Origin of the sequence: Wenzhouxiangella indolica (assembly GCF_042310355.1) — a bacterium.
Lineage (GTDB): Bacteria > Pseudomonadota > Gammaproteobacteria > Xanthomonadales > Wenzhouxiangellaceae > Wenzhouxiangella.
In genome coordinates this window covers 1-115,343 of the sequence record NZ_JBHJMR010000005.1, presented here as the reverse complement: position 1 = coordinate 115,343, position 115,343 = coordinate 1, and the positions used below count along the sequence as shown (strand labels likewise).

Annotated in this window: 107 protein-coding genes and 2 pseudogenes (1 of these 109 running past the window's edge); 90 read left to right on the top strand and 19 right to left on the bottom strand. The window is 61.9% G+C overall.

Going from position 1 to position 115,343, the window contains the following annotated elements:
* Window positions 1-846, bottom strand: partial view of an HD-GYP domain-containing protein gene (locus ACDC67_RS08020; protein ID WP_376692117.1) — the 5' portion only. Its footprint begins 411 nt before the window's first position; 846 of the gene's 1,257 nt are visible here — the first part of the coding sequence; it begins with the start codon at window positions 844-846; the stop codon falls past the left edge of the window.
* A 94-nt stretch (window positions 847-940) separates the two neighbouring features.
* On the bottom strand, window positions 941-2,224 hold the full coding sequence (locus ACDC67_RS08015; protein WP_376692115.1) for an HD-GYP domain-containing protein: 1,284 nt from the start codon (window positions 2,222-2,224) through the stop codon (window positions 941-943).
* Window positions 2,225-2,391: 167 nt separating this feature from the next.
* On the opposite strand from ACDC67_RS08015, the gene ACDC67_RS08010 reads away from it, so the two are divergent.
* The 13 genes from ACDC67_RS08010 (at window position 2,392) to ACDC67_RS07950 (ending at window position 14,935) form a co-directional block, all read left to right on the top strand.
* On the top strand, window positions 2,392-3,072 hold the full coding sequence (locus ACDC67_RS08010; RefSeq protein WP_376692113.1) for a TIGR00153 family protein: 681 nt from the start codon (window positions 2,392-2,394) through the stop codon (window positions 3,070-3,072).
* A gap of 29 nt (window positions 3,073-3,101) precedes the next feature.
* A complete protein-coding gene (locus tag ACDC67_RS08005) occupies window positions 3,102-4,355 on the top strand; it encodes an inorganic phosphate transporter (RefSeq protein WP_376692111.1) in 1,254 nt (417 codons plus the stop codon).
* Between the two features lie 77 nt (window positions 4,356-4,432).
* Window positions 4,433-4,759 (top strand): ArsR/SmtB family transcription factor, encoded by a 327-nt coding sequence (locus ACDC67_RS08000; RefSeq protein WP_376692110.1) that lies wholly within the window; start codon window positions 4,433-4,435, stop codon window positions 4,757-4,759.
* A gap of 57 nt (window positions 4,760-4,816) precedes the next feature.
* Window positions 4,817-5,020: a YgaP family membrane protein gene (locus ACDC67_RS07995; RefSeq protein WP_376692109.1), complete on the top strand. Its 204-nt coding sequence runs from the start codon at window positions 4,817-4,819 to the stop codon at window positions 5,018-5,020.
* The gene (locus tag ACDC67_RS07990; protein ID WP_376692107.1) at window positions 5,020-5,589 is read left to right on the top strand and encodes a Tll0287-like domain-containing protein; all 570 of its coding nucleotides are present in this window, start codon (window positions 5,020-5,022) and stop codon (window positions 5,587-5,589) included. Before ACDC67_RS07995 ends, ACDC67_RS07990 begins: the two co-directional genes overlap by 1 nt.
* A 273-nt stretch (window positions 5,590-5,862) precedes the next feature.
* Window positions 5,863-6,966 carry a Glu/Leu/Phe/Val dehydrogenase dimerization domain-containing protein gene (locus ACDC67_RS07985; protein ID WP_376692105.1) on the top strand — a complete coding sequence of 368 codons (1,104 nt, stop codon included), beginning with the start codon at window positions 5,863-5,865 and terminating at the stop codon, window positions 6,964-6,966.
* Between the two features lie 121 nt (window positions 6,967-7,087).
* Window positions 7,088-8,236: an isovaleryl-CoA dehydrogenase gene (locus tag ACDC67_RS07980; protein WP_376692103.1), complete on the top strand. Its 1,149-nt coding sequence runs from the start codon at window positions 7,088-7,090 to the stop codon at window positions 8,234-8,236.
* A 269-nt stretch (window positions 8,237-8,505) separates the two neighbouring features.
* Window positions 8,506-10,335 carry an SLC13 family permease gene (locus ACDC67_RS07975; RefSeq protein WP_376692102.1) on the top strand — a complete coding sequence of 610 codons (1,830 nt, stop codon included), beginning with the start codon at window positions 8,506-8,508 and terminating at the stop codon, window positions 10,333-10,335.
* A gap of 131 nt (window positions 10,336-10,466) precedes the next feature.
* On the top strand, window positions 10,467-11,636 hold the full coding sequence (locus ACDC67_RS07970; protein WP_376692100.1) for an acetyl-CoA C-acyltransferase: 1,170 nt from the start codon (window positions 10,467-10,469) through the stop codon (window positions 11,634-11,636).
* 4 nt (window positions 11,637-11,640) lie between these two features.
* A complete protein-coding gene (locus tag ACDC67_RS07965) occupies window positions 11,641-12,534 on the top strand; it encodes a hydroxymethylglutaryl-CoA lyase (RefSeq protein WP_376692098.1) in 894 nt (297 codons plus the stop codon).
* A 49-nt stretch (window positions 12,535-12,583) separates the two neighbouring features.
* Window positions 12,584-12,979, top strand: coding sequence for a GxxExxY protein (locus tag ACDC67_RS07960; protein WP_376692097.1), 396 nt, complete (start codon window positions 12,584-12,586; stop codon window positions 12,977-12,979).
* Window positions 12,980-13,058: 79 nt separating this feature from the next.
* On the top strand, window positions 13,059-13,829 hold the full coding sequence (locus ACDC67_RS07955) for an SDR family NAD(P)-dependent oxidoreductase (protein ID WP_376692095.1): 771 nt from the start codon (window positions 13,059-13,061) through the stop codon (window positions 13,827-13,829).
* 266 nt (window positions 13,830-14,095) lie between these two features.
* On the top strand, window positions 14,096-14,935 hold the full coding sequence (locus tag ACDC67_RS07950; RefSeq protein ID WP_376692094.1) for a mechanosensitive ion channel family protein: 840 nt from the start codon (window positions 14,096-14,098) through the stop codon (window positions 14,933-14,935).
* 163 nt (window positions 14,936-15,098) lie between these two features.
* Here ACDC67_RS07950 and ACDC67_RS07945 read toward each other — a convergent pair whose 3' ends face one another.
* From ACDC67_RS07945 to ACDC67_RS07930, 4 genes are all read right to left on the bottom strand, one after another.
* On the bottom strand, window positions 15,099-15,899 hold the full coding sequence (locus tag ACDC67_RS07945) for an NYN domain-containing protein (RefSeq protein WP_376692092.1): 801 nt from the start codon (window positions 15,897-15,899) through the stop codon (window positions 15,099-15,101).
* A 237-nt stretch (window positions 15,900-16,136) separates the two neighbouring features.
* Window positions 16,137-18,035 (bottom strand): DUF2207 domain-containing protein, encoded by a 1,899-nt coding sequence (locus ACDC67_RS07940; RefSeq protein WP_376692090.1) that lies wholly within the window; start codon window positions 18,033-18,035, stop codon window positions 16,137-16,139.
* An 11-nt stretch (window positions 18,036-18,046) separates the two neighbouring features.
* A complete protein-coding gene (locus tag ACDC67_RS07935) occupies window positions 18,047-18,628 on the bottom strand; it encodes a LemA family protein (RefSeq protein ID WP_376692088.1) in 582 nt (193 codons plus the stop codon).
* 51 nt (window positions 18,629-18,679) lie between these two features.
* A complete protein-coding gene (locus ACDC67_RS07930; RefSeq protein WP_376692086.1) occupies window positions 18,680-18,961 on the bottom strand; it encodes a hypothetical protein in 282 nt (93 codons plus the stop codon).
* Between ACDC67_RS07930 and ACDC67_RS07925 the strand changes: the two genes are divergently transcribed.
* Window positions 18,926-19,456 carry an alpha/beta hydrolase gene (locus tag ACDC67_RS07925; protein WP_376692084.1) on the top strand — a complete coding sequence of 177 codons (531 nt, stop codon included), beginning with the start codon at window positions 18,926-18,928 and terminating at the stop codon, window positions 19,454-19,456. The genes ACDC67_RS07930 and ACDC67_RS07925 overlap by 36 nt on opposite strands.
* A 312-nt stretch (window positions 19,457-19,768) precedes the next feature.
* Here ACDC67_RS07925 and ACDC67_RS07920 read toward each other — a convergent pair whose 3' ends face one another.
* Entirely contained in the window at window positions 19,769-21,718 is a 1,950-nt protein-coding gene (locus tag ACDC67_RS07920) for an acetoacetate--CoA ligase (protein WP_376692083.1), read from the bottom strand.
* Between the two features lie 145 nt (window positions 21,719-21,863).
* Here ACDC67_RS07920 and ACDC67_RS07915 point away from each other — a divergent pair, with 145 nt between their 5' ends.
* From ACDC67_RS07915 to ACDC67_RS07905, 3 genes are read left to right on the top strand one after another with little or no spacing between them, the layout of a single operon-like run.
* Window positions 21,864-22,844 carry a peptidylprolyl isomerase gene (locus tag ACDC67_RS07915; RefSeq protein ID WP_376692081.1) on the top strand — a complete coding sequence of 327 codons (981 nt, stop codon included), beginning with the start codon at window positions 21,864-21,866 and terminating at the stop codon, window positions 22,842-22,844.
* A gap of 8 nt (window positions 22,845-22,852) precedes the next feature.
* The gene (locus ACDC67_RS07910; RefSeq protein WP_376692079.1) at window positions 22,853-23,800 is read left to right on the top strand and encodes an ABC transporter ATP-binding protein; all 948 of its coding nucleotides are present in this window, start codon (window positions 22,853-22,855) and stop codon (window positions 23,798-23,800) included.
* Entirely contained in the window at window positions 23,797-24,573 is a 777-nt protein-coding gene (locus ACDC67_RS07905) for an ABC transporter permease (protein ID WP_376692078.1), read from the top strand. Before ACDC67_RS07910 ends, ACDC67_RS07905 begins: the two co-directional genes overlap by 4 nt.
* A 435-nt stretch (window positions 24,574-25,008) precedes the next feature.
* On the opposite strand, the gene ACDC67_RS07900 is transcribed toward ACDC67_RS07905, so the two are convergent.
* Complete coding sequence (locus tag ACDC67_RS07900; protein ID WP_376692077.1) at window positions 25,009-26,838, bottom strand: DUF3300 domain-containing protein; 1,830 nt, start codon at window positions 26,836-26,838, stop codon at window positions 25,009-25,011.
* Window positions 26,839-27,238: 400 nt separating this feature from the next.
* Between ACDC67_RS07900 and ACDC67_RS07895 the strand changes: the two genes are divergently transcribed.
* Entirely contained in the window at window positions 27,239-29,209 is a 1,971-nt protein-coding gene (locus ACDC67_RS07895; protein WP_376692075.1) for an InlB B-repeat-containing protein, read from the top strand.
* A 478-nt stretch (window positions 29,210-29,687) separates the two neighbouring features.
* Here ACDC67_RS07895 and ACDC67_RS07890 read toward each other — a convergent pair whose 3' ends face one another.
* Window positions 29,688-31,007 carry an alkaline phosphatase D family protein gene (locus ACDC67_RS07890; protein ID WP_376692073.1) on the bottom strand — a complete coding sequence of 440 codons (1,320 nt, stop codon included), beginning with the start codon at window positions 31,005-31,007 and terminating at the stop codon, window positions 29,688-29,690.
* A gap of 696 nt (window positions 31,008-31,703) precedes the next feature.
* Entirely contained in the window at window positions 31,704-34,715 is a 3,012-nt protein-coding gene (locus ACDC67_RS07885; RefSeq protein ID WP_376692072.1) for a DEAD/DEAH box helicase, read from the bottom strand.
* A gap of 291 nt (window positions 34,716-35,006) precedes the next feature.
* On the opposite strand from ACDC67_RS07885, the gene ACDC67_RS07880 reads away from it, so the two are divergent.
* Window positions 35,007-35,642, top strand: a complete 636-nt coding sequence (locus ACDC67_RS07880; protein ID WP_376692071.1) for a phosphatase domain-containing putative toxin — start codon at window positions 35,007-35,009, stop codon at window positions 35,640-35,642.
* A gap of 550 nt (window positions 35,643-36,192) precedes the next feature.
* Window positions 36,193-39,822, top strand: coding sequence for a hydantoinase B/oxoprolinase family protein (locus ACDC67_RS07875; RefSeq protein ID WP_376692070.1), 3,630 nt, complete (start codon window positions 36,193-36,195; stop codon window positions 39,820-39,822).
* Window positions 39,823-40,482: 660 nt separating this feature from the next.
* Here the strand turns inward: ACDC67_RS07875 and ACDC67_RS07870 are convergent.
* From ACDC67_RS07870 to ACDC67_RS07845, 6 genes are all read right to left on the bottom strand, one after another.
* Complete coding sequence (locus tag ACDC67_RS07870) at window positions 40,483-41,043, bottom strand: REP-associated tyrosine transposase (protein WP_376692247.1); 561 nt, start codon at window positions 41,041-41,043, stop codon at window positions 40,483-40,485.
* 560 nt (window positions 41,044-41,603) lie between these two features.
* Window positions 41,604-44,657 (bottom strand): ligand-binding sensor domain-containing protein, encoded by a 3,054-nt coding sequence (locus ACDC67_RS07865; protein ID WP_376692068.1) that lies wholly within the window; start codon window positions 44,655-44,657, stop codon window positions 41,604-41,606.
* 550 nt (window positions 44,658-45,207) lie between these two features.
* Window positions 45,208-46,149 (bottom strand): electron transfer flavoprotein subunit alpha/FixB family protein, encoded by a 942-nt coding sequence (locus ACDC67_RS07860; protein ID WP_376692066.1) that lies wholly within the window; start codon window positions 46,147-46,149, stop codon window positions 45,208-45,210.
* Window positions 46,149-46,895 (bottom strand): electron transfer flavoprotein subunit beta/FixA family protein, encoded by a 747-nt coding sequence (locus ACDC67_RS07855; RefSeq protein WP_376692064.1) that lies wholly within the window; start codon window positions 46,893-46,895, stop codon window positions 46,149-46,151. Before ACDC67_RS07855 ends, ACDC67_RS07860 begins: the two co-directional genes overlap by 1 nt.
* Before the next feature lie 652 nt (window positions 46,896-47,547).
* Window positions 47,548-47,982 carry a PIN domain-containing protein gene (locus ACDC67_RS07850; RefSeq protein ID WP_376692062.1) on the bottom strand — a complete coding sequence of 145 codons (435 nt, stop codon included), beginning with the start codon at window positions 47,980-47,982 and terminating at the stop codon, window positions 47,548-47,550.
* Window positions 47,960-48,202 carry a hypothetical protein gene (locus ACDC67_RS07845; protein ID WP_376692060.1) on the bottom strand — a complete coding sequence of 81 codons (243 nt, stop codon included), beginning with the start codon at window positions 48,200-48,202 and terminating at the stop codon, window positions 47,960-47,962. The genes ACDC67_RS07850 and ACDC67_RS07845 overlap by 23 nt, the downstream gene beginning before the upstream one ends.
* Before the next feature lie 420 nt (window positions 48,203-48,622).
* On the opposite strand from ACDC67_RS07845, the gene rfaH reads away from it, so the two are divergent.
* Window positions 48,623-49,138 carry a transcription/translation regulatory transformer protein RfaH gene (gene rfaH, locus ACDC67_RS07840; RefSeq protein WP_376692059.1) on the top strand — a complete coding sequence of 172 codons (516 nt, stop codon included), beginning with the start codon at window positions 48,623-48,625 and terminating at the stop codon, window positions 49,136-49,138.
* A gap of 235 nt (window positions 49,139-49,373) precedes the next feature.
* The gene (glmS, locus tag ACDC67_RS07835) at window positions 49,374-51,206 is read left to right on the top strand and encodes a glutamine--fructose-6-phosphate transaminase (isomerizing) (RefSeq protein ID WP_376692057.1); all 1,833 of its coding nucleotides are present in this window, start codon (window positions 49,374-49,376) and stop codon (window positions 51,204-51,206) included.
* A 609-nt stretch (window positions 51,207-51,815) separates the two neighbouring features.
* Here the strand turns inward: glmS and ACDC67_RS07830 are convergent.
* Window positions 51,816-53,219: a collagen-like domain-containing protein gene (locus ACDC67_RS07830; protein WP_376692055.1), complete on the bottom strand. Its 1,404-nt coding sequence runs from the start codon at window positions 53,217-53,219 to the stop codon at window positions 51,816-51,818.
* A gap of 31 nt (window positions 53,220-53,250) precedes the next feature.
* Complete coding sequence (locus ACDC67_RS07825) at window positions 53,251-53,973, bottom strand: hypothetical protein (protein ID WP_376692054.1); 723 nt, start codon at window positions 53,971-53,973, stop codon at window positions 53,251-53,253.
* Between the two features lie 75 nt (window positions 53,974-54,048).
* Here ACDC67_RS07825 and ACDC67_RS07820 point away from each other — a divergent pair, with 75 nt between their 5' ends.
* The 46 genes and pseudogenes from ACDC67_RS07820 to ACDC67_RS07595 all read left to right on the top strand — a co-directional run bounded on the left by ACDC67_RS07820 (window position 54,049) and on the right by ACDC67_RS07595 (window position 90,095).
* Window positions 54,049-55,146: a tetratricopeptide repeat-containing glycosyltransferase gene (locus ACDC67_RS07820; RefSeq protein WP_376692053.1), complete on the top strand. Its 1,098-nt coding sequence runs from the start codon at window positions 54,049-54,051 to the stop codon at window positions 55,144-55,146.
* A gap of 1,125 nt (window positions 55,147-56,271) precedes the next feature.
* A complete protein-coding gene (locus ACDC67_RS07815; protein ID WP_376692051.1) occupies window positions 56,272-57,300 on the top strand; it encodes a UDP-glucuronic acid decarboxylase family protein in 1,029 nt (342 codons plus the stop codon).
* Window positions 57,301-57,458: 158 nt separating this feature from the next.
* On the top strand, window positions 57,459-57,848 hold the full coding sequence (locus ACDC67_RS07810; RefSeq protein ID WP_376692049.1) for a hypothetical protein: 390 nt from the start codon (window positions 57,459-57,461) through the stop codon (window positions 57,846-57,848).
* Window position 57,849: 1 nt separating this feature from the next.
* Window positions 57,850-58,377: a type II toxin-antitoxin system MqsA family antitoxin gene (locus ACDC67_RS07805; protein WP_376692047.1), complete on the top strand. Its 528-nt coding sequence runs from the start codon at window positions 57,850-57,852 to the stop codon at window positions 58,375-58,377.
* Window positions 58,374-58,604, top strand: coding sequence for a type II toxin-antitoxin system HicB family antitoxin (locus ACDC67_RS07800; protein WP_376692046.1), 231 nt, complete (start codon window positions 58,374-58,376; stop codon window positions 58,602-58,604). The genes ACDC67_RS07805 and ACDC67_RS07800 overlap by 4 nt, the downstream gene beginning before the upstream one ends.
* A complete protein-coding gene (locus tag ACDC67_RS07795; protein WP_376692045.1) occupies window positions 58,567-58,743 on the top strand; it encodes a four helix bundle protein in 177 nt (58 codons plus the stop codon). The genes ACDC67_RS07800 and ACDC67_RS07795 overlap by 38 nt, the downstream gene beginning before the upstream one ends.
* A gap of 18 nt (window positions 58,744-58,761) precedes the next feature.
* Entirely contained in the window at window positions 58,762-59,796 is a 1,035-nt protein-coding gene (locus tag ACDC67_RS07790) for an NAD-dependent epimerase (RefSeq protein WP_376692043.1), read from the top strand.
* 68 nt (window positions 59,797-59,864) lie between these two features.
* Window positions 59,865-60,251 carry a four helix bundle protein gene (locus tag ACDC67_RS07785; RefSeq protein WP_376692042.1) on the top strand — a complete coding sequence of 129 codons (387 nt, stop codon included), beginning with the start codon at window positions 59,865-59,867 and terminating at the stop codon, window positions 60,249-60,251.
* Between the two features lie 107 nt (window positions 60,252-60,358).
* Window positions 60,359-61,720, top strand: coding sequence for a nucleotide sugar dehydrogenase (locus ACDC67_RS07780; protein WP_376692040.1), 1,362 nt, complete (start codon window positions 60,359-60,361; stop codon window positions 61,718-61,720).
* Between the two features lie 769 nt (window positions 61,721-62,489).
* Window positions 62,490-62,759 carry a type II toxin-antitoxin system Phd/YefM family antitoxin gene (locus ACDC67_RS07775; RefSeq protein ID WP_376692039.1) on the top strand — a complete coding sequence of 90 codons (270 nt, stop codon included), beginning with the start codon at window positions 62,490-62,492 and terminating at the stop codon, window positions 62,757-62,759.
* Window positions 62,756-63,169 (top strand): type II toxin-antitoxin system VapC family toxin, encoded by a 414-nt coding sequence (locus ACDC67_RS07770; protein WP_376692037.1) that lies wholly within the window; start codon window positions 62,756-62,758, stop codon window positions 63,167-63,169. Before ACDC67_RS07775 ends, ACDC67_RS07770 begins: the two co-directional genes overlap by 4 nt.
* A 220-nt stretch (window positions 63,170-63,389) precedes the next feature.
* Window positions 63,390-63,653 (top strand): type II toxin-antitoxin system Phd/YefM family antitoxin, encoded by a 264-nt coding sequence (locus tag ACDC67_RS07765; protein ID WP_376692035.1) that lies wholly within the window; start codon window positions 63,390-63,392, stop codon window positions 63,651-63,653.
* Window positions 63,650-64,072: a type II toxin-antitoxin system VapC family toxin gene (locus ACDC67_RS07760; protein ID WP_376692033.1), complete on the top strand. Its 423-nt coding sequence runs from the start codon at window positions 63,650-63,652 to the stop codon at window positions 64,070-64,072. Before ACDC67_RS07765 ends, ACDC67_RS07760 begins: the two co-directional genes overlap by 4 nt.
* Window positions 64,073-64,421: 349 nt before the next feature.
* Window positions 64,422-64,757, top strand: coding sequence for a MarR family EPS-associated transcriptional regulator (locus tag ACDC67_RS07755; RefSeq protein WP_376692031.1), 336 nt, complete (start codon window positions 64,422-64,424; stop codon window positions 64,755-64,757).
* 343 nt (window positions 64,758-65,100) lie between these two features.
* A complete protein-coding gene (locus tag ACDC67_RS07750; protein ID WP_376692030.1) occupies window positions 65,101-65,616 on the top strand; it encodes a DNA-binding protein in 516 nt (171 codons plus the stop codon).
* 3 nt (window positions 65,617-65,619) lie between these two features.
* Window positions 65,620-65,859 (top strand): type II toxin-antitoxin system Phd/YefM family antitoxin, encoded by a 240-nt coding sequence (locus tag ACDC67_RS07745; protein ID WP_376692028.1) that lies wholly within the window; start codon window positions 65,620-65,622, stop codon window positions 65,857-65,859.
* A 39-nt stretch (window positions 65,860-65,898) separates the two neighbouring features.
* Complete coding sequence (locus ACDC67_RS07740; RefSeq protein WP_376692026.1) at window positions 65,899-66,198, top strand: nucleotidyltransferase domain-containing protein; 300 nt, start codon at window positions 65,899-65,901, stop codon at window positions 66,196-66,198.
* Window positions 66,199-66,417: 219 nt separating this feature from the next.
* Window positions 66,418-66,675, top strand: coding sequence for a type II toxin-antitoxin system Phd/YefM family antitoxin (locus ACDC67_RS07735; protein WP_376692024.1), 258 nt, complete (start codon window positions 66,418-66,420; stop codon window positions 66,673-66,675).
* Window positions 66,668-66,913: a PIN domain-containing protein gene (locus ACDC67_RS07730; protein WP_376692022.1), complete on the top strand. Its 246-nt coding sequence runs from the start codon at window positions 66,668-66,670 to the stop codon at window positions 66,911-66,913. Before ACDC67_RS07735 ends, ACDC67_RS07730 begins: the two co-directional genes overlap by 8 nt.
* Window positions 66,914-67,121: 208 nt before the next feature.
* Entirely contained in the window at window positions 67,122-67,409 is a 288-nt protein-coding gene (locus tag ACDC67_RS07725) for a type II toxin-antitoxin system HicA family toxin (RefSeq protein WP_376692021.1), read from the top strand.
* Window positions 67,406-67,879, top strand: coding sequence for a toxin-antitoxin system HicB family antitoxin (locus tag ACDC67_RS07720; RefSeq protein ID WP_376692020.1), 474 nt, complete (start codon window positions 67,406-67,408; stop codon window positions 67,877-67,879). Before ACDC67_RS07725 ends, ACDC67_RS07720 begins: the two co-directional genes overlap by 4 nt.
* A gap of 110 nt (window positions 67,880-67,989) precedes the next feature.
* On the top strand, window positions 67,990-68,310 hold the full coding sequence (locus ACDC67_RS07715; RefSeq protein ID WP_376692018.1) for a type II toxin-antitoxin system RelE/ParE family toxin: 321 nt from the start codon (window positions 67,990-67,992) through the stop codon (window positions 68,308-68,310).
* Window positions 68,307-68,627 (top strand): addiction module antidote protein, encoded by a 321-nt coding sequence (locus tag ACDC67_RS07710; RefSeq protein ID WP_376692017.1) that lies wholly within the window; start codon window positions 68,307-68,309, stop codon window positions 68,625-68,627. Before ACDC67_RS07715 ends, ACDC67_RS07710 begins: the two co-directional genes overlap by 4 nt.
* A 22-nt stretch (window positions 68,628-68,649) precedes the next feature.
* On the top strand, window positions 68,650-69,063 hold the full coding sequence (locus tag ACDC67_RS07705) for a nucleotidyltransferase substrate binding protein (RefSeq protein WP_376692015.1): 414 nt from the start codon (window positions 68,650-68,652) through the stop codon (window positions 69,061-69,063).
* Window positions 69,056-69,397, top strand: a complete 342-nt coding sequence (locus ACDC67_RS07700; protein ID WP_376692013.1) for a nucleotidyltransferase family protein — start codon at window positions 69,056-69,058, stop codon at window positions 69,395-69,397. The genes ACDC67_RS07705 and ACDC67_RS07700 overlap by 8 nt, the downstream gene beginning before the upstream one ends.
* A gap of 95 nt (window positions 69,398-69,492) precedes the next feature.
* A pseudogene (locus tag ACDC67_RS07695) lies at window positions 69,493-71,133 on the top strand (bifunctional sulfate adenylyltransferase/adenylylsulfate kinase); the annotation flags it as partial.
* Between the two features lie 34 nt (window positions 71,134-71,167).
* On the top strand, window positions 71,168-72,187 hold the full coding sequence (locus ACDC67_RS07690; protein WP_376692012.1) for an N-acetylneuraminate synthase family protein: 1,020 nt from the start codon (window positions 71,168-71,170) through the stop codon (window positions 72,185-72,187).
* A complete protein-coding gene (locus ACDC67_RS07685; RefSeq protein WP_376692010.1) occupies window positions 72,184-72,912 on the top strand; it encodes a DUF6817 domain-containing protein in 729 nt (242 codons plus the stop codon). Before ACDC67_RS07690 ends, ACDC67_RS07685 begins: the two co-directional genes overlap by 4 nt.
* Window positions 72,909-73,973: a hypothetical protein gene (locus ACDC67_RS07680; protein WP_376692009.1), complete on the top strand. Its 1,065-nt coding sequence runs from the start codon at window positions 72,909-72,911 to the stop codon at window positions 73,971-73,973. Before ACDC67_RS07685 ends, ACDC67_RS07680 begins: the two co-directional genes overlap by 4 nt.
* Before the next feature lie 5 nt (window positions 73,974-73,978).
* Window positions 73,979-75,334 carry a DUF4910 domain-containing protein gene (locus ACDC67_RS07675; protein ID WP_376692007.1) on the top strand — a complete coding sequence of 452 codons (1,356 nt, stop codon included), beginning with the start codon at window positions 73,979-73,981 and terminating at the stop codon, window positions 75,332-75,334.
* Window positions 75,335-75,483: 149 nt separating this feature from the next.
* Window positions 75,484-75,627: a hypothetical protein gene (locus tag ACDC67_RS07670; protein ID WP_376692006.1), complete on the top strand. Its 144-nt coding sequence runs from the start codon at window positions 75,484-75,486 to the stop codon at window positions 75,625-75,627.
* A 35-nt stretch (window positions 75,628-75,662) separates the two neighbouring features.
* Entirely contained in the window at window positions 75,663-76,355 is a 693-nt protein-coding gene (locus tag ACDC67_RS07665) for a cytidylyltransferase domain-containing protein (protein WP_376692005.1), read from the top strand.
* Window positions 76,355-77,320 (top strand): GNAT family N-acetyltransferase, encoded by a 966-nt coding sequence (locus ACDC67_RS07660; RefSeq protein ID WP_376692003.1) that lies wholly within the window; start codon window positions 76,355-76,357, stop codon window positions 77,318-77,320. Before ACDC67_RS07665 ends, ACDC67_RS07660 begins: the two co-directional genes overlap by 1 nt.
* Window positions 77,223-77,972, top strand: a complete 750-nt coding sequence (locus ACDC67_RS07655; protein WP_376692001.1) for a class I SAM-dependent methyltransferase — start codon at window positions 77,223-77,225, stop codon at window positions 77,970-77,972. The genes ACDC67_RS07660 and ACDC67_RS07655 overlap by 98 nt, the downstream gene beginning before the upstream one ends.
* Entirely contained in the window at window positions 77,969-78,964 is a 996-nt protein-coding gene (locus ACDC67_RS07650; RefSeq protein ID WP_376691999.1) for a polysaccharide pyruvyl transferase family protein, read from the top strand. The genes ACDC67_RS07655 and ACDC67_RS07650 overlap by 4 nt, the downstream gene beginning before the upstream one ends.
* 13 nt (window positions 78,965-78,977) lie before the next feature.
* On the top strand, window positions 78,978-79,637 hold the full coding sequence (locus ACDC67_RS07645; protein WP_376691998.1) for a motility associated factor glycosyltransferase family protein: 660 nt from the start codon (window positions 78,978-78,980) through the stop codon (window positions 79,635-79,637).
* Window positions 79,634-80,425 carry a methyltransferase domain-containing protein gene (locus ACDC67_RS07640; protein ID WP_376691996.1) on the top strand — a complete coding sequence of 264 codons (792 nt, stop codon included), beginning with the start codon at window positions 79,634-79,636 and terminating at the stop codon, window positions 80,423-80,425. Before ACDC67_RS07645 ends, ACDC67_RS07640 begins: the two co-directional genes overlap by 4 nt.
* Window positions 80,418-81,299, top strand: a complete 882-nt coding sequence (locus ACDC67_RS07635; RefSeq protein ID WP_376691994.1) for a hypothetical protein — start codon at window positions 80,418-80,420, stop codon at window positions 81,297-81,299. The genes ACDC67_RS07640 and ACDC67_RS07635 overlap by 8 nt, the downstream gene beginning before the upstream one ends.
* Window positions 81,300-81,324: 25 nt before the next feature.
* On the top strand, window positions 81,325-82,098 hold the full coding sequence (locus tag ACDC67_RS07630) for a sulfotransferase family 2 domain-containing protein (protein ID WP_376691992.1): 774 nt from the start codon (window positions 81,325-81,327) through the stop codon (window positions 82,096-82,098).
* A complete protein-coding gene (locus tag ACDC67_RS07625) occupies window positions 82,095-83,417 on the top strand; it encodes a capsular polysaccharide export protein, LipB/KpsS family (protein WP_376691990.1) in 1,323 nt (440 codons plus the stop codon). Before ACDC67_RS07630 ends, ACDC67_RS07625 begins: the two co-directional genes overlap by 4 nt.
* A 43-nt stretch (window positions 83,418-83,460) precedes the next feature.
* Entirely contained in the window at window positions 83,461-83,937 is a 477-nt protein-coding gene (locus tag ACDC67_RS07620) for an adenylyltransferase/cytidyltransferase family protein (RefSeq protein ID WP_376691988.1), read from the top strand.
* The gene (locus ACDC67_RS07615; protein WP_376691987.1) at window positions 83,934-85,223 is read left to right on the top strand and encodes a CDP-glycerol glycerophosphotransferase family protein; all 1,290 of its coding nucleotides are present in this window, start codon (window positions 83,934-83,936) and stop codon (window positions 85,221-85,223) included. The genes ACDC67_RS07620 and ACDC67_RS07615 overlap by 4 nt, the downstream gene beginning before the upstream one ends.
* On the top strand, window positions 85,216-87,015 hold the full coding sequence (locus ACDC67_RS07610; RefSeq protein WP_376691985.1) for an ABC transporter ATP-binding protein: 1,800 nt from the start codon (window positions 85,216-85,218) through the stop codon (window positions 87,013-87,015). The genes ACDC67_RS07615 and ACDC67_RS07610 overlap by 8 nt, the downstream gene beginning before the upstream one ends.
* 18 nt (window positions 87,016-87,033) lie before the next feature.
* Window positions 87,034-88,002, top strand: coding sequence for a glycosyltransferase family A protein (locus tag ACDC67_RS07605; RefSeq protein WP_376691983.1), 969 nt, complete (start codon window positions 87,034-87,036; stop codon window positions 88,000-88,002).
* A 57-nt stretch (window positions 88,003-88,059) separates the two neighbouring features.
* Window positions 88,060-89,265 carry a glycosyltransferase family 4 protein gene (locus ACDC67_RS07600; protein ID WP_376691981.1) on the top strand — a complete coding sequence of 402 codons (1,206 nt, stop codon included), beginning with the start codon at window positions 88,060-88,062 and terminating at the stop codon, window positions 89,263-89,265.
* Window positions 89,266-89,333: 68 nt separating this feature from the next.
* Window positions 89,334-90,095, top strand: coding sequence for an FkbM family methyltransferase (locus ACDC67_RS07595; protein WP_376691980.1), 762 nt, complete (start codon window positions 89,334-89,336; stop codon window positions 90,093-90,095).
* A 91-nt stretch (window positions 90,096-90,186) separates the two neighbouring features.
* On the opposite strand, the pseudogene ACDC67_RS07590 reads toward ACDC67_RS07595, so the two are convergent.
* Window positions 90,187-90,905, bottom strand: a pseudogene (locus ACDC67_RS07590) (transposase).
* Window positions 90,906-91,003: 98 nt separating this feature from the next.
* Between ACDC67_RS07590 and ACDC67_RS07585 the strand changes: the two are divergent.
* The 22 genes from ACDC67_RS07585 to ACDC67_RS07480 all read left to right on the top strand — a co-directional run bounded on the left by ACDC67_RS07585 (window position 91,004) and on the right by ACDC67_RS07480 (window position 115,295).
* Window positions 91,004-91,729 carry an FkbM family methyltransferase gene (locus ACDC67_RS07585; protein ID WP_376691979.1) on the top strand — a complete coding sequence of 242 codons (726 nt, stop codon included), beginning with the start codon at window positions 91,004-91,006 and terminating at the stop codon, window positions 91,727-91,729.
* A 648-nt stretch (window positions 91,730-92,377) separates the two neighbouring features.
* Window positions 92,378-93,577 (top strand): hypothetical protein, encoded by a 1,200-nt coding sequence (locus ACDC67_RS07580; protein WP_376691977.1) that lies wholly within the window; start codon window positions 92,378-92,380, stop codon window positions 93,575-93,577.
* A 102-nt stretch (window positions 93,578-93,679) separates the two neighbouring features.
* Complete coding sequence (locus ACDC67_RS07575) at window positions 93,680-94,573, top strand: sulfotransferase domain-containing protein (RefSeq protein ID WP_376691975.1); 894 nt, start codon at window positions 93,680-93,682, stop codon at window positions 94,571-94,573.
* A gap of 573 nt (window positions 94,574-95,146) precedes the next feature.
* The gene (locus tag ACDC67_RS07570; protein WP_376691973.1) at window positions 95,147-95,806 is read left to right on the top strand and encodes a hypothetical protein; all 660 of its coding nucleotides are present in this window, start codon (window positions 95,147-95,149) and stop codon (window positions 95,804-95,806) included.
* Between the two features lie 415 nt (window positions 95,807-96,221).
* Window positions 96,222-96,815 (top strand): class I SAM-dependent methyltransferase, encoded by a 594-nt coding sequence (locus tag ACDC67_RS07565; RefSeq protein WP_376691972.1) that lies wholly within the window; start codon window positions 96,222-96,224, stop codon window positions 96,813-96,815.
* Window positions 96,816-96,884: 69 nt separating this feature from the next.
* Complete coding sequence (locus ACDC67_RS07560; RefSeq protein WP_376691971.1) at window positions 96,885-97,742, top strand: hypothetical protein; 858 nt, start codon at window positions 96,885-96,887, stop codon at window positions 97,740-97,742.
* 4 nt (window positions 97,743-97,746) lie between these two features.
* Window positions 97,747-98,604 (top strand): N-acetylneuraminate synthase family protein, encoded by an 858-nt coding sequence (locus ACDC67_RS07555; protein WP_376691969.1) that lies wholly within the window; start codon window positions 97,747-97,749, stop codon window positions 98,602-98,604.
* Window positions 98,605-99,777 (top strand): cytidylyltransferase domain-containing protein, encoded by a 1,173-nt coding sequence (locus tag ACDC67_RS07550; RefSeq protein ID WP_376691967.1) that lies wholly within the window; start codon window positions 98,605-98,607, stop codon window positions 99,775-99,777.
* 85 nt (window positions 99,778-99,862) lie between these two features.
* Entirely contained in the window at window positions 99,863-100,867 is a 1,005-nt protein-coding gene (locus ACDC67_RS07545; RefSeq protein ID WP_376691966.1) for a polysialyltransferase family glycosyltransferase, read from the top strand.
* A 10-nt stretch (window positions 100,868-100,877) separates the two neighbouring features.
* Window positions 100,878-102,164: an O-antigen ligase family protein gene (locus tag ACDC67_RS07540; RefSeq protein ID WP_376691964.1), complete on the top strand. Its 1,287-nt coding sequence runs from the start codon at window positions 100,878-100,880 to the stop codon at window positions 102,162-102,164.
* A complete protein-coding gene (locus ACDC67_RS07535; RefSeq protein ID WP_376691962.1) occupies window positions 102,161-103,288 on the top strand; it encodes a glycosyltransferase family 4 protein in 1,128 nt (375 codons plus the stop codon). Before ACDC67_RS07540 ends, ACDC67_RS07535 begins: the two co-directional genes overlap by 4 nt.
* Window positions 103,278-104,435, top strand: a complete 1,158-nt coding sequence (locus ACDC67_RS07530) for an ATP-binding protein (protein ID WP_376691961.1) — start codon at window positions 103,278-103,280, stop codon at window positions 104,433-104,435. The genes ACDC67_RS07535 and ACDC67_RS07530 overlap by 11 nt, the downstream gene beginning before the upstream one ends.
* The gene (locus tag ACDC67_RS07525) at window positions 104,432-105,430 is read left to right on the top strand and encodes a polysaccharide deacetylase family protein (protein WP_376691959.1); all 999 of its coding nucleotides are present in this window, start codon (window positions 104,432-104,434) and stop codon (window positions 105,428-105,430) included. The genes ACDC67_RS07530 and ACDC67_RS07525 overlap by 4 nt, the downstream gene beginning before the upstream one ends.
* Window positions 105,431-105,483: 53 nt before the next feature.
* Window positions 105,484-106,248, top strand: a complete 765-nt coding sequence (locus tag ACDC67_RS07520) for an aspartyl/asparaginyl beta-hydroxylase domain-containing protein (RefSeq protein ID WP_376691957.1) — start codon at window positions 105,484-105,486, stop codon at window positions 106,246-106,248.
* A 101-nt stretch (window positions 106,249-106,349) separates the two neighbouring features.
* Window positions 106,350-107,372 (top strand): glycosyltransferase family 4 protein, encoded by a 1,023-nt coding sequence (locus ACDC67_RS07515; RefSeq protein ID WP_376691955.1) that lies wholly within the window; start codon window positions 106,350-106,352, stop codon window positions 107,370-107,372.
* Complete coding sequence (locus ACDC67_RS07510; RefSeq protein WP_376691953.1) at window positions 107,369-108,670, top strand: hypothetical protein; 1,302 nt, start codon at window positions 107,369-107,371, stop codon at window positions 108,668-108,670. The genes ACDC67_RS07515 and ACDC67_RS07510 overlap by 4 nt, the downstream gene beginning before the upstream one ends.
* Window positions 108,671-108,677: 7 nt before the next feature.
* The gene (locus ACDC67_RS07505) at window positions 108,678-109,904 is read left to right on the top strand and encodes a glycosyltransferase family 4 protein (RefSeq protein ID WP_376691951.1); all 1,227 of its coding nucleotides are present in this window, start codon (window positions 108,678-108,680) and stop codon (window positions 109,902-109,904) included.
* A 3-nt stretch (window positions 109,905-109,907) separates the two neighbouring features.
* The gene (locus ACDC67_RS07500) at window positions 109,908-111,812 is read left to right on the top strand and encodes an asparagine synthetase B family protein (RefSeq protein ID WP_376691950.1); all 1,905 of its coding nucleotides are present in this window, start codon (window positions 109,908-109,910) and stop codon (window positions 111,810-111,812) included.
* 33 nt (window positions 111,813-111,845) lie between these two features.
* Window positions 111,846-113,057, top strand: coding sequence for a carboxylate--amine ligase (locus ACDC67_RS07495; protein WP_376691948.1), 1,212 nt, complete (start codon window positions 111,846-111,848; stop codon window positions 113,055-113,057).
* 119 nt (window positions 113,058-113,176) lie between these two features.
* Entirely contained in the window at window positions 113,177-113,782 is a 606-nt protein-coding gene (locus ACDC67_RS07490) for a sulfotransferase family protein (RefSeq protein WP_376691947.1), read from the top strand.
* A 25-nt stretch (window positions 113,783-113,807) separates the two neighbouring features.
* On the top strand, window positions 113,808-114,656 hold the full coding sequence (locus tag ACDC67_RS07485; protein WP_376691945.1) for an O-methyltransferase: 849 nt from the start codon (window positions 113,808-113,810) through the stop codon (window positions 114,654-114,656).
* Between the two features lie 75 nt (window positions 114,657-114,731).
* Window positions 114,732-115,295, top strand: coding sequence for a class I SAM-dependent methyltransferase (locus ACDC67_RS07480; RefSeq protein ID WP_376691943.1), 564 nt, complete (start codon window positions 114,732-114,734; stop codon window positions 115,293-115,295).
* Window positions 115,296-115,343 lie beyond the last annotated feature (48 nt).

The following is a 115,343-nucleotide window of genomic DNA, read 5'->3' as shown; positions in this document are numbered from 1 at the left end:
AATACCGACCAGCCGCGCCAGCAGCGGAATTTCGCCGCGCGAGAGCCCGTGCGGATAGCCCTGACCATCGGGACGTTCGTGGTGGTGCAAAACGGCCTTCATGACCGGCTGTGGCAGCCCGCCCTCCTCGCTCAGAAGCTCGTAGCCGATGTTGGTGTGCGTCTTGATGGCCTCGTATTCTTCCGGGGTCAACCGGCCCGGCTTGTTGAGAATCGCCGGGTCGATGCGCATCTTGCCCAGGTCGTGCAGGAGCCCGGCCAGCCCGGCATGCTCGATCTTGCGCTGATCCCATTCCAGCGCATGGGCCAGGCCGATGGAAAGGATCGAGGCGTTGATGCAATGCCGGGCGGTGTAGTCGTCGCGCTCCTTGATGCGCGTCAGCCAGACCAGCGCCGCCGCGTGGTGTTCGAGCACGCTCGCCAGCTCCGACACCACGGATTGGGCCGAATCCACGTCGATTCGCTCGCCCAGCCGGAACTGCTCGGCCAGATCGTGAATCCGGCTGTCCAGGGAACCGTAAATCTCGAGCGCGCGTTCAAGCGTCTGGGCGTTGACCTCTCCGCCCAGGGTCAGCCGGCTTACCGGCCCGGTGCCGCCGGACTGCGGCGGAACCGGTTTTCTGTCCTTCGGCAGCCACTTGTTGGAACTGCGCTTCTGGCAGATGACGACCCAGGCGCATTGTTCCTGGAACCAGCGCTTTCTGCGGTGGCTGTCGACGAGCACCCCCTGCAGGGGAAAGCGGGTTTCGGACCAGGGGATATCCAGGCGCGTGACGAAGTGCCCGATCTGCAGATCGGACGGATCGATGCGACTCTCGAATGTCGACCCGCTTTCGTAGTCGGGCATGTAAATCCCCTTTTGCTCTCTGCTCCGCCCCGCCGGACCCCTGATAATAGACGCTCGCCGGCGCGGGTGTCCAGAAACAACCGGCCGGGTGTACCTACTCGAGCACCGAGACCAGCATGGCCTTGACGTTCAGGCCCGGAAGCCCGTCGGGGAGCACTTCCTCGATGTGCAGCTCCGGGTTGCCATCGGCGTCACGCAGTTCGGCCATATCCACCCGCTTGCCCGGGCGATACCCGGCTCCGCCGTGGATCAGCACGCGCACGATCGGGTAGAAACCCTGGGCGATATTGGTCTCCTCGACCACGGCAAGCTCGCCGTCGGACAAGCGCACGAGGGTACCCGGCGCCACCCAGCCGAGGAAATGAATGAAGGTCTCGACCATTCTGCGTTCGAACTTGTGCGAGCGACCGCGCCAGAGCACGCCCAGCGCATCGTGATGCGAACGTGCAGGTCGGTAGCTGCGCTGCGAGGTCACGGCATCGTAGACGTCGACGACCGACACCAGGCGGGAAATTTCGTTGATCTCACTCGCCCGCTTGCCGTGCGGATAGCCCTTCCCGTCGCTGCGCTCGTGGTGCTCGAGTGCAGCCAGGGCAACGACTTCCTCCACGTCCTCGCGATTGGACAGCAGCTCGTAGCCGCGCTGCGTGTGCGTCTTGACGTGCCGGTATTCGGCTTCGGTCAGCAAATCGGGCTTGTTGAGGATGGCGGTGTCGATATCGACATTGCCGACGTCGTGCAACAAGGCCGCCATGCCCGCGCGCTCGACCTGGTCGGGCGGCCACTCCAGGGCGTGCGCCAGGCCCAGCGCCAGAATGGCGGAGTTGATGGAGTGCTGCGCGGTGTAATCGTCGCGCTCCTTGATTCGCGTCAGCCAGATCATCGCCGCCAGGTTCTGCTGCAGGTAGCCCGCCAGTTCGGCCACGACACGCTCGGCGGTCTTGACCTCCAGCGTCCCCTTGTTGGCGAAACCGCGAATCAGCTGGCGCGCCTGGGTGTCGAGCAGGTTGTAGGCGCGCAGCGCGACGCCGACGCTGTCCTTGTCGATCCGGCTGCCACGTAGGGCGTTGATCGGATGACGAAGGTCGGTCGACGGCCTGACCGGCGGATCCTCGCCCTCCTGCCGTTCCTTCCGGGCCCGTTTCATCGCCGGCGGCGGCGTATCGCTGCGCTCGAAATCGATGACCACCCACTCGCAGTGATCCTCGAACCATTTCCGGGTGGCGTCCGAATCGATCAGCACGCCCTGCAGCGGAAACGGGGTATCGATCCAGGGGATGTCCAGGCGCACGACGAAGTTGCCCACTTCCAGGTCGGAAGGGTGGACGATCATCTCGCGCGTCCAGAACGAGTCGGGTTGTCCCTTTTCCTGTGTCATCTCGGTGAAGACGGATGCCTGCAGGGCATTATGCCAGCAACTCGCCGAGACGCCTGTCACACAATTGAACTTCCGCGGCAATCCGTCGGCTGTCATGCATTTGAAACATTACTGTTACAATTCGCAGCCTTCGACCGATCGCCCGGCAGCCCGGGCCCCGAACCGCCATGAATCCAACAGGTTACATCTCGCGCGTCTTCGGCCAGTCGCCGGTGCGCCCGCTCCAGCAGCACTTCGAGAAGGCGGCCGGCTGTGCGGGCACGCTACCCGACTTCGTGCGTGCGGCTCAGTCCGGAGACTGGGACAAGGCCGCCGAGATCCGAAAAACCATCGTCAATCTCGAACACGAGGCCGACGACCTCAAGCGGGAACTGCGCCTGAACCTGCCGCGCAGCCTGTTCATGCCCGTGGCCCGCACCGACGTTCTCGAGATGCTGTCGGTCCAGGACCGCATCGCCAACAAGGCGCGCGATATTTCCGGCCTGATGCTCGGACGCAGGATGGTCATCCCAGACGCGCTCCAGGAACTCTACCTGAGCTTCGTCGATCGCTGCCTCGATGCCGTCGGCCAGGCACACAAGACGGTCAACGAGCTCGATGAACTGTTCGAGACCGGCTTTCGCGGCAGCGAGATCGAGCTGGTCATGGGCATGATCGAGCAACTCGACCAGATCGAGAACGAAAGCGACAGCCTGCAGGTTCAGTTCCGGGCGAGGCTTTTCGAGATCGAAAAGGACCTGCCGCCGATCGACGTCATGTTTCTCTACAAGATCATCGACTGGACCGGCGACCTGGGTGATCTGGCCCAGCGAGTCGGCAGCCGGCTTCACCTGATGATCGCGCGCTGATCGCCAACCCGAGGGTTTAGAGGGTCTTCATGGAACAGGCGGTTTTCTACATCATCCTGGCGGCCTTGTTCGGCCTGTTCATGGCCTGGGGCATCGGCGCCAACGACGTGGCCAACGCCATGGCGCCCTCGGTGGGCTCGCGGGCGATCACCATCAAGCAAGCCATCCTGATCGCCGGCATCTTCGAGTTTGCCGGCGCGGTGCTCGCCGGCGGCGGTGTCACCAGCACGATTCGCAAGGGCATCGTCGATGCCTCGCTGATGCAGGGGCAACCGGAATTACTGGTCTACGGCATGCTGGCCGCGCTGCTGGCCGCGGGGACCTGGCTGCTGGTCGCCTCCGCGCGCGGCTGGCCGGTCTCGACCACGCACACCATCATCGGCGCGGTCGTCGGCTTTGCCGCCATCGGCATCGGCACGGCCGCGGTGCACTGGGACCAGGTCGGGCGCATCGTCATGAGCTGGGTCGTCAGCCCGATGCTCGCAGGCTTCATCGCCTGGCTGCTTTTCACCAGCGTCCAGCGCCTGGTACTCGACCGCTCCGACCCCCTGCAGGCGGCGCGCCGCTACGTGCCCGGCTACATCTTCCTGGCCGGCTTCTTCATGACCCTGGTGACCGTCTTCAAGGGCCTCAAGCACATCGGCATCGAGCTCGATACCGTCCACGCCTACGGCCTGGCCGTGGCCATCGGCGTCATTGTTGCCGGCATCGGCACGATTTTCATCCAGCGCATCCCCGACACCGACCTGCAGGACACCGAGTTCCACTACTACACCGTCGAGCGCATCTTCGGTGTCCTGATGGTGGTCACCGCCTGCTCCATGGCCTTCGCCCACGGCTCGAACGATGTCGCCAACGCCATCGGGCCGGTTGCCGCGGTGGTCAGCGTCGCCGGCAGCGGCAGCGTGGACCAGCAGGCCATCGTGCCGATCTGGATCCTGGTGCTCGGCGGAACCGGCATCGTCATCGGCCTGGCGACCTACGGCCACCGGGTGATTGCCACCGTCGGCAGCAACATCACCGTGCTCACGCCCAGCCGGGGCTTCGCCGCAGGTCTGGCGGCGGCGGCGACCATCGTGATGGCCTCCGGCACGGGCCTGCCGATTTCCACCACCCACACCGTCGTCGGCGCGATCCTCGGCGTGGGTCTGGCGCGCGGCATCGCCGCCATCAACCTGCAGACCGTCGGGTCGATTTTCATGTCCTGGATCATCACCATCCCGGCCGGCGCCCTCTTGTCGGTGATGTTCTTCCTGATCATCCGGGCCATCGCCTCGTTGTAAACCTGCCGGCTCCGGCTTGACCCACTCCCTGCACGGCCCTATATTAGACTTTCCTTAATTAATACCGCGGGTTTCGGATGCCAACCGACTTGTCCGATCTCGATCACGACCAGGCACGCAGCGCCGCGGCGCTTCTGCGCGCGCTGGCCAATCCCACTCGCCTGATGGTGCTGTGCTCGCTGGTCGAAGGCGAACACGCCGTTGGCGCGCTCAACGCGCGCATCCCCATGAGCCAATCCGCCCTGTCGCAACACCTCGCCCGACTGCGCGAGGAAGGGCTGGTCGCCACGCGCCGCGAGTCACAGACGATCTACTACCGGATCGCCGATCCAGTGGTGCTGGAACTCATCACGCCGCTGCACCGTCGATTCTGCACTCGGCATGAGGCAGAAAACGGGCCTTGACAATTAAATTAGATATTTCTTATATTATGGCTGTGCTCACCGGGAAGGACCCACGCCATGAACATCGACCGACTCGTTTTCGCCTTCGCAGGCTTCATGATTCTCCTCAGCGTCGTGCTGTCGCAACTGCACAGCGTCTACTGGCTTTTGCTGACCGCATTCGTCGGCCTCAACATGCTGCAGGCCGCCTTCACCGGCTTCTGCCCCCTGGCCCGCATCTTGAAGTCGATGGGCAAGCAACCCGGACGGGCCTTCAACTGATGCGTGGCCTGCTGTCAGCCACCCTCATTGCGCTGGCTGCCTCTGCCGTCTCGGCCGAGGAGCCCGCGCCGTCCTGGGTCGAGGACGCCCGCGCCGGCGCCGGCGCGCTGGGCAGCCAGTTGCAGCAGGCCCTGCAGGCGGCGATGGCCGAAGGCGGGCCGGTGGCGGGGATCGAGGTGTGCCGGGTTCGTGCGCCGGAAATCGCCGACAACGTATCCAGCGACAGCCGCCGGGTCGGCCGCACGTCCCTGAAGGTACGCAACCCCGATAACCGCCCCGACAGCTGGGAGACCCGCATGCTGCAGGAGTTCGAACAACGCCTCGCCGACGGCGAAGCGCCGGGGCAGATCGATGCCTTTGCACTGCGCCGCAAGGGCGAGCGCCGTTTCCTGCACTGGATGAAGGCCATCCCCACGCAAGGCCTTTGCACCACCTGCCACGGCCAGGACCTGCAACCGGACGTCGCCGAGGCGATCGACGCCGCCTACCCGCGGGACCAGGCCCGTGGTTATTCCGTCGGTGACCTGCGCGGCGCCTTCTCGGTCGAAGTCGAGCTTGATTCGGACTGAGACCGGGCACGCACACCCTCCGCTTCCCCCATCCTCCGGCAAGATCGGCGGGCTTGCCCATCGAGCAGACCGACTGCTGGCACGCCCCTCCGGTTCAGGCTAAAATAGGCGGCTGCCCCGCCGGCTGTCGACATTCGCTCGGCGGGAGCACTCGCAGCCCGGATTTCTATCATCTTCCGGGCGTGTCAGCCAACGAGTCACACCCGGCCGATTCGACGGGGGATCGGCGCCAACGCTTGCGACCGCACCGGCGCAGGCCCTGGAGGACTGTCAATGAATCTGTTTGAAACCATCCACACGACCGAGCACGAGCAGGTCATCTTCTGTCACCACAAGGATGCCGGCCTGAAGGCCATCATCGCGATCCACAACACCACGCTCGGACCGGCCCTGGGTGGCATGCGCATGTGGCCCTACGCCACGGAGCAGGATGCCCTCGACGACGTGCTGCGCCTGTCGCGCGGGATGACCTACAAGGCGGCGGTCGCCGGCCTCAACCTCGGCGGCGGCAAGTCGGTCATCATCGGCGACCCGCGCAAGGACAAGTCCGAAGCGCTGTTTCGCGCGGTCGGCCGCTTCATCGATTCCCTCAACGGCCGCTACATCACGGCCGAGGACGTCGGCATCGACGTCAACGACATGGAATACGTCTTCCAGGAAACCGACAACGTCGTCGGCGTCCACCAGGTTCACGGCGGCTCCGGCGACCCGTCGCCGTTTACCGCCTTCGGCACCCTTCAGGGCATTCGCGCCAGCCTCCAGCGCCAGTTCGGCGACGAGGAGATCGGCAAGTACAGCTACGCCGTCCAGGGCGTGGGCCACGTCGGCATGGAGCTGGTCAAGCTTCTGCGCAAGGAAAACGCCAAGGTCTTCGTGACCGACATCAACGAGGAAGCCGTCCAGGCCGCCGTCGACATGGGCTGCGAGGCCGTGGGCACCGACGACATTTACGACGTGGACGCCGACGTCTACGCACCCACCGCGCTGGGCGCGACGGTCAACGAACAGACCATCCCGCGCTTCAAGTTCAAGGTCGTGTGCGGCGCCGCCAACAATCAGCTCGCCACGGAAGAATGCGGCGACGAACTCGAGCGCCGCGGCATCATCTACGCGCCGGACTACGCGGTCAACGCCGGCGGGCTCATGAATGTCTCGATCGAGTTCGAAGGCTACAATCGCGAGCGCGCCAAGCGCATGACCCGCGCCATCTACTACAACGTCTCGAAGATCTTCCAGATCGCCGAGCGCGACGGCATCCCGACCTGGAAAGCCGCCGACCGCATGGCCGCCGAGCGCATCGCCATGGTCGGCAAGCTGAAGCTGCCGTTCATGGGCCGCTCGCACCGCTTCCCGGGCCGCGAGCGCGGGAATCACTGACCAAAAAAGGTTTCAGGGTTCAGGTTTCAGGGTTCAGGTTAAACAACGGCTCCCCCTGAAACCTGAAACCTGAAACCTCAGACCTTCTCAACCCCCGACGCCACCCGGTCCGAGAACTGCCATGAAACTATCCGAAGACATCGAGATGCTGCGCGAGAGCGTGCGTCGATTCGCCGAGGAATCGATTGCCCCGCGCGCCGAGGAGATCGACGCCGCCAACGAGTTTCCGCAGGAACTCTGGCAGGCGCTGGGCGAGATGGGGCTGCTGGGTATCACCATTCCGGAAGAGCACGGCGGCTCGGACATGGGCTACCTGGCGCATCTCGTGGCGATGGAGGAAATCTCGCGCGCCTCGGCCTCGGTCGGCCTGTCCTACGGCGCCCATTCGAACCTGTGCGTCGACAACCTGTGCCGCAACGGCAACGAGGCCCAGCGCGAGAAGTACGTGCCGAAGCTGGTCTCCGGCGAATGGGTCGGTGCGCTGGCCATGTCCGAACCGGGAGCGGGCTCCGACGTGGTCGGCTCGATGAGTTGCCGCGCCGAGAAGAAGGGTGACGTGTGGGTCGCCAACGGATCGAAGATGTGGATCACCAACGGTCCCGAATGCGACGTGGCCCTGGTCTACATGCGCACCGCCGGCCAGGATGCCGGCAGCAAGTGCATGACCGCATTCATCGTCGAGAAGGACTTTGCCGGCTTCAGCAAGGCGCAGAAGCTCGACAAGCTCGGCATGCGCGGCTCCAACACCTGCGAGCTGGTCTTCGACAATTGCGAGATCCCGCAAGAAAACGTGCTCGGCGAAGTCAACGAGGGCGTCAAGATCCTCATGTCGGGCCTCAACTCCGAACGCCTGGTGCTCTCCGGCGGCCCCATCGGCATCATGCAGGCAGCCATGGACAACGTGCTGCCCTACATCCGCGAGCGCAAGCAGTTCGGCCGCACCCTGTCGGACTTCGGCCTGATGCAGGCCAAGGTCGGCGACATGTACGCCGCCCTGCAGTCTTCCCGGGGCTTCGCCTACCAGGTCGCGGCCGACTACGACGCCGGCGAACGCTCGCGCATCGACGCGGCCGCCTGCCTGCTGCACTGCTCGACCAGCGCCGTCAACGTCGCCCTCGAAGCCATCCAGGCCCTCGGCGGCAACGGCTACATCAACGAATACCCCACCGGCCGCCTGCTCCGCGACGCCAAGCTCTACGACATCGGCGCCGGCACCAACGAAATCCGCCGCATGCTCATCGGCCGCGAACTCGCCGCCGGGCGCACCTGATCAAAGCGGTCAAGCCCGAAAACCTTTAAAACGCAAAGACGCGAAGCAGCAAAGGACGCAAAGAAAGGCGGAAACAGAGAAAACATCGAACCCACGGAAGACACGGAGATCACGGAAATTGAAGATCAATAAGATGTATCTCTTTTGTGTATTCCGTGTTGCCCATGGCTCGAGGTTTAATTTCACAAGGTTTTCTTTGCGTTCTTTGCTGCTTTGCGTCTTTGCGTTAGAAAAGGTTTTGATTTTCACTGCTCCATCCGGAACCTGAGATGACCGTCGAGATTGCCCTGGTCTTCGTCATCATCGGTATCGCGCTCTACCTGTTCGCGACCGAGAAGTTCCCGCTCGACATCACCGCCTTCCTGATCCTGATCACGGTCCTGGCGATTCCGCAGCTGTTCCACTCGCAGTGGCTGCTCGATCGAGGCGTGGACCTGGAATCGGCGTTTCCCACGATCGAAGAGGGGCTTTCGGGGTTTTCCTCCTCGGCGACGATCACGGTGCTGGCGATGTTCATCCTGTCGGCCGGCATCCAGCGCTCGGGCCTGGTACACGCCGTGGGCAAGGCGCTGGGGCCGCTGTTCGGCGGTTCGGAAACACGCCAGATGATTCTCATCACCCTGCTGGTCGGACCGATATCGGGCCTGATCAACAACACCGCCGCCGTCGCCGTGGCCATCCCCCTCGTGCTGGACATGGCCCGGCGAGCGGGCGCGAAGGCCTCGCGCCTGCTCATGCCGCTGAGCTTCTTCGGCATGATGGGCGGAACGCTGACGGTGATCGGCACGTCCACCAATCTGCTCGCCTCCAACATCCTTGCCCGCGACGACGCGTTCGGCCGCCAGATCGGCATGTTCGAGTTTCTGCCCGTGGGCCTGGCCGTACTCGCTGCCGGCCTGATCTACTTCCTCACCCTGGGTCGCTGGCTGTTGCCGAAAACCGACCGGGCCAACGTGCACGACGAATCCGAAGAGACCTTCGTGTTCGAGGTCAGCATTCCCTCCGGCAGCGACCTGGTCGGCAAGAGCTGCAGCGAAGCCGATTTCGTCAGCCGCCATCATGTCTCCGTCCTGCGCCTGGTGCGCGGTAGCGAATCCCACGTCAAGCGTGCCGAAACCACGCGCCTGAAAGTCGACGACATCCTCCACCTGCGCGGCACGCGGCGCCAGGTGATGGACCTGGTCAAGAGCGAGGAAGTCGAAGTCATTTCGGAGTTCGGCGAGCGCCGGCGCCTGCGCCGCGACGGCAAGCTCGCGCGCGTGCTGCTGCGCAACGACCGGGTCTTCAAGAACGTCACCGGCGACAGCGTCGGTTTCTGGAAACGCTACAGCGCGCGCCTTGTGGGCCTGGAGACCGATTCGGTGCGCTCGCGCCGCCTCGCCGACGAGCGCCTTCGCGTCGGCGAAATCGTCCTGATCGCGATCTCAGCCACTGCCCTGGTTCGACTGCGGCGCCACCCGGATGTCATCGTACTCGACGTCACCGAGGACCGTTTCGACAAGCGCCGCATGTGGACGGCCGGCGCGATTCTCGGCGGCGTGGTCACCGCCGCAACCATCACACCGCTACCGATCGTCATTACCGCGCTGATGGGCGTGATGGCGATGTTCTTCACCGGCATCCTCCGGCGCGAGGACTTGTACTCGGGTGTCAGCTGGAACGTCATCTTCCTGCTTGCCGGGGTCATCCCCCTGGGCATCGCCATGAGCAAGTCCGGCGGCGCGGCCTGGCTCGGCGGCCTGCTGGCCCATCACGCCGGCGACTGGCACCCCCTGTTCCTGCTCATGGCCCTGTACCTGGTGACCGCGCTGCTGACCGCGATCGTCTCGAACAACGCCGCGGTGGTCATCCTGGTGCCGGTCGCGCTGTCGATCGCGCAATCGCTCGACATGGCCGTCCTCCCGCTCGCCCTGGTCGTGATGTTCGGCGCCTCTTCGAGCTTTCTCTCCCCGGTCGGCTACCAGACCAACACCATGATCTTCGGCACCGGGCTCTATCGCTTCACTGATTTCGTGCGGGTCGGCACGCCGCTGAACCTCATCCTGATGGTCGTCACCAGCCTCGCCATCTACGCCCTCTATCCCCTGCAGCCGGGCTGACGGTCGGTGGACCCTAGTCCCTAGTCCCTAGTCCCGTTTCCGGACTACCGCCTACGACAACCTGAACCCTGAGCGCTGAACTCAACGTGCGATAATATTCGGCTGAGTTTCCACCACCCACGGATTTTCCCATGACCGATTCCATTGTCATCGTTTCCGCCCGCCGCACCGCCATCGGCTCCTTCCAGGGCCAGTTCGCCCCGCTCAAGTCGCCCCAGCTGGGCGCGGCCGCGATCAAGGCCGCGCTGGGCGATGCCGGCGTCGACGGCGCCGACGTTTCCGAGGTCATCATGGGCTGCGTGCTGCCGGCCGGTGTCGGCCAGGCCCCGGCCCGCCAGGCCTCACTGGGTGCCGGCGTACCGGTCAGCACCGGCTGCACCACCATCAACAAGGTCTGCGGCTCGGGCATGAAGGCCGTCTTCCAGGGACACGACGCCCTGCTGGCCGGCTCGGCCGACATCGTCGTCGCCGGCGGCATGGAATCGATGACCAACGCCCCCTTCATGGCCGAACGCGGCCTGCGCATGGGCCACGCCAAGTTCCTCGACCACATGTTCTTCGACGGCCTGCAGAACCCCTATGACGGGCAGATGATGGGCCAGTTCGGCGAGCAGTGCGTGGCCAAGTACGGCTTCACGCGCGACGAGCAGGATGCCTTTTCGAAGGCCTCGGTCGAGCGGGCCCTGGCGGCGATCGAATCTGATGCCTTCGGCGCCGAGATCGCACCGGTCACGGTCAAGACGCGCAAGGGCGAGTCCGAAGTCGACACGGACGAAGAGCCGGCCAACTGCCCGATCGACAAGATGCCCAAGCTGCGCCCGGCCTTCGCCAAGGACGGCACCATCACCGCGGCCAGTTCCTCGAAGATTTCCGACGGCGCGGCGGCCACGGTGCTGATGCGCGCCTCCGAAGCGCAGTCACGCGGGCTCAGCCCGCTGGCGCGCATCGTCGCCCACGCCACCCATTCGCAGGAGCCGGAGTGGTTCACCACCGCACCTGTGGGCGCCATCAAGAAGGTGCTCGACAAGGCGGACTGGCAGGCCGGCGACGTCGACCTGTTCGAGGTCAACGAGGCCTTCGCCGCGGTCACCATGGCGGCGATGAAGGAACTCGACCTGCCGCACGAGAAGGTCAACGTCAACGGCGGCGCCTGCGCGCTGGGCCATCCCATCGGCGCCAGCGGTGCACGCATCCTCGTCACCCTGATCCACGCCCTGAAGGCCCGCGGCGGCAAGCGCGGTGTCGCCAGCCTGTGCATCGGCGGGGGTGAGGCCACCGCGATCGCCGTCGAGCTCCTCTGAAGCGATGACGGATCGGGTCACCATCGTCGAGGTCGGACCGCGTGACGGGCTGCAGAACGAGCCCTACACCATCCCGACCCAGGTCAAGATCGAACTGATCGAGCGCCTCGGCGACACGGGCTTGCCCGTCGTCGAGGCGACCAGTTTCGTCGCCGCCCCGGCCATTCCCCAGCTGGCCGATGCCGAGGAAGTCTTCAGCCGCTTCGAGCGGACGCAGGGCGTTCGCTACCCGGTACTGGTTCCCAACGTCAAGGGCTACGAGCGCGCCCGCAAGGTGGGGGCCGAGGAGATCGCCGTGTTCACGGCCGCCTCCGAAGCCTTCAACCGCAAGAACATCAACTGCTCGATCGCCGAGTCACTGGAACGCTTCGCGCCCGTGCTGGCCCGCGCCCGCGAGGACGGTGTCCGGGTACGCGGCTATGTCTCGACCGTGCTCGGCTGCCCCTACCAGGGCGAGGTGCCGGTCGCCGACGTCGTGCGCGTCGCCGAGGCCCTGTTCGAAGCCGGCTGCGCCGAGATTTCGCTGGGCGACACCATCGGCGTGGGCACGCCGGTGAAGGCGCGCGACATGCTCGAGACGGTCGCGAAGTCCGTGCCCATGGAACAACTGGCCGTGCACTTCCACGACACCTACGGCCAGGCCCTGGCCAACATCCACGCCTGCCTGGACGCCGGCGTGCGCGTGGTCGACTCCTCCGTCGCCGGCCTCGGCGGCTGCCCCTACGCCCGCGGTGCGACCGGCAACGTCGCCACCGAAGACGTCGTCTACATGCTCAACGGCCTGGGCCTGGAAACCGGCGTCGACCTGATGCAACTCGCCCGCGTAGGCGACTGGATCGCCGGCGAACTAAACCGCCCCCGCTCCCGCACCGGCCAGGCCATCCTCAAACGAAGTTAGAGATACATCAAGAAAACAAGGAAACCACCGAAAACACCGAAGACACCGAATGAGTGACTCGAGCGCCCCTCAGCCAGACCTGCTGTACGCCGAATTGACGGAGCGTATCAGGCAGACGGCATTTGAAATCCATCGATACTTCGGGAACGGATTTCTGGAAAAGGTCTACGAAGGCGCGCTCGAGAATCGTCTGCAAAAGCAGGGAATTTCAGTTCATCGTCAAGCCCCGCTCAGGGTGAAGGACGAGGACGGCACAACAGTAGGACACTACACAGCCGACTTGATCATCGCTGGTCGTGTATTAATCGAAATCAAGGCCACGGGGAACCTGGTTCCCGAGCATCAAGCACAACTTTTGAATTACCTGAAAACAACGGGCATTAAGGTTGGCTTGATAATCAATTTCGGCAATCGAAAATTGCAACTCAAGCGAATGGCTCTCTAGCATTTTCGGTGTCTTCAGTGTATTCGGTGGTTACACGGTTTTTCGCACTCTTCAATTAGTAATAGAACAGGAGCCAAGCATGGATACCAAGAACATCAAGGCCGTCATTACCGGCGGCGTTTCGGGACTGGGCCTTGCCGTGGCCGAGCACTTCGTTTCGCTCGGCGGCAAGGTCGCCCTGCTCGACGTCAACGAGGACAAGGCCGCCGACGCCGTCGGCAAGCTCGGCGACGGCAACGCGAAGTTCTTCAAGACCGACGTCACCAGCGAATCGCAGGTCGAACAGATCCTCGGCGAGGCGAAGGACTGGCTCGGCGGACTCAACGTCGCCGTCAGCTGCGCCGGCATTCTCGGCGCCGGGCGCGTGCTCGGCCGCGAGGCGCCGATGCCGCTCGAAACCTTTTCGCAGACGGTCATGGTCAACCTCGTCGGCAGCTTCAACATCGGCAAGGCCGCGGCCAACCTGATGCAGCACAACGAGCCCAACGACGACGGCGAGCGCGGCGTGATCATCAACACCGCTTCCGTGGCCGCCTACGAGGGCCAGATCGGCCAGGCGGCCTATTCGGCCTCCAAGGGCGGCGTGGTCGGCATGACCCTGCCGATGGCGCGCGAATTCACCCGCTTCGGCGTGCGCGTGATGACCATCGCCCCGGGCGTGTTCCACACCCCCATGGTCGACGTCATGCCTGAGACGGTGCAGCAGGCCCTGGCCGAATCCATCCCCTTCCCCAAGCGACTGGGCAAGCCCGAAGAGTTCGCCCGCCTGGCCGGCCACATCGTGGAAAACGCCTACTTGAACGGCACCACCCTGCGCCTCGACGGCGCCGTCCGCCTGGAACCGAAATAAGGGGCCGGCAACATCCTCGATCGAACCCCGCGTAGGTCGGAGTCGCATCCCCGACCTACGCGGATTTCACCAAGCCATCGCGGCGAAGCCGCCCCGCAATCACCCGACGCGCCGCCGGAACACCGAACACCGAACCCCTTGTATTTCCTGAAACCTGAAACCTGAAACCTAACGAAGCATTGACGCCTCGGCAACACACTTGACGTACCATCCGGCGCGCAAGATCATGATCCGAGAATAACCCGAACAACCTGAGGGAGACCCGCATGGAAAGCCTGCAACAGTGGTACGCCAACATCGAAACAGCGCAGATCCTGGCCATCGCCTGGAAAGTGATCGGCGCGCTGCTGATCTTCATCATCGGCCGCTGGGTCGTCAAAGGCGCCGTCGGGCTCGCGCGCAAGACCATGAGCAAGCGCCAGCTTGACGCCATGCTGGTCGCCTTCCTGGGCACCATCCTCTACATCGTCTTGCTGCTGTGCGTGCTTCTGGCGTCCATCAGTTACCTGGGCGTTTCCGTCACGCCGCTGATCGCCGTACTTGGTGGTGCCGCACTGGCCGTCGGCCTAGCGCTGCAGAACAGCCTGTCGAATTTTGCCTCCGGCGTGATGCTGGTGGGACTCAGGCCCTTCACCAAGGGACACTTCGTCGAGGCCGGCGGCGTGTCCGGCACGGTCGAACGCGTGGCCCTGTTCAACTCCTACCTGGTCACGCCGGATAACCGCAGCGTGATCGTGCCCAACAGCCAGATCACCTCAAACCCGATCACCAACTACTCGGCCTTCGACACGCGCCGCTGCGACCTGCTGATCGGCGTCGACTACGGCGACAATCTCAAAGTCGCCCGCGACACCATCTGGAAGGTCATCACCGGCCACGAAAAGGTACTGGACGATCCCGAGCCGGCCATCCTGGTCATGGACTTGGCGGACTCCAGCGTCAACTTCGCCGTTCGTCCGTGGGTGAAGTCCGAGGATTACTGGGTCGTGCGCAGCGAACTGCTCGAGAAGATCAAGACCGAACTCGAAGCCGCCGGCTGCTCCATCCCGTTCCCCCAACGCACGGTCCACCACGTCAACGACGGCAGCTCGGCCGGTTCGGACTGAGGGCGCTCCAAAAAAACCTGGTAAACGCAAAGACGCGAAGACGCGAAGAAATCAAAAAGAACCAGAATTGTTCATTTGGTTCATTTGGTTCCTTTGCGTCTTTGCGTCTTTGCGTCTTTGCGTTTTAAAGGTTTTGAATTTGGAATATCGCACCAGGCATCAATCAGTCCTCGGCCTTGATGGACTGGATGATGTACCCGCCCGACTTCTCGTCGGGCTTGAGCTCCAGCATCCCGGCGCCGCGGGCTTCCTCGAGCAGGTTATTGAAACTCTTGAAGCCGTGGTAGGACTCGCTGAAGCCGGGCTTGCGGCGCTTGAGCGCCTGCTTGACCATCGACCCCCAGACCTTCTCCTCGGCGTCGCGGTCGGCGAACAGGGCCTCGGCCGTTTCCAGCACCAGGTCGAAGGCCTCTTGCTTCTTGTCGTCGACCGGCTTGGCCGCCGTTTTCTTCTTCTTCGAGGTCTTCTTCCTGGCCGGCTTCTGCGGCTTCTTGCGAATCAGGTCGTCGTAGAAGATGAACTCATCGCAGTTGGCCATCAACAGGTCGGAGGTCGAACTCTTCACGCCCACGCCGATCACGGTCTTGTTGTTCTCGCGCAGCTTGGAGACCAGCGGCGAGAAGTCCGAATCGCCGCTGAGCAGCACGAAGGTATCGACGTGACCCTTGGTGTAACAAAGGTCCAGCGCATCGACGACCATGCGGATATCCGCCGAGTTCTTGCCCGACATGCGCACGTGCGGAATGTCGATCAGCTCGAACGCCGCCTCGTGCATCGGCGGCTTGAACTCCTTGTAGCGCCCCCAGTCGCAGTAGGCCTTCTTGACCACGATATTGCCTTTCAGGAGCAGTCGCTCGAGCACCTTCTGGATATCGAAGGCCTCGTAGCGCATATCGCGCACGCCCAGGGCGATGTTCTCGAAATCGCAGAACACGGCCAGGTTGCGGGTCGGGTTGGAAGTCATGGCTTAACCGTTGCAGGTGAGATATTTGGCGATACTTTGCGGGAAAAATCTTTAAAACGCAAAGACGCAAAGACGCGAAGAAAAGAAGAATGGAAAAGAGAATAACGAAGAACAGCTTGAGTCCCATGCAAGGCGTGATCTGCGACAGTTAATTTTTCCTTGGGGTTTCTTTGCGTCTTCGCGTCTTTGCGTTTCAAAGGTTTCAAACGACAACCCATCCGAACCCCCACCGGCGGACTACCAACCCCCACCGCCACCACCGCCGCCACCGCCGCCGGAGACGCCACCACCCCCGCCGCCGGAGCTCGACCCGGGTGCGGTAGAGGCCGACGCCGTGGCGCTGGCCAGGCCCGAGCCCAGGGCCGTGCCCAGTCCCGCGGCCGTCAGGCGACCGCCGCTCATCGTGGCCGGGTACCAAGTGCGCGACTGCGCGGTACCAGCCTGCGCCGCGGCCTCGATCTCGGCGGCAAAGCGCTCGGCCCAGGTATCGGCCGCATCGAGGGCCACGGCATAGGGCAGCAGACGCTCGAACTCCTCGAAGGTCCGCGGCGGCGCCTGTTCATGGCGCGCCTCGATATCGTCGCGCTCGGCCACCGTCAGGTACAGGCGCAGCCCCTCGACATGGTCGAGCAGCGCTCTACCGCGCATGGTCGGCGCGCGCATCCAGCTCCAGAACAGGCCGTTGACGATGCCGATGACGACCACGATCAGGCCCGGAAGCCAACCGATCATGTTGCCGAAGATGCCCAGCACCACCACGCTGGCGATGACGAACGGCAGGCTGAAGGCGGTCATCAGGATCGCGCCGATCAGCCCGGTCACGCCCTTGAGATCGCGCCAGGTGCGGTACACGCGCATCACCAGCACCGCCGTGCCGATGTTCCAGATCGTCTGGTGAACGGCCAGGAAGCCGGCCAGGAACTTCTCGTCGCCCGGCAGGCTGAGCACCATGGCGACCAGGGTGACCACCGAAATCACGATGCCGGGAATCACCCACCAGCGATTGAGCTTGAAGTAGCGCCCCTCCATCCGTCCCGACAGGGCCTTCTCGTGCGCCTTCAGGGCCGCCCGGATCTCGGCGTGGTTGCTCTGCTTGAAAACGATGCGATCGCCCGGCGCCTCGAGCAACTTCGAAAGAAGCTTGCCCTCGGTCGCCGACTCGGTCTCGCCGTCGAGCCGCTCGGCCACGTAGTCGTCGTCGTCCTTGTCGAGCCGGATCGCGCCCTTGACCGCCAGGCTGACCAGCGCGGCGGCCAGGCAGGTCTTGTCGTAGCCCATTTTCCAGACATACCGCAGCATGCCCGGCGAGTAACCCTCGGGCGGGTCATAGCGCGGGTAGACGGCACCGCCGTCCGGATCACGCCCCACGCGCACCCAGGCGAACAGGTACCAGAGCACGATCGCGATCGTGCCGACGCCCCCGATCACCGTCACGCGGTTGTCCTCCAGGTCCTTCTGAAACTCTTCGGCCGCGGTGGGCTCGCTCACCAGTCCCTTGGGAAAGCCCACGACCACGGTCAGGCCTTCGTTGGGCGCCAGGCGCCGCGTCGTCTCGAAGCGCGCGCGCCGGCCGCTGATCACCTCGCCCGTCGCGTCGCCGCCGGACTCACCCTGCCGACCGGTATAGGCATCCAGCCTCAGATCCTCGCGCGAGGCACCGGCAGGCAGCGTCACCACCGCGCTGGCGCGCTCGATCGGAAATCCCCAGGCGTTGCCGGTGACGTTCCAGTACAGCTCGTCGTAGCCATCGAAGAAACCGACCTGCCAGCCGGTCCGGTAAACCAGGGTATAGGTATGCTCACCCGGTTCGAGCATGCGGCCTTCGCTACCCATGTAGATGCGCACACCGTTGCTGATCGACTCGACGCGCCGGTCTTCCAGCTCCCCGTTGCGGCGCAGGCTGACCAGCTCGAATGGCACCGTCGTGCGCCGGCCGCTGCGATCCTCGTAGCGGGTCGGAAAGTCGCGGTAGATGCCGCGCCGGATATCGCGGCCTTCGGCAACCACGGTGATGCGTTCGGTCACCTCCAGCTCGCCCGAGGCCTGTACCTCGATCTCGCTGGCGAACTCGACGATGCGCTCCTCGGCCGCCACCGCCATGGGCAGCAGCAGGAGCGCGAGCAGAAACTCCCTCATGAACAAGATCCTCAGTCTGTCGTTTCCGATTGCAGCAGCCCGGCCACCTGCGGCGCCGACCGTGCCTCGATGCCGGCGCTGAAAAAGGCCTCCTCCTCGAAGCCCAGGAGCCGGGCCACCAGGACGTCGGGAAACTGCTGGATTCGCGTATTGAGCTCGCGCACCGCCCCATTGTAGAAACGCCGTGCGTGCGAGAGCAGATCCTCGGTTGCCACCAGCTCGCCGGTCAACTGCTGGAAATTCTCCGTCGCCTTGAGCTCCGGATAATCCTCGGCCAGCAACAGCAGCCGACCCAGCCCGGCCGCGAGCGCCGTTTCCGCCCCCGCCATGGCCTGCGCCTGCTGCTTCTCCTCCGCTTCCTTCGCACGCGAACGCAGCGCCGTGACCTCCTCCAGAACCCGCTGCTCGTGCCCACTGTAAGCCTTCACCGCCGCCACCAGCTGCGGCACCAGGTCGTGCCGACGCTGCAACTGCACGTCGATATCGGCAAACCCGTTCTTCACCAGGTTCCGAGCCCGCACCAGCCGATTGAAAATCACCACGACCCACACCAGCAGGACGACGAGCACGGCAATCAGGATTCCCTCGATCATGGAGCAATTCTAAGCCAATTGCATTGTTCCCGGGCTCTGGAAAGAAAGTCCCTAAAACGCAAAGACGCTAAGACGCAAAGAACGCAAAGAAAGCCTGAAAAGATAGAACCTGGGGCCACGGAAGGCACGGAAGAAGGCCACCTCTAGTTTTTCAATTTCCGTGTATTCCGTGGTTCCATTGTTTTCTCGATTCTCTTTTTCTTTCTTTGCGTTCTTTGCTGCTTTGCGTCTTTGCGTTTGAGAGATTTTGTCCGCCCAAACCTTGGCACCAAACATGAACGATGCAACAATTCCTTGATGAACCGACAATCGAAAACCGTCATCTTCAGCCACGGCCACCTCTCCAGCCCTGAGAGCCTGAAGATTCGCGAGCTGGCGCCGCTGGCGAAGCAAGCCAGCCTCGAGACCCTGGCCATCGACTACCGCGACCTGCAGGACGAGCCGCTTGCCCGCGCCGAACGGCTGATCGCGGCGATCGGCGAACAATCCGCACCCCCGATTCTCGTCGGTTCCTCCCTGGGCGGCTGGGTCTCCATGCACGCGGCCGAAACCGTGCCCGTCGCCGGCCTGTTCCTGATGGCCCCGGCGCTGTTCCTCGAAGACCGCGTCCCCGACGGCGTGGTGCCCGAAAGCTACACGCCGCGAACGGCCAAGCTAGCCGTCGTCCACGGCTGGCACGACGACATCATCCCCTGGCAACACAGCCTGCGCTTCGCCCAGGCCAACAAGGCCGCCCTGCACCTCCTGGACACCGACCACCGCCTCGAATCCGCCCTACCCCAGCTCAAGGCGGTATTCACTGAATTCCTGCGGGCAATGGCCGGCTGAGCAAAGTCAAAACCTTGTAAACGCAAAGCAGCGAAGCAGCAAAGAACGCAAAGAACGCAAAGAAGGAAGAATCATGGGAAACCACCGAAGACACCGAATTCACCGAAAACCCATCAAGAATCGACTGAGCATCGGTTCAATTGAAGTGTCCGAAGAAATCGATCTCAATACCGCTTGAGTATTTTCTTCGGTGTATTCGGTGTATTCGGTGGTTCCTAGATTTTTATCCTTTTTACTTCCTTTGCGCTCTTTGCTGCTTCGCTGCTTTGCGTTCCAAAGATTTTGCCCGCCCTGAGCCAGGCAACTGTCGATCTACGACTGCAAATCGTCCAGGTCGCGATACTCCTCCAGCGCCTCGGGGTTCGCAAGCGCCGAGGTGTTCTTGACCTCGCGGCCGTGGATCACGTCGCGAACGGCCAGTTCGACGATCTTGCCCGAGACGGTTCTGGGGATATCATTCACGGCCACGATCTTCGCCGGCACGTGGCGCGGGGTGGCGTTGGCGCGCACGGTCTTGCGGATGCGGTCGCGCAGTTCGTCATCCAGCTCGACGCCGTCACGCAGCCGCACGAACAGCACCACGCGCACGTCGCCCTCCCAGTCCTGGCCGACGCAGATCGACTCGAGGATCTCGTCGAGCTTCTCGACCTGGCGGTAAATTTCGGCCGTGCCGATGCGCACCCCGCCGGGATTGAGCGTGGCGTCCGAGCGGCCGTAGATCACCACGCCGCCCCGTGGCGTGAGGCGCGCATAGTCGCCGTGTGACCACACGCCGTCGAATTTCTCGAAGTAGGCCTTGTGGTAGCGCTTGCCGTCGGGGTCGTTCCAGAACCTGACCGGCATGCAGGGAAACGGCATCGAACAGGTCAGCTCGCCCGTTTCATCCTCGACCACCCGCCCGTCGTCGGCGCGGATTTCGACCTTCATGCCCAGGCCGCGGCACTGCAGTTCACCGCGGTAGACCGGCAACAGCGGGTTGCCCAGCGCGAAGCAGGACACGATATCCGTCCCGCCGGAGATCGAACTGAGCTGCACGTCCTCGGCGACGTCGCGGTAGACGTAGTCGAAGGACTCGGGCAGCAGCGGCGAGCCGGTCGAGAGAATGGCCTTCAGGTGCTCGAGCTTGTGCGACTCGCGCGGCTTGATCCCGGCCTTGTCGCAGGCGGCGATCCACTTCGCGCTCGTGCCCAGCACCGAGATGCCGACCTCGTCGACCAGGTCCCAGAGCACCTTGCCGCTCGGATGGAACGGCGAGCCGTCGTAGAGCACCACGGTCGAGCCCACGGCCAGGCCCGAAACCAGCCAGTTCCACATCATCCAGCCGCAGGTCGTGAAATAGAACAACGCGTCGTCGCGCCGCAGGTCGGTGTGCAGCTTGAGCTCCTTGAGATGCTGCAGCAGCGTACCGCCGGCGCCGTGGACGATGCACTTCGGCACCCCGGTGGTACCCGAGGAGTAGAGAATGTACAGGGGATGATCGAAGGGCAACTGCGCGAACTCTACATCTTGCGAGCCGTTGTCGGCAAATTCGCCCCACATGACCGCGTTTTCGAGCCCGGAAAGATCCGGGCCGTCGTCCATGTAGCCGGTGACGACGATACGCTCGATCGATGGCATCCTTCCGGCCAGCTCGGCCACCCGGCCCAGGCAGTCGTGCACCTTGCCGTTGTACTGGTAGGCGGCGGCGACGAACAGCACCTTCGGCTCGATCTGCCCGAAGCGGTCCATCACCCCCTGCACGCCGAAATCCGGCGAGCAGGAGGAAAACACCGCGCCGATCGAGCTCGCCGCCAGCATCGCGATGACGGTCTCGGGCAGGTTGGGCAGGTAGGCGGCCACGCGGTCGCCCTCTTTCACGCCCATCGCCCGCAGCGCCGCGGCCACGCGGGCCACCTCGGCGTAGAGCTCGGCGTAACTGATCTTCCGATGCACCCCGTCCTCGTTGGCGAAGACCAGGGCCGTGCGCTCGTCGCGGAATTTCAGCAGGTTCTCGGCAAAATTCAGGCGCGCCTGCGGGAACCAGCGCGTGCCGGGCATCGCCGGCCAGTTCTCGACCGTGTCGTGGCCGCGGGTCTCGGCGACCACGTCGCCGAACTCCCACATCGCCTTCCAGAAGTCCTGCGGATGATCCACGGACCACTGGTACATCGTGTCCCAGTCGCGCACGTGCGGGTCGAGCTGCTGGTTGATGAGCTGGATGAAGCGGGACAGGTTGGCCCGGGAACGTCGCTCGGCCGACGGCCGCCAGAGGGGTTCGGTCATGGTCTTGACTGCAATCCGTTGGAAATCCAGCCCCAGAGGGTACCCAACTCGACCCCGCATCGTCACCTGTACTTTGGTGCGTTGCCGCCCCTTCGCCGAGCGTCTCGCGTAGAATTCGGGCTTTCCCGAACGACTGACGAGTATCATGAAAAAGATTGCGACCCTGCTTCTTCTAGCTACCTGCGCCATCCAGGCCCAGGCTCAGGACCCGCGCGTGTGGCTCGACACCGACCGCGGCCCCATCATCATCCAGCTGTTCCCGGCCGACGCGCCGGTCACGGTGGACAACTTCCTGCGCTACGTCGATGACGGGTTCTACGATGGGCTGGTCTTTCACCGGGCCGTTTCGGACGAGATCTTCATCGTGCAATCCGGCGGCTTCGACCGGGACCTGATCTACCGGGAACCCACCTACGACGACATCGTCAACGAAGCCGACAATGGCCTGGGAAACCTGCGAGGCACGATCTCCATGGCCCGCCAGAGCGCTCCGGACTCGGCCTCCTCGCAGTTTTTCTTCAACGTCGAGGACAACGACGCCCTTGACCCCGGCAACGCCTCGGATGCCGGCTACGCGGTATTCGGAGAAGTCGAGGTCGGGATGGGCATCATCGACGCCATGGGCGAGCAGCCGACGAGCTCGATCACCTCGCCGCTGGGCACGCTGCGCGACTTCCCGCGCGACACGCCGGTCATCGAGCGCGCGGTGCGCGTCGACGAGGGTTTCCCGCTGATGCCCGACCACAGCGGCTCCTGGTTCGACCCGGCGACCAACGGCGTCGGATTCAACATCGAGATCGCCAACGGCAACGACGGCCAGGGCCCGATTGCCAACGTCTACTGGTACAACTTCGACGAGCAGCGCCAGTTCTGGCTGGTCGGCAGCACCCCCTTCGACTACGGCGACACCGAGGTCACGGTCGACCTCTCCAGTCACCCGGCCGACGAGGAAGGGATCGGCTTCCAGAACCCGCCCGAGTCCGACTTCTCCAGCTACGGCACGCTGACGCTGAGCTTCAGCGACTGCACCAGCGGCACCGTCGCCTATGACCTGCCCGGCTACGGCAGCGACGAGATCGCCATCGCGCGCCTGTCGCAGCCCGACGACTTCAACTGCGAAGGCTGAGCGCAATCATGGCCGCCCTGCTGCGCATCGAGCATCTCGACAAACGCTACGCGGGCGGCCTGCACGCGCTCAAATCGGTCAACCTGGACATCGAGCACGGCGAGATCTTCGCCCTGCTCGGCCCCAACGGCGCCGGCAAGACCACGCTGATCAACGTCATATGCGGCATCGTCACGCCCACCTCGGGCACGGTGTCCGTCGATGGACACGACACCGTCCGCGATTTCCGCTACACGCGCCGGCACACGGGCCTGGTGCCGCAGGAGCTCTACACCGACATGTTCGAGACCGTGTTCGACACGGTCAGCTTCTCGCGCGGCCTGTTCGGCCTCGCGCCCGACCCGGCGCATATCGAGCGCGTGCTGCGCGATCTCTCCTTGTGGGACAAGCGCAACCACGCCATCATGACGCTTTCGGGCGGCATGAAGCGGCGCGTACTCATCGCCAAGGCCCTCGCGCACGAACCGAAACTGCTGTTTCTCGACGAACCCACCGCCGGCGTCGACGTGGAGCTGCGGCGCGACATGTGGCGCATGATCGAGAAGCTGCGCGGAACCGGCGTGACCATCGTGCTCACCACCCACTACATCGAGGAAGCCGAGCGCATGGCCGACCGCGTCGGCGTGATCCGCCGCGGCGAGATCATCCTGGTCGACGAGACCGCCTCCTTGATGAAGAAACTCGGCCGCAAGCACCTCAGCCTGCACCTGCAAGAGCCCATGAGCGAACTGCCCGAATCACTCGCCGACTGGACGCTGACCCTGGCCAACCGCGGGCGCCGTCTCGACTACAGCTTCGCCGCCGAAGAAGAGCACGCCTGCGTCCCGGCCCTGCTCAAGCGCCTGCAGGCCCGGGGCATCGAGTTCACCAACATCAACACGCGCCAGAGCACGCTCGAGGAGATCTTTGTCGACCTGGTGCACGAAGACGACGAGACGACGGAGGGCCGGGCATGAGCGCGCCGATGCTCAACCTGCGCGGCACCTGGGCCATCTACAAGTTCGAGATGGCGCGCTTCAAGCGCACGCTGTGGCAGAGCCTGGCCACGCCTATCCTGACCACGGTTCTGTATTTCATCGTCTTCGGCTCGGCCATCGGCTCGCGCATCGGCGAGATCGACGCCGTCGACTACGGCGCCTTCATCGTGCCGGGCCTGATCCTGCTGACGGTGTTCACCCAGAGCCTGAACAATGCTTCCTTCGGCATCTACATGCCGCGTTTTTCCGGCACCATCTACGAGATCCTCTCCGCACCCGTATCCACCGCGGAGCTCGTCCTGGCCTACGTCGGTGCCGCGGCCACCAAGTCGGTGCTGCTGGGGATCATCATCCTGCTCACCGCGCAGCTGTTCGTCGACTTGCACATCGGCCAGCCGGTGTGGATGCTGCTCTACCTGCTGATGGTGGCGTTCGCGTTCAGCCTGGCGGGGTTCATCATCGGCATCTGGGCCGAGGGCTTCGAAGCCCTGCAGTTCATCCCGATGCTGGTGGTCACACCGCTGACCTTCCTCGGCGGCGTGTTCTACTCCATCGACATGCTGCCGCCGATCTGGCAGACGGTGAGCCTGTTCAACCCCATCATCTACATCGTCTCGGGCTTTCGCTACTTCTTCTTCGGCTCGGGCGACGTCAGCGTCTGGGTCAGCCTCGCCGCCCTGGCCGGCTTCATCGCCGTATGCCTGGCAATCGTCTCCTGGATCGTAAGAACAGGACACCGGCTGAAATCCTGAAATACCGCAAAGCCACCACTCACCACCCGAACCAAAGAACCAAATAAACGTAGGATGCCTGGAGCGAAGCGCAACGCATCAGCCAGCCCAAACCGCAGCCGATGCGTTACGGCCTCCGGCCTCCACACATCCTACGACCCCCACCCAGACCAACGCACGCACCCCACACGGCGAAGCCGTCCCCCTGGCCCCTGGCCCCTGGTCCGTAAACCGTAAACCGTAAACCGTAAACCGCGGAATCATCGACCGTAGGATGCGTGGAGCAAAGCGCAACGCATCAGCCACGCCCAACCGCAGCCGATGCGTTGCGCTACCGCTCCACGCATCCTACGACCCGACACTCCTATCGCAGGCGCCTCTCACGGCCAAGCCGTCCCCCAATACCATCCGCGCCGCACCAAAACACCGCGGCTGATCCGCCCCGGAACCCGAGCCCTACTTCCGCTCGTCTCCCCGACCACCGCCGCGGCGCGAATCACCGCCGCGCGAACGGCTCGGGGCCGAGCCGCGCGACGAACGCGAACTGTCCGACCCGCGGCTGCTGCGCGCCGGCGCGGACGAACGACCGGACCGACTCGGCGTCGATGTGCGCGAACGCGGCGGGCTCGACGACTTCGAACTGCGGCTCGGGCTGGATGATTCCGCCCGGGGCGCCGAACGAGACGGCGCTGAACGCGACGGAGCCGAGCGAGAAGGCGCCGAGTCGCGGCTGCTCGAGCGGCTACGGCTGGGTGCCGACTGCCGACCGGGCGAAGACGCGGCACCGCGCGACGACGATGAAGATGAACGGCTACTGCGCGCCGGAGCGGAGGAACGCCCCGAGGACTCGCTCGAACGCACGGTCAGACCGCGCGGCACCGAGGTGGAAGATCGCGAGCTATCCTTCCGCGAGCTTCGTGCACTACCCGAACGCTCGGACGAACGCTCAGATGAACGCTGGGACGAACGCTCCGAGGAACGCTCGACGCCCCGAGACCGGCTCGTGGCGGACTCACGCGAGCTCGAGCTGCTACCGCGAAGCGACTCGCTCACGCGGCCGGCACGACCGGCGGACGAGCGCCCCGAATCCGAGGAGCGCGTCCGCGAGCTGGCACGCTCCGACGACCTGGCGCGTTCCGGCGCACTGCCGGTCACGCTGCGATTGCTTTCACGCGACTCGCTGGCGGCGCGCTGCGTGCTTCGCGTCTGTGTACGGCTGCTGTCGCGCTCGCGGGATTGCACCCGGGCCGACTGATTACCACGACTGCTGCCGCGAAGGTCGGCGACCCGGTCGGAACGACTCGTGCCGCGCTGGCTCGACGACTTCCTGGCGCCGAAATCCGTCCTGGAACGACGCTGCTCGGCCCATTCCCTCCGCGCATCGCGCTTCTGCGCCGACTTGCGGTTCGCGGGCAGGGAAGAACGACTGCTTTCGACGAAACGCGTCTGTTCCACCCGGCCGCGGTAACTCACGCCACGGCGATGAACCGGGTCGTGCTTCCAGTGGCGGGCATCACTGAATCGGGCCACTTCGCGACCCGAGCGGAAGCGATGATCCCGGTAGTAGTGGTGATGATGGTTGACCACCACGACCCGGCGCTGCGCCCAGTGGAAGGAGCTGAAGTAGAAGCTCGGGCGGATCGTGTACGGGCGACCCCAATGGAAGCCGACGCTCACGTTGAAGCCGCTGGGACGATGCCAGTAGCGCGGCGGGTGGCTGGACCAGCGCCAGCTCGAGTAGACCACGCGCGGATCGTAATACGGGACGTACACCACGCGGGTGCGTGCCGGCTCGATATAGATGTATTCCTTCTCGCGCACGACCTTGACCCGGTCGTTGCTCTTGAGGTGGCCCTGAGAATAGGCCTCCGAGCGCAGGTACTGGATCGAGGCGATCACGTCGTCTTCCTGCGCCAGGAAGGCATCGCCCAGGTCCTGCGTCCAGTCGAGGTCCTCGTCCATGCGTTCGAGCAGGTCGGGAAAGGCCACCAGCGCCTTCACGCTGGGATCCCAGTCGTAGCCCTCAACCGCCGCCACGGCATCCTCGCCGCGCAAGCCGGGCCGCTCGCGCGAAAAGCGCGCCGCCTGGATCACCTCGAGCGGGTAAGTGGCCGCGATCAGCACGTGCGAGAGCACGCTGTCGGGATACAGCGCCACCGGCGCCAGCATCGAATCGAGCTCGGCCTGGCTGAAGTAATTGTCATCCGCCCGGGCGGGCCCGGTCATGCTGCAGCCCACGGTCAGGGTCAGGATGGTCGTCATAACCAGCGTCGTCAGGGTTTTCATAGGATTGCCTCCTTCGCGGCAAATCGCTGCGCGTGGCCACTTTGTACCAAGACCTGCCTGAAGTCAGGCTGAACGGGGCCGGCCGCCGGCGCGGCCGCGGCCGGAGGTTTCAGGGTTCAGGTTTCAGGTTTCAGGCGGCAACTTTGGGGCATTGCGGGGCGGCTTTGCCGCGAGAACGGATCGAGGGCGTAGGTCGGGGATGCGACGGCGACCTACGCAGCCTCCGCCAAACCCCACGACCCATCGGCCACCCCCACACCCAACGCGGCGCCGCCGCCCCCCAACGCTTTCTGTCTTCGGGTTTCCTGAAACCTGAAACCTGAAACCTAAAAACCCCTGTCACACTTTCCCCGCCGTTTGCGACTGACCCGTTAACCGATCGCAAACGACACGGAAAACCATGACAACCTTGATTCGCATCCTGGCACTCGCCCTCGCCTTGATCGCCGCCCCGGCTTTCTCGGCCACCTACTGGGTGGGCAGCTCCGCCGCCTGCACCGGGCCCAACGTCCACGCCAACCTGTCCTCGGCGCTTCTTTCGGCGGCGTTCAGCGCCGGCAGCGATGAGATCAGGCTGACCAATACGCTCACCTACTCCGGTTCCAACGGCAAGGTCACGCTCACCGACTGGGATCCCGGTGCCGCCGGCAGCCTGACCATCTCCGGGGGCTACCCGAACTGCTTCACCAGCCCATCCGGACGCACGAATTTCGGAAACACCACGGGAACGGCCGTCACCGTCCAGACCAGCTCGCAAGCGCAATCGAACGTCACACTCACAAGACTCAACATCCGCTCGGCCGACACGGGCCTGTCGGCCACCGGCGGCGCCTCGGTCGTCCTCGACGACGTGCGCATCGGCGACCACGATCTGCGAGGCATCCTCGTCGATGGCGGCGCCTACGTGGACATCCAGGCCGATTCCATCGTGGAGGACAACGGTGATCGCTACACGGGAACCAACTGGGGCGGCGGGGTCTACTGCAACGGCTCCAACTCCGAGGTGACGCTGCGCGGACAGCTCCGCGCCGGCTCGGCCGTCAGGGGCAACAATGCCTACCTCTCGAACGGCTGTTTCATGATGTTGATGGGCGGATCGACCATCAGTGGGGGCGGGGGAACCGCCGACTACGGTGGCGCCGTATACGTCGACAACGGCGGCGAACTCTACAGCAATGGCGGAAGCCAGCGCGTTACGATCGCCGAGAACTTCGCCTGGCTGGGGGGCGGCGGAGTCTACGTCAATGGCACGGGTCGCGCCACTTTGGTCAATACATATCTGAAGAGCAACTGGAGCCTGAGCGGCGGGGCGGCGATCCATGCCGTCAACGGCGGCACTTCGGGCAGCCCTCAAGTCACAATGGACCGGGCCTCGAGCTGCCCCTTCCAGATCAGTTGCTCCGAGATCGAGGGCAGCCGGACGGACGCCAGCGTCGTCTTCGTGAGCAATTCCTCCGTTCGAATCAACAGCACGCTCATGGAACTGAACCAGTCATGGACCATCGATCCGGACTTCATGTCGCTGATTCACGGCGCCAACGGCGCGCTGGTTCGCCTGGGTCATGTCGGCATGTACAACAACACAACGGACACGGCGATCTGGAACGAGGGCGCCCAGTTCGAGATCCAGCACGCCACCATCGCCCGCAACACCGCCTACGTGGACAGCGGAACACCGCCGCCGTCTGGCGCCCTGCTCTCCCAGGGCGCCGGGGCCGCCAATTACCTGCACAACTCGATCATCGCCGACTCCACCGGCATCGACCTGCAAGCCGGCTCCATCCAGTCGGAGTGCAACCTGGCCGACAGCGATCCGGGCGACCTGCCCGCGGGCACCTACTACATCGCCACACCGCAGTTCATCAATATCGCCGGCGGCGACGCCCGCCAGACATCCGCCTCACCGGGCGTGGACATGTGCCAGCAAAACGCCCTGCTGTGGTCATCAACCCGCGACATCGAATATCAGACCCTGCCGGTCAACGACGCCAGCAACAACCAGGGCAACCCCGGTCAGTCCGGCGGCTACTACGACGCCGGCTTCGACGAAAACCACATGAACGTCGGCGAAGACCACTTCACCCTGACCGCATCCCGCACCGGCACCGGCAGCGGCTCCGTCATCAGCGTACCGCTCGGCATCGCCTGCGGCAGCGACTGCTCCGAAGTCTTCTTCAACGGCACCCTGGTCGAACTGCACGCCGTAGCCGCCTCCGGCAGCACCTTCAGCGGCTGGTCACCCAACTGCCCGCTGCCAAGCGGCAACATCTGCTACATCAGCGTGACCGCCGATACCACCATCACCGCCAGCTTCGACTCCGGCCCGGCCGAGGACGTCATCTTCACCGACCGCTTCGAAACCGCGCCATAGCGGGCCGCTGGCGTGGCGCTGATTGGTGTTTTGGTGCTTTGGTGTTTTGGTGCAGCAACAGAACGTTTCGGTGCATCGGTGCATCGGTGCATCGGTGGTCCCTGGTCCCTGGTCCCTAGTCCCTGGTCCCTAGTCCCTGGTCCCTGGTCCCTGGTCCCTGGTCCCTGGTCCCTGGTCCCTGGTCCCTGGTCCCTGGTCCCTGGTCCCTGGTCCGTGGCCCGTGGCCCGTGGCCCGTGGCCCGTGATCCGTAAACCGTAAACCGTAAACCGTAATCCGTAATCCGTAATCCGTAATCCGCAGAATCGCCGACCGTAGGATGCGTGGAGGCGAAGCCGCAACGCATCAGCCAAACCGATCGGGAGCCGATGCGTTCCGCTACCGCTCCACACATCCTACGACGACTTCGACGAGGAACTGCTGCCTCCCCCAACCGATCCACACCCCACCAAAACACCAACCAACGCCACGCCAGCGCCACTACGGCTGCAACGCCTCCTGCCGAATCTCCTGCCGCCAGACCTCCTCACCGTCGCTGTCGTGCAGGATCAACGTCGCCACGCGCTCATTGCGCGGCCCGGTCACTTCGATCATGCCGAAATTGCGTTCGGCATAGAGACTGCCCTCGACGTCATACTGCATCGCCTCGTCACCCGGGTCGTGGGCACCGGCGGTCAGGGGCGAAACCGTCCACTCGTGCAGCGGATAATTCCGGTAGCGATCCATCTTCAGCAGCACCGAATGATGCCGATCGCCGGTCAGGAACACGACCCCGGGAATGCGTTCAGCCTCGATGCGATCGAGCAGCTCGCGGCGCTCGCCCGGCGCCAGGTTGATATAGGTCTCGCTGTTCTCGGCGGAGTTGAGGAACTGCCCGCCCATGACCACGAACTTGAAGCTGGCATTGCTGGTCTTGAGCGCGTCGACCAGCCAGTCGATCTGCTCGTCACCGAGAATGGTGCGCTCGCCGGTGGTCCGGTAGTTGGCCGACCGGAAATACCGGTTGTCGAGCATGAAGAAACCGACATCGTGCCACTCGAAGTAGTTGGTGACACCGCCGGTTCCCGCGCCCGAAAAGTCGGGATTGGGCCAGAACGCGTTGAAAACCTCCAACGCGGTCTCACGCATCGCGTAGCCACGATCGGAATTGTTCGGGCCGTAGTCGTGGTCGTCCCAGGTGGCGTAGTGATGCGTGCCGGTGACCAGGCGCGAAAGGGCCTCGTGCCCGCGGGTATGGCTGAAGCGCTGGTACATGCCCGAGGCCGAATTCCAGTCGGCCTCGCGGTAGTAGACGTTGTCGCCCAGCCACAGCATGAAGGCCGGCTCGGCGTCGGCGATGGCGTCGAAAATCCGGTAGTCCCCGCCATAGGGCTCGCCCGGACGGTCGTACACCGTCTCGTTGATGTACGCGCACGATCCCAGCGCAAAACGGAAATCGGGCGGGTCCTCGCGCCACTGCCACAACGGCTGGGTCACGAAACGCAGTTCATGCTCGGGCGAATGAACGGCCTCGTCGACCAGCACCTCGTACTCGTAGCGCAGCCCCGGCTCCAGGCCGGTGGCCAGCAGGATCGCCGTGTTGGCCCGTTCCGAATCCGTGGCCTCGGGCGCACTCGTCTGCCACGACCCGTCTTCATCCGAGCGGTAACGAATTTGCACCACCGCCGGCTCGTCGGTCTGCAGCCAGACCTTGACCTGGCGCATCGTCGAATGCCCCGGCATCGGCCCGGCCACGATCTCGGCGGCCGACAACGACATCGAACAGGCAAGCAGCACAAAGAGAAACAGAAAACGCATCATCCACTCCAGTCAAGAAACTCCCGGCCGCCGACTATACCGGCTCAATGGCCACGACGGCATGACAAACCCAAACCAAAAACCCCGAACCTCGTGGAATGCGTGGCGACGAAGCCGCAAAGCATCAGCCACTCCCAACCGCAGCCGATGCGTTGCGCTAACGCTCCACGCATCCTACGAAAACCACAAACCCGCAAGACCTCCCATCATCCGTAGGATGCATGGAGGCCAAAGGCCGTAACGCATCAGCCAAACCCAACGGGAGCCGATGCGTTGCGCTACCGCTCCACGCATCCTACGAAAACCACAAACCCGAACGGCCGCCCATCACTCGTAGGATGCGTGGAGGCCGAAGGCCGCAACGCATCAGCCAAACCCACCAGAAGCCAAAGCGCTGCGCTAACGCTCCACGCATCCTACGAAAACCACAAACCCGCAAGACCTCCCATCATCCGTAGGATGCGTGGAGGCCAAAGGCCGTAACGCATCAGCCACACCCAACGGGAGCCGATGCGTTGCGCTACCGCTCCACGCATCCTACGAAAACCACAATCCCGCACGGCCTCCCATCATCCGTAGGATGCGTGGAGGCCGAAGGCCGTAACGCATCAGCCACTCCCACCAGAAGCCGATGCGCTGCGCTACCACCCCCAAACCCATCGGCGCCGAGCCAAAAAACCAAAACACCAGAAGCAACCCCTAAACCGGCGCCGTCAACCCGAACACCGCCGCAACCGTGTCGAACGCCGCCTCCCCCTCGAGCCGCTGCCGGCTCTCGATCAGCCACTGCCACACGACCCCGCGGTCGCTGGGCAGCGCATCGCGCGGAATACCTCCGGGCGGCGGCATGGGCTGCCAGCGCCCGTCCAGCGACTGGATCCAGTCCAGCCGGCGCGTGGCGATCCACAGCCGGCGGCCGTCCGGCCCCACCAGGGTCAACGCCCGCCCCTCGCGCACCAGCTTCGAGAACCAGCGCGTCCAGCCCCCGGCCGTCGCGGAACGAACCATGCCCAGCCCGGACTCGCCCTCTTGCTGCGTCAGGAACCCCGCCTGCTCCAGCAGCCGCTCCAACGCGGTTGTGGAAGGCTGCAGGGGCCTGAAATCACCCGCCCTTGCCGGCGGCGGCACCGGTGCACTCACCCCCCGCGCCGGCGGTTTCGACCGGCTCGTGCCCGACAGCTGCGGCGCGGTTCGCGAGCGCGGCGCGGCCTTGTTGCCTGCATGCCGCGCCGGCTTCTCGAAATTGCGGGTACGCCGCTCCTCGGCATCGTCCTCGTCCAGGTAGCTGTAGCGCGGCGCGTGGATCAACGCCTCGGCCAGCGGCGAGGGTCGGGGCGTCTCGACCGCGTGCACTTCGACCTCGCCCGACTCGATGCGGCCCAGCAGGCGCTGCAAGCCGCCTAGATCCATGTAGTCGTCGAGGCAGTCCGACAGGGCCTGCTGCACCAGCGGATGATCCGGCACTTCGCGCGCGCCGCTAAGGTTCTCCAGGCAGGCGAGCTGGTCGGGAAACACGCAGGCGATCAGGTTCTCGGCCTGGCTGCGCTGGCGCTGCGAGGGCAGCGGCCCGTCCAGGCCGTTCTTGAGCAACACCAGGGCGTTGTTGGCGCACCAGCGAAAACGGGTCACGAACAGCGGCGTGTCGAGCATCGCCTGGGTGAGCACGTCGGCCACGTTGTGCGACTTCACGAAACCCGCCACCGCCGGCAGATCGAACTGGCTGGTCACGCCCAGCGAGATCAGCACGCCGTCGTCGGTGGCCGCGGCCTGCAGCTCGAAGTTGAACTGGCGGCAAAAGCGCTTGCGCAGCGCCAGCCCCCAGGCGCGATTGATGCGCGCGCCGGCGAAGGTGTGCAGCACGATGTGGCGATCGCCGCCGGGGTCGGAAAACTGTTCGATCACCAGGCGCTCGGGCGAAGGCAGCGCCCCGAGCAGGGCGCGCGATTCCTCCAGCAAGCGAACGGCCTGCGGATGCGGCGGCGTACGCCCCCGGCCGGCGATCACGCACAGCATGGCCTCGGCCATCTTCGCGCTGCGGCCCGGCCCCTCGCCGAACCAGAACGGCAGCTCGGCCGGTTCCTCGCCGGCCGGCTCCACGTGCACCAGCCCGGTCAGCACGCGCAGGATCCGCCAGGGGCGGTTGCCCAGCTGCAGCACCTGCCCCGGCGAGGACTCGAAGGCTACCTCCTCGTCCAGCCGGCCCACGACATCACCGGTATCGACGCGGATCACGTCGTACTCGAACCATTCCGGAATGGTGCCGGCATTGGTCAAGGCCAGGCGATCGGCCTCGGGATGGGCCCGGTAGCCGTCCTTACCGTCCGTGAGCAGCAGCGGATCGAGCTGCGCGTCCGGCATCATCTCGGGCCGCTCGGCCAGCGATTCGAGCAGTGCGGCCAGCGTCTGCGCCGAAACATCGCGATACGGCCAGGCGGCGCGAACCACGTCCAGCAACTCCCCGACCTTGCCCGTGCCGTTGGCGACCAGCGCCACGAGCTGCTGCGCGAGCACGTCCAGCGGCGCATCGAGCGGCTCGACGGCATCGACGCCGCCGGCAGCAATCACGTCGGCCAGCGCGCGCGTTTCGACCAGCTGGTTGAGCGTGAGCGGAAACAGGTGCATGCAGGGCCGTCGACCGGGACGATGCCCGCTGCGACCGGCACGCTGGCGCACCAGGTTGACCGAGCCGGGCACGCCCAGCTGGCAGACCCGATCGACGTGCCCCAGGTCCAGTCCGAGTTCCAGCGAGGCGCTTGAGACCAGCACGCGCAAGGCGCCGGCCTTGAAGCGGGCCTCGATCGCCTCGCGGTGCGCGGTATCCAGGCTGCCGTGGTGCGCGCCAACCTGGTCCGGATGGCCAGCCGTCTCCAGCAAATCGTCCAGCGTCGCGGCCGTGCGCTCGACCTGCGCGCGGGTCTGGCAGAACACCAGTAGCGACCGATTCCCCAACGCGAGTTCGGCGATGCGCGCATGGATCTGCTCCCAGTGCAGGCTGTTGGGAAACGGCCCCAGCGCCATGCCGGGCAGTTCGACCTCCAGCTTCACCGGCCCGGCTCGGTCGGGCGCGACGATCTCGCAATCGGCCGAGCCGGCCAGGAAGCGGGCGAGGGTCGCGGCCGGATGCGCCGTGGCCGAAAGCCCGATGCGCTGCACGGGCCGCCCCGCCAGCCGGTCCAGTCGCGCCAGCGACAGCGCCAGGTGCGCGCCGCGCTTGCCGCCGGCCAGGGCGTGCAGCTCGTCGACCACCACCGACTCGACCGTACGCAGCAGCGACCGTCCCCCGCGGCTGCCCAGAAGCACGAACAGCGATTCGGGCGTGGTCGAGAGAATCTCGGGCGGATTGCGGCGCTGGCGGGCGCGCTCAACCTGCGGCGTATCCCCGCAGCGCAGCGCGATCGCCGGCGCGCGGCCGTTCACGGGAGCGACAGCCTCGAGCAGGGGCGCGAGATTGTGCGTCATATCCCGCGCCAGGGCCTTCAGCGGCGCGATATGCAGCGCCCGAACCCCCTTGCCCCGACCCGGCCGCCTCGCCAAGCCCTCCACGATCGGCCGCCAGGCCGCCAGCGACTTGCCCTGCCCGGTCGAGGCAATCACCAGCGCATTGCGCCCGGCCCGCAACACCGGCCAGGCCGAACGCTGCACCGACGTCGGCTCACCCACGGCGTTCGCAAACCAGGAATCCAGAGCCTGTTCGGCATCGAATAAAGACATGCCAACATTATGGGCGCAGGGCTTTCTCAAAAGGTGAGAAAAAGGTTGGAAAGAAGGTTTCAGGGTTCAGGTTTCAGGGTTCAGGCGGGAGCGGCCCGCGTTGCGGGGCGGCTGCGCCGCGTCGGGTGTGGGGGGTGGCCGATGTGTCGTGGAACCTCGCGGGCTCCGATTTCCGATTCGGCATCGCGGCGTCGCGGCGAAGCCGCCCACCACTGACTTCGGTGCCCGCCCTGAAACCTGAAACCTGAACCCTGAAACCTTAATCAATCCAACTTTGCTACCGTCTACCCCATGTCCGACCACGCCATTACGGCAATTCGACTCCACGCGGGCACGCTCGGCCTCTGCGCCTGCCCCGGCGCCCACGGCGCGCTGCTGGGCCGGGCCGAGCCCGACGCCGGCATCGACGCCCTGGCACGCTGGCCGGCCACGGCCGTTGTCACCCTGATGGAAACCCGCGAACTCGAAATGCTCGGCCTCGGCGACCTGCCGCGCAAACTCCGCGAACGCCTTCCCTTGTGGCTCCACCTGCCGATCCGCGACGGCGACATTCCCGGGCGGCAGTGGATGGAGCGCTGGCAAGTCGCCCGCCTGCTGATCGCCGCCGTCCTGGCCGAAGGCGGCAGAGTCGCCGTTCACTGCCTCGCCGGGGTCGGCCGAACCGGCACCGTCGCCAGCATGTGCCTGGTCGACGCCGGCTTCGGCGACGGTGCTGAGTCCCTGTCTTACGTCCGCAGACTCCACCACGTCCACGCCGCCGAAACACCCGAACAGGAAGCCTTCGTCGGACAGTACAGCCCCGAATTCACCATCAACAAGCAAACCGCGCACGACCACCTGGCCGAAAAGACGGCAAGGGCCGGCATGGACCCGGTAATCGACGAAAACGGCCGGTTGATCCGAAAGCGGGCCCGAACACTCATCTAACCCAGTGGGAGTCGTAGGATGCGTGAAGGCCGAAGGCCGCAACGCATCAGCTGCGTTCGAACCGCGGCTGATGCGTTGCGCTATCGCTCCACGCATCCTACGACCACACCCGCACACCGGCATCAACCTCAAGCCCCGCAGCGTCCAGTGCCCATCGCCCGACCCCAAAACCCGAAAACCCAAAAATCGTAGGATGCGTGGAGGCCAAAGGCCGTAACGCATCAGCGGCGTTCAAACCGTGGCTGATGCGTTGCGCTATCGCTCCACGCATCCTACGACCACACCCGCACGCCAGCATCAACCTCAAGCCCCGCAGCGTCAGTGCCCATCGCCCAGCCCCAAAACCCGAAAACCCAAAAATCGTAGGATGCGTGGAGGCCAAAGGCCGTAACGCATCAGCGGCGTTCAGACCGTGGCTGATGCGTTGCGCTACGCTCCACGCATCCTACGACTACCTCGCACCAACCCAGGCGCCCCCACCGCGCCAATCCCACCCCCAACGCCAACCGCGCCGCACCAAAACACCACCCGCCCCTGCTAAAGTCACTCCATGTCCACACCGCCCACCGAAACCGAATCCCCCACCCGATCAAGGTGGAAATTCTGGATCGACCGCGGCGGCACGTTCACCGACATCATCGCCTGCACGCCCGAAGGCGAACTCCGGGCCGCCAAGCTGCTGTCGGAAAACCCCGACCACTACGCCGACGCCACCGTCGAGGGCATTCGCCGCATGCTCGACCTCGGCGCGGACGAGGCCATTCCCGCCGAGCGCATCGAACACGTGCGCATGGGCACCACCGTCGCCACCAACGCCCTGCTCGAACGCAAGGGCGAAGCCACCGCGCTGGTCATCACCCGCGGCTTTCGCGACGCACTGAAGATCGGCCACCAGAGCCGGCCGGACATCTTCGCCCTCGACATCCGCCGCCCGGAACAGCTCTGCGACGAGATCGTGGAAGTCGACGAGCGCCTCGACGCCGCCGGCCGGGTATTGCGCCGGCCCGACGAGGACGACCTGCGCCGGCAGCTGACCGCCCTGCGCGCCAAGGGCATTCGCGCCCTGGCCGTCGTCCTCGTCCACGGCTACCGCTACCCCGACCACGAACAACGCATCGGCGAAATCGCGGCCGAACTCGGCTTCGAGCAGGTCAGCCTGTCGCACCGCGTCAGCCCGCTGATTCGCCTGATCGGTCGCGGCGACACCACCGTGGTCGATGCCTATCTTTCGCCGGTGCTCAAGCGCTACGCCAACCGCCTGGCCGACGAACTGGGCGACGTTCGCCTGCAGTTCATGAAGTCCGACGGCGGCCTGACCGACGCGGCCCGCTTCGCCGGCAAGGACGCCGTCCTTTCGGGCCCGGCCGGCGGCATCGTCGGCTGCGTGCGCACCGCCGCCATGGCCGGCCTGGAACGCGTGATCGGCTTCGACATGGGCGGCACCTCCACCGACGTGTCGCACTACAGCGGCGAGTTCGAGCGCAGCCTCGAGACCGTCATCGCCGGCGTGCGATTGCGCGTGCCCATGCTCGAGATCCACACCGTGGCCGCCGGCGGCGGCTCGAAGCTGCACTTCGACGGCAGCCGCTATCGCGTCGGCCCCGACTCGGCCGGCGCCGATCCCGGCCCGGCCAGTTATCGGAAAGGCGGCCCGCTGACCGTCACCGACTGCAACGTCATGCTCGGCAAGCTGCAGCCGGATTTCTTCCCCCGGACTTTCGGCCCCGGCGCCGATGAAGCCCTAGACGCCGCCATCGTGCGCGAGCGCTTCGATGCGCTGTGCAGCGAGATCCGCGAAGCCACCGGCGACACGCGCACGCCGGTCGAGGTGGCCGAGGGCTTCCTGCGCATCGCCGTGGCCAACATGGCCAACGCCATCAAGAAGGTCTCGGTGCAGCGCGGCCACGACGTGACCCGTTACGCGCTCAACTGCTTCGGCGGCGCCGGCGGCCAGCACGCCTGCCTGGTGGCCGACGAGCTGGGCATCGAGACGGTGCTGATTCATCCCCACGCCGGCGTACTCTCGGCCTACGGCATGGGCCTGGCCGACGTCACCGCCCATCGCGAGTTCCCGGTCAACGACCGCCTCGACGAGGCCCTGGTCGATCAGCTGGCCGAAGCCTTCGAGGCCAGCGGCGACGACGCCGTCACCGAACTGCACAAGCAGGACTTCGACGACGACGCCATCAGCGTCGAGCGCCACTGCCGCGTACGCTACACCGGCACCGACACCAGCCTGCCGGTGCCCTTCGGCTCCTTCGACGCCATGACCCGCGCCTTCACCCGGGCCCACCGCCAGCAGTTCGGCTTTGCCATGGAAGCGCGCGAACTGGAAGTCGAAGCCGGCCTGCTCGAGGCCGTCGGAAAAAGCCGCGCCCTCGACGTCGAAGCGGAGATCGACGCCGAACGCCCCCCGGCCGAGCCGGTCGAGCGCGTCGAGACCTTCATGGACGGCAAGTCTGGTCCGGATACACCGATCTACCGCCGCGACGACCTCGCCGCCGGCCAGCGCATCGACGGCCCGGCCATCATCATCGAGGCCAACGCCACCGTCGTGCTCGAGCCCGGCTGGCGCGCCGCGCTCGACCGCCGCGGCCACCTGCTGCTTGAGCGCGCCGAGTCCAGGCGCGCGCTACAGGCCGACACCGAAGCCGATCCGGTACTGCTGGAAGTATTCAACAATCTGTTCATGTCGATCGCCGAGCACATGGGCGCGACCCTGCAACAAACCGCCTGGTCGGCCAACATCAAGGAGCGCCTCGATTTTTCCTGCGCGCTGTTCGACGAGCAAGGCCGCCTGGTCGCCAACGCCCCGCACGTGCCAGTGCACCTGGGTTCGATGGGCGAGAGCGTGCGCGCGGTCATCGACCGCTTCGGCGACGACATGCGGCCCGGCGACGTCTTCCTGCTCAACGACCCCTACAACGGCGGCACCCACCTGCCGGATCTCACGGTCGTCAGCCCCTGCTTCGACGCCGACGGCAACGAGATCCTGTTCTACACCGCCAGCCGCGCGCACCACGCCGACGTCGGCGGCATCACCCCCGGCTCAATGCCGCCCGACAGCAAGACGATCCACGACGAAGGCGTGCTGATCGGCCCGATGCGCGCGGTGCGCGAAGGCGAGCTGCTGCGCGATGAACTCGAGCAACTTTTCACCGGCGGCGAGCATCCGGTACGCAACCTCGATCAGAACTTCAGCGACCTGCACGCCCAGATCGCCGCCAACAACCGTGGCCTGCGTGAGCTGTCCGGCATGATCGAACAGTTCGGCCTGGCTGTCGTGCGCGCCTACATGGGCCACGTCCAGGACAACGCCGCCGAACAGGTCGCGCGCGCCCTCGGCAAACTCGAAGACGGCCACTGGATCAAGCGCATGGACAACGGCGCGCAGGTCGAAGTAACCATTACCGTCGACCGCGACGCACGCCGGGCGACGATCGACTTCACCGGCAGCAGTGAGCAAACGCCAGACAACTTCAACGCCCCGCGCGCCATCACCCGCGCCTGCGTCCTGTACGTACTGCGAACCCTGGTCGCCGACGACATCCCGCTCAACGACGGCTGCATGACGCCCATCGACCTGGTCATCCCCGAAGGCAGCCTGCTATCGCCCGTCCACCCGGCCGCCGTGGTGGCCGGCAACGTCGAAACCAGCCAGGTCGTCGCCGACACCCTGTTCGCCGCCATGGGCATCCTCGCCAACAGCCAGGGCACGATGAACAACCTCACCTTCGGCAACGCCCGCTACCAGCACTACGAAACACTCTGCGGCGGCGCGGGTGCGGGCAACGGATTCAACGGCGCCGACGCCGTGCACGTCCACATGACCAACTCGCGCCTGACCGACCCGGAAATCCTCGAAACCCGCTTCCCCGTCCGACTCGAATCCTTCGGCATCCGCCCCCACTCCGGCGGCGAAGGCAAATGGCACGGCGGCAACGGCGCCGAACGAAAAATCCGCTTCCTCGAACCGATGACCGTGGCCATCCTCGCCAACTCCCGCAAGATCGCACCCTCGGGCCTCGAAGGCGGCGGCAACGGCGCCGTCGGCAAAGCCTGGATCGAACAAGCCGACGGCCAACACAAACAACTAACCGGCACCGACCGCACCGAAGTCCAGGCAAACGACCTACTCATCCTGCAAACCCCCGGCGGCGGCGCCCACGGCCAATCATGAAATCCGTGCAACCCACCCGTCGTCCGTCGTCCGTCGTCCGTAACCCGTCAGCCGTAATCCGTCGTCCGTAATGCGCCATCCGTAGGATGCGTGGAGGCAAAGCCGTAACGCATCAGCCACAGCCAACCGCAGCCGATGCGTTCCGCTACCGCTCCACACATCCTACGAAACCACCAACCCCAAACGCCAACCGCCCCCCGTCATCCGTAACCCGTCATCCGTAACCCGTCACCCGTAGGATGCGTGTAGGCAAAGCCGTAACGCATCAGCCAAACCCAACCGCAGCCGATGCGTTCCGCTACCGCTCCACACATCCTACGAAACCACCAACCCGAAACACCAAACGCCACCCGTCTTCCGTCTTCCGTAGGATGCGTGAAGGCGAAGCCGTAACGCATCAGCCAAACCCACCGGGAGCCGATGCGTTGCGCTACCGCTCCACACATCCTACGAAACCACCAAACGCCAAACGCCGAACGTCACCCGTCACCCGTCACCCGTCACCCGTCATCCGTCTTCCGTCTTCCGTCTTCCGTCTTCCGTCTTCCGTAGGATGCGTGGAGGCGAAGCCGTAACGCATCAGCCAAACCCAACCGCAGCCGATGCGTTCCGCTACCGCTCCACGCATCCTACGAAACCACCAAGCGCCACCGACCCACATCAACCCCGCCTGAACTGCCCGAATTCGTCCCGCTCTCCAAACGCGCCCTCGAACTCCCCCGACACGTGTGACCACTCGGGTGGATACAACCCGGCATCCACGCAATGTCGAAACGTCGAATGCGGCCAATCCGCTACTCGCTCGACATAACCATGCTTGACCGGGTTGAAATGAATGTAATCAAAGCAACGCTCGAAATCCGTGTCGTCGCGAACGAGATGCTCCCAGAACCGGCGCTGCCACACTGACTTCTCACCCCGGCGGAGTCGACTCGCCGTAGCGCGATTGAACCCAGCAAGCCCACGCGAAAATCGCGACTTGATCAAACGCCAACGCGTGGAAAAATCGCAATCCCCATCCGGCAAAGACCAGAGCGCATGCATGTGATCGGGCAGAACAACCCAGGCATGAATCGTGAACGGCCGTTCGCGACGAACATCCCGCACGACCTGCCGCAGCAAGTCAACCCGATCAACCAGCAAACTCGAACGCCGATCCAGCAGGTTGACCGTGAAGAAATAGGTGCCGCCCGATTGATAAACGCGGCGGTAGGAAGTCATCGCCACCCCGCATGCCAAAGCCTCCGGCGAGGATAGAAAAACAACCCAGGACAAGTCAAACGCCATCCGTAGGATGCGTGAAGGCGAAGCCGCAACGCATCAGCCGCGCCCAACCGCAGCCGATGCGTTGCGCTGCCGCTCCACGCATCCTACGAAAGCACCAACCCGAAACCCCAAACGTCACCCGTCACCCGTCATCCGCCATCCGCCATCCGTAGGATGCGTGGAGGCAAAGCCGTAACGCATCAGCCACGCCCACACGGGAGCCGATGCGTTGCGCTACCGCTCCACACATCCTACGAAACCACCAAACCACCAACCCCAAACGCCACCCGTCGTCCGCAACCCGCAACCCGCAACCCGCAACCCGCAACCCGTAACCCGTAACCCGTAACCCGTAACCCGTAACCCGTAACCCGTAACCCGTAACCCGTAGGATGCGTGAAGGCAAAGCCGTAACGCATCAGCCAAGCCCAACGGGAGCCGATGCGTTCCGCTACCGCTCCACACATCCTACGAAACCACCAACACCGACACCAAGACACCGCCGCGCCAGCGGCCTACCCCCGCTCCACCAACACCTCTTCATCCCGCAACAAATCCCGCAGACTCCGATCGAGGTGCGCCGCTAGGCTCGCCGGTTCCACCCAGGGGGCGGGGCGGACTCGGCACCAGCCGTCGCGGCCCTCCTGCTTGATATGCAGCAGGGCCTTGTCGGCCAGGGTCACGGAATGGTTCCAGTCCATGGCCGACGGGCTGTCGCGGAAGGGTGGGTACTCGGCCAGGCCCATCGAGGCGGTCATGCGCAGGATCCGGCCACCCTCGAGCAGGAAACCGTGGTTGCCGATGCCATCGATGATTCGCGTCGCCACCCGCGTGACTTCGTCGGGCGGCATCGGACGGAACACGATCAGGAACTCCTCACCACCCCAGCGCACGATGTAATCACCGTTGCGCACCAGCTGCTCGAGCAGCCGGGCGAACTGCTGCAACACGTCGTCGCCGGCATCATGCCCGTGGCGATCATTGATTTCCTTGAAGAAGTCGATATCGACGATGGCAAACACCATCACCGAGCCGAGCATCTGCACCTTGGCCAACTCGCGATGGAAATGCGACAAGTCCGCCGGCAGCTGCGACGACAAGTAGCGTCGGTTCCAGAGCCGGGTCAACGGATCGGTCATGCTCGCCGTCTCCAGCCGAGCGCTGTAGTCGCGCAGATGCTCGTTGGCCACGCGCAGTTTCTCCGTCCGGTCGGCCACCATGCCCTCCAGCGCGCGCTGCTGGCGCTGCATGTTGCGCAGGCGGTAGTTGAAGCCCAGCCAGATCAGCAGAATCACGAGAAACAGCATCGCCGTCTGGAACCAGACTGTCTCCCAGACCCGGGGCTGGATGTGGAAATCCAGGCTCGTCGGCGGATCGCTCCACACGCCGGCGTTGTTGGTCGCGCGAACCTGCAAGGTGAACGAACCCGAGGGCAGGTTGGTGTAGAAGAGCTGTCGCTGCATGGGCTCGTCGAGTCGCTGCCAGTCGTTGCGAAAACCCTCCAGGCGGTATTCCACCTGCACACTGGTCGGATCCTGGTAGCTGAGTACGGCAAAGCCGAAGGCGATATCGCGCTGCTCGGCCGGCAAATCGAACGACTGCCCCGGCTCGAGCGCGCGCCATTTCTGGTCGATGCGCACGCGATCGACGTGCAGGCGCGGCGGCTCGGGATTGCGCTGGATGCGCTGCGGCACGAGGTGGACGATGCCGCCACGCGTCGGCAACCACAGGTCGCCGTCGTGCATGAAGCCCTTGGCATTGCCCGCACCGTTGCAGCAAAATCCCTTCTGCGCCCCGGGCACGTCGCCACGTTCGTTGAGTACCATGCGCCCGGGCAAGGCCTCGATCTCGCCGTCGATGTAGCGCTGAATCGAATCCAGCGGCAGCTCGTAGATGCCGCGAATGCCCGCCACCCACAGCCGCCCGTCCGACTCGCCGAAGGCGAACGGACTGTTGGTCGGCAGACCGTCGTCGGCATCGAACTCGTGCCAGTCATCGTCGCGGCCGATATACAGCTTCTCGTCGAAGGTGCCGACGGCCAGGCGCCCGTCGGAGAGCTCGAGGATGGCCGTCACGTCGCGCTCGGCGGCTACCTCGCTGAAGCGCAGGAAGCGCCCGTGATGCCAGTACAACAGGCCGCGCCGGGTCCCGGCCAGCAGTCCGCCGTCGCTGGTCTCGTAGAGGACGCGGACGTCGCGCCCACCCATGTCCCCGGTCGGCGCGATGCGATGCATCCGCTCGCCGTCGAAGCGCCACACGCCCTCGGTGGTGGCCAGCCAGTAATCGCCCTCGTAGGGAATGATGCCGTTGACCTGGGCGCTGTCGAGCACATCGAAAGCCGGCGGTTTCTCGACCCGCTGCTCGCGCCGGTTCCACCAGTACAGACCCGTGCGCGTGCCCACCCAGACGCGATCGGGCTCGGGCAGCAAGGTGTAGGCGTGCGGATGCGGTTGCTCGCTGCCGGGGACCAGGCGCTCGAAGCGCCCTTCCCGCAACACCGCCAGGCCGTCCATGGTGCCCGTCCAGACATTGCCTTCCCCGTCCCGGGCGACCGACCACACGAGACTGTTGTGCAGGCCCTCGGGCTGGTCGTAGCGGAACACCCAGCCGTTCCACAACCGGGCCAGCCCGTCCCAGCGCGAGCCCAGCCAGAGGTTGCCCTCGTGGTCCTCGGTCATGGCCAACACGCTGCTGTGGGCATAAGCCGCGTCGTCGGGCACCGACTCGATCAGCTCGCGCCCCTGGATCCGCAGCAGGCGGCCGGCCGCACCCAGCCAGAGATTGCCGTCGCGATCGGCGTACAGGGTTTCGATCACCTCGTCGGCCAGCTCCCCTTCCACCCGGTAGGCTCGCCACTGACCGTCCTCGAGATACAGCAGCCCGCGCGTGGTCGCCGCCCAGAGGCGCTCGTCGTAGGCGATGAAGTCGGTGACCAGCGCCGAATCGAGTGGCCCATCCAGGGGCATGGATTCCCACCGACCGTCACGCTGGCGGTGAATCACCCCGTAGCCGCCGGCGTACAGGTCCTCGCCGTGGGCAAACACCGAGCGCAGGGCATCTTCCGGGTCGTCGCCGACGTTCACGAAAGCATCGTCGTTGAGGCGCAGCAAACCGCGGTCGGAGGCGATGACCACCTCGCCCGCGGATGTTTCCGCAAACTGGAAGACGTCGATCTCGCGCCCGAAACCGTCGCTGACGCCGTGGAACTGCCCGTCGCGAAACACCGCCGCACCCTTGTAGGTGCCCGTCCAGACCCGGTCCTGCGAGTCCACGAACAGCGCCTGGATCAGCATGCCGGGCATCTCGGGGGATTGACTCGGGTCGAACACGGTAAAACGCACGCCGTCGAAGCGCGCCACACCGGCCTGCGTCCCGGCCCAGACATACCCGTCCGGCCCCTGCACCAGCGCCGTCACCGTGATCTGCGGCAGGCCTTCCTCGATACTCCAGGTATCGCGCACGAACTGGTGAAAGGCCTTGTCGGGCGCCAGCGCATGCGCAGGCAGAAAAGCCAGCGCCGCATGAAGCACACCGAACAAAACGAGAAATCGCGCAACAAACCGGCCCAATCCTGGCTCCCCTCCAGACATCAGCCACCCCACCCCGGCTGCCACGCCGATGAATCGAGCATACCCCAACCCGGCCAACCAAGCGAGGGGCCCGCGGATCGAGGGATGGGGATTTCAGGGAAAGACGGTTTGCGGATCACGGTTTCCGGTTTCCGGTTTCCGGTTTCCGGTTTCCGGTTTCCGGTTTCCGGTTTCCGGTTTCCGGATTACGGATTACGGATTACGGATTACGGACCACGGAATCCGCGTAGGATGCGTGGAGCGAAGCGCAACGCATCAGCCAAACTCACCCGCAGCCGATGCGTTACGGCCTACGGCCTCCACACATCCTACGAACCCCAACAACCGTCAACGCCCAGCCGCCACGCGTAGGATGCGTGGAGCGAAGCGCAACGCATCAGCCAAGCCCATCCGCAGCCGATGCGTTACGGCCTCCGGCCTCCACACATCCTACGCCCACACTCTCAATCCTGAGATAGCACCCAGCTCAACCGGCGCAGCCGCCCCCAACGCCAACCGCGCCGCACCAAAAAACCAACCGGGCGCCGTCTCACCCCAGCTTCTTTTCCAACTCCGGCACGAGCTCGAACAAATCCCCCACCAAGCCCAGGTCCGCGACCTCGAAAATCGGCGCTTCCGGGTCCTTGTTGATGGCGACGATCGTGCCGGCGTCCTTGATGCCGGTCAGGTGCTGGATGGCGCCCGAGATGCCGATGGCGAAATACAGCTCCGGCGCGATGATCTTGCCGGTCTGGCCCACCTGCAGCTCGTTGGGCACGTAGCCGGCGTCGACCGCCGCGCGCGAGGCGCCCACCGCCGCGCCCAGCTTCTTGGCCAGCGAGTAGATGATGTCGAAGCCTTCGCTCGAGCCCATCGCGCGGCCGCCGGAGACCACCACCGGCGCGGTGGCCAGATCCGGGCCTTCGCCTTCGCCGCCCTCGACCTTGATCCAGCGGGTATGCCCGGGATCGCTCGCCTGCGGCTCGCGCGACTCGATCTCGGCCGAGCCGCCCTCGCCGGCGGCCGCGAACGACGCCGTGCGAATGGTCGCCACCACCGGCTGATCGTCGGCAACATTCACAGTGACGATCGCGTTGGAGGCGTAAATCGGGCGCTTGAAGCTGCGCGCGCCGATCACTTCCTGGATATCGGAAACCTGGTTGACGCCGATCAGGGCCGCCGCGCGCGGCAGCACGTCCTTGCCGTACGTGGTCGACGGCATCAGGATGTGGGAATAATCGCCCGCCAGGGCCTTGATCTCCGGCGCCAGGCGCGCGGCCAGGAAATGTTCGAAATCGGCATGCGCGATGGCCAGCACCCGTGTGACACCCTCGAGCTTCGCGGCCTGCTCGGCCACGCCCGACGGATCGGCGGCAAACACCGCCACGTCGATGTCGGCGATGTCCATGTCCAGGGCACCGGTCAGCGTCTTGGCCGTGGCGGCACTGAGCGTTTCGCCGTCGTGTTCGGCAATGATGAGAATTCTCGACATTACAGCAACCCCTTCGCCTTGAGTTCGGACACCAGCTCGTCGACGGATTCGACCATCTTGCCGCCTCCGCGCTGGGGCGGCGGCTCGTAGGAAACCGCCTCGATGCCGCCGGCACGCTCCACGCCCAGATCCTCGAGCGAAAAGGTATCGAGCGGCTTGCGCTTGGCTTTCATGATCTCGGGCAGCTTGACGAAGCGCGGCTCGTTCAGGCGCAGGTCGGAAGTCAGCACCGCCGGCAGATCCACCTCGATGGTCTCCAGCCCGGCGTCGACCTCGCGCGCGACGGTCGCCTTGCCGTCGGCCAGCTCCACCTTGGAGGCAAACGTGGCCTGCGGCCGATCCCAAAGGGCGGCCAGCATCTGCCCGGTCTGGTTGCAGTCGTCGTCGATCGCCTGTTTGCCCAGGAACACGATGCCGGGCTCTTCCTTCTCGACCAGCTTGAGAAACGTCCGCGCGGCCGTGAGCGGCTGCACGTCACCGTCCGAGCTGACCTGGATGGCGCGATCGGCGCCCATCGCCAAGCCCGTGCGCAGCTGCTGCTGCACCTCGTCGCCGCCGATCGAGGCCACGATCACTTCCTCGGCATCACCGCGCTCCTTGATGCGCAGCGCCTCTTCGAGCGCGATTTCATCGAACGGGTTGATCGACATCTTCACGCCGTCGGTCTCGACGCCGCTACCGTCCTTCTTGACCCGCACGCGCACGTTGTAATCCACCACCCGCTTGAGGGTGACCAGAATCTTCATGGGCGTCTTCCTGTATCAGGCTGTGAGTGGTAAGCGCCCTATTGTAACGGCTCGACGTGAGGCCGTTGGCGCCTTCCTTGCATCAGCCACACCCAACCGCAGCCGATGCGTTACGGCCTACGGCCTCCACACATCCTACGACCACGCCGGACCACCGACGCGGACCAGAGAACTCGGCCACAGACGCGTAGGATGCGTGGAGCGAAGCGCAACGCATCAGCCACACCCAACCGCAGCCGATGCGTTACGGCCTACGGCCTCCACACATCCTACGACCACGCCGGACCACCGACTCGGACCCGGGAAGTCGGCCACAGTCGCGTAGGATGCGTGGAGCAAAGCGCAACGCATCAGCCACATCCAACCGCAGCCGATGCGTTACGGCCTACGGCCTCCACACATCCTACGACCACGCCGGACCACCGACGCGGACCAGGGAAGTCGGCCACAGTCGCGTAGGATGCGTGGAGCGAAGCGCAACGCATCAGCCAAACCCAAACGAAGCCGATGAGTTCCAGCCGCCGCCCCCACATCCGACAAAGTTCGCCCGGCGGTCGCCCCGGACCACGCGCGGCGAAGCCGCCCCACAACGCTAGACGCTGCCGCCGTAAACCGTAAACCGGAACCCGGAAACCGGAAACCGGAACCAGAATCACTCATTAACCGCCGTCAAAAACGGATCGACAACAACCACTCCATCAACCTCCTGCCCACTCTGAAGATCCTCGGACAGCAAATAATCGCACCGCAAGTGGCAGGCGGCGGCAACAATCATCGAATCCCACCACGAAAACCCGTATCGGTCTTCAATCGACCACGCCTGCTCGAGCACTTGCGCGGACACATCGACGGGCCGCCACGTCAGCATGTCGCGAATGTCGGCTCGCGCCTCTTCCCTGGGCAGCCCGGGATCCAGTCGGCGGGTGACGACCTGGTAATACTCCTTGATAACCTGCGTACTCAACCGCCCCGTACCGGTCGTCCACAGATGCTCCACCCACTCGCGCGCCCGGCTGTGCTTGGCCGGTTCGCTGCAATCACGGGCATACACGAAGACGTTGGTGTCAACGAAGTACGTCGCGGTCATAGAGGCTCTCGCGGGTGGGATGGGACTCGCCGGCGCTCTTCATCGGCGCGGGCGAACGACCGAGAAACCGCCGCCCAGCCGCCTCGAAGCTCGCCTCGAGCTCGCGACGCTCGCGCAGCATTTCCCCGACCAGCTTCGAAACACTGGTCCCACGCCGAGCCGCCTCGATACGCGCCCAGCGGGCCGTCTCCTCATCAAGCGTAATGGTCACGTTCTTCATAACACGAACCTAGTGCAACACGAACTGCGTGTCAATCAGCGTTTCCAGCAACACCGGGCAACCCAACGGTCATACCCAACCGCAGCCGATGCGTTACGGCCTACGGCCTCCACACATCCTACGACCACGCCGGACCACCGACGCGGACCAGAGAACTCGGCCACAGACGCGTCGGATGCGTGGAGCGTCAGCGCAACGCATCAGCCAAACCCATCCGAAGCCGACGCGTTGCCGCCGCCCCCACACATCCGACGAAGTTCGCCCGGCAATCGCCCCGGACCCCACACGGCACAGCCGCGGCGCAACACTCGGCAGCTGCCCAACCAGCCAACCAGCCAACCCCCCACTTCCGACTTCCGACCACCTGTTGTATCCTGAATACGGCAAAGGGCGACATCACCAGCAAATCAGGGGCAGACCATGCAAGACCAGCGCCATTGGCGGGCGATTTTTTGCAGGCCCGGCCAGGAACGGCGGGCCGAAGCGCACCTGGAAAACCAGGAATTCGAGGTATTCCTGCCGCGAATCCGGGCACGCACGCGACCGCGCGGCGGCCAGTCGCGGGTGCGCGTTCTGCCCATGTTCCCGCGCTACCTGTTCGTCAACCTCTGTGCGCACGCCGAGGACTGGAGTACCATTCGCTCCACGCGCGGCGCCATCGGCCTGGTGCGTTTCGGTGACCGCGTGCCGTGGGTGCCGGACGAATTCATCGACTTCCTGAAGCAGCGCCACGACAATTTCGGCGCCGTGGACATGAGCCGGGCCATGGAGATCAAACCCAACGACGCGGTCGAAATCACCGACGGCGCCATGGCCGGCCTGAGGGCCATATTCCAGGCCAGAAGCGGCAAGGACCGCGTCGTGGTGCTGCTCAAACTGCTCGAACACGAGCGAAAGGTGGAACTGCCGGAGAATACGATTCGGAAGGTCATTTAAATGAAGGTTTCAGGTTTCAGGGTTCAGGTTTCAGGCGGCGCGTCCGGGCGCTGCAGGGCGGCTTCGCCGCGATGGACTGAGTGCACGCCGAGCTCAACGCTCATGTTTTCCGGAACCCGGAACCCGGAACCCCGAACCCGGAACCCCTTTTTCGTTTTCCTGAAACCTGAAACCTGAACCCTGAAACCTTCTTTTCCTTAAACCTTAAACCCAATTTTTCGAAGAAAAATTTTTCATGTGCGGAATCGTAGGCGCCACCTCGGCGCGCAACATCACCCCCATCCTCCTCGAAGGCCTTCGCCGCCTGGAATACCGCGGCTATGACTCCGCCGGCGTGGCTGTGCTCGACGGCCGGTCAATCGAAGTCCGGCGCGCAGTCGGCAAGGTCCAGGCCCTGGCCGACTCGCTCGAGGCCGACCCGATCGAATCGCACACCGGCATCGCCCACACCCGCTGGGCCACGCACGGCAAGCCGACCGAGGCCAATGCCCACCCGCACCGCTCCAGCCAGACCCTGGCCGTGGTGCACAACGGCATCATCGAGAACTACGAAGCCCTGCGCCGGGAACTCAAATCGGCCGGTTTCGAGTTCGCCTCCGAGACCGACACCGAGGTCATCGCCCACCTGATCGCCCACGAGCGTGCCGGCGCGGCAGACTTCGCCAGCGCCTTCTCGCGCGCAGTCGAGCGCCTCGAGGGCGCCTACGCCCTGGCCGCGATCACGCCCGAAGACCCGGAAGCGCTGTACCTGGCCCGCATGGGCTCACCGCTGGTCATCGGCGTATCCGTCGAGGAAAACTACATTGCCTCCGACCCGCTGGCCCTGCTGCAGGTCACCGACCGCTTCATCCACCTCGAAAACGGCGACCTGGCCCGCGTCGACCGCCAGGAAACGCGCGTATTCGACCTGAAGGGTGCGACCCTCGAGCGCGAGACCGAGCGCTACGCCCACGCCGACCAGGTGGCCAACAAGGGCGAATACCGCCACTTCATGCTCAAGGAAATCCACGAGCAGCCCGAAGCCGTGGCCAACACCCTGGCCGACAAGCTCGGCCACCACGGCGTGCTGACCGAATCCCTGGGCCCGGAAGCCAACGCCATCCTGCCCAAGATCGAGAACATCCACATCATCGCCTGCGGCACCAGCTACCACGCCGGCCTGGTGGCGCGCTACTGGATCGAGTCGATCGCAGGCATCCCGGTCAACGTGGAAGTCGCCAGCGAATACCGCTACCGCGAACCGGTCGCCCCGCCCAACACCCTGTTCATCGGAATCTCTCAGTCCGGCGAGACGGCCGACACCCTGGCCGCGTTGCGATTCGCGAAGGACAACGGCTACCTGCAGACCCTGGCCCTGTGCAACATGCCCGGCTCCACCCTGGTGCGTGAATCGGGCCTGCGGCTACTGACCCAGGCCGGCATCGAGATCGGCGTGGCCTCGACCAAGGCCTTCACCACCCAGCTCGCCGCCCTGTACTGGCTGGCCCTCGCGCTCGGCCGCGCCCGCGGCCGCCTCGACCAGGCCGCCGAGAAAGCCGCCGTGGAGTCCCTGCGCGCCCTGCCCGGCCTGATGGAAAAGGCCCTGGGCCTGGAAGAAGCCGTCAAGCACATCGCCGAGGAATTCGTCGACAAGCACCACGCCCTGTTCCTCGGCCGCGGCACGCACTACCCGATCGCCCTAGAAGGTGCCCTGAAACTCAAGGAAATCAGCTACATCCACGCCGAAGCCTACCCCGCCGGCGAACTCAAGCACGGCCCGCTCGCCCTGGTCGACGAAAACATGCCCGTCGTCACCGTCGCCCCCGACGACCACCTGCTCGGCAAGCTCCGGTCCAACCTCGAGGAAGTGCGCGCAAGAGGCGGCCAGCTGATCAACTTCATCGCCGAGAATGTTGATATGCACGACGGCGAAGGCACCACCAACCTGCAAGTCCCCGGCATGAACAACACCACCAGCCCCATCATCGCCACCCTGCCCCTGCAGCTGCTGGCGTATCACGTCGCGTTGCTCAAGGGCACGGACGTGGACAAGCCGAGAAACCTGGCGAAGTCGGTGACTGTGGAATAAAGGTTTCAGGTTTCAGGTTTCAGGTTTCAGGAAAACAACGGGTTACGGGTTACGGGTTACGGACCACGGAATACGGACCTCGAATCGTAGGATGCGTGGAGCGAAGCGCAACGCATCAGCCAAACCCAAGCGGCGTCCGTGGTCCGTGGTCCGGAACCCGTAAACCGTAAACCCCGGAATCGTCGACCGTAGGATGCGTGGAGCGCCAGCGCAACGCATCAGCCAAACCCAACCGCAGCCGATGCGTTACGGCCTCCGGCCTCCACACATCCTACGAACCCAACCCCGACCCGAAACAAAACACCCAGATGAACGTAGGATGCGTGGAGCAAAGCGCAACGCATCAGCCAAACCCAAGCGGAGTCGGTGGTCCGTGGTCCGTGGTCCGTGGCCCGTGGTCGGTTAACCGTAAACCGTAAACCGCGGAACCGTCGACCGTAGGATGCGTGGAGCGCCAGCGCAACGCATCAGCCAAACCCAACCGCAGCCGATGCGTTACGGCCTTCGGCCTCCACACATCCTACGAAGCCCGCCTCACGGCAAAGCCGCCCCCAACGCCATCCGCGCCGCCCCAAAACACCAACGCACCAAAAAACCAACCAAAACCAATCAGTTCCTCTGGAACGAAGTCACCATGTTCGTCGGATCCGCGATCGAATACCCGGTCACGCCGGCGTTGTTGCCCAGAAAAGGCGCAGCAGGGTCGCTGCTGGTCGTGTCGCTGCACGCGCTGGCAGCGAAGTCGTAGAACGACTGGTAGGCGAATGAAGCCACAGTCGCGGCCTTGTCCACGTAGTAGGCAGTGCCGTTGCTCTGGAACAAGTCGCCCGGGAACGCGCTTCCGGTCTGGCCTTCCGCCGCATAAACACGCGCGGTGCCGGAACAGCCGGCATTGGCATACAGGATATAGGCCCGCTGCAACTGGTTGTCGCGGAGCTCCAACTGGTAATTCTCAGTGGTCAGAAAAGCCAGGCCGTCGCCGGTAAAGCCGAGGTAGGCCAGATCCTCCGACGGATCGTCGATCGACGTACCGTTGATCAGCACATCGAACCCACGTCCCCCGCCGGAAGCCGGCGTCACACACGACCAGCTGGTTCCGTCGTACTGCAGCACCTGCCCCGACGAACAGCCGGTACGCTGCAGCGTCAGCAGGCCGGCGTCTTCTTCCAGGCCGGTGCCGATGGTGTAGCTGTCGCCGGCAGGACCGGTCGGGCCCATGGGACCCGTGGCGCCGGTCGATCCGGTGGGCCCGGTCGGGCCGGCCGGACCCGTATCACCTTGCAGTCCCTGCGGACCCATGGGGCCTATCGGGCCGACTGGGCCGGGGGGGCCGGGCGGGCCCATGTCACCCGTTGAACCGGTGGGGCCGATCGGGCCAGTCGGTCCGGTGGGACCGGCCGGGCCGGTATCGCCCTGCGGCCCCTGCAAACCCTGCGCACCGGTCGGACCCTGTGCGCCGGTCGGGCCAATCGGCCCGACAGGCCCGGTCGGACCCTGAATTCCTTGCGGCCCGGTATCCCCCATCGCGCCGGTCGGCCCGACGGGCCCCGTCGGCCCGGGAGCGCCCTGCGGGCCCGTCGGACCCGGCGCGCCGTCGGCTCCGGTCGGCCCAACGGGGCCGGTCGAACCCATCGGCCCGGTCGGCCCCTGTGCACCGTCCGCGCCCGTCGGCCCCTGCGCACCGGTCGGCCCCGTGGGGCCGATCGGACCGGTCGGACCCGTCGGCCCGGTCGGGCCAATCGCCGCCGTGGCGGTACACGGCCCCACCACGCCGCTGCCGGCCTCGAAGCACAATACGGAAGTCTGCTCGGTATCACCCCCGATACCCGGCAGAGTCAGCGTGCCGTCGTCGTTGACCTGGAGATGAACGGTATTGCCGGCCGCGTCCTGGATCTGCACGGTACCGCCCGGCGGCGCCTGAACGACCACGTCGTTCTGCGCGCTGGCGTTGTGGGCAAACAGGGCGGCGGTCATGGCCGCGGCAAGCGGGGTGTAGCGCAAGGCTCGTTTCATGGAATCATTCCCTCTTTGAACGGGGTTTTTGTCAGGTAACGCCGCCGCGGCGAAAGAGCGCCACGCCGAAGAATGCGAGGATTAGCAGGATCAGCCCGCCGATCGACAGGGTGGGCACCGCCAGCGGGCCGATGCCGAACCAGCCGAAAGCGTTGCCGCTGCCGCCCTGGTTGGTCTCGTTCGGCGCCAGGTGCTGGCCGGTGGCGTGCACGTCGGAGACACCCACGAAGGCGATGTTCTGGCTGCCGCCGGGGTCGAGCACCAGCTCGGCCACCTGCGGCGGTGAGCTGCTGCGGATCTGCACCGGCTGGCCGCTGGCGCCCAGGATGGTCAGCGCATTGGTCACGCGCTGCGTCAGCCCGCTCTCGAGCACGAAGCCGCCGCCGGCCGAGCTGGTCAGCGACAGCGCATTGAAAGTCGAGGCACCCATGATCAGCGAATCGTCGCCGGCATCGTCGGTCATCGACACCTGGCTGCTGCCGGCGTCGAAGGCACCATCGTTGATCCAGTCACCGCCCAGCGAGAGCGCGCCGCTGCCGCCGTCGAGCGTGCCGGTGATGATCACGTCGCCGACCGCCGAAACGGCACCGCCGCCCAGGTCGAACTGCCCGTCGATGACGAGATTGCCGCCGCCCAGGTCGAGCGCGCCCTGCCCCAGAGAGATGGCCCCGCCGCTGCCGACGGAAATACCGGCCCACGACGACCCGGCCGCTAGCAGGAGGCAGGCGGCGATGGAAAAGTTTCTGAATTTCAAAGCAATCCCCTTGCAGTAGATACCCTCTGCGAACAAGATTAGCGGAGCCCGAGCGGCGGCACAAGAAATATCGGTATGACATCGACTGAAACACCCGACATCTGCCTGGTCATGATCGTGCGCGACGAAGCGCACGTGATCGAGCGCTGCCTGGCCTCGGTCAGGCCGCTGGTCACGCGCTGGTGCATCGTCGACACCGGATCGACCGACGACACCCCCGCGCGCATCGAATCCCTGCTCGCCGACCGGCCCGGCGAGCTGCACCGGCGCGAGTGGGTCGACTTCGGCCACAACCGCAGCGAAGCCCTGGCGCTGGCGCGCAACCAAGGCGACTGGCTGCTGCTGATCGACGCCGACGAGGAACTGATCATCGACCGGGGATTCGAGCTGCCCGAACGCCGCGACATCCAGGCCTGGCAGATCCGCCAGCGCCCCGGCGGCAGCAACGAGTTCTACCTGCCGCGCCTGCTGCGCGCCGACCACCCCTGGCACTTCGAAGGCGTGCTGCACGAGTTCCTCGCCAGCGAGCAGCCGTTCCAGCAGGCCGTGCTCGAAGGCCTGTCGCAAGTCGGTCACTTCGACAGCGCCCGCAACCGCAGGCCCGCGCGGCAGAAATACCTCGAGGACGCCCGCACCCTGGCCGCCGCCCTGGACGCCGAGCCCGACAACGCCCGCTACCAGTTCTACCTGGCCCAGAGCCTGCGCGACGCCGGCGAACACGCCCGCGCGCTGGCAGCCTATCGCCGCCGCGCCGAAATGGGCGGCTGGGACGAAGAGGTCTACTGCGCGCTGTTCGAAGCCGCGCGCCTGATGGAAAAGACCGGCGCAGCGCGCGATGAAACCGTCGGCGCCTACCTAGCCGCCTGGAACAACCGCCCCCAACGCGCCGAACCCCTGGTCGAACTCGCCCGCATACACCGCGAACGCGGCGAACACGCCCTAGCCCACCTGTTCGCCACCCGCGCCGCCGACATCCCGAGGCCCCGGGACATCCTTTTCGTCGACGCCAGCGTCTACCAATGGCGCGCCAAGGACGAACTGGCCGTCGCCAGCTACTGGACAGGCAACCGAAAAACCGCCACCACCCTGGCCGAACAGCTCCTGGAAACCGAAACCCTCCCCACCCAGGAACGCCCCAGAATCCAGCAAAACCTCCAACACTTCCGCCGCTAACCCGAAAAACCAACCGACCAACCAACCGTAGGATGCGTGGAGCGCCAGCGCAACGCATCAGCCACACCCAACCGCAGCCGATGCGTTACGGCCTCCGGCCTCCACACATCCTACGAACCCAACCCCGACCCGAAACAGAACACCCAGATGAACGTAGGATGCGTGGAGCGAAGCGCAACGCATCAGCCAAACCCAAGCGGAGCCCGTGATCCGTGATCCGTGATCCGTGATCCGTGGTCCGTAAACCGTAAACCGTAAACCGCAGAATCGTCGACCGTAGGATGCGTGAAGCGAAGCGCAACGCATCAGCCAAACCCAAGCGGAGTCCGTGGTCCGTGGTCCGGAAACCGGAAACCGCGGAACCGTCTAACGTAGGATGCGTGGAGCGCCAGCGCAACGCATCAGCCAACCCCAACCGCAGCCGATGCGTTACGGCCTTCGGCCTCCACACATCCTACGAAGCCCAACAACCGTCAACGCCCCACCACCATCAGCGCCGAACCAAAACACCCAGACGACCGTAGGATGCGTGGAGCGAAGCGCAACGCATCAGCCACGCCCAATCGAAGTCCGTGGCCCGTGATCCGCAAACCGTAAACCGTAAACCCCGGTATCGTCGACCGTAGGATGCGTGGAGCGCCAGCGCAACGCATCAGCCAAACCCAACCGCAGCCGATGCGTTACGGCCTCCGGCCTCCACACATCCTAAGAAGCCCGCCTCACAGCTACGCCGACCCCCTCACGGCAAAGCCACCCCCAACGCCACCCGCGCCGCACCAAAAAACCGAAACCCAACCCGCTTTGACAACCCCACCCAACCTACCTAGAATCCCCGCCAACGCTGGCGAAAAACGGGGGATTTCCGAATCCAGCGCCTCCCGGAAACCCGATATTCGAGCGCCCCTTCCCCGTCACCACGGCCAGGCACGTTCAAGCTTGAACACCTCCTGGTTCACCGATTCCAACGGCCATTGGGGCCGCACCCAATGGCGGTAGCGTGCCCAAACCCAGCCAGAAGCACACCACTCGGCAATGCCGCAGACGAGCCCCCGGGAACCCGTTGTTTTCCCTGAACCCTGAAACCTGAACCCTGAAACCTGAACCCTTCTTAAAGCCCCCAGCCCCATGAACGAAAGAACAAACGAACAAAAGAACGAAAAAACGCGAGCGCAGCGAGCCTACACCCTAAGAAAACAGGTCATCGTCACCGGCGGCGCGGGCTTCCTGGGCAGCCATCTCGTCGACCGGCTGATCGACGACGGCCACGACGTGCTGTGCATCGACAACCTGTTTACCGGCAGCAAGGACAACATCCGCCACCTGCACAACCACCCGCACTTCGAATTCCAGCGCCACGACGTGACCTTTCCGCTCTACGTCGAGGGCGACGAGATCTGGAACCTGGCCTGCCCGGCCGCGCCCGTGCACTACCAGCACGACCCGGTCCAGACGACCAAGACCTCCGTGCACGGCGCGATCAACATGCTGGGCCTGGCCAAGCGCCTGAAATGCCCGATCTTCCAGGCCTCCACGTCAGAAATCTACGGCGACCCCACGCAGCACCCGCAAACCGAGGACTACTGGGGCAACGTCAACCCCATCGGCCCGCGCTCGACCTACGACGAAGGCAAGCGCTGCGCCGAGACCCTGTTCTTCGACTACCACCGCGAACACGGCCTGGCCATCAAGGTCGCTAGAGTCTTCAACACCTACGGCCCGCGCATGCACCCCAACGACGGCCGCGTGGTGTCGAATTTCATCATGCAGGCCCTCCAGGGCCAGGACATCACCATCTACGGCGAAGGCAACCAGACGCGCTCGTTCTGCTACGTCGACGACCTCATCGACGGCTTCGTGAACTTCATGGCCACCCCCGACGAAGTCACCGGCCCCATCAACCTGGGCAACCCGACCGAAATCACCATCCGCCAACTGGCCGAAACCGTCATCGACCTGACCGGCTCCAAAAGCCAACTGATCCACGCCCCCCTCCCGGCCGACGACCCCGTCCGCCGCTGCCCGGATATCACAAGGGCCAGGGACAAACTCGGCTGGGAGCCCACAACCGACCTGAAAACCGGCCTGAATCGCACCATCGAGTACTTCGAGAAACTCCTGGCCGACGCCAACGCCCAGGCAACGATCCGTTCCTGATCAGGGCCCTGGATGCGCTTCCCAAGACTCAACAGCGAGAATGCGCCTAATAACCGGGAAAGCGAGGGGTTTAGCTAAGCAACGCGGCCACGCTGGTTGCAATATTTATCACTATGGTAAATAATAGCCTTCGCAACATCAGCCGCTTTCCAGGATCCGTGCCCGACGCCGCTCTTACGGGCGGCAACAGGACCATCGCCAGAACCCCCATCTATGATCCCGACGAGGTGCTGGCCCTGGTTCAGACTGAAAGTGCGATGTTCTGGACGCGCAGAGCCGGCCGCGATGCGGCCAAGTGGTCACTCGACATATCGGATATTTCGCAACTCGTCGCCGCGGCGATTCAAGGCGGTCGTTTTCAGGGCGCCGAATGGTGCCAACAGAGCCCTGAAGGTCCATGGGCGGCCTGCGATTCCTGGAGCGTGACTCGGAGTGAATGGATCGAAAATGCCGGCAAGAGCGTCGACATCACCTACTACCTCAAATATGCAATCTCCCGGACCGGCTCGGTCCTGTTGATCGTCTCCAGCCACCCGGAGCACACCTGACATGAACGACTCAGCCAAGACGACCGATCGCACCTGCCCGGCCTGTGGCGAAGGCACGTTGCAGGCTCGAGCGGAAACAGAAACTGTTGAGCACCGCGGCAAAACCGGTGAACTAGAATTGCGCTATACCGTTTGCGACCACTGCGGTGCCGAACTCACCGGCGCCGAGGATGCGCGCGAGAACAAGCGCGCCATGAATGCATTCAAGAAATCAATCGACGGCCTGCTCAGCGGAGGGGAGATTCGCGCATTCCGCAAACGGCTGCGTCTGAACCAGAAGCTAGCTGCGCAATTACTCGGCGGCGGGCCAGTCGCGTTCTCCCGCTACGAGAGTGATGACATCGTCCAGAGCGCAGCCATGGATACAGCCCTTCGCCTGTGCATCGCCAGCCCCTCCAACCTGCTCACGCTGGCCCAGCAGAAAGGAATCGACCTGCCGCGCAATACCGTCGAACGAATCACCCAAAATGAAGAGGATCACCTTTTGTTCATGATTCGCACCGTTCGTGAGCAATTCGTAAAGGCATGAAATACGCAATCGTCATTGAAAAGGCAGAAGGCAACTACTCCGCTTACGTCCCGGATTTGCCTGGATGCGTGGCCACCGGCGCAACCGTGGAAGAGCTCGAGCAACAGATCCGGGAAGCGATCGAGTTTCACCTTGACGGGATGCGGGAAGACGGCGACCCGATTCGGCCGCCGAGGGCGCCAGGAATTCGTGCAATTTCTAAAAATCGCGAGAGGTTCGTGCGCTGAAGTACAGTCACACCTCTACGTAGCCCTGGATAATGGCTCGATCGACGAACTGACATTCCAGGACCTGCAGGCCCGATGCGAAACCGTGGGCAGAAGGCTCTCAGCCTTCATTGCTCACCTGAAACGAACCACCAAATAACCAGGCAGGCAACAAGCTTTGAATACCAACACACCAAAAGACCGGCCGACCCTGGTCACCGGCTCCGCCGGCTTCATCGGAAGCCACGTCACCCGCCGCCTACTCGACGCGGGAGAACAGGTCGTCGGCCTGGACAACCTCAACCCCTACTACGACCCCAAGCTCAAGGCCGATCGCCTGGCCCATTTCAAGGAGCACGAGCACTACCACCACGTCACCGGCGACCTGGCCGACCGGGACCTGGTCGAAGCCGTGTTCGACCAGCACAAGCCGAGAAAGGTGGTCCACCTGGCCGCGCAAGCGGGCGTGCGCTACGCCGCCGAGAACCCGCACGTGTACGTCAGCTCCAACGTCACCGGCACCCTGCACATCCTCGAAGGCTGCCGCCACCACGGCATCGAGCACTTGGTGTTCGCCTCGACCAGCTCGGTCTACGGCGCCAACACCAAAATGCCGTTCACCGAGTCCGAGAGCACCGAACACCCGCTCACGCTGTACGCGGCCAGCAAGAAAGCCAACGAGATGATGGCCCACAGCTACGCCCATCTCTACGACATCCCGAGCACCGGCTTACGCTTTTTCACCGTCTACGGCCCCTGGGGCCGACCCGACATGGCGCTTTTCCTGTTCACCAAGGCCATCCTGGCCGGCGAGCCGATCAAGGTCTTCAACCACGGCAAACACCGCCGCAGCTTCACCTACGTCGACGACATCGCCGAAGGCATCATCCGCATCCTCGACAAACCGCCGACGAAGAACCCCGACTGGGACAGCAACAATCCCGACCCGTCCACCAGCGGCATCGCCCCGTACCGCATCTACAACATCGGCAACGAAAACAGCGTCGAGTTGATGCGCTACATCGAAGTGCTGGAACAGGAACTGGGCAAAAAAGCCCGGATGGAAATGCTCCCCCTGCAACCCGGCGACGTCCCCGACACCGAATCCGACGTCGCCAACCTGAGCAATGCCATCGACTACCGGCCGCAGGTCAACGTCGAAGAAGGGGTGGCCAATTTCGTCAAGTGGTACCGCAACTACTACAAGGCCTAAAATAGGGTTTCAGGGTTCAGGTTTCAGGTTTCAGGGAAAACACATTGATCTTCAGGGGTTTGTAGTCGATGGGGTATCAGTCGTTTGAATCGCTTGATGTTTGGAAGCGGGGCTGTCGGCTCGCTCGGAGCGTGTACGAAGCCCTGGACGGATCTCGGGAGTTTGGCCTGAGGGATCAAATGACGCGTGCGGCGGTGTCGATCCCATCCAACATCGCGGAAGGCTACGAACGCGGCACTGACAAGGACTTCGTCCGATTCCTGAAAATCGCCCAGGGCTCAGCAGCCGAACTCAGAACCCAGGCCTACATAGCCAGATCAACAGGCTTGCTCGAACAAAAGACCGCCGACCGAATCGTCCAGGAATGCAAAGAAATCGGCGCAATGCTCCGCGGCCTGGCCAAAGCCAGGTCAAGCAAACTCAACGAAACAGACCAGGATCCCCCGGAAACCTGAAACCTCCATTTGACCCGGCAATGCCACAGGCAAGCCGCCCCCAGCAAAACCAAAGGCGAGCCGAAACTGCTTTTCCTGAAACCTGAAACCTGAAACCTGAAACCTTTATGGAAAACCAATTCGAAAATCTCCAGTCCTCCCTAACCTCCGGCCAATCCAAAATCGCCATCATCGGCCTCGGCTATGTCGGTTTGCCCTTAGCCGTCGAATTCGCCAAGAAATACAAGGTCATCGGCTTCGACATCAAAAAACCCCGAGTCGAGGAACTGCGAGCCGGCAAGGACACCACCCGCGAAGTCGAGGCGTCGGAACTGCAGGCCGTGGCCGACAACCTCGAACTGACCACCGAAATCGACGACATCACTGAGGCCAGCGTCTACATCGTCACCGTCCCCACCCCCATCGACGACTACCGACGCCCCGACCTGCGCCCCCTGCTCGCGGCCAGCAAAACCGTCGGCAAGGCGCTCAGCCCCGGCAACATCGTCATCTACGAGTCCACCGTCTACCCCGGCTGCACAGAAGAAGACTGCGTCCCCATCCTGGAAGCCGAATCCGGCCTAACCCTAGCCACCAGCGAGGCCGCAGGCGAGCAAACCCCTGAAACCTTAAACCTGAAACCTGAAACCTTCTTTGCAGGCTATTCCCCCGAACGTGTAAACCCCGGCGACAAAGCCCACAGAGTCTCCGACATAGTAAAGGTCACAAGCGGCTCAACCGCCGAAGCGGCAGATTTTGTCGACTCACTCTACGCGTCAATCGTCAGTGCGGGCACCCACAAAGCAAAGAGCATCCGCGTAGCGGAGGCCGCCAAAGTCATCGAAAACACCCAACGCGACGTCAACATCGCCCTGGTCAACGAACTGGCCATGCTGTTCCACCGCCTGGGGCTGGACACCACCTCGGTGCTCGAAGCCGCCGGCACCAAGTGGAACTTCCTGCCCTTCAAGCCCGGCCTGGTCGGCGGCCACTGCATCGGTGTCGACCCCTACTACCTGACCCACAAGGCCCAGCAGATCGGCTTCCACCCGCAGATGATCCTGTCGGGCCGGCGCACCAACGACGGCATGGGCCCCTTCGTCGCCGGCGAAATGATCAAACTCATGGCCGCCAAGGGCTGCTACCGCCCCGGCGCCCGCGTCCTGGTCCTGGGCCTGACCTTCAAGGAAAACTGCCCCGACCTGAGAAACACCCGCGTGGTCGACGTCATCAAGGCCCTCGAGCACTACAACCTGCAAGTCGACGTCCACGACCCCTGGGCCGACCCGGCCGAGGCCAAAGAAGAATACGGCCTCGACCTGACCGAATCCCCGGCCAAACAAACCTACGACGCCGCCATCCTCTGCGTCGCCCACCGCGAATTCACCCAGGCCGAAAACCCGGGCATCCGCCACTGGCTCAAACCCGAAAGCATCATCTACGACCTCAAAAGCGCCCTGCCGGCGGAAATCGTGGATGCACGCCTGTAGTCCTCGTAGCCAAACCCAACCGCAGCCGATGCGTTCCGGCCTCCGGCCTCCACACATCCTACGCCCCCCATCCAGACCAGCGCCCCCACCCCACACGGCAAAGCCGTCGCCCTAGTCACTGGCCCGTGATCCGTAAACCGTAAACCGCGGAATCATCGACCGTAGGATGCGTGGAGCGAAGCGCAACGCATCAGCCAAACCCAAGCGGAGTCGGTGGTCCGTGGTCCGTGGTCCGTGGTCCGTGGTCCGGAAACCGGAAACCGTAAACCGTAAACCGCGGAATCATCGACCGTAGGATGCGTGGAGCGCAGCGCAACGCATCAGCCCAACCCAACCGCAGCCGATGCGTTACGGCCTCCGGCCTCCACACATCCTACGCCCCCCCGCTCAGACCAGCGCCCCCACCCCACACGGCAAAGCCGTCCCCCTGGTCCCTGATCACTGGCCCGTGATCCGTAAACCGTAACCCGTAAACCGCGGAATCATCGACCGTAGGATGCGTGGAGCAAAGCGCAACGCATCAGCCAAACCCAACCGCAGCCGATGCGTTACGGCCTCCGGCCTCCACACATCCTACGCCCCCCGCTCAGACCAACGCACCCATCCAGCACGGCAAAGCCGTCCCCCAACGCCAGCCGCGCCGCACCCCGATCGCGTAACCCGAAACCCGTCGCCTGTTTTCCCTGAAACCTGAAACCTGAACCCTGAAACCTTCTTTAGACCCCCAGTGCTAAAATCTGCACCAGTTACAGTACTCGCGGCAACCAAAATGGAAAACACCATCACCGCCCAGGAAATCAAGCGACGAGGCATCGCGGCCGTCGATGAAGCGCTCCAACGCGGCCCGGTCCATGTCATCCAGCGCAACCAGCCCCGCTACGTCATCCTGAGCGAAGACGAATACCGGCGCCTGACGGATCTGCCAAGAGCGCGAACCGCGCTGTGGAACCAGCTTCTCAACGCCTCCAACGAAGCCGGACGCTCGAAGCAGGAAATTGACGAGCAGCTTCGGGAAGAACGTGGAGCCTGGGACCGTTGAACCCCATTTTCCTGGACGCCAGCGCCATCATCTACCTACTCGAGGGCGAACCAACGATCCAGCAAACAACCCGCGAAGTCCTGACAACCCTGGCCAGCGACAGCGACGACCCCGCGCTCGTGATCTCGGCCCTGAGCCTTCTGGAGTGCCGATTCCACCCCATGAGAAGCGGCGACGAAACAAGACTCGGGAAATTCAACCAATTTTTCTCGGACCCCGGCCTGACGATCATCGAGCTGGACAGCAGAGTCATTGAACAAGCCACCCGACTCCGCGCAGCACACGGCCTGAAAACACCCGACGCCCTCCAGGCAGCAAGCGCCCTGCAGCTACCCCAGCCCACGGCCTTCGTCACAGGCGACGGCGATTTCAGCAAAATCGAGGACCTAATCGTCCACCAAATCACCTAATCGCAAACAACCAACCGCCGAAACCAAGGCCAAGCATCGTCCCGGAACTCGACACGAAGCGCCATCCCGCACCCCGCACCCCCCACCCCGATCGCGTAACCCGTAACCCGTAAACCGTAACCCGCCGATTGTTTCCCCTGAAACCTTTCTTCCCCCAACCTTGACACCCCCACCACAAGTGACCACAATAAAATCCCCGAAAAATCATCCGTGACCACAAATGACCGTCTCCATCCGCGAATTGAAGGCCCATCTGTCGCAATACCTGGCCGAAGCACGCGCCGGCAAGGTGATTCGGGTCACTTCTCATCGCAAGGAAATCGCGCGCATCACCGGTGTGCCCGACACGCAGGACGACGGCCTGGCCCGCCTGCTGGCTGCCGGAGAAGCCCGCTGGCGCGGCGGAAAGCCGGCCGGCGCCCAGATCAGAATCAGTGGTCAGGGCGAACCACTGTCCACCACCGTGCTTCGGGAGCGCGGGTGATTCTGTTCCTAGACACCTCGGCCCTGGTCAAGCTCTATGTGGTCGAGGATGGCAGCGAAATCACGCACCAGGCCGCCGGACAAGCTGCCGTCCTGGCCGTCAGCCGCATTGCCTGGGCCGAGTATTACGCCGCCCTGGCGCGGCGAGCGAGAACGACCCCGGAAGACGAACCCCCACTCGACCAGGCCAGAAAAGCATTGGCCACCGACTGGGACGACTTTTTCGTCATGGAAGTCAGCCAGCCCATCGTCGAACTCGCCGGCGAACACGCTGAACTCTACGCCCTGCGCGCCTACGACGCCGTGCAACTGGCAACCGCCAGCTACCTGGCCGCCCAAAGCGGACAAAACGTCCAGTTCGCCTCCTTCGACCGCCGCCTCAACAAAGCCGCCACCGCACAAGGAATGACAACCATCTAACCAGAAACCCCACCCGCCAACGCCGATGCCCCCCCCGGAAACCGGAAACCGGAAACCGGAAACCGGAACCCGTATCGCGTAAACCGTAACCCGTACCCCGCCGCCTGTTCCCCCTGAAACCTGAAACCTGAACCCTGAAACCTTCTTTCAACCCCCGTTGACACTCCCCCACCCCCCCACTAGAATCCTTCCCAGCGCTGGAAAAAACCGGGGGGATCCGAATCCAGCGATTCCCGAACACTGAATCGCACCACCCAGCCCCCCGCTCCGCGCCCGGCCTTGTTCAATTTTGAACAGGCCGCACAATCCGATTTCACGGGCCATTGGGGCTGCACCCAATGGCGGTAGCGTGCCCGAAAGCCCCGTACCCAACAGCGAAACCCGTTTCCAGATTCTCCGCGCCCTGTCGCAGAACCCGGAAATGACCCAGCGCGAACTCGCCGGCGAGCTCGGCATCAGCCTGGGCAAAACCAACTATTGCCTGCGCGCCCTGGTCGACAGGGGTCTGATCAAGGCCGCCAACTTCAGCCGCAGCAAGCACAAGGCCCGCTACCTCTACCAGCTCACCCCCCGAGGATTGAGCGAAAAAGCCGGCCTGACCAAGCGCTTCCTGCAAAGAAAAATCCGGCAACACGAAGCCCTGACCGCCGAAATCCAGCGCCTTCGCGAAGAAATTGCCGGATAGACGGCTCGCCCAAGTCCGAATGAGACGCTGCAGAAGCAACGTTGGTTGTCACTTGACAACTCCGCGAGTTGCCCGCACAATCTCCAGTGAGAAAAAGTCACCCCGACAAAGGAATCGAGCAAGCCATCAGGCACGCCGAATCGCAAGGATGGCGCATCGAAATAAGCAAAGGTGGTCACTGCTGGGGCCGAATGTACTGCCCTTATAACGATCCCGACTGCCGCTGCGGCGTTTTCTGCATCGCCAGCATCTGGTCCACGCCGAGAAACCCGGAAGGCCACGCAAAGCAGATTCTTCGAGCCGTCGACAAGTGCACAGGATCGGATCAAGAGGAGCCAGACTCATGAACTACAACTTCTCACTGATCTTCAGGCTTCCCGAGAAGTCCGCCAATACCGACGACCTGGTCGAGGCGCTCGCTGAGTGCGGCTGCGACGACGCCATGGTAGGTACCGGTCACCCCGGCCGCATCGCACTGGAATTCGATCGAGAAGCTGAAACCGCGACAGCGGCCGTAGACTCCGCCGTTCGTGACGTCGAATCCGCGCTACCGGGAGCCGAGCTGATCGAGGCAACCCCGGATCTGGTCGGGTTGACCGACATAGCCGAAATCGCCGGCATCTCGAGGCAAGCATTGCGCAAGCTCATGCAGTCGAGGCACGACTTTCCGCGCCCGGCACATTGCGGCAACCCGTCACTCTGGCACCTGGCGCCGATGCTGGATTGGCTCGATCAGGAAGAACGGTACGACGTGGCCGAAGCACTTCGAGCCGTTTCCCAACAGACGCTTCGACTGAATACGCAAATTCAGAACCAGCAGGCCAGGATCTACGCGCCGCAACAAACAGCGACAGCTTGAAAGATGCAAGTCGTCAACATTCACGAAGCAAAGATGCACCTGTCCCGGTTGGTCGATAAAGCGGCTCGCGGAGAGAGCTTCATCATCGCCAAGGCCGGAAAGCCCATGGTCCGAGTCAGCGCCCTGGACGCCCCCGCAGGCGAGAAACATCAACGAATCGGCTTTCTCAAGGGCCGCATCGAGGTTCCGGACGATTTCGACGAGATGGGGCGTGAACAGATGCGCGATCAATCCAGACGCTGAACTCACTAGAACTCCTGACGCCACGCCCGCCAAGACCCAATGCGCCTGACAGACCACCAAATCGAAACGATCAAACAGGCCACCGCCGAAATCTTCGGCCCCGACGCACAAGTCTGGCTATTCGGCTCACGCGCAGACGACAGCCGCCGCGGCGGCGATGTGGATTTGATGGTCGAAACCGCCGACACCCCGGCAAACCCCGCCATGCTGGCCGCACGACTGTCAGCACGCGTCTCGCGCAGCATGTACGGCCGACACGTAGACGTTGTGGTGCACGCCAAAGGCGTTCCGGAGCAGTCCATCCACAAAGCCGCACGCACACAGGGAACAAGACTGTGACCGCCCCGCAGGACGAACCACGACTGCAATTCCTGGCCCGGGTGATCCAAATCGAACCCCAGCGCCAGCGCAAAGAGATACGCGAAACCCCGGTCTCCTTGGTTTCCCTGAAACCAGAAACCTTATTCCACACCGGCAACGCCGCAGGCGAGCCGACCCCGTAAACCGTAAACCGTAACCCGCGTACACTCCCAAATGTACACACCAGGTCCCAAAAAAATGCAATTCAGCATCCGCGAAGCCCGACAAAAACTCAGCCACCTACTCAAGGCCGTCGAGCAAGGCGAGGAAGTGGAAATTACGCGCCGCGGCCGCGTCGTGGCGCGTCTGACGAGCCCGCGAGAACAGCCGAAGCAAGAGCCAGGCACCATCGCCGCTGCGCGCGCCACCGAGCGCGAGGCACTGCGCAACAGCCTGCCGCCGGCAAGAACCAGCGCCGCGGACCTGATCCGCGAACTCCGCGACGAACGTGGCTGAAACGCGCGCCTATTTCGACACCAGCGTCATCGCGCCGCTCTACCGGGCAGAGCCCCTGACGACCACCGCCGAGGCACTGCAACAGCGAAGCACCAGCCTGCGCACCCTCGATGCCCTGCACCTGGCCATTGCCGCAGAAAACGGCTGGCCGATCATCACGGCCGACAAAAAGCTGCAGGAATCCGCCGAGGCCCTGGGCTGCAAAAACCACCTGGCCCAACCAGACCAGGCCCTCTGAACCACGATATTGTTGATTTCCTGGTTTTCCTGAACCCGGAACCCGGAACCCGGAACCCTGATTTACCGAGCCTTGCCCCTAAAGCCTGTGTCGCCCCAAAACCCGACGGTTTTTTCATCAGAAAAATCAGCAGCTTGTGGAAAAGCGTCCTCCAAACCGGGTGAACACTTGAACATGACACCATATACAGTGTCATAATGGGCGGCGCATGACGGTCACCGAGGCCATACAGTCCCTCCAGCAAGCCGGCGCGTCGATGCGCTGCAGCAAACTGCAGAAAATTCTCGAGTCGCTAGGCTTCGAGGTGCGAGATGGAAGCAAACAGGGACACAAAGTGGTCACCCACCCAGGCCTGGAGGAGTTCTTCTCCGCCAGCTACACCTGCGGCCACGGCAAAGACCCGGAAGTGAAGCGCAACTACGTCAGGTCAATGCTTGCTCTGGTGAAACAATACAGAGACGATCTACAAGAAATCATGGAGGATCGCGCCAGATGAACGCAAATGCCTACAACATCACCATCCGCCAAGTCGAAGTCGACGGCCAGGAGCTGTTTGAGGCCCGTGTCCGGGAGCTGCCCGACGTTGTGGATTTTGGCGACACCTGGGAAGAAGCCTACGAGCTGGCCGTGGACACCATTGAAACCACCGCCAAGATCATGGCCGAGCGAGGCCGCCGCATGCCGGAACCTGCAATCGTCGAGGACGACTACAGCGGCCGCGTCACCCTGCGCGTCCCGAAAGCGTTGCACCGCAGACTCGCCGAGCAGGCCCAACACGAAAGCATCAGCCTCAACCAGTACCTGGTATCCCTGCTCGCATTCCATACCGGCACACGATTTGCCGCGAGAACAGACAGCAACCAGCCAGTTGGACAAAAGCTGCCAGGAAAGTCAGCAGCCAAAGGCCGCAGCAGGCAGGAAATCGACCAGCAACTAGCCGAAGACCGCGGCACCTGGACCCCCTAAGCGACCCGCGACCGTGGCCGAGCAATTCGCGAATGTCAACTACCCCGCGAAGCCTCAGCCTGCTGAAAAGAAGAACTCGCTAGTAGCTTTTAAGCTACAGCCTTGCTAGAATGAAGCTGTACCGCTACCAGCGTAAGGACGGACAAGTCCCGTTCTCAGACTGGCTCAACGGGATACGCGACAAAGGCGCACAGGCACGCATCAGAATTCGCCTCCAGCGCCTGGCGGCCGGCAATCTTGGCGACATCAGGCCCGTTGGCAAAGGTGTCAGCGAACTTCGGATGCACTTTGGACCCGGGTACCGCGTATACCTCGCCCAACAAGGCGCAGCCTGGATCCTGTTGCTGAGCGGTGGTGATAAATCCAGTCAGCAAAAGGACATCGAGACCGCAAGAAGCTACCTGCAAGACTGGAAGGAGCGACAGAAGTGACAGCAGCCTCAGTTTCACATCACGAAGCCGAAATAGAGGAGCTTCGTGCAGACCGTGACCTGGCCGTCGAATACTTAAAAGCAGCTATGGAATCGCTTGATGACCCCGACGACCGGGCAGCCGGACTTCTGGCACTGCGAACCATTGCCGAAGCTTACGGCGGACTCGGCTCAGTTGCTGCCGAAGCGGGCATCAATCGCGAATCCCTTTACCGGGCCCTGTCTCCGAAAGGCAACCCGACTTTAAAGACCTTGCTAGCTGTACTCAAAACCGTCGGCATGCGCCTGTCCGTAAAGCCCATCGACCGCGCCGCCTAAGACCCGTAACCCGCAAAACCCCATGCCCCCTCGCTGGCACCAACGCCTGGACAACTACACCCGAGCCACCGCGCAACTCGACAGCGCCGTCGAACTGATGCGCACCCGGGAGCTGTCCGACCTGGAGAAGCAAGGCGTCATCCAGGCATTCGAGTTCACCTGGGAACTGGCCTGGAATCTGCTCAAGGACTACCTCACCTGGCAGGGTGATAGTGACATCACCGGTGCCCGCGATGCCATTAGAGAAAGCTTCAAGCTCGGCCTGATCGAAGAAGGCCAGGTCTGGATGTCGATGCTCCAGGATCGAAACCGCACCGCGCACACCTACAACGAGAGCACCATGCGCGAAATCCTGTCCGGCATCGAATCGCAATACCAGCCTCGGCTAAAGGCTTTGCGAGAACACTTCGAGACCCTGGCCCAGCGTCATGAATAGGCGAACTTGGGGGCTGACGCCCGATGAAATCGCCCAGATCCGAAACGTGCTGATCGCACACCCCGAAGTACAGGAAGCCGTCATCTACGGATCTCGCGCAAAGGGCAGCTACCGAGCCGGGTCCGACATAGACCTAACACTCAGGGGTACGCTGAGCTGGACCGACCTGCAAGAAATCGAAACACAACTCGACGACCTGGACCTGCCCTACCAGATCGACCTGTCAATCGAGTCGGGAATAGAAAACCAGGCCCTGCGCAAACACATACAAGCAATCGGCCAAAAACTCTACGAAAAACCCGCAACAAACCGGCCCGTAACCCGCAACCCGTAACCCACTGTTTTCGCTTTTCCTGAAACCTGAAACCTGAACCCTGAAACCTTAAGTCGCAAATGCACCCCACCCCAACCCGCCACCCCAACTCGCCACCGGCAACAGACTACGCCCTGGCACCAAGACAGCTATGCGACTTGGAACTACTAACCAACGGCGCCTTCGCCCCCCTAACCGGCTTCCTGGGGGAAGAAGACTACGAGTCGGTATTAGAGGGAATGCGCCTGGCCGACGGCCAACTGTGGCCGATGCCGATCACCCTGGACGCCCCCGAAACCTTCGCCAAAACCATCGACACTGGCGAGACCATCGGCCTGCGCGACCCCGAAGGCGTCCTGCTGGCCACCATGCAGGTCAGCGACATCTGGCAACCCGACCGCCGCGCCGAAGCCGAGGCCGTCTACGCCACCACCGACGCCAACCACCCCGGTGTGGCCCGCCTGCTCGAGCGCACGCATCCTTACTACATCGGCGGCAAGGTCGAGCTCGTCCAGCCGCCGCTGCACTACGATTTCGTCCACCTGCGCCACACCCCGGCTGAACTCAAGGCCTGGTTCAGGAAAATGGGCTGGGAGCGCATCGTCGCCTTCCAGACGCGCAACCCCATGCACCGCGTCCACCAGGAACTGACCTTCCGCGCCGCGCGCGAAGTGGAAGCCAACCTGCTCATCCACCCGGTCGTGGGCCGCACCCAGCCCAACGACATCAACCATTTCACGCGGGTGCGCTGCTACGAGCACATCCTCAAGCGCTACCCCGAGCAGACCACCGCCCTGTCGCTGCTCAACCTGGCCATGCGCATGGCCGGCCCCAGGGAGGCCCTGTGGCACGCCCTGATCCGCGCCAACCACGGCTGCACGCACTTCATCGTCGGCCGCGACCACGCCGGCCCGCGCAACCCCAAAACGGGCGAGGGCTACTACGGCCCCTACGACGCCCAGGAACTGATCGCCGAACACGAGCGCGAAACCGGCATCACAATGGTGCCGTTTCGCGAGATGAAGTACGTCGAAACCCGCGCCCAGTACGTCCCGGCTGACGAAATCCGGCCCGACGACCAGGTGCGCGAAATTTCCGGCACCGAAATCCGCCGTCGCCTGAGCGAGGGCCTGGACATCCCCGAGTGGTTCAGCTACCCGGAAGTCGTCGCCGAACTGCGCCGCACCCACCCGCCGAGAGCCAAACAGGGCGTGACCATCTTCTTCACCGGCCTGTCCGGCTCGGGGAAGTCAACGCTTGCCAACGCCCTGCAGGTCAAGCTGATGGAACTGGGCGGGCGCCAGACCACCCTGCTCGACGGCGACATCGTCAGAAAGAACCTCTCGAGCGAACTGGGCTTTTCGAAAGAACACCGCAACCTCAACATCCTGCGCATCGGCTATGTCGCCAGCGAAATCACCAAGAACGGCGGCATCGCCATCTGCGCCCCCATCGCGCCCTACACCGCCACAAGACGCGAAGTACGCGACATGATCGAACCCCACGGCGGCTTCATCGAAATCCACGTCTCCACACCGCTTGAAGTGTGCGAACAACGCGACCGCAAGGGCCTGTACAAGAAAGCGCGCGAGGGCATCATCAAGGAGTTCACGGGTATCTCCGACCCATATGAAGAACCGGAGAATCCCGAACTGGAAATCAACACGGCTAACGTCCAACCAGACAAGGCCGTCCAGCAAATCCTGCTCAAGCTCGAGCACCTCGGCTACCTGACGGGCCAGACTGTACTGCATTGAACTGGCGTTACGCGCACAACGCAATCAAAACGGCATGACCGACGCAAATTCCACCTGGCAAGGCAAGCACGGCCCGCTATTGATCGCGGAAGTCGGCGGCAATCATGAAGGTGATTTCGAGTACGCACTACACCTGACAGACCTTGCCATTGACTCCGGCGCGGACTGCGTCAAGTTCCAGCTCTACACGGGCGACAGCCTGGTCAGCCCGGTCGAATCTCCTGATCGAAATGCACATTTCCAGCGATTCGAACTGAGCCGAGAACAGCACCTGGAGATTGCGGAGCGATGCAAGACCGCGGACGTGCGCTATGCCGCGTCCGTCTGGAACCCGGACATGCTCGAATGGATCGATCCGTATCTTGATCACTACAAGATCGGATCCGGTGATCTGACGGCCTGGCCGATCATCGAAGCATTCACCCGGAGACAAAAACCGCTGCTGTTGTCTACCGGACTGGCGACACTCAATGAAACCCTGGCGACCATCCGATTCATCGAAGAATGCAATCCGGCGTATCGCGACCCTGAAATGATCGCCGTGATGCAGTGCACGGCCATGTACCCGATCGATGACACCGATGCGAACCTGCGCGTCATGGATACTCTGCGCGAGGCCACCGGCCGTCCCGTCGGCTATTCAGACCATACGCGAGGCACGCAAGCGTTGACCCTTGCTGCAGCTCGCGATGCGCAGGTGCTGGAATTTCATTTCACGGACTCGAGGGAAGGCAAGAGCTTTCGCGACCACAAGGTCTCGTTGACTCGTGATGAAGTCAAGGCACTACGGGAACAACTGGACCAGTTTTCCGAATTGCTCGGAAGCGCAGATAAACAGCCTCTACCCTGCGAAATCGATCCCGGCCACGTGACCAGTTTCCGCCGCGGCCTGTATTCCCGTGTTGATCTCAAAGCCGGCGAAGAAATACAGCAGGAACACCTCGTCGCCCTGCGCCCCAATCACGGCATCGACGCCCGGCGATACCGCGACATCATCGGCAAGCGCGTCAAACGCGACACCCGAGCACTCGAAGCACTGGACGTAGAAGAATGAGCCCTACCGGAAACCGGAAACCGGAAACCGGAAACCGTGCTTTCATCCCCCAGACCAACCTGCAGCTCTACCGCGCCATGCGCGACTGCGACCATCCAGAAAAAGCCGTTCAGACCGCCAACCAGGCCTGGCTACTGGCCATCGAGGGCACGGCAGGCATGTTCCGCGGTTCGGGCAAGCCATTCGCCTGTCACTTGGCCGGCGTCGCCGGTCTGCTCTGCCTGGCCGGGCAGAAGGCACCCGTCGTCATCGCGGGCATCCTGCACGCCATGTATCAGCGCCGGGTGCCCTTCCAGGGGCTATCGCTGTCCCAGCGCAAGGAACGACTGGCTGCCCTGTTCGGCGAGGAATGCGAACGCCTGGTCAGCGAGTACCACGATTTCGAGGTCGAGCGCCTGGAGGAATGGACCGACGAGGCCTTGCGGGACAAGGGCGCCGTCGTGCTGATGCGAGTGGCCGACGACCTCGAAGACATGCTCGACGACGCGATCGATCTTCACGGCAGCCCGGAAGACCCCGACGATGTCCGTGGGGGCGCGGCCGCAAGACGCTCGAAAGCCCTTGGCCTCGGCCCGGAACTCAAGCGCGCAGCACGAGTGCTCGAATGCGATTTTCTCGAGCAGCAGCTCGATTTCTGGCTCAGCCGCCTCGAAGCGCGACAGAGCCCATCGTTCGTACGCACCGGGCAGTACAGCAGCTTTTCGGTCGCCCTCGACCGCCAATGAACACGACAGGTTCAGCCATCGCTTCCCCCGAGGTACTCCACGAAGTTGCCGAGTGTCCGCTTTGCGGCAGCGCTGCGCGCGAGACGCACTCGGTTTCCAGCCCCAACCTCTACTCGGAAAAGCTGGCCGAGCTGGCCGGAATCGGGGAATCTGAGCTGATCGAACAACTGTCCAATGTCCAATGCGTTTCTTGCGGGCTCGTCTACAAGCGCCGCTGGTTCTCCCGATCGCTCCTGGAGACCCTGTTTCGCGAGGCCGTTCCCTGGCACCCCAAGGGCTGGGACGCCATTTCCGGACGGTTCACGCCGGACAACTTCTTCGCCGAGCTCGAACTTTACGAATCAACTCTGCAGGCGCAGGACAAAGAGCAGGCCGCGAGATGGCGCCGAGCGCTGCTTTCCATCATCGACTCCATTCCGGCGCTGGACAACCACCCCGAACGCCCGGCCATCGACTCAGCCATCGAACGCGGCGACTGCGACGCTGTGCGTGAGAAGGAAAGCCTGATCCGCTCGACGATGGACGAACCGGCGCCCTTCAAGCGCTTCGCGGGCTTTCGCTCTCGCCAGATGTGGGACTGGTGCCTGGAGCGGACCGGAGCCGTGAAAGCCTACGCCGAAGTTGGCTGCCCCCTGTGGGGCATGTTGCCAATCGCCAAATCGCGAATCGAACGCGTTGCATTTCTCGCTAGACCCGAGCCGAACTACTGGGGCAACGCGTGTCGCATGGAAGGTCAGGGATGCACTGTGGCCCTGCGATGTGAAACAGGTATCGAGCAGCAGGACTGGGACGCAGTCGAACGGGGCGAATTCGACCTGATCGGCCTGTTCCAGTACCTCGACCATCTCGAGAACCCGTTTGCTTTCATGAAAGAGCTGTTCATCCGCGCCCGATCATGTGCACTGGTTCTCGATCATTTCAGCCAGCCCACCGCCATTCAGCACTTTACCGGCTGGACCCCTCGAGCGATCGAATGGTTGGCCAACAAGTTCGGCAAGCGCGTCGACGACGGCTTCGAACCAATCCAGGCCTCGGGCAACCGGCTCTATCTGCTGACCTGATCTCGATGACTTCCCGGACTGCAACTGACGGCCAGGCTCAGCAGACAAAGCCATCAACTGGTCAGGCAATCCATGCACTGGCAAAGCGCCTTTGGCCGATCAACCGCTCGATCTCCGGACCGGGTCTGCGCGAGACCCTGGGTATCATTAAGGAACTGCTCCCGGATCTGCGGCTGATGGAGGTGCCATCGGGCACTCGGGTATTGGACTGGATCGTTCCCGACGAGTGGGAGATCCGGGAGGCCTGGCTAGAAGGCCCCGATGGCGAGCGCATCGTCGACTTCAAGGACAACAACCTGCACGTCGTGGGCTACTCCGAGGCAGTAGATCAGAAGATGGGCCTCGAAGAGCTGCAGTCACATCTGCACTCGCTACCCGATCAGCCACAAGCCGTTCCTTACGTGACGTCCTATTACAGCCGTACGTGGGGCTTTTGTCTGTCCGAGAACCAGCGTCAGGCATTGAAACAAGGCACCTACCGGGCCTACATCGACGCGCGGCACTTCGAAGGCAGCATCACGCTTGGCGAACTGATCATCCCGGGCGAAAGCGAAGACGAAGTCCTGCTTTCAACGTATTGCTGCCACCCCTCGATGGCCAACAACGAGCTTTCCGGCCCTTGCCTGACCGCCTATCTTGCTCAGTGGATTCAGTCAGCTCCCCGACGCTATACCTACCGGATCGTTTTCGTGCCGGAGATGATCGGGTCGATTGCCTATCTGGACAGCCGGCTCGATACGCTCCGAGAGAATGTCGTGGCAGGATTCAATATCACCTGCGTCGGAGATGAACGCAGCTGGTCCTACCTGCCTTCTCGCCACGGCGCCACGCTGTCGGACGCAGTCGCGCTCCATGTCCTGAAGCATGAAACCGCAGGATTCACACGATACAGCTGGCTCGACCGCGCCAGCGACGAAAGCAACTACTGCGCCCCGGGCATCGACCTGCCCGTGGCCAGCGTGATGCGCTCGAAGTACGGCGAATATCCCGAGTACCACACCTCCGAGGATGATCTCGAAAACGTGGTTACGGCAGAAGGTCTCGGCGGCTCCTTCGCGCTGTACAAACGAATGCTCGAAGCGCTTGAGAGCCACTGCTATCCGAGATGTCTCGTACTGGGCGAACCGCAGCTTGGACGTCGCGGTCTCTATCCTTCCCTCAGCAAGAAGCGCAGCACCGAATCGGTGCGCCCAATGCTTGATGTGCTTTCGCTCTCGGATGGCACATGCAGCCTCGTCGACCTGGCAGACCACCTGTCGCTTCCGGCATGGGAAATCGACGGAATCGTCTCGCTGCTGGAAGCAAACGGCCTGATCGAGAGAGGTGTTGACCCGGCGAATACAGGCAGGAGCACACACTGAACAAACTCGTTGTGCAACGGGAGGATCTCCAAGCCCGGAACATCGCACCTCCAGAAGCGCGTATTCACCCGATTTTCAAGTCTGGGCAATCACACGGCAGTCGCCCCGGAAATCCCTTGCTGCGGAGGCGAGCAAGAGCAATGTGGCACATGACGCCCAGCCGGAGCGACAAGCGCATTACGCTCACGCCCGAGTTGCAACAGAAGATCAGCCGGCACTATCGCGCCTCCAATGAACGGCTGCAGCGTGAGCTTGGCCAGGATCTCCACGAGCTCGGCTACTTCCCGCATTGAGGACTGCTGCCCTGAAGCGTTCACCAAGACTGGGAGTGATCCTTTTCGCCCGCATGTCATCGAGCCGACTGCCGGGCAAAATGCTCAAGCAACTTGGCCCAACGACCCTGTTCGATCGTGTCGTTCGTCGTGCCGAACTGCTGGGCCACGAACTCGTTCTGGCAACTTCGGAAGAAGAAAGTGATGACGAGCTGGCAGAACATGCTCGTGAGCTGGGGCTGAAGACCTACCGCGGCCCCCTGAACGATGTACTGGGCCGCGCCGTAGCAGCGGCCCGATACGCCGGGTTTGACGCATTTGCCCGCCTTTGCGGGGATCGACCCTTCCTGCCGCTCATGGACATGCAGCGGGGCCTCGAATTGATGCGCCTCCGGCTCGAACAAGGCGATCCGCTCGACCTGGTGACGACTCACCTGCCCTCGCCGGTTCCGGCCGGACTGACGACAGAAGTCATCCGCACCGACGCCCTGGAAAGGGCATGGGAAATGGCAGAAACCACCGAGCAACTCGAGCATGTCACAACGCTGTTCTATCAGAAGCCCGATAGCTTCCGAATTCATGCGCTGGCAACCGATCTGCGCGACCTGGGATCGGTTCACCTGTCCGTGGATTCTGAACGGGATCGCCAGTTGATCGGAAGCATTCTCGTACAGCATCCGGAGCTGGACCTGGCCGAACACGAAGCTGCGAAGTGCTGGCGCCGACTGCATACGGCGCATCGAGCCTGATGGGAAAGTTTCGTGCCGAACCGATCACGGACTCCCAGGCCGCCGCTTTCTGGACCGATTCGCCCCAGGCGACCGGCTTCACGCACCCGGATATGCTCGCGCAGTGTGCCGATCGAGTCGACTGGTGGGGCGCGTGGCGATCGGAAGACCTGGTCGCCGTCTGGCCGGTCTGCGCGACGGAGTCGGAGATGGCTCGACCGCCCATTTTCCTCTACTACGTAGGCCCGATGTTCAGTGGCGAGATCCACGATTTCAAATATCATCGCTACCAGGCCATTCGCCAGCAGGCTCTCGAGGTGCTGATCCCGCAGGTCCTGTCCCACTATGGCGCCCTGCGCTTCTCGATGCCGCCGGGCGAAACGGACATGCGGGCATTCGATTGGTGGAATCATGATCACGCCGACTCCGGACGGTTCCAGTTGCACGTGAGACAGACCGCGCGTATTCAGGACCTCCAGCGCCCTATCGAGCAACTTCGACAGGACATGGCGCGCAATCGCAAGCGTGACCTGAGGCTGAAACCGACCCGTCTGCGTGGACCGACATCGGACTGGAGCCCCGATGAAATCGTGGCGCTCCACAACGAACCGATGTTGCGTCAGGATCAACGCATCCCGAGCGAGAGGATCGACACGCTCCAACGCGTCATTGCCGCCGCCGATAACGGACGAGGTGCCGTACTTGCCTGGCGCGACGAAGAGGACGGAAGCCTGGCATCAGTCATCGTCCTCATCTACGGCCCACGCGAGGCCAACGATGTGTTGTGCGTCGCTTCCGAAAGATGGCGTGATCGAGGCCTGGCCGCCTGGACAACCTGGAAGGGTATCCAGCGGGCCCGCGCCGACGGCAAGGAGACCTTCGACTTCAATGGCGCCAACAGTCCAACCCGCGCCGCCGACAAGCACAGCTACAACGCCCGTGCCGAGATCTACTTCAATATCACCTATGCACCCGCGGGTGGATAACGCGTGGGAAGATCGCGTTTACCGGCAGGGTCGCCAGATCAACCGCTGGCCCTACACAACCGTGGTGTCCGGTGTGATGCGCGCGCTGGGGAACGCCTCCAGGTCACGGACCCGAGTTCTCGACCTCGGCTGCGGCACCGGCAACAATCTGCGATTTCTGGCCGAAGAAGGCTTCCAGGCATACGGAGTCGACGCATCGCAAGCCGCAATCAGCATTGCCGAACGCCAGCTCGGGGAATGGGGGCTCGACGCCGAGCTTCAACTGGCCGACTTCACCCACTTGCCCTTCGATGATAACTACTTCGACATGGTCATTGACCGCGCGGCGATCGTGCACAACGAGTACGCGGAGGTCCTTCGCGCACTCGACGAGGCGCGTCGCGTCCTCAAGCCGGGGGCTCAACTCTTCTCGATCGGACTGAAGGGCGTCAACCATCCGGACCGGAACTACGGAAGCCGAATCGGCCCACACACCTGGAACAACTTCACGGCCGGCAAGTTCGAGACAGTCGGTGTGACCTGCTTCTTCGAGCCCGAAGACATCCGAGGACTGTTCTCCGGATTCTCGGCGACCGAAGTCGAATGCCACCGCGTGTCCGAAGAGGATGGCCGAATCCTGGACGAGGAGTTCAAAGTGCGGGCCAGAAAATGAGCGGACTGATTCGTGTCGGCATCATCAACGATACCCGCAATGCGCACCACATGGGATGCTGGCTGGTGATGAGGAACCTCTTCCGCCTCCTGGGAGAGCATCGAATGAAAGTGGAATGGTGCTGGCCAACCGGCAGGGAGTGGCGAACGAGCCGCACCCTGAATCGCCGGCGTCGCGTCGATCTCGTCCTCGTCAACGCCGAGGGCAGCATCCACGACAGCCAGGACCACCCGCTGGCAGAACGTTTCGCCAGCGTTGCCGGACACTTCAAGACAAAGTTCGACATACCCAGCGTGCTGATCAACGCCACGGTTCACAACAACCAGCCTGAGATCAACGATCTGCTGTCCGACTACGCGCTGATCTTCACGCGCGACACAGCCAGTACGCAGGCATTGGGTTCGGCCGGGATAGACGCCGAGACCGTTTCCGATCTGACACTCGCGTACCCGTTGGATCACCGAAACGAAAGCAGCGTGAGCTCTCGTCCGATGGTGACCGACAGCGCCAGTCGCGGCATTTCGAGACAACTTGAAGGCTTTGCTCGAAGCCAGGGCTACCCATACATTCCAATACAGTACGCCAGGTTTCCGCATCCGCACCGCATCGCGACACCCCGAAGGTATCTGGGAAAAGCCCGTCGCTGGATATTCGACAAGATCCGACACCGCCCCGGCCTGGACAGATACATTTCCCGGATCCGCGACAGTTCCGTAGTCATCACGGGTCGCTATCACGCCGTCACGATGTGCCTGCTGACCGCCGCACCATTCCTCGCGGTGGAATCCAGCATCCCGAAGATCTCCTGGCTGCTACAGGATGCCTTCGGAAGCACCGACCGGGTAGTCCGGGAAGTCCGCGAACTTGCCGACATCGCAAGCGCGGCGCCCCGGGCATGGTCAACGCACGAACGCGCTCGCCTCGATCGCTATCTCGAGTCTTGCCAGGCCTCGAATGATCGGATGATGACGCGGATTCGCCAGGTCGCGTGAACAGCGGAAAATAGTGGCGGACTCAGATCGACACGGCACGTGCACACCCGAGCACGGCGAGAGCTGGCTGGCGGGGCAGAACCTTCCCGAGCAGGCCCTGATCTGTGGTTCGGCGCCGGCCCTGCTCGAGGAATTCGATGCCGGCAAAGCACGAATGCCCGAAGCATCAGTCATCGCCGTCAACGAGTCCGCCCGGGTCATCCACGCGGATTTCCTGATGACCCAGCATCCCGAAAAGGCCGAACGATTTCGCAAGCTGAGCAGGAATCCCGGGATCATCGTTCACACGGGCAAGCCGCGTGAACGCGCCCTGCAGCCCGGGATCCACGTTTACTGGCCCGGCTGCGTCACCCTGGCCACCAGCGGCGGCAGCGCCATCAAGATCGCAATCAAGATGGGTTTTTCGGAGATCGTGCTTTGCGGCATGCCGATGAACGGGGGCGACGGCTACTTTTCGCGGTCCAGCCTGGAACGCGACGAGCCGCGATTCGGCCTAGAGGACCCTGATTCCGACTACATACGAGGCTACCGCAAGGCGCTTATGGATTTTGTCGAAGAACACCCCGACGCGCTCGAAAAAGTTCGCAGCATGAGCGGATTTACCCGAGAGCTATTCGGCCCGCCCGAGTGGAACCAACGGTTTCCCGGAAATCGGAAACCGAATAACAATTGAAACCAATAGTTGAAGCCTACTTCAGAGCCTATCCCTGGCTAGCCAGGAGCCCGATTAAAACCGGCCTGGCAACCGGCTTGGCGCTTGGCCTGTTCCGTCGCGAGGATTTCCACTACCTCGACGAACTCAATGCGGGCAGGACGGGCAAGTGGGCATCGGAAAGCCACAATCTCCGCGGCCTCCTGCCATGGGAGAGCGAAGCGCTGAAGGCTCATTTCCCGTCACGCGGGAGGTTGCTGATCACCGCCGCCGGCGGCGGTCGGGAGGTCCTCGCCCTGGAACCGCTGGGTTACGAACTGGAAGCCTTCGAGTGCAATCCCGAGCTCACCGCGGCCGCTAATCGTCACCTTGAAAAGCATCGGATGAACAGTCGAGTCCAGATCTGCCCACGCGACGAAGCACCGGCAACAACCGGGCGATTCGACGGTGTCGTGGTCGGCTGGGGCTCCTATACACTGATCATGAATCGCGACAAGCGCGTCGAGTTCCTCAGCTCGCTTGCCGGGCACCTTGACGACGGCGCCCCGCTCCTCCTCAGCTACTTTGCGCTGGAAGGCGAGCCCGGCCCCGGAGATCGAACACAACGCGCCGTGGCCAGCCTGATCCGGCGTATGCGGCGAGAGAAGCCGCTGGATGACGGAGATGTCATGGACTGGAACTACCGCCATCGATTCACGGCCGAGGAAGTTCGCAGCGAACTGGCCGATGCGGGTTACGAAACCGCACATGTCAGCGAACAAGGCTATCCGCATGCGGTGGGAATCCGGAGAGTGCAACGCGATGGGTGAAACTCGCGCGGGCTCAGTAAGTCACGGGCGTTTCAGCGACGATTCACCGGCCGCCCGGGACTACTTGCTGATCCGCGAAGACAACTGGCCGGAAGTGATCCCCGAGCCCTTCCCGCACATCGTCATCGACAACGCACTCCCTGACGAGGCATTCGCCGCACTTTGCCGCTCGATGCCCGCCGACGATTACCTGGCCGGGCCGCGGCTCAAGGGTCCGAACCGCTACCACCGAAGGTCAGCGGCAGAATTACTCAAGGACGAGGAACTTGACTTGTCGGCGCCCTGGCGGACTTTCCTGCAACAGCATCTCAGCCAGGACTTCTACGAAACTTGCCTGTCCGTCTTCTCCCGGTTCCTCCAGGATGCCGATGCCGTATTCCGGAAACGTGCGGGCGCGGGTCTTGACGAACTGCGCCCTGCCATGCGCAACGGGAGCGAAGGCGGGCACGAAGACGCCTGGCTGGAGTGCCAGATCTCCCACGTAACGCCAGCCGATGCAGCCGGGAGCCCACTGGGCCCTCACGTGGATCGCGAAGTGGCGCTCTGGGCGGGTCTTTTCTATCTCCGCGGGGTCGGCGCCGAACAAGGCGGCGACCTGGTCTTCTACCGCTTCCGGGAGCCCCGCAACCGGGAGTACTGGAGGGACCGAATGATTCCACCGAGCCTCGTCGAGCCGGTCAAGACAATCGATGCCAGGGAAAACCGGCTTGTCCTTTTCCTGCACGGACCGGATGCCATACACGGCGTCACGCCGCGCCGACCCGGTCAATCGCCCCGACAATCGGTGAACCTGGTCTGCGAGGCGCCTTTCAAGATCTGGGACATCGCGACCTGGCAGACGAAGCCGGACGTCTTCCCGACCGCGACCGACTGATTGGTCGTGACGAGATTCGAGATTCGTGATCATCAGCTACAAGCACCGATTCATCTTCGTTCATTGCCGAAAGGCCGCAGGCTCGTCCATTACGGCCTACCTGAACCGTCATCTCGGTCCGGACGACATCCAGATCGGGATCTGGAAGGGCTCACTGCACGCCGGCGGGCAAACGACGCGCCGCGTTGTACGCGAATGCTTCAAGCCAGCCGGCATCCGCGCCATCGCCCGACGCCTGGGCCAATCGATACGCACCCGGCGGCGACCCACGGCCGGCCAATTGCTCAACGCCGCGAACCGGGCCCACTGGGCCAGATGGTTTCCCGCCAAGCCCATGCACCCGACGGCCGAAGAAATCGCGGCAACCTTCCCGGAAGAATGGGAGCAGTTCTTCAAATTCTGTTTCGTGCGCAACCCCTGGGACCGCACAGTTTCGGAATTCACGTGGGCACGCGCAGCCGAAAAGGGAGTGTCGTTTGAAGAGTTCGTCGAACGAATTGCCGATCCCGACCGGCCGGACCCCGAGAAAGTACGTCCGGTACCGGTCAATACCTGGCCCATGTATACCCTGGGAGGCGAAGTCGCGGTCGATTTCGTCGGACGCTTCGAAAGCCTGCAGAATGACATGCGAGCGATCTGTCATCGCATCGGCATCCCGTTCGAACCCGAATGCTTCCCGACTCTCAAGCGTGGCCCGGGGTGGGACTACACAAGCTTCTACACAGACCATGAAACGGAAATGATCCGGCGGACTCATGAACCGGAAATCAACCAGTTCAACTATCGCTTTTGCGAATGAACAACGTCTATCTTCACCTCGGAAAATACCTGTGGGGCAATATCGCGCCCATTCTGCGCGAGCGAGGCGTCTGGAAACGGACGATCTGGGCACGCGAAGCCCTGCAGGGCGCACATCCGGACCACGAGGAGCGAGCCCGGCATCTCGGCCCCCACAGCTACCGGGGCATCGATCCGGAGCTCTACGACCGGCTTTATCCCCGGCTGTACCAGTTCATGAGCATGTACGCCCGCAACAACAAGGTCAACCAGTTCGGCTACAGCCTCAAGACCATTCACGACTTCGTCGACATCTTCAACATCCAGATCAACTACTACGCCACGACGTTCGCCGACGAGGCGATCGACCTGGCGGTGTTCAATCGCGCACCCCACACGGGAGCCGATTTCATCGCCTATCACGTTGCACGCGCCCTTGGCATCAAGACCCTGATTCTTCAGCGCAACCACTTCCCCGGACGCTTCTTCCACGTCTTTGAGCACGAAGACTATGGCCTGTTCAGGACATCCAGGATTCTGGAGAATCCGGAGCCGATGCCGATCGAGCGTCAGTTCGAGAAGGACCTGCCCTACGTCGAGGCCCACAAACGCAAGAGCCTGCGTGACCGGGCCCGCACCTGGCCGGAGTACGCGTTCCTCGCCAAGACCTGGCATCGAGGGAACATCGGTGAAGCCGCATTCCAGTACGTCCAGGAGCGAAAATACCGCTACTGGAACCAACGGCTTACCGTCCGAAAGCCCGATACCAGCGGTGATTTCGTCTACTTCCCGCTACATTTCCAGCCCGAGCAGAACACGACCGCCTGGGGCGGCATGTACGACGACCAGCTCCTGGCAATCGAGCAACTGTCGCGCAAACTGCCCGATGGCTGGAAAATTCTGGTCAAGGAGAATCCGCTCCAGCCCGGCTTCATGCGAGGAAAATGGTTCTACGAGCGCCTCAACGGCATTGCGAATGCCGAACTGGTGCCCGTCGAAACCGACACGTACGAGCTTTTGCACAAATGCCGCTTCGCAGCGACAATAACGGGCACTGTGGGATGGGAGTCGATCACCGGCGGCAAACCCGTGCTGGTTTTCGGCCCCGGCTGCTGGTACAGAACCCTGCCCGGCGTCGTTTTCTACAGCCACGACTTCAGGGTCGAGGACATTTTGAACACCCAGATCGATCACGACGAACTGCAAGAGGCCGTGGGTCAACTGCTCGCACGCTGCGGCAGGGGCGAGATATTCAAGCGAATCGGCCACCCGAATCCACACCTCGAGTCCACCGAGAATCACACGCGGATTGCCGACTCGATTCAACGCATGCTGACCTGAGCACAATCACGGCTTCCCGGATGGAGGCCCAAAAGAGGGGATCATGGAACACGACAAAAGGGGAATGACCGTCCTGACCTACGGAACATTCGATATGTTCCATGTCGGTCATGTTCGGTTGATACAACGTCTCGCGGAACTGGGCGAGCGCGTCATCGTCGGCGTCTCCACCGATGAATTCAATTTGAAGAAGGGTAAGCGGGCCATATTCTCCTACCCCTATCGCGCCGAGATCATCTCGTCGCTAAAGGGGGTCGATCATGTCATTCCCGAGGATGCCTGGGAACAGAAAGTCGAGGATATCAAGCGTCACGATGTGGACCTGCTCGTAATGGGCGAGGACTGGCAAGGTAAGTTCGATGACCTGTCCGCCTACTGCGAAGTCCGCTATCTACCCAGAACACGAAACGTGTCGACCACTTCGATCAAGGACGCCATCGACCGCCTCTCGTCCGTTGGCGACAGCGACCTGGTGTCGGCAATCGAGATCCTCGAATTCCTCAACCGGGACCTCCATTGACCGTCACCCGATTCGAGCGACTCTTCCAGTCGCAGGCCCGACTGATCATGGGGTCGAACTGGCGGCGTATGTTCGCCATGATCGCCCTGCTGCCGATCTGGGCACTGTCCTTCCTGGTGCCCCGCAGAAAGGACCTGTGGGTGCTCGGAACCTGGGACGGACTGACCTACACCGACAACACGCGCCACCTCCATGCGTGGATCAGCGCCAACCGAAAACCAGGCATCAGAGCGGTCTGGATCACTCGCAACCTCGAACTGGCCGAGGAACTGAGAGATCTCGGTGGCGATGCCGCGTCCCTGTACAGCGTTCGCGGCATCTGGCTCTGCCTCCGAGCCGGCACGTACATTTTCACGCACACGGTCGACGACATTTGTCTCTGGCTTTCCGGCCGCGCATTCCGCGTCAACCTGTGGCACGGCGTGCCCCTGAAGAAGATCAACTTCGACAACCGCTTCGACCGCTATCGGAATGCCCGGGGACTGAAACGGCTGGCGAACTGGCCTCACCGACTCAAGCGCCTTGTAAAGCCCCACCGCATCGTGGTGTCTTCCGACTCCCAGGTGCCGGTTTTTTCCGGCGCCTTCCGCATCGATCCCGAGCGAGTGCTGCCGTTGGGGTATCCTCGAAACGACCGGCTGGTCGACCCCGGCTTTCCGTCGCTGCTGTTATCGATTGAATCAAGATGGCTCGACCGCCTGCACGGCCTAAAGGCCCAGGGCCGCAGGATCGTACTGTACATGCCCACTTTTCGCCGCAACGAGAATCCGGGCCAGTATCAAAAGGCACTGAACGCGGACGAACTCGATCAGCACCTGTCGCAACTCGATGCACACCTTCTGATCAAGGCACACCCGATGTCGACGGACTTCACCAGCTTCGAACAGAACGGCCATGACCGAATTGACTGCATGCCGACGGGCATGGACCCCTACCTCATCCTGGCACTGGCTGATATTTTGCTGACCGACTACTCGTCCATCTTCTACGATTACCTGCTGCTCGACCGACCGATCATCTTCTATCCATTCGATATCGAGCACTACCAGAAGATGGAACGAGAGCTTTACTTCGATTACGATCGCTACGTTCCCGGTCCGGTCGTCGGCACGCCACAAGAGATGCTCGACCAGATCCAGAGAGCCCTTCGGCTCGAGGACGGGTACCAGGCAAGGCGCAAGGAACTCCTGACCGAAATATTCGACACCAACGGCGGAAACAGTTGCGGTCGGATTGTTTCCGACATCGTTGCCACCATCGGAGCGGAGCCGACAGCCCGTGTTTGACAACGTCCGCAAGACGCTTCAATTGCTCACAAGAGCGGAATCGAAGAGGGCCCTGTTGGTTCTCGCGCTGATGGTTGCCACAGCATTGGCCGAAGTTCTGGGCGTGGCGGCGGTCCTGCCATTCATTGGTGTACTTTCGCAGCCCGAATTGGTTCATGAAAACGAATGGCTACAGTGGCTTTACGTCACCCTCGGCTTCGAGACCGAACGTCGATTCCTTTTCTTCCTGGGCCTGGGCTTCTTCGTGGTTCTCTTGGTCTCGATCGGCAGCAAGATCACGTTCAAATGGGCCATGGCCAAACTCAGTGAGCGAATCGGCTACTCCCTGGCCCGGCGGCTCGTGGCTGGCTATCTCCGTCAACCCTATGAATGGTTTCTCAATCAGCATAGTTCGAATATCGGAAAGACAGTGCTCTCCGAGGTCGAAGCCGTGCTAGCAGGCTCGATCAAGCCGCTGATGGAAGTCCTGTCCAAGGGTTTGGTCGCGCTTTTCATCGTCGGACTGCTTGTCATCGTAGACCCGCTTCTAGCGGGCGCGGCGGGCCTGGGATTGCTAGTTGCCTACATATTGGCCTACATGGTGCTCCGGGGACCTCTCAAGCGTCTCGGCCAACGGCGCCTGGCCGCCAACCAGCGCCGCTTCCGCGCGATCAGCGAATCATTCGGGGGCATCAAGGAGCTCAAGATCGGCGGCCTGGAAGGCGCTGCGCTGGAACAATTCAAGGAACCCGCACGAGAGTTTGCCGGGATGCGCGCCAAATCTGCGATCCTGTCGGGTGTCCCGCCGCTGATCATCGAAGCCTTCATCATGGGCGGTGTCGTTCTGTTCGCGTTGTTTGCCGTTTCCGGACCGGATGAACTGCGATCCACACTCCCGATACTCGCCTTGTTCGCCTTCGCTGTCCTTCGAATGAAGCCGGCGCTTCAGATGATGTATGTCAACCTCGGGAAGCTACGCTTCTCGGGCCCCGCCCTGGACAACCTGCACGATACCCTGGAATCACTGACACCCGAAACCGGTAGCCACCTCGGCACCAGGCGCGAGTCACCACTCAAGGTTGAGCGAGGAATAGAACTCAGGAACATCCATTACCGCTACCCGGGCGCGAACACGGACGCCATCAAGGGTATAGACATCTCCGTCCCGGTCGGGACGCGAATCGGACTGGTCGGCAGCACCGGCGCGGGGAAAACGACGATCGTGGACATCGTCCTCGGCCTGCTCAGGCCCTCAGCTGGCGAGATGTGCGTCGATGAAGCCCCGATCACGCCGGACAACGTGCGCGCCTGGCGACGCACAATCGGCTACGTACCCCAGCACATCTATCTCACCGACGGCAGCATTCGGGAGAATATCGCATTCGGCATCCCACCAGAACAGATCGACGACGTACGAATCCGCAGGTCAGCCTCGATCGCGCAGCTCGACGACTTTGTGGGAAACGAACTCAGAGAGGGCTATGAGACCTTGATCGGCGAGCGTGGCGTTCGCCTGTCGGGTGGGCAGCGACAACGAATCGGAATTGCCCGGGCGCTATACCACGACCCCGCCGTCCTCGTCCTGGATGAAGCTACCAGCGCGCTCGACAACCGTACTGAACGTGCAGTGATGCAGACCCTCGACAAACTAGCCGGCCAAAAGACCATGATCATCATTGCACACAGACTCAGCACCGTTCAACGTTGCGATCAAGTCTATGTCCTGGATCACGCGCGGGTCGTCGGTGCAGGTTCCTACAATTCGCTGATGGAAAGCAACGACATTTTTCGCAGCATCGCCGAGGCTGGCTGACTAATGCCAGATTTCAGAATGAAAGTCTACGTCTTCTCGTACAACCGTGGCGAGTTTCTGGACAACTGCCTGGGCTCCATCGATCGCTGCCTGCCCGAACACGAAGTTCATGTAATCGATGACAATAGCCAGGACCTCCTGACCTGCGAGGTTCTCGAGCGCTGGTCCGACCGGTTCCGAATTCATCGGACCGCGGATTCGGATGGTGACTACAAGGTCGGGGGCTTGAACCAGAACATGCAGTGGGCTCTGGATGATGCTGTCGACGCGAAAACCGAATTCGCGTTGTTCATTCAGGACGACATGCAGATGCTGAGGCCCCTAGAGCGGCAGGATCGCCAGGCGATTCAGGAATTCTTCAGAGTTAATGAGAGTGCGACTCAGTATGTACCCTGTTTCATGAAACTTGCCAATGCACGAGACGAGACCGAAAGAACCGTCATCGACCCCTCGAACAATGCGTACATTAGGCAGCCGGGCCATAGTCGGCAGCGAGCATTCATCGACGTAGGAGTCTTCCATGCGCACCGCTTCCAAGAACTGTTCGGCCCCCTCCAGGGGGGCGAAGGGTCGAATAACGAAGAGGCCGAACGACGCGGCTTGATCATGGGGCTTGCGATTCGCCCCTTCATGATGTGGTTGCCAATGCCAATATCACACCGGGGGAAATCAAGAGGCCCCATACTAAAGGCTCAGGAACGGCTGGCGGGTGCCGGCTTTCATCCTTACACACAGCTCGATCAGAGTGCCACGAGAGCGCTGTTTACGACACACAACTCGCTTCGCCCGTTCGCTGAAAAGTGGCTGACCTGCGAAGGAGTGAAAGGCAAACGCCAATGGTCGTTCGTCGGGGGTCGATCCAGCCTCGAGGAGCAGGGAGGTTGGCGGCGAGCAATTGCCAGGCTGATGAAAGTGCAGAAAGACCTGAACCGAGCAATTCAGCGGCGCCTCGATCGGACCCTCGCTACTCGATCGGATACTCGCTAAATGGCAGCCCCAATGGTACAAGCAACCGATGCGAGCCGCCGGCCGCTAAGGGTTTGCATGCTGCACAGCAATATCACCCGTCGCAACGGTGAGGCTGCAAGCTTTTCCGACCTGACGCTGGCGCTACTGGCTGCAGGCGTCGAAGTATCTGTTCTTGCCCAGTACTGCACCGGATTCGAGTACCGTTTTGGGATCTTGCGTGCGCGCGCATCACAGCGAACTGGCATTCCGCCGGGAATTGTTAGGAAATCCCCGCTCCCACCGATATCCCCGCCAGCGGGGTGGAGACATGCTGTCGGCGGACTGCTGGACCGGATGCCACTCAGCGGCCGCCAGGCGGGACGAAAATCCCTCGAAGGGGCCGATGTCGTACTTGCAAAGAACCTGCTATCTCGAGATGCACTCAGTGAGCTCAGAAGAATTACAAGTGCTCCGGTGGTCTTCAATCACGCTGGCGATCTTGCAGCTTTTGAACAATATCGCCTGAGCGAATTCAGACAATCATACCCGGACGGAGACCTGTATTCGGTCGTGATGGACTCTTATGACCACATTTTGTGCCAATCCACTGAAATTGTACGGGAAATTGAAGAAACAAAGCCCGGCCTTTCGGGCAAACTTGTATGTCTGACGCCAAGTGTCGACTGGAAGTCAATCGAGACAGCCAGGCAAGCCGAGAGTCCGTACCCGCCTGGTCAGAGGGCGCTTGTGGCCATAGGCTCATTCCAGGCGAGGAAGAATCAACTTGGTCTTTTGCGAGGGCTGAAAAGTATGCTGAGAGAAAATGAAGAAGTCCATTTGCATTTCCTCGGCAAACCGCTGGAACAGGAGTATTACCAAGAGTGTATCAGATGGGTCGAAAAGGCGCGGCTCGGAGATAAGGTTCACTTTCATGGCCATAAGGACAACGTTCTAGTATATTTGGCCAATTGCCAAGCTTTGTTTCAGGTCTCTTTTGCAGAGGGCTTTCCAAGGGTCGTCAGAGAGGCGATGGCACTTGGCATTCCAGTTGTATCGAGGCCCCTTCCGGGGATGCTTGGGCTACTGAGGCCATGTAGGGATTTTTTTAGCCTCCACGCCGGTGACCAAAAAGAAATCCATGATGCGGCGACTGCGATCCTGGAGGACGCAACCAATACTGAAAAAGTAGTTATTTCAGCAAGATCTCTGATTGAAAAGCACTGCTCTTTCAAACGCTACTCGATTGAGGCTGATGCCCTCATGCATAAACTTTCCGGATGTGGCGGTCCGGTTCGCTTATGATGGACCAAGGCAAATCGAACCGAGAACAGAGAAAACGGCGATCCTGAAGACCGGCTGGAGTGATGGTCATGTCCCGAATGCTTGTAAGAAACCTCAAAAATAGATTGAAGGGTAGAGCAATCAAGATATCGAAACCGGAAGACCGAATTGGCTATCTCGTCGATGATGGCGAAACACAAATTCGTATTGCCCACCTGGAAAGAGCGCGATTTTACTACAAGGGGATAAAAGCCAGAATCGATCGATTGGCAGAATCCTACCTCCTGAGTAGTGTGGACTGGAAGATCGAAGACCTCATGGTTGATTGCGGCGCGAATATTGGGGAGCTAGGACGTTGGGCGCAAACTCGGAATATTAGCTATATAGGGATAGAGCCTGAAAAAGAAGAGTATGAAGTGCTCTGCGAAAATATTCACGGCTGCCGGCATTACAATGGCGGTCTTTGGTCATTCGAAGGGGAGCTCGAATTTTTCAGTAAGCCAGACACGGCCGACAGTTCATTTGTGGAGCCACCCACCTACTTCAGCAAGAAGGTAATTCCGGTTCTTTCAGGTCAATCTCTCATCCAGCGATTTGGTATAGATAGAATAAAGCTTCTCAAGGTCGAAGCGGAGGGTGCTGAGCCAGAAGTTCTAGAAGGTTTTTTGCCAGTACTATCGAAAATCGATTTTATCGTCATTGAAGTGGGGTATGAACGGGGGATAAATCAGGAAGATACGCTAATGCCCTGTCACCGGCTTCTACATGAGAATTCATTTTCCTTGATTAAATGTCGTTTGAAGGAATCCAAGTTTCTATATAGAAATACGGTTCTAAATGAACCCAGCTAAGCACCACCACCCTGTGTCAGGATAGTTGACGCCTCCTATAAAATGGTCTCTAAGAGGGCTCTTCACTGAATCGTATGGGTAGCACTCATTTTCAAACGGCTGCCGGGTAGAAATCGAGGCCACCCAGGTGGAAATAGATCGTAGCCTTGAACCGTTCCTTGTTTCGGAACCCGCGGGCGTCACGCTTGATCTTCTGGATCATGGTGTTGAATCCCTCGGCGCGGGCGTTGGTCGGAGCGGTGACGACCACCGTGAGAATCCCCTCGAGGTGCGCCTTGATCGTTCGCGCGACCTTCTTGACCGGGTCCAGGCGCGAACGGATCGCCCAGTTGTACCAGTCCATCCAGGCGCGGCGCCCCAGCTCCTGACTTGGTAGTCCCACAAGCACATCGCATGGATCTTGATCGCCCAGGCCCGGGCGGTCCTGAGGTTGGCGGATTTGAGCGCCTTGAGACGGCCCCAACTCTTGTCGGTCATGTTGTCCGGGTGCTGCAACCAGAGATGGCAGCTCTTGGTCAGGACCGACCCGCCCTCGGTCGCCAGCAGCGCCTTGTGCCCACTCCGGCGGACCTTGTCGACGGCATCGCCGAGGCGATTGGCGACGTGGAAAGGGTGCTTGAATCCTGAGAATCTGGGGGTAGAGCTCGCGGTCTTGCATGGAACTGGACTCGAACCGGGGTCAGCCGGTAGCCTATCCGAACCGGTCAACACACAAAAACTCCAGAAAGATTCGACAAGGCTAACATTGGGCTCGGTCAGGCTTGCCCAGCAATTTCTTGCATTTAAGGTTGCTTTGCTTGCGCTACCCATACATAGGTCAATTGAACGCTATCAGACATGGCCCACCCAATTGCCAGCCACGACCGTCAAGCGCAAATAATCCACCAGCTGCTGAAAGGGTTTATTAGATGACGCGATTGAGAGCCTTAAGAGACACGCTATATCAATTCTCAGGCTTAGAAATATCATCTGACAAAGGTTTGCTGACGTATCGCCAACAGCTTCGAAGGCTACTCTCGGTGTATGGGATAAGCAACATCCTGGACGTGGGTGCGAATAGGGGACAGTTCGGAAGCGCCTGTCGAAAACTGGGCTACGACGGAGTCATATGTTCATTTGAACCACTTCCGAGCGCTTTCGATATTTTGAAGCAGCGGGCATGTTCGGACTGCAGATGGAATGTTTTCAATGTCGGCCTTGGAACGCGGGAGGAGACGCGAACCCTCCACACACATACAAAGGATGTCTTTTCCTCCCTTTATGAGCACAACGATTTTGCCACGACGCGGTTCTCGTTATCAGACGACACAAGGCAAGAGCAAGTTACTATCGAAAGCACCGAGGAATGGATTGGCTACACGAGTAATTTGGAAGAAGGAAACATTCTGCTCAAGTCCGATACCCAGGGCCATGACCTTGAAGTACTCCAAGGCGCCGGACCCCGCCTCATCGACATAACTCTTGTACTCGTGGAACTTTCGTTCCTTCCGATTTACCGGGGAATCCCAACGTGGAATGAGGTAGTAGGATTTCTTGAACAGAGCGACTTTCATCTAGTAGCAATCTCGCCGGTCAGCCGAATATCCCAAGATGGACCAATCGTCGAGGCCAACGGCTTCTTCGCTCGGAAATGATTGGGAGCCTCTGGCACATTCGCCGAATCGACGCAATAGAGATCACCGTAGCGCTATCTAGCTCTTCCCGACTTTCTGTGAGCTGACCGCTTCGGATAGGCTACCAGCTGGCCACGATTCGAGTTGATTTTATACAGGGCCGCGGCCTCTACAGCCAGACTCCCGGCGTCCAGGCGACCTGGGAGGTATCCGAGGTGGAAGGAGGCCCCTTGACCCCGTCAAGAAGGTCGCGCGAACGATCAAGGCGCATCTCGACGGTAGTCTCACAGCGGCGGTCACCGGCATGCGGTGTTCAGGCACGTGCGGTAGCCCCCTCTGTCAGGATAGTTGTCGCCTCCTCTAAAATGGTCTCTAAGAGGGGGCGGACAGGAGCTCACAGAGGGGGAGCATAGTTCACACTATGTGAGAATTGATAAACGGAGCACGCGCCCCGGCAACGCGGCTATACCGGGCAGTACAGCGATCCTGCGCCGGCACTTCTTTCAATATCCGGGTGAATCTAGGAGCTCTGGTCAACGTCACCAGCTAAAAACTATAGAATCAAGGGGTGAGTAGAGCTCACTATATGTACCTTGACAAAACATCGGCTTGAGATCCCCTAAAAGCCGGATATCATTACCCAGCCCGGAATCCAGCTGCAAGCCAACGGTGGCCAAGTTGCACGAACCTCTAAAACGCCTAATAACTCACCTAAGAAGACGCAACAAATTTGTTGCTCGAGCAGACCGCTATTCAGATGCTTTTTTGGCTGAAAGTGATAAAGACTTTATTCGAAGCTTTTTGAGAGGACTACGCAAGGCAGGTATTAAGCCTGATCGGGCCGTTCAGGAATATCTTCTTGGTGTCTACGAAGATATGCATGACAGCACTAGGGGAGAAGAACCCATTAGCAACTTTTCAGAACGAAAATGCAGGTTGGTGAATATTGATCAAACTGTTTTACGAGAAATATATAACGCGTTTCTTCATACCGGGGCCTTTCTCGAAGCTCTCAACGTACGAGAGGCTCTCCTGGAACATTGCGTCAAGAGTTCCAACAAAGCAAACTGGGTCCGACACGATCTGGATCAAGGGCTTTGGAGAAAAGCACGGGCGACGCTCTCCTTAAGGGAGAAGGATGATTCAGGAAATACCGCTCGCTTCCTAGACCGGCTCTTAGATATAGCTCCAAGCCGTAACGATATACCTTTTAATGACTTCATCAAAGATAGACCTGTTGTAATATTGGGTCCCGGTAGGGCGTCGAAGCCAACTATTGACGACATATCACATTTTGATATTGCCGTTCAAATAAATGCCTATGGCAGCCAACAGATAGAGAATACAAATTCCGCCTACATCAGACGGGATATCGTTTACTACAACAGCCTGCAGCATGAGCATGTAAAGCGAGCGATAGAGACAGGTATCCTCGACCAGAACTGGACGGTATTTAAGTCCGAAAAGATGAAAGAAGTGTTTAATCGAAAGCTCAAATGTCGATCCTGTATTAGACCCGAAGACATATTCCCGTTCGGGCAGTTCAATATGCTCCCCTTGATTTTATTTGACCTTCTTCAATTCCAGCCGTCATCAATATCGTGCATCAACTTTGATTTATATTTGGGTGGATATCGATCAAACTATATGCATCCTACGAATGCCTCCTTTACGAGGAGCGAACATATTCGCACCAGTATGATTGTGCACGATCCGTTCCAGCAGTTACACTTTCTCCAAAGCGTAAAGAAAGTATGCGCATTGACGGGAGATCGTCAATTTAGACGAGTTCTTGAGATGTCTGATGAGCAGTATGCCGATGAGCTTCAAGCTTCCATACCGGGACCGGCGAATCAAGACTTTAGTTAATCCTCGTTTCACGCGGCCCGAGGTTTGCAAGACTCCGCGGGCAACGCCAGACGAGCCTAAATAGAAGCCCAACATTTTGAAGACTAAATGGCGAGAGACCTCATGAAGTTAAAACACTGGACTTCAATGATCCCTATTCTTGGCCCCTGGGCTGCTGATCTCGAGCGCAAAGCCTTGCGCGATCGGGAGAAATTTCAGGGGTGCCGGAGAAATCTGATTCGAGCCCTTTCCCGCAACCAGGCACTCATACATTCAATTCCAAAGAGTGGTGTCACCTGGACTCTTCTGATGATTAGCAATTATTGCGCGAAAAGGCTTGGGCATGAAGAGCCCGTTGACTTTAGTAGAATGAATAAGCGCTACATACTACACTCGGTTGAACACCGGTCGTGGGACCGGGAAGTAGCCGAATGGCTGGCATCGAAACCACATTTTACGGCGAACGCAGTTGGCATGGAGTTTCTTATCCATACCCATCTATCTGTTTCAGACTGTCCGTATAGAAGAGCATTGTTTTTATTCCGGAATCCGTTTGATTATTCGCTTTCGATGCACTATCACTTCCGGACAGCCAGGGGATCCGTGGAGACAATTGACAAGCATATCGATCAATATCTGGACCAATATATTGAACAGATTGAATTCCAAATTGCTGAATGCAAAAGTAGATCTGGTGATGCGCTTGCAGTTGCTTACGAACGAATCAAGTTCGATCCCGATAGCGCTTTAAGGTTAATTTTAGGCCATTTTGAGGTTGAAGACGTTGATGAGCCCTCTCTCCGGTTTGCAATTGAATCGACAACGCAGGAGAAGCTAAGGGAGTATGAGAACTCCGGAAACAATGTTGTTTCTAGTAGGCTCAAGAAGAGCTTTATCCGTGATGGGGTTCCGGGGACCTGGCGACATCAGTTAACCAGCGGGCAGGCGAACTACATCTGGAGTAGAATTCCGGAGAACATCCAGGGGTTTCTGTCGGAGAACGGCGCGGCACCTTGAAGGTGCGATTTGGGCGACGCTATATTTTCATCGCTTGTGGTTTAGGTGGGCGCTGCCGATGGTCCCTTCAATAGTCTATTCCAAACGTATTGCTGTAAACGGATGGGCTTATGTGCCGTGCAGTGTTGGCTAATAGATCGGGCGGGTAACCAACGTGCAGGGGCTGGCCTTGCAGGCATGTTCCGGCGTACCGAAACTTGGTGTATAGCTTCACTTTTCAGATGAGGCAATAATGGATAGCAAATGCATTTTCCATATTGGCATGCCCAAGACCGCTACGACCAGTCTTCAGCACGGCGTCTTCAATTCGCATCCAGCAATTGTTTATGGCGGCAAGCACGTAGTTCCAATTGGAACGAACCAAAAATCGGCTAACACGTCTCTTCTGTACCTTAGAAAAGCAATCAGATCAGGGACGATCAAATCAGCTCGGGATCTTGATGTTCATGCTGTAATGAATGTTAGGGATTTGATCCGCCGAGAAGCATCAGAGCACTCACGAGCGGTGATGTTTCTGATGAAGGAATTCTTGCAAGGGCCATATCTCCGTATAGGTATGGGGGTGGTTCAAGAATGGCAAGCATTGAAGAGATTGTTGATGGCGTCTATGCGCTTGCTGAAGCATTACACTATCGCGATTTTAAGGTATTGCTAACCTTGCGGAGACAGTCTGATTTGATTCACTCTATGCTGGCTCAAAACTTCAATAATTATCTTCACTTTTGGGGCGTAGCTACGCTACCGGGCGTTCTAGATCAACTCGTTTCGGGGCAGGCGGGAGGCAGGCACCATATCGCGTTATATTTCGACACGCTTGTTGAGATGCTGGTTCGTAGCTTTGGTGCAACAAATGTAATGGTTAGACCCTACGAGGAATTTCTGCACCAGCCTCATGTCTTCTTAGACCAATTGAGTAAGTTCGCTGGTGTGGCGAATTGGGCGGACAACGTAAAAACTGGTGGAAAGATGAACACTAGGGCCATATCCAAGAACGAGAAGCGGGCGAAGTGTGATTTTGCGCCCGACGTTCCGATAGCGGATGATAGCCCAGTGTTACTGATGTTGCTTCGTGCGCGTATACTGCGTTGGCCGTTAAAGAAGGCACTAGGGACGCGCGAGCTTAAAGTGCGCCTGGCTGACGCCCAAAGGAAAGCTATTACTGATCACTTTAGAGATTCTAACGCGCGTTTAGAAGAAATAGTTTCCATATGCAAGAGATACTGCTACCGCTGATTTGGTTAGGTGTGTGAACCACGTGTCGTGCCTGCTGATGCCGCTAGTACTGCTTCGGAGTACGGCGCTCTCTATTCGACCTGTAAGAAGTCTAGGTCAGGAAATCCCGCGATTAAGGTGGGCATCAGACATGGATTCCCCACGGATGGCAGTGAGCTATTGGTGCTGGTGCACGCGGATATACACTGAGCACAGGCGTTATCGTTGCACTAACGATATAAAATCGCATTGATTTATTGGTCAATATCAATATTGCATGTTGTGATCCAGAACCTATTGGAATAGATGAATGGTTAAAAATGCATACCAGAAACTTATCTCAAGTGTACTAGCTAGGAGATTTCAATACCGCCTTCCTATCCGACAGTCGCAAGAAGTTTTAGCCTGGACTGATACCCAGGACCAAGTTTATCGTATGAGCGGGCCTCACACGCGAATCTATGACGACGTAAACTCGATCAGGAAAGCGGCAATTCGCGCCGCTCCCGCGATTGGCCTGCTATTGGAATTCGGTGTTTTCAAGGGTGATTCGATTGTTCAGTTCAGGCGTTGGCTCGACGAGCGGGACGATACCCGTGATATCGTTGGCTTTGATAGCTTTGAGGGCTTTTCCGAAATCTGGGGTGGGATGGCCAAGAAGTGGTCGAAGGACACGTTTGATCTCAAGGGTGAGGCGCCTTCGGAGACAAGAGGAATTCGTTTTGTCAAGGGCTTTGTAGAGGAGACGTTGCCTGATTTTTTGGGATCTTCAGACGGCGAGAAGATCTCGTTTGTACACATAGATACCGATACCTATTCGCCTGCGAAGGCGATCTTGTCGGAGTGTCGAGAACATTTTGGGGAAGGGGCCGTTATTCTCTTTGATCAACTGATGGGCTATCCCAACTGGCGGCAGCATGAATTCCGTGCATTGGTTGAAACGTTTGACGTTTGTGAATACAACGTTCTCGGATTCGCTGCGGGCAATGACGGTAAGGGGCTCGTGCGGACCGCAATTCAGGTTATTTGAGCGCCGTGCTGTTGTAATGAGCTACCTGTTCCTGACGTCCGAACATTCGCGGCTCCGGAGAGCGTCTGCATGTATTCGGATCACCAAAACAACCATGAGTCTATAATGTGGTTCGGCCGGTCATTTTTGAAGCGTTCCTTCCAGGATTTTTGGTTTCGATGCCGCTTTTTCATCATGAATTGGGCTTCTCGCCGCATCGGCTGGACCGACGACACTTCGCGTAAGTTTGGGGATGTTGTCAGGAAAGCTTCTCGGCATCGGTTGGCGCTTATATATGGCAATGGGCCAACGCTCAATATTCTCGGCGAGCCCTGTATTTCTAAGCTAGAGACGATTGATGGTCTTCGTGTTGGGATTAACCGATCATTCAAGAAAGTGCGTTCGGATCTGTTGTTGTGGACGGATTCGGAATTGTGGCCCGAATTAAAACCGCACAGTATTCCGTGCGGCACAACCGTCGTCAGGATTGCCCGGCCTTTTGGTCATCCGCCCTATATTCGGTGGTGGTCGAGACATCGAAGGCTTGATGCATGGGATCGAAAGGGCCTTTTCTTTTTGCGCAACACGCTGGTTTCCGCTCTTCATTTGTGCTACCTGTCGGGAATCCGGAGGATCGTGCTCTTCGGTGTCTCACTGGAGAGTGCCGCGCATTTCTATTCGGACCCGCTGCCGGGGGAAAGCCTTCCGCCTTACGAGCACCACGACCGGCAGTTCATTGATCGTGTGTTTCTTGGGTACGACATCCAGCGCTGCGTGCGCGAAGTGCTTGAGCATTTGATAGAGGAAGGATTTGATATCCGATACGTTGGCGAAAGCCGTTTTCTTGGGGACCTTGGTTTAAAGGGATACCCTGATTTTCCTGCTCTGGAGCGTGATCCGGAGATGGTTCCATTTCTGAAGAAGGAGTCGAGCAATGAAAGAACCTAGCGTCGTGGCCGAGATCGGCTGCAACCACAAGGGCGATATGGACATCGCCCACGAGATGATCAACACGGCAAAGCTCTGCGGTGCGGATGCGGTCAAGTTTCAGAAGCGCAATCCCAAGGAGCTGCTTACGGATGACGAGTACAACAATCCGCACCCCAATCCGGCAAACTCCTACGGTTCCACGTACGGGGAGCACCGCGAGTACCTGGAACTGGACGTGGATCAGCACGCCCAGCTCAAGCAATGGTGCGACGAGGCCGGCATCATCTACTCTACTTCCGTGTGGGATGTGACCTCGGCGAAGGATATAGCAGGCCTGAAACCGGAGTTCATCAAGATCCCTTCAGCCTCGAACCAGCATTTCGAAATGCTTGGCTGGCTCAGGGACAGTTTTGACGGGCAGATCCAGATTTCCCTCGGCATGACCACGCGGGACGAGGAGGAGAAAGTAGTTTCCTTCTTCGAGGAAGCCGGTCGCGGCAAAGATATTCTGATCTATTCGTGCACTTCGGGGTATCCCGTGCCCTTCGAGGACATCTGCCTCAATGAGATTCTGCGGCTTCGTGAAACCTTCGGCGACCGGGTCGGCGGCATCGGCTTTTCGGGACACCACCTGGGCATTGCCGCGGATGTGGCCGCCATGACGCTCGGCGCTGACTGGATCGAGCGCCACTTCACGCTGGATCGCACATGGAAGGGCACCGACCATGCCGCTTCTCTCGAACCAGACGGCCTGCGACGCCTGTGCCGGGATGTCAAGCATGTCTCGCGCGCCCTGGCCTACAAGGATCAGGAGATCCTGCCAATCGAACAAGCCCAGCGCGACAAGCTGAAATGGCTGCGTGATCGGGACCCGGCCTGAATGTCACGTTGTCTGGTCGTCATTCCGGCGCGCGGCGGCTCGGTGGGTGTGCCGAGAAAGAACCTGCAGAAGGTTGGCGGGATCCCGCTGGTCGCGCTCGCGGTCCAGGCGGCACGGTCCGCCCGCAGGGTCGATGCGGTGGCGGTCAGCACCGATGATGCTCAGATTGCCGAATGCGCGGAAGCGTTCGGCGCCCTGGTGATTCCTCGACCGACCGACTTGAGCGGTAGTACCGCTTCCTCGGAGGATGCGATAGTCCACGCGCTGGACACAGTGGCCGAGTGTGGCGGTTTCTCGCCCACCGATGACGATGTCGTGGTCATGCTCCAGTGCACCGCGCCGTTTGTCACGGCCGGCGATATCGACGGTATTCTCGGCCCGGTGCTCGGCGGTAGCGCACAGTCGGCATTCGCGGCCTGCTGCTTCAATCACTATATCTGGGAACAGGACAAGTCGCAGGGCGCGGTCGGCATCGGCGAACCGCCCGGTCCGCGCCTGCGCCGACAGGACGCACCGGCCCGGTTTCTGGAGGCCGGCTCGGCCTACGCGATGCGAGTCGGGCCGTTCCGCCAAGAACGGCAGCGCTTCTGCGGCAAGACGGCGATCCACGAAGTGCCCGCCAAGCGCGTTTTCGAGATCGATACGCCGGCTGAGCTGGAGCGCGCCCGGCGGCTGTGGCCCGAGGTGTTTCCAGCGGTCGTCGCGGCCCGGCTGCCGGACCCTCTCGAAGCCATCGTGTTTGATTTCGACGGTGTCATGACCGACGACCGCGTGCTCGTTTCTCAGGATGGCGAGGAATGCGTACACTGTTCGAGAGCCGATGGACTCGGACTCGAGCGGCTGCGAAAGACCGGCTTGAAACTGCTGGTGCTGTCGAAAGAACGCAACCCGGTCGTGACTGCGCGTTGTCGCAAGCTCGGCATCGAGGTGCTGCAAGGCCGCGACGAAAAGTTGACAGACCTGCGCGCATGGGCGGACTCCCGAGGCCTTGATGCGGGTTCCATGATCTACGTGGGCAACGACATTAATGATCTGGAATGCATGGGCTGGGTCGGGTTGTCCGCTGCCCCTTGCGACGCGCATCCGGACGTACTGGGTGCAGTCGATATCGTGCTCCCGCGGCCCGGCGGCCGCGGTGCCGTACGCGCGATAGCCGACCTGGTACTGGACTGAAACCATGCCTGCCGAAAGGACGCTCGCCGTAGTTTCCACACCATTGCAGTGGATCAATGCCAACGAGGCCATCGAGCAGCTCGAGTTGTCCGACGCAGTTGTCGTCATTGCCTCCCGCGTGTACGGACCGGAGGCATTTTCCGAGCTCCCGGTTGCCGACGGCGTGAGCCACTGGCACCTCGAACCGGCGCCGACTCGAAACGAGACTGCGCCCTTCAGGCTGGCAAAGCGGTTCTTCAGACCTTTCCGGGAGGCCGCCGCCAGTCGGCGGGTCATCCATCGCGCTGACCTTACAGCCGTAGGAACCCTTATCCTGGGCCATTCTCGAGATCCCTTGCACCGACACCTCGCCAACACCATTCGCCATGACCGATGCGTGTTGGTCGACGACGGCGCACAGATTCTGAACGTGTTCGAGGAACTGAAGGCCGGCAGTTTCCATCAAGTACATCGCCCATTCCATCGGGCCCTTCTCGATCGGGTCGCCGGACTTCGCGACCGACGCATTCCGCCGGTCGAACTGTTCACGGCCTACGAACCGACCCAAAGCGATCTCCCGGTAATCGAGAACCGATACCGGATGACCCGTCGCCAGATCGGCAACGAGATGCGTGTGAATGATGAAGTCTGGATCATCGGCCAGTATTTTCACCAGACCGGAATGATGTCGGAAATCGACTATTTCGGCATGCTCGCTTCGGTTGCGGCACAGTACAATGGTACATCGCGCGTACGCTACATCATGCATCCGCGCGAATCGTACTGCGACTCCCTGTCGATCCTGTCCCGGGCTGGCGTGGAGCCGATTCGGTTGAAATCCGCCGTGGAACTCGAAATCATCGCTCGCAGAACCCGACCACAACGAATCGTCACCTTTTACTCTTCTGTGTTCCAGACCTGCATGAAGATCTTCGGCGACCAGATTCCATTCGACATCATCGACCCCGCTTCCGAGTCCTGGAACGATCCGGACACCAGGGCGCTTGTCGAGCCGGCCTACCGCTATCTAAAAAGCCGCGCGGTTGATCCGCATCGGCTGCTGCATCCCCGCCTGGTGGATGGCGGCTACCGCTGTCTGATCGCCGCGTGATGCGTAGCCAATGAACGTATCCAACGGACGCAGCTTTTCCGACCGACGCCCTCGCCTGCTGGCCTGGCTGGCCATGATGGTGGGCTTTCTAACCGTATTCGACTGGTACACGGTTTCCGGGATCCCCTTTCTGCGCAACCCGTCCGCCGTGGTCGCTATCGGCATGATCCTGGCGTATCTCGCTATCCGAGGCCCGACGTACAAGCTCACGAGCCGGGACTGGCCGCACTTCTTTCTCCTGCTTTTCCTGGTCTACAGCTTTGCACTGGAGCTTCTCAGACAGCTCTTCATTGGCTACGGAAGCCCGGTCAGTTTCTTTATCTGGTACATGCAGTACGTTCAGGTTGCCATTCTTTTCTTTCTGGTGTCCGACATCTGTAGGGACCCACGCCACCTGTTCATTATCTGGGGCGGCGTTATCGCAGGCATCCTTTTCATCGCGCTGGCCGTCGTCTTCGAGATACCCGGGTTTACGCAGGAGATTACCGGTCAACAGCGAAAGGGCTTTTCCGAGTTGAATCTCAACCGGGCGGCTTTCTACTACGCGCTGGGGATCATCACCCTTCTGTGGGTTCTGATCGAGCGCCGGTTCAGGCTAGACTGGATCAGTGCTGCCTGTGCGCTTGGCATTTGTACTCTTGCACTGCCGATGGTGTGGACCGGTTCTCGCGGCCCATTCATCGCGTTCGTTGCCGGTGCGGCAGTCCTGTTGACCGTTTCGCTTCGACGGCAGAACATCAAGAACTATCTTTCGTTTGTTCCCCTGGCGATCGGTGGCATGACGGTTCTTGTTCTGCAATCGGAAGTATTGCTGTTTCGCTTCGAGCAGGCCGCAACCGGTGAGCAGATGGGGCTACGCGACATCATCTTCTCACGCTCCATGGAACTGATCGGGCAGCGTCCCGTCTCGGGTTACGGCCGGGAGCACACGCAGCTGATCGGACAGGCACTCGGCTATGCCGGCGGATACTCTCCGCACAACCTTTATTTCCAGGTCGTTCTGTCCTTCGGACTGATCGGGCTGCTTCTATGGCTGGCCTTCATGGCCCAGATTGCTCTGAAACTACTCAGACGCCGGCGAAACCCGACGTCCACACTGTTCTTCTCCCTATTGGCCTGTTCCGCGGTTTACGGGCTCACCGGCGGCATTGCGCATGACAAGTTCTTCTGGTTCGTTCTGGGGCTGAGCGTTTTCGCCTGGCGTGCCGAGCTGCCTTCCTGGATGCGGAATCGGCCCCGGGCGAATCGCAGGCAGAGAAAACGAGTAATCTTTGCGGAAGATGGTTCCCGGACATGAGAGTCGGCATGCTGATCGGCGGCCTCGGCAGGGGCGGTGCGGAGGGGCAACTCATACGGCTGGCCAAGGGCCTGGTTGCCCGGGGACATGAAGTCGAGGTTCTGACCTACGCCGCCCGATCGCCCGTGGATCGCAAGCTGGAAGGCACGGGCGTCGTTCACCATCGTCACGAAGTTTCAGGCTTTCGAAGCAAGCTGACCCTGACCGAGAGCTGGCTGAGAGACACGTCGCTGGATGTCGTGCATGGTTTCATGCACCGCGCTTCGGCCCTGGCTTCTTTGGCGGGACGAGCCAGTCCGGATACGGTTGTCGTTGGTTCGGATGGCTCCACCGCCACGCATCATCGTACCAGCCGAACACTCTGGCCGGCACTCGTGGCGCTGGCACGCGCCGATTGCATCGTCACCCAGACACGGAGAAACGAGAAAAGTCTGCGCATGCTTGCGCCGTGGCTTCGGGGAAAGACGGCCGTAATTCGAAACGGGCTCGACTGCACCACGGTCACCACGCCAGATCACAGCCCGCCGAGCACGCCCTTTACGTTCTGCGCGGTCGGCACCGTTTCCCGCATCAAGAACCCGGTGCGCCTCGTTCATGCCGTCTTCGAACTCAGAAAGATGACGGACCGACCCTTTCGAGTGGTCTGGCATGGCCGCTACAGCTTTGCGGGTGACCACGCACGCACCACAGCCAGCCAACTGGCGGAACGGGAACGAGAAAGGCTGGGCGTGGAGGACAACATCGAGTTTCCCGGTGAGAACGACCGAATCGAGCACGCGTATCACGAAGCTCACGCCCTCGTTCATCCTTCCATACAGGAGGGCTTTCCGAATGTTGTCGTCGAAGCCATGTCCGCCGGGCTGCCCATCGTGGTCAGCCGGGTTTCGGACCTGCCGCTTGTCGTCGAAACCGCGCGCAACGGTTTCGTCTTCAACGAAAGAAAGCCTGGCGAGATCGCCAGGGCGATGAAGCGCATGATGGACCTTTGCGATGCCGACCGAAAGGCTATGGGCGAGCGCTCGCGTTCCCTCGCTGAACACTGGTTCGGCCATGATCGGTTCGTGGACGAGTTCATCGCGCTGTACCAGCGACTGATCGAAAAGAAGCGCCGCCATGTGGGTTGATACGGCGCGCCGGTGGGTGCCCAGAAGACTGCGCTACGCCGTTCAGCGCGTCGTTCCCATGACGGATTTGAAGGCACGCTGGTTTGCCAGTCGCAACCCCCTTTCGGCAGTCACGGCGGGCGACGAGAACGACTACGGGAGTCCGGTCCGGCTGGGAATCGTGGCCAACAGGGCCAGTTTTCACTGCCATTTCATCGCCGCGTGTCGCGAGATGGGCATTCCCTTCCGCGTCGTAGAACTTTCCGGCCCAAACTGGCTGGAGAACCTCCGTGCCGCCGATTGTGGCCTTTTGATGGCCTGGCCGGATGCCACTCTGCGACCCTGGGCCCGGATGATCAAGGACCGGCTCGACCTGATCGAGAAGGAACTGCGTCTCCCCGTTTTCCCGGGCAGTCACGAACGCTGGATGTACGAAGACAAGAACCGGATGGTCGACTGGATGAACGCCAACCGGGTTCCGCACCCGCAATCCTGGATATTCCACGACCCGCAAGAAGCGATGTCATTTGCGAACTCGTGTCGATTGCCGGTCGTATTCAAGACGAGTTTCGGCGCCGCCGCATCCGGTGTCCGCATTCTCAGATCGAGGCGATCCGTACGACGCTTGGTGCGCAGGGCGTTCTCGCACGGGCTCGCTCCGAATGGTCATGACCACAGGGACCGGCAATGGCGCAACGTACTCTTTCAGGAATATTTGCCCGCCATTCGGGAATGGCGCATGGTCAGAATCGGCGAAAGCTATTTCGGCCACCCCAAGGGCCAGGTCGGCGAGTTTCACAGCGGGTCCGGTGTTGCCGAGTGGGAGGAGCCGGGGAGGCATCACCTGGATCTTCTGCATGAGGTCACCGAAAAAGGCAAGTTCCGCAGCATGGACGTGGACTTGTTCGAGACGCCCGATGGTCGTCTGCTGGTCAACGAGCTGCAGACCGTATTCGGCGCCAGCACCTCGGTCGAACAGATGAAAAGGAACGGTGTGCCCGGAAGAATGCTGAGACGCAAGGATGGTCAGTGGCAGTTCGAGCCCGGACCGTTTGCCCGAAATGCGTGCGCCAACGAGCGCATCCGCTGGGCGCTGGCTAATCTCCTGCCCCCTAAAGATACGGCGCAAACCCGACCTGACGCCTCGCCTGAAGTGGAATTGAAATGAAGGAAACGTTGAGGGCCGTGATCAGCCGTGCAATGGTGGCCTCGGGCGCTACCGCCCTGGGGCGGGCCTGGGGCAACCATGATGGCGCCGTGATTCTTTATGGCCATCGCGTTAGCGACGACGACGAAGGTTACATGCAGGGGCTGCCGCCACACTGCCTGGATGAGCAACTGGCCTATCTGTGCCGTCATTATGAGATCATTTCGCTCGACACACTGGTATCCTGCCTGGAGAGCGGACAGCGGGTGCCTGAGAAGAGCATCGTCCTGACGTTTGATGACGGGTTTCGGGACAATTACGAGAATGCTTTTCCCCGGCTGCAGAAGCACCGTGCGCCCGCAACCATATTCCTCGTGACCGGCTCGATCGACACTGGGCAACTCCCCTGGTCGCAGCGGCTCGGTTTCCTCTTCCAGCACACGCAAGCCCGCTGGTTCAGGCACGAACTGCTTTCGGAAGAGCTTCCGCTGTCCTCGATCTGTGAACGTCGTCAGGCCTACATGGCTATCAAGGCCCATGTGCGTCACATGGGGCAAACCCAGCGGGAACGGGTACTGGCCAGAGTTTCGAAAGACCTCGCCGTGGATCCGCCGATGGATCGAATGATGACTTGGGAGCACGCCCGAGAGATGCAGGCCGCCGGCATCGAGATGGGCGCCCATACAGTCTCACACTCGCTTCTGGCCAATATCGACCCCGACGATGCTCGCCGGGAGATGGCGCAGTCGCGTGACGCGATCACGGAGAAGCTCGACGTGAAGCACCCCAAGTTCTGCTTTCCCGCGGGGAGTTGGAATCATTCGCTGGTGGAAACGGCTCGCCAACTGGGCATGCGCAGCCTTTTCATCCCCGCCCGCAGCCGCGTAATCAACCAGATCGGCGCGGTCGATCCCTTTTCAATGGGGCGCATGGGCATTCCCAACGCGCCGGCCTACATTCTGGAAGCCGAGCTCGATGGCCCCTTGCACAAGATCAGGCGACTTTACAGACATTGAGGGCCTGCGAAAGCTCGGCGCTCAATGTCATCGATTCTCGGATGGAGACACAGATGCAGTCAAACGATTTCAATTCACAGTACGCCTGGCAGCAAATCTGCCGGAAAGCCGGTGTCGATCTCAGCTTCCGATTCGAGAGCCATTTCGATGAGAGTCGACTGGCGGGGGAACTCGACTCGGTCCTGGCGGATTTTCAACCTCGGACCCAGCACGGCAAGTATCACGACGGCGGATGGAAGGCCGTCAGCCTGGTCGCCGCCAATGGCGACTGGCAGGAAGACCGGCTGCTCGCAGGGGCTGAATACGCCCCAACGGAAGTCATGAATAGGACGCCCTATATGCGGGAAATCATCGAAAGCATTCCGGGAGAGAAGCGGCGTGTCCGCCTTATGAACCTCAAGGCCGGGAAATCCATCTTCTGGCACTACGATCGTACGGATTCCGCTGATATTCATACGGCACGAGTCCACGTTCCGATCATCACCAGCCCCGCTGTCCAGTTCCAGATCTGTCACGAGGATCACTTCTGGCGTCCCGGCGAGGTCTGGTACGGCGATTTCACCTTTCCACACCGGCTCTACAACTCCGGCAACGAGGATCGCATCCATCTCGTGCTCGACATCGTGCGGTCATCGCAGCTCGAAGCCCTAGCGCCGCAAAGCTTCCAGGATCAGCGCGAGCTTCGCCGCAAGATCCGGAGAAGAGCACAATCGGCATTTCACCGCTGGAGCCTGCTTCACGGACACGGCGATGCCAGGACCCACGTGGCCGGAATGCTGAAGGCATGGACGGGCGCCAATGAAGCCGCACCGGCCTGAGATATTCCCTGCCGCCTACCGGCAACACACTACGCATGAAACTGATCTGTCTCGGCCCCGAGCCACCGCCCTACAGCGGCACGACGGTTTCCTATGCCCTGATGCTTCGAGAACTCGCTCTGTCGGAAGCCGTGGAGAACCTGGTTTCTCTCGATCTACAGGCCAGCAAGCAGGCATCGCGGTTTTCGAAGGCACTTCATTCGATTAGGCTGATCGCGATCGCGTGGATGAAGCTCTTCTCCCACGACCTGGTTTTTCTCAACGCGTCGAACAAGCGCGCGATTGTCAGCGGCTTCATGCTCGACATCGCCTGCCGCATGCATCGGAAGCCATTGGTCATAAGGATATTTGGCGGGGCGTTCTTGGAGCATATCGAAGCGGCCCCCACGTGGCGTCAATGGATGGCGCGCCGGCTTCTCAAAAGGCGACCGATTCTGCTGCAGACCCGGTTCTCAATCGATCGGGTCAGAGCGGCATTTCCCGATGCGGATCTTCGCTGGTTCCCGAACAGCCGGCCCCTGCAGGCGAGCAGTGAAGCAGATCCCCGTCGCCCCGGAAGCATCGAACGCCCCCTGCGCTTCTACTTCGCCGGCCACGTCTGTGCCGACAAGGGAGCGGACCTGCTCCTTGAACTGGCGAACGACTATGAGGGCCCGACCATCGAGATTCATCTTTTTGGCGAACTGCTGGGCGATATCGATCGGGCAACCATCGACCGCAGCGGCTCTGCGGATTGCAGCCTCTTCTACCACGGTGCGGTTCCCAACGAGGAACTGGCTGAGCAGCTCCCCGAGTTCGATGCACTGCTGTTCCCGACACGATTCGTGGGAGAGGGCTACCCCGGGGTTATCCTAGAGGCTTTCAGTCACGGCTTACCGGTGATCGCCAGCGACTGGTACGCGATACCCGAACTGGTGGACGCCGACTGTGGCGCCCTGCTTCCGCATGACGACGTCGATAGCTGGCGGCGCTGCGTGCATGACCTGGCCGAAGAGCGCGAAAGGGTTCCGGCGCTTTCGAGAGGTGCACGCGCACGAATCCATCGTTTCGATTCGGCCGAGTGGAATCGGCGTCGCCTGCCGGAGTTGCTCACCGACATCATGGCAGAGCAGAACTCGCAATGAACCGCCTGGAAAGGATCGTCTACAACCGGGTGCGCCACAACCCCGCCCTCAAGAAGCGCATCCGCAACCTGTATCAATCGGCATTCGACCTGCTCCCGACGCCGGCGAGTAAATCGGCCTATCCGATCGTGCGAAGACCCGGGCACTTTTTCGGGTTCCACGACCACACGCCGTTTTCGCATGGCAACCAGCGTCTTTTGAGCTGCCGATTCCATATTCCGCTTCGAATGCCCGAGCCCGGGGAGGAACTCACCCTGGGCTACTTCGATGGCGAGGAATTCACCGATTTCCATCCGGTAACCACCACCCGAGCATGGCTATGGCATACCGGCTGCAAGCTGCAATGGCGGGGCGATTCGCACGAGATGGTGTTCAACGATCACGAGAATCGCCAAAACATAAGCCGGGTTGTCGACAGCGAGTCCGGCGAAGGCCGGGCATTCGATGCGCCCATCGCCACCGTCAGTCCCGACGGGCGATGGGCGATTGGCTACGACTTCACACGCGTCCAGCGCTACATGCCGGGCTACGGGTACCTGCAGGGCACGGATGACGCCGAACTGGCAGCCAAGCGCCCGCGCACGAACGGCATCCACCGCGTCGATCTCGCCTCGGGCGAGCTCAAGTTGTTGCTCAATCTGCAGGACATGGCCGAGATCCAGCCGGACGAGTCGATGCTGGATGCCTGGCATTTCTGTACCCATGCGGTTTTCTCGCCGAACTCCCGGCGGTTCATATTTCTTCACCGCTGGGTGCACGAGGACGTGGAGGCCCGCTGGAGCCGGATGCTGTCGATGGATGTTGACGGCAACGATATCCATGTCTTTCCCACCACTGGCATGGTTTCGCACATCGGATGGCGAAATACCGACCAGGTCATCGCCTATTGCCGTATTCCCGTCCACGACGACCAGTACGTCCTGTTCAAGGATGGAGACCCGGAGAACTACGAGGTAGTCGCCCCGGGACAGTTCTCCAGTGACGGCCACCCGTCATTCGACCCGAGCGGTCGCTGGATGATCACCGACACCTATCCCGACCGGCGAAGGCTTCAGAGCCTCGTTCTCTATGACATGGAGAACAATGCTCGCCACGACCTCGCACGCCTGCACATGCCCAGGCGGTTCCAGACACCCCGTCCGGATTGCCACTGGGCCTGTGACTTGCACCCGCGCTGGGATCGCAAGGGACGCCATCTTTGCTTCGATGCCACGTTCGGCGGAGAGCGCAGCCTGTGCACCATCGACCTCGGAGACAGCCTGACGGTAGGACCTCCGGAATGCATTACCAGGTCATGACTTCGCCATGAGAGTCACCTACCTCCACCAGTACTTCAATACGCCACAAATGCCGGGTGATGGGCGCAGCTTCGAAATGGCGCGGCGGCTGGCTGCCAACGGCCACCAGGTCAACCTACTGACAGCCTTCCGCGATGAGTCCGGGAATCGGGACTGGTTCGAGACCCGCGAAGCCGGAATCAATGTGCACTGGCTGCCGGTGCCCTACTCCAACACCATGTCATACGCCGAACGCATTCAATCCTTCTTTCGTTTCGCGATGCGCTCTGCACGCCGGGCTTCGCAACTCGAAGCGGACGTTGTCTTCGCGACCAGCACTCCGCTGACCATCGCCTTGCCTGGCGTGCGGGCAGCCCGGCGGATCGGTGCGCCCATGGTGTTCGAGGTGCGGGATCTCTGGCCCGAGCTGCCGATTGCCATGGGCGTCCTGCGCGACCCGGTATCGAAGTTTCTTGCCCGCCGCCTGGAGCGGTTTGCGTACCGGAACTCCAGTCGCATCGTGGCGCTTTCGCCCGGCATGGCCAAGGGCGTAGCGGCCACCGGCTATCCGCGCGAGCGCATAAGCGTGATCCCTAACAGTTGTGACCTGGAGCTGCTCGAGCAAAGTGACGAGGCGGCCGAGGCATTCCGGCAATCCCACCCGGAGCTGGGTGACGGGCCGATCGTGCTCTACGCCGGAACACTGGGCCATATCAACGGTGTCGACTACCTGGTCGAGGTTGCGGCGCGGCTGCTGGAAGCGAGTCCATCCGTTCGATTCGTCATCCTCGGCTATGGGGCGCGCGAAGCGCACGTCCGTAGCGAAGCGGAAAGGCTGGGCGTATTGAACCGCAACCTCTTCATATACTCGCGCATTCCCAAGAGCGAGATGGTGAAGGCTTTTTCCGCCGCCAGTATCGCCACGTCACTGTTCGTTGATCTACCCGAGATGGAGAACAATTCCGCCAATAAGTTCTTCGATGGCCTGGCCGCCGGCAAACCCGTCGCGATCAACTACGGCGGCTGGCAAGCTGAACTTCTCGAGGAGAACGACGCCGGCCTGGTGCTGAGTCGTGACCCGAACGAAGCCGCGAATCAACTGGATGACTGCCTGGGTGATCCCGACTGGCTGGACCGCACCGGCCGCGCTGCCCGGGCACTTGCGGAGCAGCGTTTCTCGCGCGACCGGCTTGCCGCAAAGCTCGAGCAAGTTCTGCTGGATGCGGTCGACCAACCCGAGAGCGGCGCGACTTAAGCCATGGCAGGCTTTCTTGGATTGCTGGGTGGTGACCCGGACGCTGCTCGTCTGACCGGTGCACTGGACCTACTGCATCACCATGCCAGTTTTCGCGGCGAAATCATCTCGACACAAGCCCCCGTGGCGCTGGCCGCCAACTTCCATGCCGGCGACCCACCCGATATCGCAGTCGACAGGGATCGGCAGCTTGCTGTCGGCATTTACGGCGCCCCGGTCGATCCGGATGCCGGCCGGGTAGTCGGTGCCGCAGATGTTCTCGACGGCTACGGCAAAGCCGGAAACAACTACCTGGAAAGCCTGGATTCGGGCTTCGTGATCGCGCTGGCCGACCGGCAGCGAAACCGGTTCGTTCTCGTCAACGATCGCATGGCAACGGTGCCCGTGCACTTCGGAAGCCATGGTGAAAGCTTCGCCTTCGCCCCCGAGGGCAAGGCGGTTCTGGCCCTGCTCGGGCGGGCGCCGGAAATGGACGGTACCGGTGCGCTGGAGTTCCTGGGCATGGGCCACGCGGTTGGTACCCGCACCCTGTTCGACGGGGTGCATCTCATGGCGCCCGCGACCCGCCTGGAGATCGAACTGAGCTCGGGCCAAGTCGACATCGACCGGTACTGGCAGCTCGATTTCTCGGCCGCACGGCCGATGAAGGTAAAAGAAGCCGCAGGGGCGCTGCGAGACGTGCTGCGGAAGTCGGCGCGCGAAGCGATGACGCCGCCCCCCGAGAACTACGGCTTGCTGTTGACCGGCGGCTACGACTCCCGAACCGCGCTGGCGATTCTGGCCGACCAGGGCTGCCCGCCTGCGAAAGCGCTGACCTGGGGCATTCGCGACGACATTCCCCTTTCGGACGTGAGCGTAGCGCGCGAGATCGCCGCACAGTGGCAGGTGCCGTTCAAATACCTGCGCTACGACTCCGATACCCTTGTCGCCAACGCAGCCGACTGGGCGCGGGTATCGGAACTGGGATCGGACAACATGGGCGGGTTCGCTGCCGGACCCGGCTTCATGTACGAGAAAGGCGCACTCGAATCACCGGTCATTGCCAATGGTGATCAGTTGTTCGGCATCGGGGGCATCCCCGTCAGCCGTGAGCACGCCATCGAGGTTGCCACCGGCCTGCATCCCAGCGGCCTCGGGCCGGGACTTGCCACGGTCATTCCAGCGGCCCGCCACGACGAAGCCGACCGCCTGATCAGGGACGGCATCGTGAAACTGGTCGATGAACGTCGAGGAGACAGCCCCAAGGACATCCTGGACGGCCTGGGACATCGACTACATCTCGCGCGGTGGCTCAACAATCCCGCCTATTTCCGGGAACCGATGGTTTCGGTCCGCCGTCCACTACTGCAGCGCCCGGGTATGGAACTGTTTCAACAATTGCCCGAGGGCTTGAGGGTGGACAAGCGACTGCTGGTCGAGATGCAGAGGCGGTTCATGCCGGAACTGCTCGATACCCCGATCGCGACGGCCAACTGCCTGGTCGACTGGGATGCGGCCTGGATCGGTGACGAGGCCGCCCGCGCCTTCGCACGGACATGCCTGGATCTGGATCGGCTCGGCCAAAGCGCGCTTGGTCCGTGGCTTGACCCGGGCGCACTCAATGCTGCCGTCACAGCCTATTTTGGCTCGCGGCACCGTCCGATGAGCAGGGAGCCCGAGCGTGCGACCGCGATCACACGCTTGCGGCGGGCCGCTGCCGGCTCGCGATTCGGGAGCCTGGCCGTGAGCCACGCGCAAAGGCTGGCCAATCGAGTGCGCGGCAAATCACAGGGCGCGTCTCCGGGCAAGGTGGTCAAGCGCATGATGCTGATTGAGCTTTTCCTGCAGCTGATCGAAGACGGCGACTTCGGCCCCGCGTCTGGAAAGCGGCGCCACTTCCCCCGGAACGCTGCGGGTTGGTTGTGGTAGCCGCGCGGCCGGTCTCGAACGGGCGCTGATCGCATGGCGCGGATTCTCGTTACCTACGGCTGGTCCCGAGTCGGCTGGCACGTGCTCCGCTCCCTGGCTCGGGACGGACACGAAGTATTCGCCTGTAGCAGCAAGAGCCCATCGATGGCGGGTGCCAGCCGATTCTGCCGCCAATCTTTCGTGACGGCCGACCCGTTCGCCGAGGCAGAAGCGTTCGCGAAAGACGTGGGCGAAATTTGCCGCTCGCAGCGTATCGATATCGTCTTTCCCTGTCACGAAGACGCTCTGCCACTGCGGCACCATGAGAAAGTGCTGCCCGCCGGCGTGCGGCTGGCCTGTCCGCCCATGGACCCGCTTCGCGAGTGCATCGACAAGGCCCGGATGACCCAGCTTGCCGAGAAGGCGGGTCTCGACATACCCCGCAGCATCTTCCCGGACTCGCCTGAAGCACTGCTTGCCGGAATTGAATCCTGGCCCTACCCGGTCGTAATCAAGCTCAGACGCGCGAACAGCGGCAAGGGGGTTTACATCGAGCACTCGCAGGCGCAAGTGCGCGCCAGAATCCAGTCGCATCTCGAGCCCTATTTCGATCGTGACGGTCGACACCCCTATGCGCAGCACTTTGTCGCGGGGGACGTCGTGGGCGCGGGCTTTCTGGCCATCGACGGTCGAATGGTCGCCTTCTTCGGCGAACGCTATGTGCGAACCAAGAATGGCGGGATCGGAACCAGTACCTACCGGGTACCGTTCGACAACCAGTCCCTGCGAGACAGTACCTCTCGAATGGTGGAAGCACTCGGTTGGTCCGGCATCGGTCACCTTGACTTCATCGAGGACCGGGCAACCGGCAAACTGCGATTTCTTGAGGTCAACCCGAGGTCCTGGGGCGGCATTCACCACGCCATCGCCAACGGCCATGATTTTCCGGCGGCATTGATCGCGCACCTCGAGGGACGTGCTTGTCTGGACAGCTACTTTTCATCGGCAACCGAGGGCGCAGCGCAACGCCCCAGTCTCTGGATGCTGGGTGACATGATCCGGATGGTTCACCTGCTCAAGGAAGGAGACTGGCGACGCGGTCTTTTCTCGCCGCTGCAGACGCTGCGCGATTCGTTCAGGGCCAGGGTCGACGATTTCTCGCTGTCCGACCCGGCCCCGTTTTTCGCCCAGGCATGGTGCTACGGTCGTGAGTTTCTTCGTAGCGGCGGGAACACCAATCCCGATTCGGATGGCATGACGGATTGAATGAGAGCGATCCAATTTCAAGTCGTACAGGAAGACAGGAAATCTGGTGCCAGACAGAGATCACCTGATTAGTCCGATCCGTTTTAGTGCCGGCAAATCACTCCTTCACGAGTAGAAACATGAACGACATAAGTACTCCCAAGGTCGTCGGCGTCGGCTTTTCGAAAACAGGCACATCAACCCTGGCCGAATGTCTCCGTACGCTCGGCTACCGCCACTGCTCCTTTAACCGGGAGCTGACGCGCGCGGTCGCAAACGGGGAAACGATGAGCGCACTCGAGAAACTGCGGGGTTTCGATAGTGCCGCCGATTGGCCCTGGCCCTTCCTCTACCGCGAAATCGACCAGACATACCCCGATACCCTGTTCGTGCTCACTGTTCGCCGCGACGCAATGACTTGGGTTCAAAGCTTGAAGCGCCAGGCTGAAAAACGACCAGGATCCCCATACCGCGAAGTCGTCTACGGCCGCCGCCATCCTCACGGTCACGAAGAGGAAATGATAGCGCGCTACGAGGCCCACAATAGTGCCGTACGAGCATACTTCTCTAGCGAGCCTGGTCGCTTGCTCGAGGTTTGCTGGGAAACGGGCTCGGGCTGGGGGGAGCTGTGTGAGTTTCTGGACAAGCCGAACCCGAACCTTCCACTTCCGCACGCCAACCCTTCGCCACCGGTACTACGTCGCCTCTTTCGAAAACTGAGATTCGCGTTTCGAAGGCACTTCTGAAATCGGACTCGCTCAGGAGCACAGAATGAAGATCAGTTTACTGTTTCGCCGAATGCTACCGCCTGCATTGGCAAACTTGTTGCGTGCGCAGCGCGAGCGGATCGCCTTGAGAGGGCTGGAGGAAGAGAATCTGGAGGTGTCCCGCCTCTCGAAGCTCGACAGAGGTGATGTCGACAAGGCGTTGCACGACCGAAGCGCCGCCTCAGCTTGGGAGGAGTTCTCTCGGCGACTGGACCAACAAGACATCGTCACGCATGCCGGCGGGGTCAATCCCGGAGATCGCAGAGCGATCTTCCACATGATTCACCACTTTCGACCGAAGCGGGTCCTGGAGGTCGGAACGCATATCGGCGCCTCGACGATCTGTATTGCAGGCGCTCTGGACTCGGTGTCCGACGGCACCGGCGGCGAACCAGGGTCAGTGACGACCGTCGATGTGATCGACGTGAACGACAGCGTTGAGAAGCCGTGGCTGAACTCCGGCTCGAGCATCTCTCCACGAATGCTTCTGGAGTCCATGGGCGTGAAGGATCGAGTGGAGTTCGTATGCTCTAGCTCCCTTGAGTTCCTGTCACGCTGCACGGAATCATTCGATTTCATCTTTCTGGACGGTGATCATCACGCGAAAACGGTCTACCAGGAGATCCCTCTTGCGTGCGCTCGCCTGAAAGACGCCGGCATGATCCTACTCCACGACTTCTATCCGGGTGCGAAACCCCTCTGGCGAGACCGAAAGGTCCTTCCGGGGCCCTATTTGGCGGTGGACAGGCATATGAGATCCGGAAGCGGCCTGAGGGTCTTTCCAATGGGAGAATTACCATGGCCCACGAAGCAGCATTCCCGCGCCAGCAGCCTCGCCTTGCTCGGGCGGTAGAATTGACTTGCGCAAAAACTGCGTTCCCGCTCAGAAGGAAGTGAACCTCTGAAGAACAAAACGCGACTCATCCTGTTGGCCTACAAGCTTGGCCTCCTTCCCGACAAATGGCATGGAATCGCGCAAACTCATGAGCAGAATGCCCGATTCTGGCTTTGGCGAGAGCTTGTCGACGACCCACGCGGCTACTTCCGGGTCAGCCCGATGCCCTCCGAGAAGGAGCTGGATCAGTATTACTCGGAGTTCTACTGGACGGCATTCCGGGGGAAGGGGCGTGACTGCCTGCTCCGGCACCGGGACGTTCATCACTGGCGGGAAATCCTTGAGTTGTTCGGCGGTGCGGCACCGGCCAGTCTGTTCAATTTCGGTGCCGGTCACGGCGGGGTATCATTGCTGGCTGCGGCGGCCGGCGCCCGTGTCGTCAATTTCGACCCTGGCAATCGCGTGGATTTCCCTGGAATCGAGAACGCGGAGGGATTGTCGTCAACCCGTGGTCAATTCGACCTGGTCTACAGCAGTCATTCTATCGAACACGTCAGAGAGCCCGACGAGACCATGAACGCCCTGGTATCGCTCCTGAAGCCGGGCCCCTGTGTGTCAACATCCCTCCCAACAGCACCTGATCGGTTTTATCTGTAACATTCAGGGCGCTTACGGAGTGAATAGATGTCTGATTCCAACGAAGTT

Coding starts and splice junctions, on each gene's coding strand:
- ACDC67_RS07740 (WP_376692026.1), top strand. CDS start 65,899: ATGCGCCTGACAGACCACCAAATCGAAACGATCAAACAGGCCACCGCC.
- ACDC67_RS07530 (WP_376691961.1), top strand. CDS start 103,278: ATGTGGGTTGATACGGCGCGCCGGTGGGTGCCCAGAAGACTGCGCTAC.
- ACDC67_RS07960 (WP_376692097.1), top strand. CDS start 12,584: ATGAGTGACTCGAGCGCCCCTCAGCCAGACCTGCTGTACGCCGAATTG.
- ACDC67_RS07585 (WP_376691979.1), top strand. CDS start 91,004: ATGACGCGATTGAGAGCCTTAAGAGACACGCTATATCAATTCTCAGGC.
- ACDC67_RS07535 (WP_376691962.1), top strand. CDS start 102,161: ATGAGAGTCGGCATGCTGATCGGCGGCCTCGGCAGGGGCGGTGCGGAG.
- ACDC67_RS07650 (WP_376691999.1), top strand. CDS start 77,969: ATGAGCGGACTGATTCGTGTCGGCATCATCAACGATACCCGCAATGCG.
- ACDC67_RS07750 (WP_376692030.1), top strand. CDS start 65,101: ATGAACTACAACTTCTCACTGATCTTCAGGCTTCCCGAGAAGTCCGCC.
- ACDC67_RS07845 (WP_376692060.1), bottom strand. CDS start 48,202: ATGAAGAACGTGACCATTACGCTTGATGAGGAGACGGCCCGCTGGGCG.
- ACDC67_RS07735 (WP_376692024.1), top strand. CDS start 66,418: ATGCAATTCAGCATCCGCGAAGCCCGACAAAAACTCAGCCACCTACTC.
- ACDC67_RS07980 (WP_376692103.1), top strand. CDS start 7,088: ATGAAACTATCCGAAGACATCGAGATGCTGCGCGAGAGCGTGCGTCGA.
- ACDC67_RS07875 (WP_376692070.1), top strand. CDS start 36,193: ATGTCCACACCGCCCACCGAAACCGAATCCCCCACCCGATCAAGGTGG.
- ACDC67_RS07925 (WP_376692084.1), top strand. CDS start 18,926: ATGAACCGACAATCGAAAACCGTCATCTTCAGCCACGGCCACCTCTCC.
- ACDC67_RS07945 (WP_376692092.1), bottom strand. CDS start 15,899: ATGACTTCCAACCCGACCCGCAACCTGGCCGTGTTCTGCGATTTCGAG.
- ACDC67_RS07920 (WP_376692083.1), bottom strand. CDS start 21,718: ATGACCGAACCCCTCTGGCGGCCGTCGGCCGAGCGACGTTCCCGGGCC.
- ACDC67_RS07635 (WP_376691994.1), top strand. CDS start 80,418: ATGGGTGAAACTCGCGCGGGCTCAGTAAGTCACGGGCGTTTCAGCGAC.
- ACDC67_RS07705 (WP_376692015.1), top strand. CDS start 68,650: ATGCCCCCTCGCTGGCACCAACGCCTGGACAACTACACCCGAGCCACC.
- ACDC67_RS07510 (WP_376691953.1), top strand. CDS start 107,369: ATGAACCGCCTGGAAAGGATCGTCTACAACCGGGTGCGCCACAACCCC.
- ACDC67_RS07885 (WP_376692072.1), bottom strand. CDS start 34,715: ATGTCTTTATTCGATGCCGAACAGGCTCTGGATTCCTGGTTTGCGAAC.
- ACDC67_RS07815 (WP_376692051.1), top strand. CDS start 56,272: ATGAACGAAAGAACAAACGAACAAAAGAACGAAAAAACGCGAGCGCAG.
- glmS (WP_376692057.1), top strand. CDS start 49,374: ATGTGCGGAATCGTAGGCGCCACCTCGGCGCGCAACATCACCCCCATC.
- ACDC67_RS07880 (WP_376692071.1), top strand. CDS start 35,007: ATGTCCGACCACGCCATTACGGCAATTCGACTCCACGCGGGCACGCTC.
- ACDC67_RS07525 (WP_376691959.1), top strand. CDS start 104,432: ATGAAGGAAACGTTGAGGGCCGTGATCAGCCGTGCAATGGTGGCCTCG.
- ACDC67_RS07910 (WP_376692079.1), top strand. CDS start 22,853: ATGGCCGCCCTGCTGCGCATCGAGCATCTCGACAAACGCTACGCGGGC.
- ACDC67_RS07720 (WP_376692020.1), top strand. CDS start 67,406: ATGAACGCAAATGCCTACAACATCACCATCCGCCAAGTCGAAGTCGAC.
- ACDC67_RS07745 (WP_376692028.1), top strand. CDS start 65,620: ATGCAAGTCGTCAACATTCACGAAGCAAAGATGCACCTGTCCCGGTTG.
- ACDC67_RS07780 (WP_376692040.1), top strand. CDS start 60,359: ATGGAAAACCAATTCGAAAATCTCCAGTCCTCCCTAACCTCCGGCCAA.
- ACDC67_RS07905 (WP_376692078.1), top strand. CDS start 23,797: ATGAGCGCGCCGATGCTCAACCTGCGCGGCACCTGGGCCATCTACAAG.
- ACDC67_RS07685 (WP_376692010.1), top strand. CDS start 72,184: ATGAGCCCTACCGGAAACCGGAAACCGGAAACCGGAAACCGTGCTTTC.
- ACDC67_RS07955 (WP_376692095.1), top strand. CDS start 13,059: ATGGATACCAAGAACATCAAGGCCGTCATTACCGGCGGCGTTTCGGGA.
- ACDC67_RS07485 (WP_376691945.1), top strand. CDS start 113,808: ATGAAGATCAGTTTACTGTTTCGCCGAATGCTACCGCCTGCATTGGCA.
- ACDC67_RS08015 (WP_376692115.1), bottom strand. CDS start 2,224: ATGACACAGGAAAAGGGACAACCCGACTCGTTCTGGACGCGCGAGATG.
- ACDC67_RS07860 (WP_376692066.1), bottom strand. CDS start 46,149: ATGTCGAGAATTCTCATCATTGCCGAACACGACGGCGAAACGCTCAGT.
- ACDC67_RS07785 (WP_376692042.1), top strand. CDS start 59,865: ATGGGGTATCAGTCGTTTGAATCGCTTGATGTTTGGAAGCGGGGCTGT.
- ACDC67_RS07680 (WP_376692009.1), top strand. CDS start 72,909: ATGAACACGACAGGTTCAGCCATCGCTTCCCCCGAGGTACTCCACGAA.
- ACDC67_RS07605 (WP_376691983.1), top strand. CDS start 87,034: ATGAAAGTCTACGTCTTCTCGTACAACCGTGGCGAGTTTCTGGACAAC.
- ACDC67_RS08005 (WP_376692111.1), top strand. CDS start 3,102: ATGGAACAGGCGGTTTTCTACATCATCCTGGCGGCCTTGTTCGGCCTG.
- ACDC67_RS08000 (WP_376692110.1), top strand. CDS start 4,433: ATGCCAACCGACTTGTCCGATCTCGATCACGACCAGGCACGCAGCGCC.
- ACDC67_RS07855 (WP_376692064.1), bottom strand. CDS start 46,895: ATGAAGATTCTGGTCACCCTCAAGCGGGTGGTGGATTACAACGTGCGC.
- ACDC67_RS07725 (WP_376692021.1), top strand. CDS start 67,122: ATGACGGTCACCGAGGCCATACAGTCCCTCCAGCAAGCCGGCGCGTCG.
- ACDC67_RS07575 (WP_376691975.1), top strand. CDS start 93,680: ATGAAGTTAAAACACTGGACTTCAATGATCCCTATTCTTGGCCCCTGG.
- ACDC67_RS07570 (WP_376691973.1), top strand. CDS start 95,147: ATGGCAAGCATTGAAGAGATTGTTGATGGCGTCTATGCGCTTGCTGAA.
- ACDC67_RS07565 (WP_376691972.1), top strand. CDS start 96,222: ATGAGCGGGCCTCACACGCGAATCTATGACGACGTAAACTCGATCAGG.
- ACDC67_RS07690 (WP_376692012.1), top strand. CDS start 71,168: ATGACCGACGCAAATTCCACCTGGCAAGGCAAGCACGGCCCGCTATTG.
- ACDC67_RS07970 (WP_376692100.1), top strand. CDS start 10,467: ATGACCGATTCCATTGTCATCGTTTCCGCCCGCCGCACCGCCATCGGC.
- ACDC67_RS07765 (WP_376692035.1), top strand. CDS start 63,390: ATGACCGTCTCCATCCGCGAATTGAAGGCCCATCTGTCGCAATACCTG.
- ACDC67_RS07850 (WP_376692062.1), bottom strand. CDS start 47,982: ATGACCGCGACGTACTTCGTTGACACCAACGTCTTCGTGTATGCCCGT.
- ACDC67_RS07965 (WP_376692098.1), top strand. CDS start 11,641: ATGACGGATCGGGTCACCATCGTCGAGGTCGGACCGCGTGACGGGCTG.
- ACDC67_RS07550 (WP_376691967.1), top strand. CDS start 98,605: ATGTCACGTTGTCTGGTCGTCATTCCGGCGCGCGGCGGCTCGGTGGGT.
- ACDC67_RS07540 (WP_376691964.1), top strand. CDS start 100,878: ATGAACGTATCCAACGGACGCAGCTTTTCCGACCGACGCCCTCGCCTG.
- ACDC67_RS07915 (WP_376692081.1), top strand. CDS start 21,864: ATGAAAAAGATTGCGACCCTGCTTCTTCTAGCTACCTGCGCCATCCAG.
- ACDC67_RS07950 (WP_376692094.1), top strand. CDS start 14,096: ATGGAAAGCCTGCAACAGTGGTACGCCAACATCGAAACAGCGCAGATC.
- ACDC67_RS07995 (WP_376692109.1), top strand. CDS start 4,817: ATGAACATCGACCGACTCGTTTTCGCCTTCGCAGGCTTCATGATTCTC.
- ACDC67_RS07935 (WP_376692088.1), bottom strand. CDS start 18,628: ATGATCGAGGGAATCCTGATTGCCGTGCTCGTCGTCCTGCTGGTGTGG.
- ACDC67_RS07490 (WP_376691947.1), top strand. CDS start 113,177: ATGAACGACATAAGTACTCCCAAGGTCGTCGGCGTCGGCTTTTCGAAA.
- ACDC67_RS07820 (WP_376692053.1), top strand. CDS start 54,049: ATGACATCGACTGAAACACCCGACATCTGCCTGGTCATGATCGTGCGC.
- ACDC67_RS07625 (WP_376691990.1), top strand. CDS start 82,095: ATGAACAACGTCTATCTTCACCTCGGAAAATACCTGTGGGGCAATATC.
- ACDC67_RS07990 (WP_376692107.1), top strand. CDS start 5,020: ATGCGTGGCCTGCTGTCAGCCACCCTCATTGCGCTGGCTGCCTCTGCC.
- ACDC67_RS08010 (WP_376692113.1), top strand. CDS start 2,392: ATGAATCCAACAGGTTACATCTCGCGCGTCTTCGGCCAGTCGCCGGTG.
- ACDC67_RS07700 (WP_376692013.1), top strand. CDS start 69,056: ATGAATAGGCGAACTTGGGGGCTGACGCCCGATGAAATCGCCCAGATC.
- ACDC67_RS07595 (WP_376691980.1), top strand. CDS start 89,334: ATGTCCCGAATGCTTGTAAGAAACCTCAAAAATAGATTGAAGGGTAGA.
- ACDC67_RS07775 (WP_376692039.1), top strand. CDS start 62,490: ATGGAAAACACCATCACCGCCCAGGAAATCAAGCGACGAGGCATCGCG.
- ACDC67_RS07985 (WP_376692105.1), top strand. CDS start 5,863: ATGAATCTGTTTGAAACCATCCACACGACCGAGCACGAGCAGGTCATC.
- ACDC67_RS07660 (WP_376692003.1), top strand. CDS start 76,355: ATGGGAAAGTTTCGTGCCGAACCGATCACGGACTCCCAGGCCGCCGCT.
- ACDC67_RS07520 (WP_376691957.1), top strand. CDS start 105,484: ATGCAGTCAAACGATTTCAATTCACAGTACGCCTGGCAGCAAATCTGC.
- ACDC67_RS07830 (WP_376692055.1), bottom strand. CDS start 53,219: ATGAAACGAGCCTTGCGCTACACCCCGCTTGCCGCGGCCATGACCGCC.
- ACDC67_RS07495 (WP_376691948.1), top strand. CDS start 111,846: ATGGCGCGGATTCTCGTTACCTACGGCTGGTCCCGAGTCGGCTGGCAC.
- ACDC67_RS07900 (WP_376692077.1), bottom strand. CDS start 26,838: ATGAAAACCCTGACGACGCTGGTTATGACGACCATCCTGACCCTGACC.
- ACDC67_RS07600 (WP_376691981.1), top strand. CDS start 88,060: ATGCTGCACAGCAATATCACCCGTCGCAACGGTGAGGCTGCAAGCTTT.
- ACDC67_RS07895 (WP_376692075.1), top strand. CDS start 27,239: ATGACAACCTTGATTCGCATCCTGGCACTCGCCCTCGCCTTGATCGCC.
- ACDC67_RS07560 (WP_376691971.1), top strand. CDS start 96,885: ATGTATTCGGATCACCAAAACAACCATGAGTCTATAATGTGGTTCGGC.
- ACDC67_RS07500 (WP_376691950.1), top strand. CDS start 109,908: ATGGCAGGCTTTCTTGGATTGCTGGGTGGTGACCCGGACGCTGCTCGT.
- ACDC67_RS07515 (WP_376691955.1), top strand. CDS start 106,350: ATGCTTCGAGAACTCGCTCTGTCGGAAGCCGTGGAGAACCTGGTTTCT.
- ACDC67_RS07870 (WP_376692247.1), bottom strand. CDS start 41,043: ATGACTTCCTACCGCCGCGTTTATCAATCGGGCGGCACCTATTTCTTC.
- ACDC67_RS07940 (WP_376692090.1), bottom strand. CDS start 18,035: ATGAGGGAGTTTCTGCTCGCGCTCCTGCTGCTGCCCATGGCGGTGGCG.
- ACDC67_RS07620 (WP_376691988.1), top strand. CDS start 83,461: ATGGAACACGACAAAAGGGGAATGACCGTCCTGACCTACGGAACATTC.
- ACDC67_RS07800 (WP_376692046.1), top strand. CDS start 58,374: ATGAAATACGCAATCGTCATTGAAAAGGCAGAAGGCAACTACTCCGCT.
- ACDC67_RS07805 (WP_376692047.1), top strand. CDS start 57,850: ATGAACGACTCAGCCAAGACGACCGATCGCACCTGCCCGGCCTGTGGC.
- ACDC67_RS07670 (WP_376692006.1), top strand. CDS start 75,484: ATGACGCCCAGCCGGAGCGACAAGCGCATTACGCTCACGCCCGAGTTG.
- ACDC67_RS07655 (WP_376692001.1), top strand. CDS start 77,223: ATGGCGCCAACAGTCCAACCCGCGCCGCCGACAAGCACAGCTACAACG.
- rfaH (WP_376692059.1), top strand. CDS start 48,623: ATGCAAGACCAGCGCCATTGGCGGGCGATTTTTTGCAGGCCCGGCCAG.
- ACDC67_RS07715 (WP_376692018.1), top strand. CDS start 67,990: ATGAAGCTGTACCGCTACCAGCGTAAGGACGGACAAGTCCCGTTCTCA.
- ACDC67_RS07975 (WP_376692102.1), top strand. CDS start 8,506: ATGACCGTCGAGATTGCCCTGGTCTTCGTCATCATCGGTATCGCGCTC.
- ACDC67_RS07890 (WP_376692073.1), bottom strand. CDS start 31,007: ATGATGCGTTTTCTGTTTCTCTTTGTGCTGCTTGCCTGTTCGATGTCG.
- ACDC67_RS07675 (WP_376692007.1), top strand. CDS start 73,979: ATGACTTCCCGGACTGCAACTGACGGCCAGGCTCAGCAGACAAAGCCA.
- ACDC67_RS07505 (WP_376691951.1), top strand. CDS start 108,678: ATGAGAGTCACCTACCTCCACCAGTACTTCAATACGCCACAAATGCCG.